The organism is Acidovorax sp. 22279 (assembly GCF_052045435.1).
Lineage (GTDB): Bacteria > Pseudomonadota > Gammaproteobacteria > Burkholderiales > Burkholderiaceae_C > Acidovorax > Acidovorax delafieldii.
Window position 1 is genome coordinate 1 of the sequence record NZ_JBQEOV010000021.1, and the last position, 96,025, is coordinate 96,025.

Here is a 96,025-nt window from a genome sequence, read left to right on the forward strand (position 1 = left end):
GCGCGGCTGGCACCCAGGGCGGCGCCCAGCTTGTCGGCCAGGGGCGTCATGACTTCGTCGAACTTTTCCTTGCTGCCCAGCGCACGACCACCGGAGACGATGATCTTGGCAGCGGTCAGCTCGGGGCGGTCGCTCTTGGCGATTTCGCTGCCCACGAAGCTGCTCTTGCCTGCGTCGGCCGTGGCGGCGGCGGTTTCGACAGCGGCGCTGCCACCCGTGGCGGCTGCGGCGTCAAAGCCGGTGGTGCGCACGGTGATGATCTTGACGGCATCTTGGCTTTGCACGGTGGCAATGGCGTTGCCGGCGTAGATGGGGCGCTCAAACGTATCGGTTGCGATCACCTTGGTGATGTCGCTGATCTGGGCCACGTCCAGCTTGGCCGCCACGCGGGGGGCCACGTTCTTGCCGCTGGCAGTCGCGGGGAACAGGATGTGGCTGTAGTTGGATGCGATGGCGAGGACTTGCGCGGCCACGTTTTCTGCCAGGCCGTGTTCCAGGCCAGGGGCGTCGGCGTGGATGACCTTGGCAACACCGGCTATTTTGGAGGCGGCTTGTGCAGCAGCACCGGCGTTGTGGCCGGCCACCAGCACGTGCACGTCGCCGCCGCAGGCCACAGCGGCCGTCACGGTGTTCAGCGTGGCGCCCTTGATGGACGCGTTGTCGTGTTCAGCAATAACGAGTACCGACATTTAGATCACCTTCGCTTCGTTCTTGAGTTTTTCGACCAGGGCGGCCACGTCGGCCACCTTGATGCCAGCGCCGCGCTTGGCGGGCTCGGTCACCTTGAGGGTCTTCAGGCGCGGAGCCACGTCCACACCGAGGTCTTCGGGCTTGACGGTATCGAGCTGCTTTTTCTTGGCCTTCATGATGTTGGGCAAGGTGACGTAGCGGGGCTCGTTCAGACGCAGGTCGGTGGTGATGACGGCGGGCAGCGTCAGGGCCAGGGTTTCCAGGCCGCCGTCCACTTCGCGGGTCACGCTGACCTTGTCTGCAGCCAGTTCAACCTTGCTGGCGAACGTGGCCTGGGGCAGGTCGGCCAGGGCCGCCAGCATCTGGCCGGTCTGGTTGGCGTCGTCATCGATGGCTTGTTTGCCCAGGATGATGAGCGAGGGTTGCTCTTTGTCCACCAGGGCCTTCAGGAGCTTGGCCACGGCCAGGGGCTGCAGTTCCACGTCGGTCTCGACCAGGATGGCGCGGTCGGCGCCAATCGCCATGGCTGTGCGCAGGGTTTCCTGGCACTGGGCCACGCCGCAGGAGACTGCGATGACTTCGGTCACCAGGCCTTTTTCTTTCAGGCGCACGGCCTCTTCGACGGCGATTTCGTCAAAGGGGTTCATGCTCATCTTCACGTTGGCGATGTCCACACCCGTGTTGTCCGACTTCACGCGGACCTTCACGTTGTAGTCCACCACGCGCTTGACAGGGACCAAGACCTTCATTGCTGCGGCTCCTAGAGAGTTGGTTGAATTGACGTTTACGTAAACTAGAACATTCTATGTCGCACTGCAGCGAAAGCGCTACGGAGCCACCACACAGACTGCACAATCACAAAAAAGAACGATCGTGCTTTTTGTGAATTATAGGCGAGTGAACCAGGCCAGTGTCTAGAGTTTGCTGTCGCCTGCGCTACCGGGCACCCGCCGGGGTATCACCCTGCAACCGGATCAGCCCGCCGAAGCCGGTGCTGGCGCGGGAGCCCCGCCCGGCGACATCGCTGCAGGGACTGCGCCATCGACCTGCACATGCATGACCCGCTGGGGGTAAGGGATTTCGATCTGGTGGGCCCGCAGCGCACTCAGGATGGCCCGGTTGATGTCCGAGCGCAGTCCCAGGAATCCGTTTTCAGGGTCTGCAATCCAGAAGCCCACGGTGAACTCCAGCCCATCGGCCCCGAAGGCCGACAGCGCGGCGCTGGGGGCGGGGTCGCGCAGCACGCGCGGGCTGACCAGGGCGGCATCGGTGAGCAACTGGGCCACCTGGTCCACATCGCTCTCATAGGCCACGCTGACCACGGTGGACATCCACACGCGCGGGTCTGACAGCGACAGGTTTTCCACCCGCTGGGTGATCAAGAGTTCGTTGGGCACGATGGATTCGCGCCCCGAGGGCGAGCGTATGACGGTGTAGCGGGCATTGATTTGCGTGATGCGCCCCTCGAACGTATCGAGCTTGACGTTGTCGCCGATGCGCATGCTGCGCTCGGCCAGGATCACAAAACCGCTCACATAGTTGGCGGCCAGCTTCTGCAGGCCAAAGCCAATGCCCACGCCGACCGCACCGCCCAGCACCGACAGCGCAGTCAGGTCGATGCCCACCGACGACAAGGCCACCAGCAAGCCCACAAACACCAGCAGCGCCCGCACCGCATTGCTCACCGCCTTGCGCAGCGACAGCTCGGCACCCGTGGCCGAGCGCAGCAGCCGCGACTCGATGGCCGCCGAGATCCACAGGGCAATCAGCAGCACTGCCGCTGCGGTGACCGCCCCTTCGATGATGGTGCGCACCGACAGCGTCGCCCCGCCCACTTTCCAGTGGATCTGGTCCAGCTCGTCCAGCACCAGCGGCAGCAGCCCGGTGACCCACAGCACCATGCCCAGCCACGCCATCCAGGAGATGGAGCGCTCGATGGGCCGCACCCAGGCAGCGTCCGGGTAGGCCACCTGCAGAACCTTCACGCCAATGCGAATGACCACCAGCGCCACCAGCACCGGGATCGCAATCTTGAAAGCCGCCAACGCCACCCAATGGTGCAGCAGGGTGCGCGCGATGTAGGCCAGACTCAGCAGCACCAGCGGAAACAGCGCGCCATCCACGATCCGCACACCAAACAGGATGGAGCGCGGGTCGCCCCGGCGCAGGCCGCGCTGCAGCAGCGCCACCAGCCCCCAGGCCAGGCCCACGCAGACTGCCAAAACAGCCAGCTCCACCAGCACCGTGGGGCTGAGAAAGGCCTGCACCCACAGGCCCACGTCGTCGAGCATCGGCTTGTCCATCGTGCGGTGCCTCAACGCTTCCAGGCGGGCTGGCGTTTTTCGGCAAACGCACAGGCGCCCTCCTGGGCGGCCGAGTCCATCATGTTGGTGGCCATGGTCTGGCCTGCCAACTGGTAGGCGGCATCAATGCCCAGCTCGCGCTGCTGGTACACCAGCGCCTTGCCCATGGCCACGGCCACACGGGGCTTTTGCAGGATGGATTGCACCAATTGCTCGACCTCGGCATCCAGCGCATCGGCGGGCACCACCCGGTTCACCAGCCCTTGCGCGAGTGCAGTGGGCGCATCCATGAAGTCGCCGGTGAGCAGCATTTCCATCGCCCGCTTGGCGGGCACATTGCGCACCAGCGGCACGCTCGGCGTTGCGCAGAACAGGCCGTAGTGGATGCCACTGGTGGCAAAACTCGCGCTGTCGGCCGCCACGGCCAGGTCACACTGCGCCACCAGCTGGCAGCCTGCGGCCGTCGCCATGCCCTGAACCCTGGCGATCACGGGTACTGGCAGCTTGTGGATGGTCAGCATCATGCGGCTGCATTGCGCAAACAGCTTTTGGTAGTACGCCAGGTCCGGGTTCGCCGCCATGTCCTTGAGGTTGTGCCCGGCACAGAAGGCCTTGCCTGCTGCGGCCAGCACCACCACGCGCACAGATTCGTCGCGGCCCGCTTCGTCCAGCGCCTGTTGCAGGGCTGTCAGCATTTCAGAGCCCAACGCATTGAAGCGTGCAGGGTCGTTCAAAGTGAGGGTGATCACACCGCGCGTATCACGGGTGATCAGCAGCAGCTCGTCAGAATTTGGAATCGTCATGTTGTTTCTCCTGTGCACAGCAATGCGAGGGGCGTTTGAAACAGGCGCGCATGAGGCCAGTGCCACCGTGGAGCTGGCTCCGCCAGGCCACGGGTGGCGCCCCCCTCAGGGGGGGAGACGCCGCAGGCGGCTCAGGGGGAGTCAAAGATCGGCCAGGACCCGCAAATGCGCCTCCACACTGCGCGCCAGCGGCCCCATCACGTAGCCACCCTCCAGGCACGACACGATGCGGCCCTTGGAGTAGCGCCGGGCCACGTCCTTCACGCGCTGGGTGATCCAGGTGTAGTCCTGCTCGGTCAGACCCAGCTGGCCCATGTCGTCCTCGCGGTGGCCATCAAAACCGGCGCTCACAAAAATCATCTCGGGCTTGAAGGCCTCCAGCCGGGGCATCCACATCATCTCGATGATCTCGCGGATGTCCATGCCGCGTGTGTACGCGGGCACTGGCACGTTGACCATGTTGGGGGCGGGATCGTGGTCGCCGCTGTAGGGGTAGAACGGATGCTGGAAGATGCTGACCATCAGCGCCCGCGGGTCATTGGCCAGGATGTCCTCCGTGCCATTGCCGTGGTGCACGTCAAAGTCCACCACCGCCACGCGCTGCAGGTTGTAGCGCTGCAGCGCATATTTCACCGCCACCGCCACGTTGTTGAAAAAGCAAAAGCCCATCGCTTTGTCGCGGCAGGCATGGTGCCCCGGGGGGCGCACGGAGCAGAAGGCATTTTCGACCTCGCCTGCCATCACCGCGTCGGTGGCGGCCAGCGCAGCACCCGCAGCACGCAGCGACGCCTTCCAGGTGTGGGCGTTGATGGAGGTGTCGGTGTCAATCTGCGCATAGCTGGGGCCGCCGGCCATCAGCTCTTCGTTGAGCCGGTCAGACATCCCGCGCAAGGCGGCGATGTGCATGCGGCCATGGGCCAGTTCGATGTCGGCCAGCGAGGCTTCCGGGGCTTCGTAGCGCTCCAGCGCATCTCCCACGCCAGTGACCAGCAAACGGTCTTCAATCGCATCCAGCCGCTCGGGGCATTCGGGGTGGCCCGGGCCCATCTCGTGCTTCCAACAATCCCGATGGGTGAAATAGCCCGTCTTGCTCACAGTCTTGTCCCCGCGTCTCGCATTTTTTGCCGTTTTTCGGATAACGTCGTGCCATGAATGCACAGCACAAGATCAAATCGCTTCTGGATCAGCTTAACACGGTGATCGTGGGAAAAAAGGCCCAGGTTCAGGACTGCGTGGCCTGCCTGCTGGCGGGGGGGCATCTGCTCATTGAAGACGTGCCGGGTGTGGGCAAGACCACACTGGCGCACGCGTTGTCCCACACCTTTGGGCTGCAGTTTTCGCGCGTCCAGTTCACTGCCGACCTCATGCCCAGCGACCTGACCGGCGTGTCGGTGTACGAACGTGGCAAGGAAGCCTTTGTGTTCCATCCCGGCCCGGTGTTTGCCCAGGTGCTGCTGGCCGACGAAATCAACCGCGCCAGCCCCAAGACGCAAAGCGCCCTGCTGGAAGCCATGGAAGAAAAGCAGGTGTCGGTCGAGGGCGAAACCCGCGCCCTGCCCCACCCCTTCTTCGTGATCGCCACCCAGAACCCACACGACCAGCTGGGCACCTTTGCGCTGCCCGAGTCGCAACTTGACCGCTTCTTGATGCGCATCTCCATCGGCTACCCCGACCGCGCCGCCGAGCGCCTGCTGCTGTCGGGCGCCGACCGGCGCGACATGGTGAGCAGCCTGCTGCCTCTGCTGTCCGCCGACGAACTGGCCGAGCTGCAGCGCCAGGTGCAGGCCGTGCACACCGCAGATCCCCTGCTCAACTACGTGCAGGACCTGATCGCCGCCACCCGCTCGGGGCGCTGGTTCTTGCAGGGCCTGTCGCCCCGCGCGGGCATTGCCATGCTGCGCGCCGCCAAGGCCCAGGCGCTGATCAGCGGGCGCGACTATGTGGCGCCGGACGATGTGCAGGCCGTGCTGCCGCAAACCATTGCCCACCGCCTGGTGCCCGTGGGCGACGCCGGGCGCGGCGCGGTCGAGCAGGTGCGCGCCATGGTCGATGCCGTGCCGCTGCCCTGATCGATGGAATCCGCCGCCCACCCTTCCCTCACGACGACCACGGGCTGGCGCGGCCTGGCCGCGCGGCTCAGCCCCGTGGCGCGCCTTCGCAGGCGCTTCCAGCGCTGGTGGCAGGCACGCCTGCCGCTGTCCGACACGCTGCAGCTCACCCAGCGCAATGTCTACATCCTGCCCACCAGCTCGGGCTGGATGCTGGCGCTCACGCTCGTGGTGCTGCTGGTGGCCTCCATCAACTACCAGCTCAACCTGGGCTACCTGCTGACCTTTTTGCTGGCTGGCAGCGCGGTGGTGGGCATGCACATCTGCCACGCCAACCTGCGCGGGCTGACGCTGCACCTGAAGGCACCCGAGCCACATTTTCTGGGCACCAGCACGGCGTTTGAGATCCAGCTGTCCAGTGGTCGCAAGTCGCCGCGTTATGGCATTGCCCTGGCCGTGCACGGCACCGGCAAGGCCGAACACCACTGGGCCTGGACCGACGTGCCCGCCCAGGGCCAGGCCAGCGTGCAGGTGGCCTTCCAGCCCGGGCGCCGGGGGCTGCACCGCGTGCCCACACTGACGGCCGAAACGCGGTTTCCGCTGGGCACCTTCCGCGTGTGGACCTACTGGCGCCCTGCTGCCGAGGTGCTGGTGTACCCCGCGCCCGAGGTGCCGCCACAACCCCTGCCGCCGGGCGAGCCCCGCGCCGGTGGCACGGGCAATGCGCCGTCGCAGGGCATCGGCGAATTCGACGGCGTGCGGGCCTACCGGCGGGGCGACCCGCTCAAACTGGTGGTCTGGAAGAAAGCGGCGAAGTCGCTGGCCACCGGCACCGATGACCTGGTGAGCCGTGACGCGCAACAGGCCCAGCGGCACGAGCTGTGGCTGGACCTGGCCCACGCCGTCTTGCCCAACCATGAGGCACGCGTGTCGCGCCTGACGGCCTGGGTGCTGCAAGCCGACCGCCTGGGCCTGGACTACGGCCTGCGCCTGCCCGGCACCGAGATCGCGCCCGACACGGGGGCCGCCCACCGCCGCCGCTGCCTGGAGGCGTTGGCCCTGTGTTGACCTGCCACTGCCCATTCCTGCCGAATTTGGCCCCTATCGGCTCCAAGCGCATATTCATATTGCCTGTACGGCTATCAAATAAATAGCAACATGAAATCCATACCCCCCCGTTCCACCGCGCAGCCATGACCCTGCGTCAGACGCTCAACGCACTGCCGCGCGACGCGCGCGACACGCTGTTCCTGCTCGCCGTGATTGCGTGGGTCATCGCCCCGCAGGTCAACGTGTTGCCTGTATGGGCGAGCCTGCTGGCGGCCGGACTGATGCTGTGGCGCGGCTGGCTGGCCTTCAAGGGCCGCCCGCTGCCGACGCGCTGGGTGCTGGCCGTTCCGCTGGTGATCGCGGTGGCGGGCACGCTGTACACCCACCGCACCATCCTGGGCCGCGATGCAGGGGTGACGCTGATCGTGATGCTGCTGGCGCTCAAGATGCTAGAACTGCGCGCGCGACGCGACGCGCTGGTGGTCTTCTTCCTGGGCTTCTTCACGATGCTCAGCAACTTCTTCTTCTCGCAGTCGCTGTTCACGGCCGCTGCCATGCTGGTGGCGCTGCTGGGGCTGCTCACGGCCCTGGTCAACGCCCACATGCCTGTGGGGCGGCCACCGCTTTCGCAGGCACTGCGCACAGCAGGCACCATGGCGCTGTTGGGCGCGCCCATCATGGCGGCGCTGTTCATGCTGTTCCCGCGCATGGCGCCCCTGTGGGGCATGCCCAGCGACACCATGAGCGGGCGCAGCGGCCTGTCGGGTGTGATGAAGGTGGGGAACATTGCCGAGCTGGCGCTGGACGACACGGTGGCCATGCGCGTGCGGTTTGACACCCCTGACGGCGCCGCACCACCGCAGAGCGATCTGTACTTCCGCGGCCCCGTGTTCGGCACCTTCGACGGCGTCGAATGGCACCCGGTGTCGCCCCGCCCCGGCGATTACTCGCAGGCACGCGCCAGTACCGTCGCCAATCTGCGCGTGCAAGGCCAGCCCGTGCGCTACGAAGTGACGCTGGAGCCCCACCAGCGGCCCTGGCTGCTGCTGCTGGACGCTGCGGTGGACAAGCCCGCAGTGGCTGGCATGGAGACCTTCATGACGCAAGACCTGCAGTGGCTGACCACCCGCGCAGTGACCGACGTGGTGCGCTACAAGGCCGAAAGCTACACGCAGTTTGCCCACGGCCCCAGCGCCCCCAACGCCGCCCTGCGCACCTATACCGAGCTGCCCACCGGCTTCAATCCCCGCACGCTGGCGCTGGCCCAGCAACTGCGCAACGACCCACAGCTCAACCCCAACCCCGCGCAAGACAACGCCGAGGCCCTTGTCAATGCCGCCTTGAACCTCCTGCGCACCGGCGGATATGTGTACACGCTGGAGCCCGGCGTGTACGGCCAGCACACGGCCGATGAGTTCTGGTTTGACCGCAAGGAAGGGTTTTGTGAACACATCTCCTCGGCCTTTGTGGTGCTGATGCGTGCGCTCGACATCCCGGCCCGCATCGTTACCGGTTACCAGGGCGGCGACCGCAACCCCGTGGACAAGCTCTGGACCGTGCGCCAGAGCGACGCCCATGCCTGGGCCGAAGTCTGGCTCTCCGGCCGGGGCTGGGTGCGGGTGGACCCCACGGGCGCCGTATCGCCCGGCCGCACCGGGGCCTTTCAGAGGCTGCGCGCGCCTCAAGGGGCGTTTGCCACCGCCATGGGCACGGTCATCAGCCCGGGGCTGGCGCAGAACCTGCGCGCCGTGTGGGAGGCCGTCAACAACAGCTGGAACCAGTGGGTGCTCAACTACACCCAGAGCCGCCAGCTGGACCTGCTCAAGTCCCTGGGCTTTGAGTCGCCCAGCTGGCAGGACCTGACCATGGTGCTGGGCATCCTGATCGTCGTGGCGGCCCTTGGGGGCATGGGCTGGAGCCTGTGGGAGCGCAGCCAGCACGACCCCTGGCTGCGCCTGCTGGCCCGCGCGCGCCAGCGTCTGGCCCGCGCAGGCATGGCATTGCCCGACACCTTGCCGCCCCGGGCCATGGCCGAGCGGGTGCAGGCACAATTCGGCGCACCCGCTGCGGCGGTGGCCGACTGGCTGCTGCGGCTGGAGCGCGTGCGCTACGCCCCCCACCCGGAGGCCGCCCTGGGCGATTTGCGGCGGGAGTTCCGCAGCCTCGCCTGGCCGAAACAGTGAATCACCCCCCTGAGCGGCTGCGCCGCTTCCCCCCAGGGGGACGATGCCCTCGCTGCGGGGCGGCCCTTGCTTGGCATCCCTGGTCTTGGAGCGCGCCGGTATCAGACGCTGCAGGGAGCCACAACATGACGAACCATTGACATGAAGAAGACAGCATCATGGACCACGGCAGCTATATTTTTGATAGCTGCCTGTGCATTACCCGCTAGCGCAAAGCCCGAAAATCAACCCAAACCGGCGGCCCAGAAGGCACATGCCAAAGCCGGCCAGGCCCACCAGGGGCGGGCCAGTGCCAAGGCCCCGGTGCTCTACGCATCGCGCCCTGAGGCCATGGACTTTGCCGACGACCTGGCCACACGGCGGGACTTGGACCGCGAGTGGGTGCGCCAGGCCATCGGGCAGGCGCATTTCTTGTCACAGGTGCCCCGCCTCATGCTGCCGCCCGCCAAGGGCACGGCCAAGAACTGGCGCGTGTACCGAAGCCGCTTCATCGACCCCATCCGCATCCGTGCAGGCGTGCGGTTCTGGCAGGAGAACCAGGCCACGCTGGAGCGTGCCGAGCGCGAGTTTGGCGTGCCTGCCGAGATCATCGTGGGCATCATCGGGGTAGAGACTATCTACGGCCAGCAGATGGGCACCTTCCGTGTGATGGACGCGCTGGCCACGCTGGCGTTCGACTTCCCCACTGCACACCCGCGCGCCAAGGAGCGCACCGACTTCTTCCGCCGCGAGCTGGAGCAGTTCCTGAGCCTCACCAACCGCAGCAACACCGACCCGTTTGAGCCACGCGGCAGCTATGCCGGCGCCATGGGCCTGGGCCAGTTCATGCCATCGAGCTGGGTGCGCTATGCGGTGGACTTTGATGGCGACGGCCGCGTGGACCTGTTCAAGAGCCCGGCCGACGCCATTGGCTCGGTGGCCAACTACTTCCGCGGCCACGGCTGGACGCCCGGCATGCCCACGCACTTTGGGGTGCAGTTCGACCATGCGCGCCTGCAGCTGGACGACCTGCTCGCCCCCGACATCCTGCCCACCTTCAGTGCCACCAGCATGTTGGCCAAGGGCGCTGTGCTGGATGCCCAGGGCGTGCAGCACACGGGCCCGCTGGCGCTGGTGGAACTGCAAAACGGCAACGATGCGCCCAGCTACGTGGCAGGCACCGAAAACTTCTACGCCATCACGCGCTACAACTGGTCAAGCTACTACGCCATGGCCGTCATCGAGCTGGGGCGCGAGGTGGCGGCGGCGCGCTGACCGCTGCCCCACCGCTGCGAGCCACTCGCCGAACGGCGCAACCCGGGGGTTTCTGCGGGCACGGAGCCCCCGCCCAGCACACTTGCGCAAGTCAGTCCACAATGCCCGGCTTTGACCGCTTGCACAGCGGCCCGGCCACGGCGGCGCGCCCTGGCCCTCCCAGAGAATCCACCCAATGCCTGCATCACCTTCTCCAGCACCCGACACGGACGCCATCGTCCGTGTACGCGGCCTGAGCAAAACCTACGCCGGCGGCTTTCAGGCACTCAAGAACATCGACCTGGACATCCGGCGCGGCGAGATCTTTGCCCTGCTGGGGCCCAATGGCGCGGGCAAGACCACGCTGATCAGCGTGATTTGTGGCATGAGCAATGCCACGGCGGGGTCCGTCACGGCCGATGGGCACGACACGGTGCGCGACTACCGCGCAGCACGTGCTGCCATTGGCCTGGTGCCCCAGGAGCTGCACACCGACTCGTTCGAGACGGTGTGGGCCACGGTGAACTTCAGCCGGGGGCTTTTCGGCAAGGCCCCCAACCCCGCGTACATCGAGAAAATCCTCAAGGACCTGTCGCTGTGGGACAAGAAGGACAACAAGATCCTCGCGCTGTCGGGCGGCATGAAACGCCGCGTGCTGATCGCCAAGGCACTGTCGCATGAGCCCAAGATTTTGTTCCTCGACGAACCCAGCGCCGGCGTGGATGTGGAGCTGCGCCACGACATGTGGCGCCTGGTGCGGGAACTGCGTGACGCGGGCACCACCATCATCCTGACCACCCACTACCTGGAAGAAGCCGAGGACATGGCCGACCGCATCGGCGTGATCCGCAAGGGCGAGTTGATCGTGGTGGAAGACAAGGCCGTGCTGATGCGCAAGCTGGGCAAGAAAGCGCTGGCCATCACGCTGCAGCAGCCCATGGCGCAAGTGCCCGCACCGCTCGCCCGCTGGCCTCTGGCCCTGAGCCAGGACGGCACCGTCCTGACGTACACCTTCGACACGCAGCAGGAAGACACCGGCATCGCCGCCCTGCTGCGCGCCCTGACCGAGCACGGCATCGACTTCAAGGACCTGCACTCCAGCGAAAGCTCGCTCGAAGACATCTTCGTCAGCCTGGTGCACCAGGACAAGGTCCCCACCCCTTCGCCCCAGAAAGCGATCCCAGCATGACCGGTGTGAACCTGCATGGCGTGCGCGCCATCTACCGCTTCGAAATGAACCGCGCCTTCCGCACCTGGATGCAAAGCCTCATTGCGCCCGTGCTCACCACCGCGCTGTACTTCATCGTCTTCGGCTCCGCCATTGGCTCGCGCATGGGCGACATCGGCGGGGTGAGCTATGGCGCCTACATCATCCCCGGCCTGCTCATGCTGTCGCTGCTCTCCGAAAGCATCTCCAACTCGGCCTTTGGCATCTACATGCCCAAATGGTCGGGCACCATCTACGAACTGCTGAGCGCGCCGGTCAACTGGGTGGAGGTGCTGCTGGGCTACGTGGGTGCGGCAGCCAGCAAGTCGCTGCTGGTGTCGGTGCTCATCCTGTCCACCGCCCGCGTGTTTGTTCCGTACGAGGTGGCGCACCCCGTGTGGATGGTGGGCTTTTTGGTGCTCACGGCCGTCACGTTCTGCCTGTTCGGCTTCCTCATTGGCCTGTGGGCGGACAGCTTTCAAAAGCTGCAGGTCATCCCGCTGCTGGTGATCACGCCGCTCACCTTTCTGGGTGGGGCGTTTTACAGCATCAGCATGCTGCCACCGTTCTGGCAGACCGTCTCGTTGTTCAACCCGGTGGTCTATCTCATCAGCGGGCTGCGGTGGGCGTTTTATGGCCATGCCGACGTGCACATCGCGGTGAGCACCAGCATGACCTTGGTGTTCATGGCCCTGTGCCTCGCCGTGGTGCGGTGGGTGTTCAAGACGGGCCACCGCATCCGGCGCTGAGCGCGATCACCCCGGCCGCCCCGGCCGCCCGGGGCGGACCCACGCATCAGTAACGCTGCATCTGGCAGCTGTGCGGTTGCTGCGCCTTGGCCGCCGCAATCTGCCGCACCACGCGGAAGCCGTAGCCCGAGCCTTCCACGTCGAACTTCACGCCGGGGGCGCCTTTCTTGTCCATCACGCCCACCGCCAAGGCCTGCTGGAACTGGTGGTCGGCCGCGCGCATGGTGCCGCCCTGGCCGGCCAGTTGCACGTTGGCCGACTCCATCTGGCGCGCAACGGCCACCACATCGGTGCTGCCCGCGCGCTCGATGGACTGGGCGAGGGCCTCCACCATCAGCTGCATGCGCATGTGCACGTAGTCGTCCTGCGGCTTGGGAAAGCGTGTGCGGAAGGATTGGTAGAACGCCTCGCTTTGCGCGCCCGGCACGTTGGGCAGCCAGTCGGCCACGGCCACCACCTTGCCGATGCCTGCGTCGCCAATCGCGGCGGGAGCGCCCAGCGCGTTGCCATAGAAGGTGTAGAAGCTGCCCTCGTAGCCCACATCCCGCGCGGCCTTGACCAGCAGCGTGAGGTCATTGCCCCAGTTGCCGGTGACCACGGCCTGCGCGCCGCTGGTCTTGATCTTGACGGCATAAGGCGCAAAGTCCTTCACGCGGCCGATGGGGTGCAGCTCTTCGCCCACCACCGCCACATCGGGGCGCTGGGCAGCCAGCTGCTTCTTGGCCTCGCGCAGCACGGCCTGGCCAAAGCTGTAGTCCTGGCCGATGAGGTAGACGCTCTTCAAGGCCTTGTCCTCGCGCATCACCTCCATCAGCGCGGCCATGCGCATGTCGGCATGGGCATCAAAACGGAAGTGCCAGAAGCTGCACTTCTCGTTGGTGAGGATGGGGTCCACCGCCGAGTAGTTGAGGAACAGCACGCGCTTGTTCGGCTCGCGCTCGTTGTGCTTGTTGATGGCCTCGATCAGCACGGCGGCCGTGGACGACGAATTGCCCTGCAGGATGACCTGCGCACCATCGTCAATCGCGGCGCGCAGGGCAGACAGGGCTTCTTCGTTCTGGCCCTTGCTGTCGTAGCGCTCCAGCACCAGCGGGCGGGGGCCGCCGCTGCTGGCAGGCAGCTGCACGCCGCCGCGTGCGTTCACGCGCTCCATGGCCCAGTAGATATTGCGGTACACAGCCTCGCCCGTGTTGGCAAAAGGGCCCGACAGGCTTTCGATGAGCGCCAGCTTGACCGGCCTGGCCTGGGCCACGGCTGCCGAGGGCGGGGTCTGCGCTTGCGCGGCAGGCGCCAACGCCACGGCGCCTGCAAGGGCCACTGCGGCTGCCCAAACGGTGTGACGTAATGCCGCAGCGCCTGATTTCAAGCCCACAGATTGCAATTTATTCATGGCATTTTTCCCTTGAAATGCGGCGTGGCCGCACACACCTCTCTGCCATGCGGCGACCACGTCGAGAGCCGCGCAGTGTATAGGAGTTACCCATGATCTTCGCCCCCGTGATCCGCCGCGCAGCTTATGCCCAAGCCCCCCGTTCCGCCGACCTGGCGCTGCAACGTTTTCTGATGGGCGCGCTGGCACAGCCTGCCGCAGCACCCGCTGCGGGCTGCACCGTGACGCAGGACGAAAAGGCCACCACCTTGCAGCTGGACGTACCCGGCCTGGCCCGCGAACAGCTCTCGATCAGCATTGAAGGCCAGGTGGTGCAGGTGCAAAGCGTGGAAGGCGCACCGCGCAAGGTGCAGCGCGCGTGGGAGCTGCCCACCGAGATCGATGCCAGCGCCAGCACCGCCAAGCTGGAAAACGGCGTGCTGACCCTGACGCTGGTCCGCCTGGAGCCCGTGAGCAAGGCCACCACGCTGACCATTCACTGAAGCCAGCCGCTCCCAAGGCGATGGCGCATGACGGCCATCGCTATATTTTCAATAGCAATCAAGGCATGATGCACTAGCGCTTCATGCCTTTTTTGCTTGTTTTTTCTTCCAGGGCACCCGGTCAGACGCCATTCGGCAGCCAGCCCACGGCCTTGCTCACTCGTGCCGTAGCGCATCGATGGGGTCCATGCGTGCCGCGCGCCGCGCCGGGAAGTAGCCAAACACCACACCGATCCCGGCCGAAAACACAAACGACAGCAGGTTCACGCCAGGGTTGAACAGGTAGGGCACCCCCATCAGCCCCGATAGCGCCAGGGACGCGCCCGTGGCCAGCACGATGCCGATGAGCCCACCCAGCGCGGCCAGCACCACGGCCTCGATCAGGAACTGCAGCAACACCTCGCGCTCCAGCGCGCCAATGGCCAGGCGCAGGCCAATCTCGCGCGTGCGCTCGGTCACGCTCACCAGCATGATGTTCATGATGCCGATGCCGCCCACCAGCAGGCTCACGGCTGCCACGGCGCCCAGCAGCGTGGTCAGCACCTTGGTGGTGCCCGAGAGCGTGTCCGCCAGCTGCTTGGTGTCCAGCACGTTGAAGTTGTCTTCGTCTGAATCCGACAGCTTGCGCAGCTCGCGCAGCAGTTGGGTGAGGCTGGCCTTCACCCGCTCGGGGTCGCTGCCATCCTTCATCGACACCAGCAGCGTGTTCACCCGCGTGTTGCCCGTCACGCGGCGCTGCAGCGTGCGCAGCGGCACCAGCACGGTGTCGTCCTGGTCGTTGCCAAACGCGCCCTGCCCTTTGGACGCCAGCACGCCCACCACCTCGCACGAAAACGCCTTCACGCGCAGCTGGCCGCCCACGGCATCGGCGGTGCCAAACAGCTCGCGCCGCACGGTCTCGCCGATCAGGCAGACGGCGGCACCCGCGCGCAATTCGGCGTCGGTAAAGACGCGGCCAGTGCGCACCGTCCAATTGCCGGTCTCCAGCCAGGCGTTGGTGCTGCCGATCACGCTGGTCGTCCAGTTGCGCCCGCCCACCACCGCCGTGGCGGCGGCACGCGCCTCGGGCGCCACGGCCAGGATGCCGCCGATCTGCTGCGCGATCATGTCGGCATCGGTGTCCTTGAAGGCCGGGGCGCCGGTGCCACCGCCGGGCCCCATGCGCTGGCCGGGGCGTACCTGCAGCAGGTTGGTGCCCAGGCCCGAGATCTGGTTCTGAATGGCCAGCGTGGCGCCATTGCCCAGCGTGACCATGGTGATCACCGCGCTCACGCCGATCACGATGCCCAGGATGGTGAGGAAAGAGCGCATGAGATTGCGCCGAATGGAGCGCAGCGCCAGCAGCAGGGTGTTGAGCAACATCAGTGGCCTCCCGCATCCGAACCGGCCACCGCCGGCAGGGCCGATGCCGCATCAGCATCAAGACCCTTGGGGTGTGGGTTGGCCGCATCGCTGTCCACCACGCCATCGACAAACCGCACGATGCGCCGCGCGTACTGCGCCATGTCGGGCTCGTGCGTGACCATCAGCACGGTGATGCCGTGATCGGCGTTCAGGCGCCACAGCAGTTCCATGATCTCGACACTGCGCTGGGTGTCGAGGTTGCCGGTGGGCTCGTCGGCCAGCAGCACATCGGGCTCGGTGACGATGGCGCGCGCAATAGCCACGCGCTGCTGCTGCCCGCCCGACAGCTCGGCGGGCGTGTGGTGTTCCCAACCCTTGAGGCCCACCGCTTCCAGCGCACGCGCGGCCGCCGCATGGCGCGCGGTGGCCGACTCGCCCCGGTACAGCAGAGGCAGCTCCACGTTCTCTTGCGCCGAGGTGCGCGCCAGCAGGTTGAAGCCCTGGAACACAAAGCCAAAGTAGCGCCGCCGCAGCCGTGCCCGCTCGTCGCGCGAGAGCGACTCCACATGCACGCCCTTGAACAGGTATTCGCCCGTGGTGGGCCGGTCCAGGCAGCCCAGCGTGTTCATGGCCGTGGACTTGCCCGAGCCGCTGGGGCCCATGATGGCCACAAAGTCGCCCTGCGCAATGTCCAGGTCCACGCCCTTGAGCGCCTGAAAGGCCAGCGCCCCTTCGCCATAGACCTTGGTCACGCCACGCAGGCGGATGATGGGGGTGTCGCCCGCCACGCTCATGGCTTGGCCCCGGCCGCGCGCTGGTCGGTGATCACGGCCATGCCGGGCGTGAGGCCCTCGCCTGTGACCTCGGTATGGCGGCCATCGCTGATGCCCACCTGCACATCGATGGGCTTGGCGGCACCGTCCTGCAGCACCCACACCTGCCGCGTCTTGCCCGCGCCATCGCCCGCCTCGCCCCCCGCACCCGGCTTGCGTGGGCCCGAGCCAGACCGTGGCATGCGCGGCATGAGCTGCGACATGATGCCGCCACCACTGCCGCTGCCCGACGCGCCGGGCTTGGCGCCATCCGCCCCGGGTTTCGCATCGGCCCCTGCGGCCTGAGCGGGCGTGAAGCGCAGCGCCGTGTTGGGCACCAGCAGCACGTCCTTGCGCTCGGTGGAAGTGATGGTGGCAGCGGCCGTCATGCCGGGGCGCAGGCTCATGTCGCTGTTGTTCACCTCCAGCCAGGTGATGTAGGTGACCACGTTGTCCGTCTTGGTGGAGCCAAACGAGACGCGCGTGACCTGGGCCGGGTAGCGGCGCGAGGGATAGGCACTGACCGTGAAGTTCGCGTCCTGTCCCACCTTGACCGAGCCCACATCGGCTTCGTCCACGCTCACATCCAGCCGCAGCCGCGTGAGGTCTTCGGCCACGGTGAACAGCGTTACGGCCTGCAGCGATGCGGCTACCGCGTTGCCGGGCTCCACCGTGCGGGTCAGCACCACGCCGTCGATGGGCGAGCGGATGGAGGCCTTGGACAGGTTGGTTTCGTCGGTGGACAGCGCGGCGCGTGCGTCTTCCACCGTGGCGCGGGCGCTGGTTTCGTCGGCGCCGGCGCGGTCCAGCGTGGCGCGACCTGCGTCCAGCTCGGAGGCCGAGGGCACCTTGCCGCCGGACAGGCGGGCCACTTCTTCGAGCCGGCCAAAGTTGGCAATGGCCTCCTTGGTGGTGGCTACGGCCTGGGCCAGGCGGGCCTGCGCCGACGCCAGCGAGGCGCGCGAGCGCAGCACCTGCGATTCGAGCTTGGCGGTGTCCAGCTCCACCAGCAGCTGCCCCTTCTTGACCTTGTCGTTCACATCCACCAACACGTTGCGCACAGTGCCCGACAGCTCGCTGCCAATGGTGACCGAGCGCGTGGGCTGCAGCGTGCCGTTGGCCGACACGGTGAGTGTGAGATTGCCCCGGCGCAGCTCTTCGGTGACATAGGTGGGTGCAGTGCTGGCGCTCTGGCGCGATTGCCAGGCGTACAAGCCACCGCCCACCACCACGAGCGCGACCACCCCCAGCCACATGGTAGTGCGCTGCCACCAGCGGCGGGGACGGTCTGCCCCCAGCAAGGCGCTCAGGTCAGAGGGGGCGGCTTTGGCGGTTGCAGAAGAAGCGGAGGTGTCGGTATTTGGCATGGGACGTGAATCAGAAAAATGGGGGCTGGCTGGCGATGGGGTGGGCGTGTGGAAGGGCTTGTCAGCTGTTCATTCGGCTACCGCCCAGCCGCCGCCCAGCGCCTTATAGAGGCGCACATGGTCTGCTGCGACCGCAGCGGTGCTTGTGGCCACGCTCTCTTGCGTGGACAGCAGCGTGCGTTGCGTCTCCAGCACCGCCTGAAAGTCAATCAATCCGCTGCTATAGCGCTGCTGCGCCAGCAGCGCGGCGTTGCGGGCGGCGTCTGCGGCGGCCGTCAGTCGCTCCAGCTTGTCCCGGTCGCCACGCAAGGCCACCAGCGCGTTCTCCACATCCTGCAGGGCCGTGAGCACGGTGGCTTCGTAGGCCACGCGGGCCTGCTCCAGCGCGGCAGACTGCACACGCACCTGTGCGCGGGCGGCTCCACCATCCAGCAGCGGGATGGACACGCTGCCCAGCAAGGCGCTGGTTACCGCACTGCCCGCCGACAGCGCGCCCAGGGTGAGGGCACGCAGGCCCAGCGAGCCACCGAGGGAGAAGCTGGGGTAGCGCGCCGCATCGGCCTGCGACACGCGCGCCAGGGCGGCTGCAATGCGCTGCTCGGCCGCACGCACATCGGGGCGTTGGCGCAGCGTCTCGGCCGGGATTGCCAGCGCCAGTTCTGCGGTGGGCTGCGGCACGGGCGCGCTGGCGGCCAGCGTGGCATCCAGGGCACCTGGCACCTGGCCTGTCAGCACGGCCAGGCTGTAGCGCGACTGCGCCAGGCTGGCTTCCAGGCTGGGAATCTGCGCGGCGGTCTGCTCGGCCGCTGCACGGGCCTGCTCGGTGACGAGCGAGGTGGTGAGCCCGGCCTGCAGGCGCCACTGCGTGATCTGCAAGGTCTCTTGCTGGCTGGCCAGGTTGCTGCGCGCAATGGCCAGGCGCTGCTGCAGCCCGCGCAGCTCGATGTAGTTGACGGCCACCTCGGCGGCCAGCGATACCTGAACGTCAGCCAGGCTGGCCTCTGCCGCGCGGGCGTCAGCCTCGCTGGCGCTCACGCCGCTGCGCAGGCGGCCAAACACATCGGGCTCCCAGCTCGCATCAAAACCGGCCTGGAACGTGTTACCGGTGCTGTTGCTGGCCCGGCTGCGCTGCGCCGAAGCCGATGCACCCACGCTGGGCAGCAGGCCGGCCGATTGCACATCCACCTGCGCACGCGCCTGCTGCAGCGCGGCCTGGGCGGTGCGCACGCTGCTGTTGGCGCGCAAGGCTTGCTCGACCAGCGAGGTAAGCACCGCATCGTCAAACCGCTGCCACCACTGGGCCAGGGATGTAGCCGTAGCCCCTTGCGCTGTGCCGTTGCCCCCCGCAGACCAGGCCGGGGGAACGGCCACTGCGGGCAATGCGCGATCCGTGGGTGCCAGGCTGGCACACCCGGCGGTAGCTAGCACGCACAAAAACAAGGCCGTTTGCCTCCACGGCACAGCACGCAAAGGTTGCGCTGCGCGGGCAGTGGGTGTGCCGGGAGAGGCCAGTGGGAGAAAACGCATGGGCAATGGCTACGCAGGGGAAAACCCCATTGTGAGCAGCGATTGCGCCAACAACGTACCCACTGGGTCAAGCCCGCGTAAAGAATTGATGCAAGGCAAAGCTCACGCCACTGCATGCCGATGCATACGCATGCGTAGAACGGGTGAGCGTGCTTTGCCGCGCAGACGGCCCCACACGCAAGGGGCCGGGGTGCCGCTCAGTGCGCGAGCCGCGACTCGTCCCGCAACAGCACCACCGGCGCCAACGCGCGGGCCCTGTATTCGCTGGGGCTGCACCCCACATGCGAGCGGAACGCGCGGCTGAAATGCGCGCTGTTGCTGAAGCCCCAGGACAACGCAATGTCGGTGACCGAGCGCTGTGCATGCGCCGGGTGGCGCAGGTCGCGCAGGCAGGCCTCCAGGCGGCGGCGCTGGATCATCGCGGCCAGGGTTTCCTCGTCATCAGCCACCGCGTTGTACAGGTGCCGTTTGCTGCAGTTGAGCGCCTGGGCCATGCGGTCGATGGTGAGGTCGGGGTCGCCCAGGTGCCGGTCGATGTATTGGCTGATGCGGTCACGCAGGGCCTCACGCTGCGACAGCAGGCTTTGCTGCCCGTTGCGCTCCAGCAGCGACAGCTGCACCAGGTGCGTGATCACATCGGCCACGCCATCGGCGGCTGCGTCCGACATGGTGGGCAGCTCGGCAAACGCGGCGCGCATGGTGTCCCATGCCAGCCGCGACACGCCGCTGGTGCCCGAGAACCGCTGCACCATCAGATCATCGAGCTTGAGCTTGCGCTCGGGCAGTTGTTCCTTCGGGATCATCAGCACCATCTGGCGCACGGCCTCGGGGTTACTCACGGCATAGGCGCGCGTGGTGTCGTACACGCTCCACTCACCCGGCGACAACCATACCTGGCGACCATTCTGCTCGAAGCACGCGCGCCCTTCGAGCTGGGCCACCACCTTGATGTAGGCCCGGTCGCTGCCCCGAATGAGGCTGGGGGTGCGCACCACGCGGTGGCGGCTCACGTCCAGCTGGCACAGGTTCACATAGCCCGCCTGGCCCGAGGTGATGTGGCCTGCAAAGGCATCGTCACCAAACGCGTCGGACTCCAGCCCGCCAATCAGGCGCCACACCGCATCGCCCCACAGGTGCAGGCGGTCGCGCGCAGGCACGGCGTCGGTGGATACCTCGGTCAGGGGATGGGCCATGGTGTCTCCAGTGCGGGTTGCGCAAGCCTGATGGTTATGCGGCTGAATTATCGGATGCCCCGTTACCCCGTGCCACCGAGGGAAATCCGGGTAAACCCGCTGCCGCCTGCACGCAGAGGCAAGCGTTTTGTGCACGCTGAGCGCAGCGCGCATGAGCGCGTCTGCCTACGATTCCCGGCACGGCGTGCACCACGCAGGCCCCATCCGAGGAGACACACAATGACAGCACACCAACCCTCCAAGCGCCAGTGGATCAAGGGCGCCGCCGCCACGGTCGGCACCCTGGCCGTGGCACCCCAGCTGTGGGCCCAGGGCAACAGCGCGGCATCCGTGCGCATCGGTTATGCCATTGCCCGCACGGGCCCCTGGGCGGCCGGTGCCCAGGTCAGCCAGGAGCCCAACTACCTGCTGTGGGCCGAGCAAGTGAACGCAGCGGGCGGCCTGAGCGTGAAGGGCACCAAGCGCCCCATCGAACTCATAGGCTACGACGACCGCAGCGAGACCGAAACCTGCGTGCGCACCTACGAAAAGCTGATGGGCAGCGACAAGGTGGACCTGATCCTGCCGCCCTGGGGCTCGGGTGCCAACTTCGCCATCGCGCCGCTGGCCAACCGCTTCGGCTACCCGCTGCTGGCACCCACGGCGCTGTCGCGCAAGCTCATCGACATGAACCTGCCCTACTTCTTCTCGCTGCTGCAGCAGCCCGACAAGATGATGGGTGCGCTGGTGGACATGCTGGTGGCCAACAACGTCAAGACCATTGCCATCGTCTACATGGACGACCTGTTTGGCCTGGAGAACTTCGCCGCGCTGAACAACGCGCTCAAGAAGACCAGCATCCAGGTGCTGGAGCGCAAGAGCTACCCGCTGGGCGTGAAGGACCTGGCGCCCGTGCTGCGCGGCATCAAGGACCAGAACCCCGACGCCTTCATCGGCATCACGTACCCGCCCGACACCATCCTGGCCAGCCGCCAGGCGCGCGAGGTGGGGCTGAACCCCAAGTTCTTCTACGCCTCGGTGGGCACGGCCTTCCAGCTCTACAAGAACGTGATGGCCGCCAACACCGAGGGCGTGATTGGCATGGGATCTTGGAGCGTGAAGACAAGCCCCGAGGCCAAGGCGTACTTCGACGCCCACGTGAAGAAGTTCAACAAGGAGCCCGACCGCTGGGCCAGCGGCCATGCCTGGGCAGGCCTACAGATCCTGCAGCAGGCCGTGGAGAAGGCGGGCCTGGACCGCAAGGCCCTGCGCGAGCACATCGCCAAGAACGAGTTCCAGACCATCCTGGGCGGCATCCGCTTCCAGGGCAGCGAGAACGCGTCCATCCCCGGCACCGTGAGCCAGTGGCAGGGCAGCGACTTCGAAGTCGTGTGGCCCAAGGACCGAGCCACCGCGCAGTTAAACACCGCGAAACCAGCCTGGAAATAACAAAGTGTCTCTGACTTCCTGGGCCGAACTGGTCGCCAGTGGCCTCATTACCGGCGGCATCTATGCGCTGGTGGCCATGGGCCTGAACCTGCAATACGGGCTGATGCGCATCATGAACATCTCGCATGGCGAGTTCCTGATGCTGGGCGCCTTCCTCACCTGGTCCGCGCACACCCTGTGGGGCATCTCGCCGCTGCTGCTCATGCCGCTGGCTTTCATCGCGCTGTTTGCGCTGGGCGTGGTGGTGCATGCGCTGTGCTTCAAGCGCCTGGCCGCCCGCGCACCCAATGTGGACGTGTTCGAGGCGCGCAGCCTGATGGTGGGCTTTGGCCTCATGTTCCTGGTGCAGAACACCGCCCTGCTGATCTGGGGCGGTGACCTGCGTGGGTACGAATACCTGGCCGACCCGGTGCAGATTGCGGGCATGCGCTTCACTGAAAACAAGCTGGTGTTGTTTGGCGTGGCACTGGCGCTGTCGGCCGCGCTGATCGCGCTGCTCAAGCTCACGCTGCTGGGCAAGGCCGTGCGGGCACTGATGCAGTCGCCCACGGGAGCGCAGCTGGTGGGCATCAACACGCGGCGCCTGCATCCGATGATGTTTGGCATTGGCCTGGGCCTGTCGGGCGTGGCGGGTGCGCTGCTGTCCATGACGTATGAGATTTCTCCGTCGATGGGTGAGCCCTATACCGTGACGGCGCTGATCGTGATCACGCTGGGCGGCTTTGGCAGCCTGGCGGGCAGTCTGGCCGGCGGCCTGCTGCTGGGCGTGGTCGAGGCGCTGGGCATGCACTTCAGCAGCCCGTCTCTCAAGATGCTGCTGAGCTATGCAGTGTTCATCGGCGTGCTGATCTGGCGCCCCAACGGACTGTTCTCCAAAAAATGACTTCCCTTCATTCCAACAAGCCTTGGCTGGCCTTGGCAGCGGGGGTGGCGGTGGTCGCCACCCTGCCCTGGCTGGTGTCCGAGTTCGCCACCTCGGTGCTGCTCAGCTGCCTGATGTACATCGCGCTGGCCACCAGCTGGTCGCTGTTCTGCGGCGCTACCCGCTACCTGTCGCTGGCCACGTCGGCCTTCTTCGGCATTGGTGCGTACACCAGTGCCACGCTGCTGACCGTACTGCCGTGGCCGCTGGTGATCGTGTCCGGTGCTTTGATTGCCTCCATCGTGGCGGTTGTGATGGGCGCCGCCGTGCTGCACCTGCGCGGCACCTACTTCGCGGTGCTGACCTTCGGCATGACCGAGCTGATCCGCCACGCAGTCACCTTTGTCGAAAAGCAGGTATCGGGCACCGTGGGCCGCGTGCTCACGGTGGTGCCCAGCAACGAAACGGTGTACCTCACCGTGCTGCTGATCGCGGCGGCGGCCATTGCCACCGCCATTGCCATCCAGCGCAGCCGGTTTGGCCTCGCACTGGCAGGCATCGGTGCTGACGAGCAGCGCGCCCAGACGCTGGGCGTGGACACGCGCCTGGCCAAGATTGCGGGCTTTGGCATCACCGCCGCCTTTGCAGGCGCCGTGGGCGCGGCCATGGCCGTTCGCTGGACGTACATCGAGCCCGCTGCGGTGTTCAGTCCCTTCATCGGCTTCCAGACCGTGCTGATCGCACTGATCGGCGGCGCGACCAGCATTGGCGGCCCCATCCTGGCGGCCATCGTGTTCAGCCTGCTGGCCGAAACCCTGCGCCTGCAGCTGCCCTACGGCTACATGATGGTGCTGGGCCTGCTGCTGATTCTGTGCGTGATGTACCTGCCCAATGGCCTGGCCACACTGTGGCAACGGCGAAAGCCTGCTGCGGAGGCGCACCATGGTTGAAGCGCTTTTGACCATTGACAGCGTGACCGTGCGCTTTGGCGGCCTCACCGCCGTAGACGGTGTAAGTGCCACGCTGCACACGGGCGAGCTCATCGGCATCATCGGCCCCAACGGCGCGGGCAAGACCACGTTCTTCAACGCCATCTCGGGCGTGCACCCCCCCACCTCGGGCACGCTGCACAGTGGCGCTGACAACCTCACCGGCAAGGGCCCCCACCACTATGCGGCCCACGGCATCGCGCGCACCTTCCAGACGCCGCGTGTGTTCCCCGACATGACGGTGCGCGACAACGTGCGTTTTGGCATGCAGTTCGCAGGCCGCCACCGCCAGGGGCCTGCGGGTCTGCGCAGCGAGGAGGAAATCCTCGCCATGCTGGGCCTGGCGCACCTGGCCGACCGCCCCGCAGCCGACGTGACGCCGTCGCAGCAGCGCCTGTTGGAGATTGGCATGGCCCTGGGCACACGCCCGCGCCTGCTGCTGCTCGACGAGGTGGCTGCGGGCCTGACAGAGGCCGAGGTGGACGCCATGGCCCAGCGCATCCGCCGCCTGCGCGACGACTGGGGTCTGACGGTGGTGTGGATCGAGCACGCGGTGACCACGCTGCTGAAGTACGTAGAGCGCGTGCTGGTGCTGCACCAGGGCCGCAAGATTGCCGACGGCACGCCCGCCGAGGTGGTGCGCGACCCGCAGGTGATCGAGGCCTATCTGGGTGACGAAATGACAGCCACCAGCGAAGGAGCCACGGCATGAGCGGCGCACACCTCACCGTGCAGAACCTGACCACGGGCTACCACGGCTTTCAGGTGCTGCAGGACCTGACACTGGAAGCCGCGCCCGGCATCACCGTCATCGTCGGCCCCAACGGCGCGGGCAAGACCACGCTGCTCAAGGCGTTGGCGGGCCTGCTGCCGCGCCAAGGCTCGGTGACGCTCGACGGCCAGGCCGTGCCTGCAATGAACGCCACGGCCTGCGTGCAACGCGGCCTGGCGCTGGTCGCCGAAGGTCGCCAGTTGTTCCCGCAGATGACGGTGACCGAGAACCTGGAGCTGGGCGGCTGGCTGGTGCCGTCGCGGGTGCGCGCCGAGCGGTTGCACCAGGCGTTTGAAGACTTTCCCCGCCTCAAGGAACGCGCCACACAGCTCGCCGGCACCATGAGCGGCGGCGAGCAGCAGATGGTCGCCGTGGCCCGCGCCATGATGAGCGGCCCGCGCCTGCTGATGCTGGACGAGCCCTCGCTGGGCCTGGCGCCGCGCATGGTCGATGAGCTGCTCGCCATCGTGCAGCGCATTGCCGCACAGGGCGTCACCGTGCTCATGGTGGAGCAGAACGTGCGCAAGGCACTGCAGATCGCGCAGCGCGGCTATGTGCTGGAGCGAGGACGCATCGTGGCGTCTGGCGCAGCCTCTGAATTGCTGCAGTCCGACGTGGTTCGACAAGCCTACCTGGGCGTGACCTGAATACCTCTTTCCCCCTTTTTTATCTGTTCTTTTTCAGGAGCTTTCAATGACTGCCATTTCCATGCTGATCAACGGCGAGCGCGTGCAAGCCACCGGCGGCGCCACGTTTGAGCGTCGCAACCCGCTGGACGGATCGGTCGCCACCACGGCACCCGCTGCCAGCGTGGCCGACGCCAAGGCCGCTGCCGACGCAGCCGCCAAGGCCTTCCCTGCCTGGTCGGCCCTGGGCCCCAACGCGCGCCGCGCGCTGCTGCTCAAGGCAGCACATGCGCTGGAGGCCCGCACGGCCGACTTTGCGGTGGCCATGGCGGCCGAGACCGGCGCCTCGGGCATGTGGGCGGGCTTTAACGTGCACCTGGCTGCCGGCCTGCTGCAGGAAGCCGCCGCCCTGACCACGCAGATTGCAGGCGAAGTGATTCCGTCCGACGTGCCCGGCAGCCTGGCCATGGGTGTGCGCCAGGCGGCGGGCGTAGTGCTGGGCATTGCACCGTGGAACGCACCCGTCATCCTGGGCGTGCGCGCCATCGCCACCCCGCTGGCCTGCGGCAACACGGTGATCCTGAAGGGGTCGGAGCTGTGCCCCGCCACACACGGCCTCATCATCGAGGCGCTGCAGGAGGCCGGTTTGCCCCCCGGCGTGGTGAACTTTGTGACCAACGCACCCGCCGACGCAGGCGCCGTCGTCGAGGCCATCGTGGCCCACCCGGCAGTGCGCCGCATCAACTTCACCGGCTCCACCAAGGTGGGCCGCATCATTGCGCAGACCTGCGCCAAGTACCTCAAGCCCGTGGTGCTGGAACTGGGCGGCAAGGCCCCCCTGCTGGTGCTGGATGACGCGGACATCGACGCCGCTGTCGCAGGCACCGTGTTCGGCGCATTCGCCAACTCGGGCCAGATCTGCATGTCCACCGAACGCATCATTGTGGACAACGCCGTGGCCGACGCGTTTGTGGCCAAGCTGGGCGAGCGCGCCAAGGCCCTGCCCCTGGGCGACCCACGCAAGGGCCCGGTGGTGCTGGGCTCGGTGGTGGACATGACCACGGTGCAGCGCTGCAACGCCCTCATCGACGACGCACTGGCCAAGGGCGCCAAGCTGGTCTGCGGCGGCAAGAGCGACAGCACGCTGATGCAGGCCACGGTGCTCGACCACGTGACGTCCGCGATGGACATCTACCGAGAAGAATCCTTCGGCCCCGTCAAACCCGTGGTGCGCGTGAATGGTGTCGAGGAAGCCGTTGCCTGCGCCAACGACAACGAGTTCGGCCTGTCATCCGCCGTGTTCAGCCGCGATGTGGCCAAGGCGTGGAATGTGGCCGCACGCATCGAGTCGGGCATCTGCCACGTCAACGGCCCCACGGTGCATGACGAAGGCCAGATGCCTTTTGGCGGCGTGAAAAGTTCGGGCTATGGCCGCTTTGGTGGCATGGCGGGCGTGCGCGAGTTCACCGAGTTGCGCTGGATCACGGTGCAGACGACACCCCGCCACTACCCCTTCTGAAAAAAAAAGATAGCTGCTACCGCTTGCTGGACAGGCGGTAGCGGCCTTTTTTATTCAGATAATCAAACCGTGATCGCATCCAGCGGCCAACGCGGCTTCACGTCAAAGGCGTAGTCGGTGTTGGCGTGCTGCTGCCCTGCCTGCAGCCGCATGGCCGCTGCCATGGCAATCATGGCGCCGTTGTCGGTGCACAGGTGCAACTCAGGGTAGTGCACGCGCACCTTGGCCGCAGCGCAGGCCGCATTGAGTTGCGCACGCAGGTGCCGGTTGGCCCCTACGCCACCGGCGACCACCACACGTTTCAGGCCGGTCTGCTTGAGCGCGGCCAGCGTCTTCTTCACCAGCACTTCGACAATCGCAGCCTCGGTGCTCGCCGCCAGGTCGGCCTTGCGTGCCTCCAGCTCATCGCCCAGCTTCTTGGCCTGCGTGAGCACCGCTGTCTTGAGCCCGGCAAAAGAGAAGTCGAGATTGCCACTGTGCAGCAGCGGGCGTGGCAGCTTGAAGGCTGTGGCATCGCCCTGCTCAGCCAGGCGCGACAGCGCAGGGCCCCCGGGGTAGCCCAGGCCCATGAGTTTGGCGGACTTGTCGAACGCCTCGCCAGCCGCATCGTCAATGGTCTCGCCCAGGATCTCGTAACGGCCCACGCCATCCACCCGCATCAGCTGCGTGTGGCCGCCCGAGACGAGCAGGGCCACAAAAGGGAACTCTGGCGGGTCGGCGCTGAGGAAGGGCGACAGCAGGTGCCCCTCCAGGTGGTGCACGCCCAGCACCGGCTTGTTGAGCGCTGCGCCCAGCGCGCAGGCCACGCCAGCGCCTACCAGCAGCGCACCCGCCAGGCCCGGGCCGCGGGTGTAGGCCACCACGTCCACATCGGCCAGCGACTGGCCAGACTCGGTGATCACCTGCGTGGCCAGCGGCAGCACGCGGCGGATGTGGTCACGGCTGGCCAGTTCGGGGACCACGCCGCCATAGGCCTGGTGCATCTCGATCTGGCTGTGCAGCGCGTGCGACAGCAGCGTAGGCACGGCATTGCCCGTGGAACGGACCAATGCCACGCCCGTCTCGTCGCACGAAGATTCAATACCCAGGATCAGCAAGCTCATGCCCCGAGTGTAAAACCCGGGGCCGATCCGTCCCGGAGGGCTGTTTACCAGCGGTCTGACCGCATGCGCAGTTCCCAGTTGCCGCTGCGCAGCTCGTACACACCCACGGCACCGTAGCGCTGCTCGCCCTTCTCATCCCAGGTCATGGTGCCAATCACCGGGGCATAGCCGTTGATGCTGTGCAGGGCCTTGGTGATTTCCTTGGGGTCGGCGGACTTGGCTTTCTGGATGGCTGCCGAAAGCACATACGTGCTGTCGTAGCTGTAGTGGCCGCCATAGGCAGGAGGCTTCTTGAAGGCGGCGATGTACTTTTCCAGGAAGGGCTTGCCGGTGGTGAACTCCTTGGCTTCCAGCACTGGCGAGGTGGCGTACAGCCCCTGCACGATGCCTGCGCCCTTGGTCATGTCGGTGGTCTTGATGGTGTCGCCACCCAGCAGGCTGACCTTGGTGTGGTCTACCTTCTTGAGCGCTTCGAGCAGCGCCAGGGCCTGGAAGTCGTTGAGGGTAGAGACAATCACCTCCACGTTGGCGGCCTTGAGCTCACCGGCCAGCTCGTCGAAGGCCACGGTCTTGTCGTCGAACGACTTGCGCACCACCACTTCCTTTTTCTCGGCCTTGAGCTGTTCGGCAGCGCCATCGGCGAGGCCCTTGCCGTACGGGGTGCCGTCGTCCAGTGCGGCGTAGCGGTTGGCGCCCAGCTGCGTGGCCGCAAAGGAGCCGATGGCGCGCGCCTGCAAGGTGTCATTGGCCACCATGCGGAACGTGGTGGGGAACCCGAGCTGCGTGAACTTGGGATTGGTGGAGATGGCGATCTGTGGAATGTCTTTGGCAGCGTAGATGGGTGCGGTCTCGATGCTCACGCCCGAGTTGAGGTGGCCCACGACGGCTACCACGCCCGCATCCACCAGCTGCTGGGCGACCGCCTTGCCGGTGGTGGCGTCGGCCTTGTCATCCACGGACACGACCTCCAAGGTCACGCGCTTGCCGTCCACGGTGTAGCCGGACTTGTTGAGTTCCTCCACCGCCAGCTTCACGCCATTGAGCAGATCCTGCCCCAAGGCGCCCAGCGGGCCGCTCAAGGGCTGTGCAACACCAATTTTGATGGTGTCCGGCACCTTGCCGCATCCGGTCAGGAGTGCAGCAGTCGCCACTGCGGTCAAGGCCAGGCTGGCCGAGAAGCGGCGCCGGTTCATGTGCTTGTTCATGCAAAAAACTCCATTTCAGTGTGTCTGTGTGACCAGATGTATATGCGACGCTCCGCTGGGTGAGCTACCGGGTATGCCCTCCCACGGTGTCAGTATTAGCAACTTTCAGGCCCCACAACGGGGGCCAGGGCACCCAGGCGTGGCGGGCCTGGGGCCGGTATGGGCCCTGCGTGAAAGCCCATCGCAACGGCGCTCTGGGGCCGTGCACCACCCCGGCGCACCAATTTGTGGCGTAAAAATTGCTTATGCTTACGGGTATGAATGAGGCTTTGCGCATCGTGGTGGTTGCCCCGGATCTGGCAGTCGCCGACCCTGACGACGAACACGCCATGGAGCAGGCGGAACGGTCGCGGGCGCTGCGCATCGGGCTGCTGGAGAACAACTTCAACCTGGTGGCCACGCTGCCCGCCGACGTGTTTCTGAGCGAGCGCATTGCCCAGCTGCAGCCTGACCTGATCATCGTGGACGCCGAGAGCGAAGCCCGCGACGCGCTGGAGCATGTGGTGATGGCCACACGCGACGAACGCCGCCCCATCGTGATGTTCACCAACGATGAAGACACCTCGCACGTGAAGGACGCGGTGGCGGCCGGTGTGTCTGCCTACATCGTGGCGGGCTTGGCACCGCAGCGCATCCGCCCCATTCTGGACGTGGCCATGGCCCGCTTCCAGCACGAACAGGCCTTGCGCGCCGAGCTGGCCGACGCCAAGACCGAGCTCAAAGACCGCAAGACCATCGACCGCGCCAAGGGCCTGTTGATGCAGCGCCAGGGCCTGACCGAACAGGCCGCCTACGAAAAGCTGCGCAAGACCGCCATGGACAAGGGCCTGAAGCTCGTGGACGTGGCTCAGCGCATGCTGGACGTGATGGATCTGCTGGGGTAAAAACAGAGAACAACCCCCTGAGCGGCTGCGCCGCTTCCCCCTTCTCTCGAATGATTGCGTCATTCGGGAAGGGGGACGATGCCCTCGCTGCGGTGCGGCCCTTGCTTGGCATCCCTCGCCTGGGCCGCGCCCAATTCCAAGGCCCCTCCCAAATGGTGCGCCGCACAAAGGCAGTGCGACCACACTGATCACAACAAGAACACCCCTGCTGCAAGCCCCGCAGGCGTGTAGCGCTTATTGATCAAGCGCTGACAGCTATCTATTCCATAGCAACCAACGCTCCAACATGGCGCAGCGCACGCTGGCACGCGCTTTGCATTGCACAGTGCAAGACCAATGCAGGTCTGACCACTGACAGCACTGACCCAACGGCGGGCCGGTGCTGGCAAGGAGCCCCGGACCCGTTCCAGGCTCCACCCAGGACAAAGGCGTCCCCACCCGCTCCCGGCGTTGCTTTGATGCAGCCAGGCGCGGTGTGAGGACGCCTTTTTTGTTTTTCACGCCACCAGGGATGCCCCATGACCGATCTGTTGAAAACCAGCCTCAACCGCCGCACCGTGCTGCAGGCCGCCACCGTGGGCGCTGTGGGTGTAAGCCCCGCGCTGCGCGCGCTCGTCCACGCAGCGGGCTCCGACGCCCCCGAGAAGAAGGAAGTCAAGATCGGCTTCATCCCGCTGACCGACTGCGCCAGCGTGGTCATGGCTTCGGTGCTGGGCTTCGACAAGAAATACGGCGTGACCATCGTCCCCAACAAGGAAGCCAGCTGGGCCGGCGTGCGCGACAAGCTGGTCAACGGCGAACTGGACTTTGCCCATGTGCTCTACGGCCTGGTCTATGGAGTGCACCTGGGCACCGCCGGTCCCAAGAAGGACATGGCCGTGCTCATGAACCTGAACAACAACGGTCAGGCCATCACCCTCTCCAAGGCCCTGGCCGACAAGGGTGCGGTGGATGGCCCGTCCCTGGCCAAGCTCATGGCCAGCGAGAAGCGTGAATACACATTTGCGGGCACCTTCCCCACAGGCACCCACGCGATGTGGATGCACTACTGGCTGGCAGCGGCGGGCATCAACCCGCTATCGGGTGCCAAGCTCATCACCGTGCCCCCGCCGCAGATGGTGGCCAACATGCGCGTGGGCAACATGGACGGCTTTTGTGTGGGCGAGCCCTGGAACCACCGCGCCATCATGGATGGCATTGGCATCACGGCCAACACCACGCAGGACATCTGGAAGGACCACCCCGAGAAGGTGCTGGGCACCACGGCCGAGTTCGTCAAGAAGTACCCCAACACCACGCGCGCCGTGATGATGGCCGTGCTCGAAGCCAGCCAGTGGATCGACGCCAGCCTGTCCAACAAAATGAAGATGGCCGAGACCGTGGCCGGCAAGGCGTATGTGAACACGGGCGTGGATGCCATCAACCAGCGCATCCTGGGCCGCTACCAGAACGGTCTGGGCAAGACCTGGGACGACCCCAACCACATGAAGTTCTTCAACGACGGCGCGGTGAACTTCCCCTACCTGTCGGACGGCATGTGGTTCCTGACCCAGCACAAGCGCTGGGGCTTGCTGAAGAGCCACCCCGACTACCTGGCCGTGGCCAAGGAGGTCAATCAGGTCGAGCTGTACAAGTCGGTGGCCAGCGCCATGAAGATCAGCGTGCCCAAGGATGTGCTGCGCACCAGCAAGCTCATCGACGGCGTGGTGTGGGACGGCAAGGACCCCGCCAAGTACGCCGACGGCTTCAAGATCAAGGCCTGACGGCAAGCCTGCCCCAGCGCCCGCCCGGCCACCCCGCCAGCCAGCCCTGCACAGGAGAACACCATGGTCAGTGCCGTCTTTCACTCCCCGTTGGATGCAGCCCCCGTGGCCGCACAGAATGCTATGAATACTGTAGCTGCAAGCGCATCATCCACTAGCGCAAGAAGCCAAAAGGCTGCGATATCTGCCCCCAAGGCACCTGCAACGCCCTCTAGCGTGGCCACTGGCCTCGACTGGTCCGCCCTCTCGCGCAGCTTCTGGCTGGCCGTGCTGCCGCCACTGTGTGGCCTGGGCCTGCTCATCGGACTGTGGGCGGTGGTCTCCACCACCACGGGCGGCAGCATCCCCAGCCCCAAGGACACCTGGCTGCAGGCGCTGGAAGTGTTCAGCAACCCCTTCTACCGCAACGGCCCCAACGACCAGGGCGTGGGCTGGAATGTACTGATGAGCCTGCAGCGCGTGGCCATCGGCTTCGGCATGGCGGCGCTGGTGGGCATCCCCGCGGGGTTTGTGATCGGACGCTTCAACTTCCTGTCGCGCATGTTCAATCCGCTCATCAGCCTGCTGCGCCCCGTGTCGCCCCTGGCGTGGCTGCCGATCGGTCTGCTGGTCTTCAAAGGCGCCAACCCGGCGGCCATCTGGACCATCTTCATCTGCTCCATCTGGCCCATGATCATCAACACCGCCGTGGGTGTGCAGCGCGTACCGCAGGACTACATGAACGTGGCCCGCGTGCTCAACCTGAGCGAATGGAAGATCGCCACCAAGATCCTGTTCCCCGCCGTGCTGCCCTACATGCTGACCGGTGTGCGCCTGGCCGTGGGCACCGCGTGGCTGGTGATCGTGGCGGCCGAGATGCTGACCGGCGGCGTGGGCATCGGCTTCTGGGTGTGGGACGAGTGGAACAACCTCAACGTCAAGAACATCATCATCGCGATCTTCGTGATCGGCATCGTCGGGCTGCTGCTGGAGTTTGCACTCATCAAGCTGGCCACCGCATTTACGTTTGAAGAGGTGAAAGCATGAACACGACAGCTCCATCCCCCCACCCTTCCATGAGCACCAAGTTCATCGAGATCCACGGCGTCGAGCAGACCTTCAAGACGGCCAAGGGCCTGTTCCCGGCGCTGCGCGACATTCACCTGACGATTGCCAAGGGCGAGTTCGTTGCGCTCATCGGCCACTCGGGCTGCGGCAAGTCCACACTGCTCAACCTGATTGCCGGCCTGACGACCCCCACCAACGGCGCGCTGCTGTGCGCCAACAAGGAGATCAAGGGACCGGGGCCGGAGCGCGCGGTGGTGTTCCAGAACCACTCGCTGCTGCCCTGGCTCACCTGCTTTGACAACATCTACCTGGCTGTGGAGCGCGTGTTTGGCGCCAAGGAAACCAAGGCCCAGCTCAAGGCCCGCACCGACGCCGCATTGGCGCTGGTGGGCCTGACCCACGCGGGGCAAAAACGTCCGGGCGAAATCTCGGGCGGCATGAAGCAGCGCGTGGGCATCGCCCGGGCCCTGAGCATGGAGCCCCAGGTGCTGCTGATGGACGAGCCCTTCGGCGCGCTCGACGCCCTGACCCGCGCCAAGCTGCAGGACGAGCTGCTGGAGATCGTTGCGCGCACCCAAAGCACCGTGGTGATGGTGACCCACGACGTGGACGAAGCCGTGCTGCTGTCCGACAAGATCGTGATGATGACCAACGGCCCGGCTGCCACGATTGGCGAGGTGCTGACCGTGGACTTGCCCCGCCCCCGCAAGCGCGTGGAGCTGGCCGAGGACCCGCAGTATGTGCACTACCGCAAGGCGGTGATCGACTTTCTGTACACGCGCCAGGGGCACGTCGAAAAAGCCGCTTGAGCGGCCGGTCAGCAGCGCACCCGGCCGCCCAAAACAAAAGGACTCTGACCAGATCGGTCAGAGCCCTTTTTCGCTGTGTCCGCTTGGCAGAGCCGCCGCACGCGCGCAGCTCCAGACCAGCGCACCCGCGCAAGGGCTGCCCCGCCGCTCTGGGTGCGTCCCCCTTCCCGCATGGCGCAGACCTTCGAGAGAAGGGGGAAGGCGCGCAGCGCCTCAGGGGGGTGCTCCTAGTGACTCCCGGTGATGTAGTTCTCCAACTGCTCAATGATGAATTTCTGCTCGGAGATGATGTCCTTGACCAGGTCGCCAATGGAAATCATGCCCACGAGCTTGCCGCCATCCACCACGGGCAAATGGCGCAGGCGGTTATTGCTCATGAGCTGCATGCACTGCTCGCTGGTCTGGTCCGGGCGCACAAACATCACAGCGGTTGTCATCACATCCTTGACCTGGGTGACGGCAGAAGTGCGCCCCATGAGGGCAATTTTGCGGGCGTAGTCCCGCTCGGTGAAGATGCCGACGATAGACGCGCCCTCGGTCACGATGAGCGCGCCAATGCCCTTGTCGGCCATGAGCTGGAGGGCGTCCAGCACGGAGGCAGCAGGGCTGATGGTGTGGACGGTGGCGTCGGGTTTGGACTGAAGAATCTTGGCGACTGCGGTCATGGAAACCTCCCTCGTGAAAACGGAAACAGGCACAGAGAGATTTCAGCCCATAAGCCCCGTGGGCGCAACCCACGCAAGCCCCATGTGCGGCGCTTTTTGAGCATGCTGTTGCGCGGCGAATGCAACGGATGTTTCTGCGCCGTTGCATAGCGCACGCTGCGAAACAAACTGAAAAGAAGCGAAACCGCGGCGAGACGACGCCCCCGGCCTGCCCCGGCACGATGGAGCCCATGTTCAACGCACCGACCACGTTCACCTCTGCGGCATCTGTTGCCTGCCAGCGCCCGGCGGATTCCATGGCAAACCGCCAGGGTTCCGAGGGCAGGCAGACACGGCAGACGGCCCGGGAGATTGTTTCCAATACTGGAACAGTTAGTTCGCGACTCAGTGGTTTTTCTCTGAACAGCACCGGCGTACAGTTCATCCCATCGATGAGCCGAACCCGCAAGGCGACTCACCGAACCCGGTGCGAAGCGAGTCGTTTCTGATCTTCACCCGGTTTTTTGAGACGCTTTTTTAACTTCAAGGATTTCCATCATGAACAACACCGCACGTTTCCTGTCTATAGCCGCTGTTGCTGCTTTCGCTTCTTTCGGTGCCCAAGCCGACGAAGCCGACGCTTCGCAGTTCGCCACCCAATTCGAAACCAGCCGCACCCGCGCCGAAGTGATCGCCGAAGCCGCTACGGCTGTGCAAATGCGCAGCCAAGAGCCCGCAGGCTCCCGCGTGGTGACCTACAAGTCCACGGCTGACCGCGCTGCCGTGCGTGCCGAAGCTGCCGCACAAGCCATGCGCACTGGCCGCGTGGGCCCTGCTGAAGGCGGTTGATTCAATTTTTTGAATCCACAGCTTCACCCACCGCGTATTCCAGACACCTCGTCCCCATTTTTCGAATTTCACAGGAGTTTCATCATGAACAAGACTGCCCGTTTCCTCTCTATCGCCGCTGTCGCCGCTTTCGCTTCTTTTGGTGCCCAGGCTGACGAAGCCGATGCTTCGCAGTTCGCCACCAAGTTTGAAACCAACCGCACCCGCGCTGAAGTGCAAGCCGAAGCCGCTACCGTGGCTCAAACACGCAGCATTGAACCCGCTGGTTCGCGTGTGGTGACCTACAAGTCCACCGCTGACCGTGCTTCTGTGCGTGCCCAGGCTGCTGAAGCTGTGCGCACTGGCCAGATCTCTTCCGGCGAAATCGGCTCCCTGTAATTGGACCGGCCTGCACTTCGGTGCATATGAAAGATTGCAAATGCCAAAAGGCCGAGGCCCCAACAGGGGCCTCGGCCTTTTTCATGGCGCTTCGCGACACGGAGAGGTTCGAAGCCTGCCATCGACAGCTCAAAGGCTGCCAATGGCGTCCACCCCGATTTACTTGCCAGCGCGCGCCTGGGCCACGGCCCCTTGCACTTCCTTCCACAAGCCCTCGCCCACGTTGGCGGCAATGCTGGCGTTCACGGCGCTGAGCTTTTCGCGCATGCGGTTGGCTTCGGCGGCGGGCAGTTCGTTGACCTGCATGCCCTTGCCCTTGAGGTCGGCCAGCGCCTTGTCGGCCTCGGCACGCGTGTCCTGGCGCTCGAAGTCGCGGCTCTTCTTGGCGGCGTCGAGCAGCACCTTCTGCTCGGCCTTCGACAGGCCATCCCAGTACTTCTTGCTGACCAGCACGATCCAGGGGCTGTAGACGTGGTTGGTCACCGTGAGGTACTTCTGCACCTCATAGAACTTGCTCGACAGGATGGTGTTGTAGGGGTTCTCCTGGCCGTCCACCGTCTTGGTTTCCAGCGCGGTAAAGAGTTCGGAGAACGGCAGCGGCACAGCGTTGGCACCCAGGGTCTTGAAGCTGTCGAGGAACACGTTGTTCTGCATCACGCGCAGCTTGATGCCGTCCATGTCTTCGAGCTTGTTGACCGGGCGCTTGCTGTTGGTGAGGTTGCGGAAACCGTTCTCCCAGTACACCAGGCCCACCAGGCCCTTTTCCTGCAGCTTGTCCATCACCTTCTGGCCCACGGGGCCATCGAGCACCACGTCGGCTTCCTTGGCGTTGTTGAACAGGAACGGCGTGTCCCAGATCGCCATTTCCTTGGTAATGCCCACCAGGGTCGCGGTGGAGCCCACCATCATCTCCTGCGCGCCGCCGATCAGGGCCTGCTGCATCTGCACGTCAGAGCCCAGCGCAGCAGCACCTATGGCGCGAATCTTCATCTTGCCGCCCGAGGCCTTTTCCACTTCCTGGGCAAACAGTTTGGTGGCCCGGCCCTGGTTGGAGTCCTCGTTGAGGCCGTAGCCAAAACGGATGATGCGCGGCTTGAAGTCTTGGGCTGCGGCCTGGAACGAGCAGGTGATGGCAGCGACCGACAGGGCGGCCAGCAGGGTGCGACGGAAAGTTTTCATGGTTGTCTCCATTGGCAAGAAAAACGGGGAAGAGGAGCAGGCAAACGGCTAGCGCAGCCAGACGACGGGCGCAGTCACGATCTGCGGGAAGACCACCAGCAGCGCCAGAATCAGCACATAGGTGATGAGAAAAGGATTCACGCCCTTGATGACGCTGTGCATCGAGATGCGCCCCACACCTGCCACCACGTTGAGCACCGTGCCCACGGGCGGCGTGATGAGGCCAATGGCGCCGTTGAGCACGAACATCAGGCCGAAATACACCGGGTCGATCCCCGCCTTGACGGCGATGGGCAGCATCACAGGCGCGAAGATCAGGATGGTGGGCGTGAGGTCCAGCGCCGTGCCGATGAGCACCAGCACGATCATCATCACGGCCATCAACAGGCGCGGTTTCTCCACCAGCGGGCCCAGCCAGCTGGTCAGCACGTTGGGCAAGTCGGCCAGCGTGATCATGTAGCTGGCCACCTGGGCACCAGCACACAGGAACATCACGATGGAGGTCGTCTTGGCCGCCCGCACCAGCACGCCGTAGATGTCGGCCAGCTTCATCTCGCGGTGGATGAACAAGGCCACCACCAGGGCATAGAACGCAGCCACCACGGCGGCCTCGGTGGGCGTGAACACGCCGGTCTTCATACCGCCGATGATGATGAGCGGCATCAGCATGGCCCAGAAGGCGCGCACGGTGGCGCGCAGGCGGTCCTTGACGGGCAAGGGCTCGCCCTGGGGCAGGTCCATGCCGCGCAACACCCAGCGCCAGGCAAAGATGAGACCCACGCCCATCATCAGCCCCGGCACGATGCCCGACACGAAAAGCGCCGAGATCGAGGTATTGGTCGTCACACCGTAGATCACAAAGGGCATGGACGGCGGAATGATGGGCGCGATGATGCCGCCCGAGGCAATCAGCCCGGCGGATGTGTTCATGGGGTAGCCCTGCTGGCGCATCATGGGCAGCAGGATGGTGGCCAGCGCGGCGGTGTCGGCCAGGGCCGAGCCGCTCATGCTCGCCATCAGCACCGCAGCGCCAATGGCCACATAGCCCAGCCCACCCCGGATGTGCCCCACCCAGGCCTGCGCCATGTCGATGATGCGGCGGCTGATGCCGCCGGAGTTCATCAACTCACCCGCCAGGATGAAGAAGGGCACGGCCAGGAGCGGAAAGCTGTCCACCCCGGCCACCAGGTTCTGTGCGAGCAACTGCGCATCCCAGAAGTCGAGCACCCAGGCCATGCCTGCGCCCGTGAGCACCAGGGCCAAGCCCATGTTCATGCCCGTGCCCATCAGCACCAGCATGCCCAGCGAAAAAACAAGAAAAGCCTGCGCTTCGGGTCCCATGGTCACTCCACCTCAGCGCCATGACCGAGGTCCAGCGGCTTGCGTTGAATCAATTCGATGGTTGCCATCACACCAATGGCCACCGCGCACAAAAAGGCCGGCAACGGCAGCAGCGCCGCCGGGTAGGCCATGACGACCGAGCGGCTGCCCATGCCCACCACCACCTGCTGCCAGGCCCCCCAGGCCAGCATCGCGCTGGCGGTGATCACCAGCAGCCGGATCACGGCCGTCAGCAGGCCAAAGGCCACCGGGCGCTTGGCCAGCAGGCCTGCCAGGCTGGTGAAGGCCATGTGTTCGCCTGCCGGATACGCCGCTGCGGCACCGATGAACACCATCCAGACGAACAACAGGCGCGACAGTTCTTCACTGGCTGCCACGCCGCTGCCAAAGCCGTAACGCAGCACCACGTTGATGAACACGGCCACGGCCATCACACCCAGGCAGCTGGCCATGAGCACCTGGGAGATCCGAGCAAAGCGGCTCTGTGGCACGCCATGTTGTGCAGGGGAACTCATGCGGTCTCCTTCGTTGCCAGCCAGGCCGAGGCCTGTTGTTGCAGCGTGGGCAGGTCCAGCAATGCATCCAGGCGCAGCACGCCCGTTTCGCCCACGGGGGATTCCAGCGTGGCGAACTGGCTGTCCACCAAGGCACTGGAGAAAAAATGGGTGCCCGCTCGGGCAGCCACCCGCTGGCCGGCGTTGGCGCGGTCGATCTCCAGAAAGACAAAACGCAGGCCGGGGCAAGCATTGCGCAAGCGGTCCCGGTAGGCCCTCTTGAGCGCAGAGCAGGTTAGCACCACCCCGCGCGGCTGGTCCTGCAGCAGCTGTCCCAACGTGGCCAGCCAGCCTTCACGGTCCGTATCGGTCAATGCAATGCCCTGGCGCATCTTTTCGCGGCTCGCAGGACTGTGGTGATCGTCCCCTTCGATCAGGGGCAGGCCCTCGGCCTGTGCCAGGGCAGAACCCAGGCTCGACTTGCCGCAGCCCGCCACGCCCATGACGACCACAAAAGCGGGTGACGCTTGAAAACTCATATTGGTAGCGCTATCCAAACAATCCATAAAAAATGCACCCGGTCTGGATGCCGCACAAACTTTGGCAAGCTGAGCAACTTGATTCAAAATGGCTGGCGTTGCCTTGTCCAAGAGTTTGGACAGCGCTATCCTAACCAGATCGATCCCCAGCCCCACGAGGGTTAACCCTTGAACAAACCCGAGACAAAACCCGACGCCAGACGCCGTTCCAGCGGCCGCATCACGCTGAGCGACGTGGCCAAGGCCGCTGAGGTCAGCCCCATCACTGCCTCCCGCGCCCTGCGGGGAGAACGCGGCGTGGCGCAAGAACTGGTGCAGCGCGTGAAGGCCGCCGCAGAGCGACTGGGCTATGTGCCCGACCCTGCCGCCCGGGCACTCGCGTCACAGCGCAGCGTGCAGGTGCCGGTGCTGGTGCCGCTGCTGTCCAACGCGCTGTTTGTGGACGTGCTGGAGGCCGTGCACCGCACGCTGTTCCCGCAGGGCTACCAGGCGCTGATCGGCGTCACGCACTACGACCCGCAAGAGGAGGAGCAGCTGCTGCGCACCTACCTCGCGCACCGTCCGGCCGGGCTGCTGGTTACCGGCTTTGACCGCACCGAGGCCGCGCGCCACCTGATTGCCGCCAGCGGCGTGCCCTGCGTGCACCTGATGGAGATGACCTCGGCCCCCGGCGTGTTCTGCGTGGGGTTTTCGCAGCAGGATGCAGGCCACAGCATGACGGACCACCTGCTGGCGCGGGGCTACCGAAAGATCGCTTTTGTGGCCGCCCAGCTGGACCCCCGCACCATGCAGCGCGCAGAGGGCTACCGCCGCTGTCTGCGCGAAGCGGGCTTGTACGACCCCAAGCTGGAGCTGCTGAGCCCGCAGCCCTCATCGATGCGGCTGGGTGGGGAACTGCTGGAAGAGCTGCTGCGCACCCGCCCCGGTGTGGATGCCGTGTTCTTCTGCAATGACGACTTGGCCCAGGGAGGCCTGCTGGCCGCGCAGCGCCTGGGTCTGTCGGTGCCCGGCCAAGTGGCCATTGCGGGCTTTAACGACCTGGCAGGCAGCGACCAGATGCTGCCGCCGCTGACCACGGTACACACGCCACGCTCTGCCGTGGGCGAGGCTAGCGCACGCATGCTGCTGGCGCTGATGCGCGGCGAGGTGCCAGAGCACAACTCGGTGAACCTGGGGTTTGAGCTGACGGTGCGCGAGAGCACCTGACCCTTCTCTCCGCGGCGCCCACCGGACGCCACAGCGCCGCCCAGACCTACGCCAAGACCCGGCGGCAACGCGGTCGCTCGTCTCTCGCAGACAACCCACTCCCTCACTGTCACTCAGGCCAGGGTGAGCGCCGTCGCACGCCACAACCGTCGCGTGCGCACACCCCACTTTGCCCACCTTTGAGCTCACGCCTCCCACCGGCTCTGCAGACGGGACGAGACCCTGACAGTCACGCAGCGCACGCCGTCGCGGCGGTACCTCTTACCCAGCATGCGACTCGGAGTCAGCGCACAGAGCTCCCACCTCAATTTAAGACAATATATTTTCACAAAGGCAACAAAAAGTTTTTATCAAAGGTGCTCTTATCTACCGATAAATCTATCGATTTCTGGCAAAAATTCGGGTTAACACTTACCTCAGCACAAACGACAACTGTTTGACACATTCAATTTGCATCACTACGATAAGCAAATATGTTGTCTTAATTGCCTTCTGCTGTTGTAGCAGGGGGTGTGCCCCGAACTACTCAGGAGAGAACCATGCGCAATCTGAATGGAAAGACCGTGATCGTGACCGGCGGCGGCGGCGGCATTGGTGGGGCCACCAGCCGCCGCTTTGCCGAAGAAGGCGCCAAGGTGGCTGTGTTCGACATGAACCTGGAGGCTGCGCAGAAAGTGGCCGAAGGCATCCAGGCTGCAGGAGGCGTGGCCCAGGCCTTTCAGTGCGATATCACCCAGCGCCCCCAGGTGGACGCCGCCGTGGCAGCCGCCGAAGCTGCTCTGGGACCCATCGACGTGCTGGTCAACAACGCCGGCTGGGATGTGTTCAAGCCTTTCACCAAGACCGTGCCTGCCGAGTGGGACAAGCTCATTGCCATCAACCTGACGGGTGCATTGCACATGCTGCACGCCGTGCTGCCCGGCATGGCAGAGCGCAAGACCGGCCGCATCGTCAACATCGCGTCCGATGCGGCGCGCGGTGGTTCGTCCGGCGAGGCGGTGTACTCCGCGTGCAAGGGAGGGCTGGTGGCCTTGTCCAAGACGCTGGCCCGGGAGCACGCCCGCCAGAACATCACCGTCAACGTGGTCTGCCCCGGCCCCACCGACACCGCACTGCTGGCCGGTGTGGCTGAAGGCGCCCGCGACCCCGCCAAGCTGCTGGAAGCGTTTCGCAGCGCTATCCCCCTGGGCCGCCTGGGCCAGCCCGATGACCTGGCCAGCGCCATTGCCTTCTTTGGCAGCGATGACGCGGGCTTCATCACCGGCCAGGTCATCAGCGTGTCGGGCGGCCTGACCATGCACGGTTGATCCCCGGATACCTCCTTACCTTTACCGAGAGAACACCATGAATTTCGAAGACATCCTGTACGAAGTGCGTAACGGCGTGGCTTGGATCACCATCAACCGGCCCGACAAGATGAACGCCTTTCGCGGTCAGACCTGCGACGAAATCATCAAGGCGCTGAACAAGGCCGGCTATGACCGTGATGTGGGTGCCATCGTGCTGGCCGGCGCTGGCGATCGCGCTTTCTGCACTGGCGGCGACCAATCGGCCCACAGCGGTAACTACGACGGTCGCGGCACCATTGGGCTGCCCATGGAAGAGCTGCACACCGCCATCCGCGACGTGCCCAAGCCCGTGATCGCCCGCGTGCAAGGTTTTGCGATCGGCGGCGGCAACGTGCTGGCCACCATCTGTGACCTGACCATCTGCTCCGACAAGGCGCAGTTCGGTCAAGTCGGTCCCAAGATGGGCTCAGTGGACCCCGGCTACGGCACGGCTTTCCTGGCCCGGGTCGTCGGAGAAAAGAAAGCGCGCGAGATCTGGTACCTCAACCGCCGCTACAGCGGCGCCGAGGCCGTGGCCATGGGCCTTGCCAACTTCTGCTTCCCGCACGACGAGCTGGATGCAGAAGTGCAAAAAATTGGTGAAGAGCTGTGCGAGCGCAGCCCCACCGCGCTGGCCATTGCCAAGCGCAGCTTCAACGCAGACACCGCCCACCAGGCTGGCATTGCGGGCCTGGGCATGTATGCGCTCAAGCTGTATTACGACACCGAAGAGTCGCGAGAAGGCGTGAACGCTTTGAAAGAGAAGCGCAAGCCCGAATTCCGCAAGTACGTGAAGTAAGCAACCGCCGGAGAAGAACGATGAACCCAAACCCGTACATCAACGAAGACCTGCAGGCACTGGCTGAAACGGTGCGCCGCTTTGCCCAGGAGAAGGTCGCGCCTGGCTTTTTGGAGCGCGACAAGACCCGGGTGCTGGACCGCGCCCTGCTGCGTGAAATGGGCACGCTCGGGTTCATCGTGCCGGAGTTGCCCGAGCAGTTCGGCGGACTGGGCATGGGGTGTCTGGCTGCGGGTGTGATCCACGAAGAGATTGCCCGCGCCGACCTGAGCTTCTCGTACCTGAATCTGCTGGCATCGCTCAACGCGCAGATCCTGTCCAAGTATGGCAACCCTGACGTGGTCGGCCCCTGGCTGCAGAAGCTCATTCAAGGCGAAGCGATCTGCGCCATCGCCCTGACCGAGCCGCGCGGCGGCTCCGACGCCGCCAACCTGCGCCTGAAGATCGACCGCGATGGCGACCATTACGTCATCAACGGCGAAAAGACCTCCATCTCGGCCGCCGACCAGGCCGACATCACCGTGGTGTTTGGTCGCACCGGCACGCCCGAGCAGGCCGCGCATGGGGTGACTGCCGTGCTGGTGCCCATGGATACAACTGGCATCACCACCAACCGCTTTGACTGCCATGGCCAACGCGCCATTGGCCGCGGCTCGATCTTTTTCGAGAACGTGCGCGTGCCCATCAGCCACCGCCTGGGCGACGAGAACAAGGGCTTCGTGCAGGTAATGCACGGCTTTGACTTCTCGCGCTCGCTCATCGGTCTGCAATGCCTGGCCGTGGCGCGCGTGGCGCTGGAGGAAACCTGGGAATACATCACCCAGCGCCAGGCCTTCGGCCAGCCGCTGTCGGCGTTCCAGGGCGTGACGCATCCTCTGGCGCAGTACGACACCGAGGTCGAAGGCGCTCGCCTGCTGTGCCTGCAGGGCCTGTGGCTCAAGGACAAGGGCCTGCCGCACACCGCAGAAGCCGGCATGGCCAAGTGGTGGGGCCCCAAGCTGGCCTACGACGTGATCCACCAATGCCTGCTGTGCTTTGGCCACGGCGGCTACGACCGCGGACTGATGGAGCAGCGCCTGCGCGACGTGCTGGGCTTCCAGATCGGCGACGGCACGGCGCAGATCATGAAAACCATCATCGCCCGCGCCCGAGCCGGCCGCAAGTTTGTGCCTGCCTGAGCGCCCCCCCAAGTCACCACAGCTCACCGCAGGCCACGGATCACCCACAACAACACCAGGAGACAAGACCATGGAATTTGACGCTGTACTGCTCCCCCCGCGCCGCACCCAGCGGGTGGCCGAAGGCCACTGGCGTGACCGCACCATCAACGATGCGCTGGACGCCTGCGTGGCCACCTGCCCCGACAAGCTGGCGCTGACCGCGCTGCAAGTGGAAACGGGAGCCACCACCCGCTTTACCTACCGCGAGTTGGCACGTATGGCTGATCGCATTGCCGTGGGCCTATCGCGCCTGGGCGTGGGCCGGGGCGACATCGTGGCGTGCCAGTTGCCCAATTGGTGGCAGTTCACACTGACCTACCTGGCCTGCTCGCGCATCGGTGCCGTAATGAACCCGCTGATGCACATCTTTCGCGAGCGCGAACTCTCGTTCATGCTGCAACATGGCGAGGCCAAGGTGGTGATTGCGCCCCAAACCTTTCGGGGGTTTGATTTTGAGCAAATGATCACCGCCCTCCAGCCCACCCTACCGCACCTCAAGCATGTGGTGGTGGTCGGTGGCAGTGGTGCCAACAGCTTTGGCGCCCTGCTCAGCGGTCCCGAATGGGAACAGCAGCCCGATGCGCAAGCCATCCTGACCGCCCACCGCCCCGGCCCCGACGAAGTCACCCAGCTCATCTACACGTCGGGCACCACGGGCGAGCCCAAGGGCGTTATGCACTCGGCCAACACCGTGATGGCCAACATCATCCCGTACGCCGAGCGCTTGCACCTGGGTGCCGACGACGTGGTGTTGATGGCCTCGCCCATGGCACACCAGACGGGCTTCATGTACGGCCTGATCATGCCCATCCTCCTACAGGCCAGTGCCGTGCTACAGGACGTGTGGGAGCCCACCAAGGCCATTGCACTGATCAATGCAGAGAAGGCCAGCTTCACCATGGCCTCCACGCCGTTCCTCACCGATCTGGCGCGTGCGGTGGCCGACAGCGGCGTAGCCGTACCCAGCCTGCGCACCTTTTTGTGCGCTGGCGCACCCATCCCTGGTCCGCTGGTGGAACAGGCGCGCAAGGCGCTGGGCGCCAAGATCGTCTCGGCCTGGGGCATGACCGAGAACGGCGCTGTCACGCTCACCCGTCTGGAGGACGACGATGAACGCTCTTTCAACACCGATGGCTGCCCACTGCCTGGCGTGGAGATCAAGGTGGTGGATGTGGACGGCAACGCCTTGCCGCCAGGCGAGCCCGGCAAGCTGCTGCTGCGCTCATGCTCCAACTTTGGCGGCTACCTGCACCGTGCGCATCTAAACGCCACCGACGCCGACGACTGGTTCGACACCGGCGACCTGGCCCGCATCGACGAGCGCGGCTACCTGCGCATCACCGGCCGCAGCAAGGACGTGATCATCCGCGGCGGCGAGAACATTCCGGTGGTCGAAGTCGAGTCGCTGCTCTACCGCCACCCCGCCATCGCCATGGCGGCCATCGTGGCCTACCCTGACGAGCGCCTGGGCGAGCGGGCCTGCGCCGTTGTGGTGCCCAAGCCCGGGCAGACCATCGACCTGCCAGGCCTGGTGCAGTTCCTCAAGGACCAGAAGATTGCCGTGCAGTACATCCCCGAGCGCCTGATCGTGCGAGACGTGATGCCAGCCACACCGTCCGGAAAGATCCAGAAGTTCAAGCTGCGCGAAATGCTGCGCGAACAGGTTGCCTGAAGGTTGCCACCGTTTTCCCGTCGATCACTACTACACAACAAACCAGCAGGAGACAACGACATGCTTACACACCAACCTTCCCCCATCCGCAGACGCCTCATCCAGTCTGCCGCCCTGGCACTCTGTGTCCTGGGCGCCATCGGCACGGCGCATGCGCAGGCCTGGCCCACCAAGCCGGTCAAGATCGTGGTCGGCTTTGCCCCAGGCGGCACCACCGATGTGATGGCACGCGTCATGGCCCAGTCGCTCACCGAAGCGCTGGGCCAGCCCGTTGTGGTGGACAACAAACCTGGCGCCAGCGGCAACGTGGCAGCGGCCGAAGTGATTCGCGCACCTGCAGACGGCCACACCTTCCTGATTGCGCCTACTTCGTTCGAAACGGCCAACCCTTTCCTCTTCAAGCAGAGCATTGCCCCGGCCAAGGACCTCACGCCCATCGCGGGCGTGGGCCGCAGCCAGATGTACCTGGTGGTCAAGCCCCAGTCCACCTTCAAGGACGCCAGGGAGTTTGTGGCCTATGCCCGCGCCAACCCGGGCAAACTGTCGTACTCCTCCGCAGGCCCCGGCACGCCACCGCACCTGGCGGGCGAGTTGTTCAAGAAGGTCACCGGCGTGTTTGCAACGCACATCCCTTACCGGGGCGCAGCCCCCGCATTGCAGGATGTGATGGCCAACCAGGCGGACTATGTCTTTGACCCAGGCATTGCCTTCCCGCACGTGCGCGCAGGCAAGGTACGCATGCTGGCCGTGGCGGGGGCCAAGCGGTCGTCGTTCTTCCCGGATGTACCCACGCTGGCAGAGCTGGGCTTCAAGGGTGCGGAGCTGGACATCTGGTTTGGCATGTGGGCCCCCAATGGCACACCTGCAGACGTCACGGCCCGCATGGCCCGGGAGATCGCCAAGGTGCTGGCCCTGCCCAGCACCAAGAACCGATATGAATCGCTGGGCGCCGAGCCCGTGGGCCTGGACAACGCCGAGTTCCGCACCCTTCTGACCGAAGAGACCAAGCTGCTGTCTGGCCTGATCCAGGAAGCCAAGATCAACATCGACTGACCCGGCCACCCGCCACACCCTCCATGAATGATGCTTTGGTACTGACGGAAACCCGGGGTCGGGTGGGCGTGATCACGCTCCACAGGCCCCAGCAGCTCAACGCACTCAACGACGCCCTGATGGACCAGCTGGGCGCCGCCCTGCTGGCCTTCGATGCGGAAGACGATATCGGCGCCATCGTCCTCACCGGCAGCACCAAGGCATTTGCGGCCGGTGCCGACATTGCGGCCATGGCCGACTGGTCGTTCATGGATGTGTACCGGGGCGCCTTCATCACCCGCAACTGGGAGACCATTCGCCAAGTACGCAAACCGGTGCTGGCGGCCGTGGCAGGCTTTGCCATGGGCGGCGGCTGTGAGCTGGCCCTGGCCTGCGACATCATCGTTGCCGCTGAATCAGCCCGGTTCGCGCTGCCTGAAATCAAGCTCGCCATGCTGCCGGGCGCGGGGGGCACGCAGCGCCTGCCGCGCGCCATCGGCAAGGCCAAAGCGATGGACATGTGTCTGTCGGGCCGCATGCTCGATGCGCAAGAGGCCGACCGCTATGGTCTGGTCTCGCGCGTCGTACCCGACGCCGAGTTACTAGACCGCACGCTCACCCTCGCGGCACAGATTGCCGGCTTCTCGCTGCCCGCACTCATGGCCATCAAGGCATCGGTCAACCGCGCCTGGGAAAGCCCGCTGACCGAAGGCATTCTGTTTGAGCGCCATGCGCTGTACGAGCGCTTTGCCAGTGCCGACGCCCACGAAGGCATGCACGCGTTCCTCGACAAACGCGCCCCCGCATTCGAACATCGCTGAGCTGAAGGCCTCGGTTGCCCCCAACCGGCAGCGGGAAGTCCTTGGCAGGCTCAGCCCTCGGACTCCGCGCCAGTATCCAGCCGCTGCATGTTGTCCAGCAGCTTGAGCAGGTAGTGCAGCGTGTGGGTGATGTCTCCCACCGAGAATTCGTCCAGCGCCTGCTCGTAATATGCATCGATCTTGGGCCGGGCCTTGACCAGCCACGTCATGCGTCCGGACTCGGTCATCTTGATCAGGCGGGAGCGGCGGTCCTTCTCATCGGTTTCCATACAGATGTGGCCATCGCGCTCCAGGCGTCCAATCACCCCCGCGAGGTTCTGGCGGCTGACCAACAGGTAGCGCGCCAGCTCGTTCACCCCCATACCCTGCTGCGCTTCTTCGCGCGAAAGGGCACCCAGCACCGCCCATTGCTGCGTGGTCAGCCCCTCGCTCTCCACCGCTCGCGAACCGGTTTTATGCAACAAGTTCGCACATTGATACAGCCGAAAAAACAGCCGGTTAGCCAGCTCCATACGGGCAATCTGTGCTTTGGAATCAGGGTGGTGCATGCGTGAGTTCTTAGTGGGTTGTGCAGACTGCAACCGCGCGGCAATCAAGTCAACATATTGTCTCACTTCACCATCCACCCCGCACCACACCATCACGATCAACCCAACCACCGGCTTTGTCTCTTGCCCTTCGGACTGCATGAATTCAAGCACCCGGTGCGCAACACAATCATTGGCGATCTGCTGCTGATCGAAATCCACAACCCACCGAGCGCGGTCGCGCAACGGGCCAACGCCCTCGGCACTGCGAGCGGGCGGACCATAGGGGAGACAACACCGTCATCGCGCGCTGTAGCGCGTGCGGCTGTGTGGGCTCAGGCCGCCGCCAGCGCCCGGCTGCTGGATGAGGCCTTCATCTCCTTGCGCAGCGCCACCGCATCGCGCGACTGAGTGGGTGCCGACGCGTCGATGCGGAACACCTGCACAGTCTCGGTCATGGTCTGCGCCTGGCCGTTGAGCTGCATGGCCGAGGCGGCGTTCTCTTCCACCAGCGCGGCGTTCTGCTGCGTGATGGTGTCCAGCTGTGCCACAGCAGAGTTGACCTGCGAGATGCCGCTGAGCTGCTCGTTGGAAGCACTGTGGATCTCGCCAATCAGTGTGTTGACCCGGCGCACCAGCTCCAGCGACTCGGTCATGGTTTTCTGCGCAGCGTCGGTTTTTTCATGGCCCTCGGTCACCTTGGTGGCCGAGTCGTCGATGAGCTGGCGGATCTCCTTGGCGGCCGAGAGCGTGCGGTGCGACAGGCTGCGCACCTCGGAGGCCACCACCGCAAAGCCCCGCCCCTGGTCCCCGGCGCGCGCAGCCTCCACTGCGGCGTTGAGGGCAAGGATGTTGGTCTGGAAGGCAATGGAGTCGATCAGCTGGGTGATCTCGCTGATGCGGCCGGATGCCGCCTGGATCTGCTTCATGGTGCTGGCCACACCGTCCACAGCGGCACTGCTGCGCTCGGTGACCTGGGTGGCCTGGGTCGCCAGCACCGTGGCCTGGCGCGCGGATTCGGCGGTTTGCTTGACGGTGCCGGTGATTTCCTCCATCGACGCGGCTGTCTGCTGCAGGTTGCTGGCCTGCGCCTCGGTGCGCGACGACAGGTCCTGGTTGCCCTGGGCAATCTCCCGGGTGGAGACCTGCATGTGCTCGCTCTCCTGCCGGGCGTCCCGCACGATGGACAGCAGGTTCACGTTGAGCTGCGCCAGCGCCTTTTGCAGCTGGCCCACCGTGTCGCTGCGCGACGCCGATATCTTCTGGGTAAGGTCGCCCGCGGCCATGCGGTTGGCCCACAGCAGCATCTGCGACAACGGCGCCACCGTGACCTGGTGCAGGTAGACCGCCATGCCCAGCGCCAGCACCACCACCCCCAGCCACGCGGCCCCTGATGCCAACGACAGCTTGTGCCCGCCCAGCAAGGCGGCGCACCACGAGGCCACCACCAGAAGCAAGGTACACACCATCATCTTGCCCATGGGCCCCAGCGCCAAAGCCCGGGCCACACGGCCCCACAGGGTGTCTTTGACCAGTTGCCCGGCCGACAGCCGGTGCACCAGCGTGCCCGCCTGCTTTTCGGCCTGCATCTGCTTGTACAGCGACTCGGCCGCCTGGATCTGTTCGCGCGTGGCTTCGGTGCGCACCGACATGTAACCCGTGGGCTGGTCGCCCTGCATGAGCGGAGTGACGTTGGCCATCACCCAGTAAAACGTACCGTCCTTGCGCCGGTTCTTGACCGGGGCCGACCAGGGGATGCCTTTGGCGATGGTCTCCCACATGTCGCGGTAGGCCTCCTCGGGCATGTCGGGGTGTCGCACGATGTTGTGGGGCTGGCCCAGAAGCTCTTCCTTTTCGTAGCCGCTGACCTCGATGAACATCGGGTTGCAGTACAGGATGCGGCCCTTGAGGTCCGTGGTGGACACCAGAGTCTGGCCCTTGGGAAACGCATATTCGTGCTGGCTGACCGGCAGATTGACGCGCATGGGAACCCCATTTCGTAGACGCCTTGTCGCTCCCTGACCGGGCAACACGGCAGTGGAAAAGCCGAACACATCCTATGACGAAGGCAATGGATTTGAAACAGATAAATAGCGCCTCTATCGCCAACTCACCAACTCAGTGCGCAACACCAACACTGTGCGTCGCACTCCGCTGCAATGCACCAAAGTGAGCATCCGGCAGAAAATACGCTTCATTTTTGATAGCTGGCAGTGCTTAACTCACAAGCGCTTTCTGGCATTTTCCTCACAATCCCTCCCCCATATCGGCACTGGCATAGCCATTGCTTGCCATAAGGCGCGGCCAACGCTGGCCGCGTGTCAGCCCGGTGCAATGGCGGATTGGGCGAACAGGACGTTGGCGTCTTCATGGAGTGCGTTGGGGCTTGTCAGCCCGCGCGGTCCGTGTGGACGCCTTTTTGTTTTCTGGCCGGGCGAAGGGGTCACCCCCTCAGCCCTTTGCACTCACACCCATGCATTACTTCAGAGAGTTCCTCAAATCCGGCCACGCACCCACGCTGTGGGCGTCGTTTCTGTACTTCGGCTTTTCGTGCGCGGTGTGGGTCATCAACGGTGCGATGGCGCCGTTCATCCGCGAGAGTTTCCAGCTCTCCCCCACCCAGATGGGCATGATGCTGTCCATCCCCATTTTTGCGGGAGCGCTGATGCGGTTTCCGCTCGGCATCCTGGCGCAGTACATCGGCCGCAAGCGCGCCACCCTGGTCGAGATGGCCGGCATCTTTTTGGCCATGGGCTATGGCTACCTGTTCGTGCACACCTTCAACGACCTGCTGGCGCTGGGCATCCTGCTGGGCGTGGCGGGGGCGAGCTTCGGCGTGGCGCTGTCGCTGGGCTCGGGCTCGTTTCCACCGCGTTACAAGGGCCTGGCCATGGGCATCGTGGGCGCAGGCAATGTGGGCACTGCCGTGGCAGCGCTGCTGGCGCCTGCCCTGGCGCAGAAGTTTGGCTGGCAGGCAGTGTATGGCTTTGCCGCCGTGAGCGTGGCCGTGCCCGCCGTGGTGATGGCGGTGTATGCGAAGGAACCGCCAGACCTCGCGCCCCACGCCACGTTTCGCGAACACATTGCCTGTCTCTTTGAAAAAGATGGCTGGGCGTTCAGCCTGATCTACGCCGTGACCTTTGGCGGCTTCATCGGTCTGACGGCCTTCCTGCCCAGCTACTTCTACGACCAGTTTGGCGTGAGCAAGGTGCAGGCAGGGCAACTGACCATGCTGGCCGCCTTTCTGGGTGCGGCACTGCGGGTGATGGGCGGCTGGCTGTCCGACCATTGGGGCGGCGTCAACACGCTCACGGGTGTGCTGGCCATCACCGCCGTGAGCATGGTGCTTTGCGGCTTGGCCGAGAACTCCTTGCCGGTGACGATGCTGCTGTTCCTGGTGTGTTTTGCGGCACTGGGCGCGGGCAACGGCGCGCTGTTCCAGCTGGTGCCGCTGCGCTGGCCGCTGTCCACGGCCGTCGCCGGCTCGATGATTGGCGAGATCGGCGCGCTGGGTGGCGGCCTCATCCCCAACGGCATGGGCTTTTCGCGCCAGTACACCGGCACCTACCTGTGGGGCTTTGTGGGCATTGCGGTGTGCGCCGCTGCCATGCTGGTGCTGTTGCGGGTCATGCAGATCCGCTGGACCCGCACGTGGGCAGAAAAGGGCGGTCGGGCACGCAGTGCCTGAGCCGGCGTAGCCAGCCAATGCGCAGCATTGCCCGCGTTTTCGCCAGAAGGGGGGCCGTGCGCGCAGCGCATGACCGGCGCTGAGCAAGTAAGCGCGACAGCGACAGCGCTTGCCACACTTTCGCCAGAAGGGTGGCCGCGCCCGGGGCGCGTGAACGTCCGTAGTCAGTCAACGCGCCGCCCCCCCACATTTCAAGCCCAATCGCCACCAAGCGCATTTCTCATATGCATCGATAGCTATATTTTCAATAGCAGAACCATCGATCTCATCGCGGCAGAAACAGCAGCCAATACACCAGCAACAGGTTCACCAGCACACTCACCGCCAGCGCGATCTTCCACAGCGCCGTGGCATCGCGCTGCATCAGCGGCTGCGGGCCAGGGGCGGACAAGGGGCGCGAAGCCCCCCGCTCCAGGGCCAGCAGCAGTTCCTCGGCGGTTTCAAAGCGTTGTGTGCGCTGGCGGGCCACGGCCTTCAAGGCGATCTGGTCGAGCCAGATGGGCACGCTGGGGTTGTGGCGGCTGGGGGCCAGCGGGTCGCGGTGGTAGCGACCCAGCTGGTACTGCACCACCTCGCCATAGGGCAGGCGCCCATGGCTCAGCAGCTGGTACAGCGTGACGCCCAGGGCGAACAGGTCGCTGCCCGCATCGGGCAACTGGCCGGCCGGGTCTCCGTTCTTTTCATAGCCCGGCCACTGCTCGGGGTTCATGTAGCTGGGGGTGCCTGCGTGCAGGCGGCGCGTGGCCTCGGGCTCGCGGCCCGACAGGGCCACGCCCAGGTCCAGCACCCGCAGCACACCGTCATCGCCCAGGTGCAGGTTGTCGGGCTTGATGTCGCGGTGGACCACCCCTTGCCGATGCAGCCAGCCCAGCACCTGCGCCGCCTGCATCACCACCGACACGGCCTGCGGCACGCCCAGGTGCTGGCGGCCGCGCAGGCGCTGGCCCAGGGTCTGGCCCGCATGCCAGTCATAGAGCAGATAAAACGCACTGGCGCCAGGGCTTGCACCGCCCTGCTCTGGCGGCCAGGTGTTCAGGCGCGCAAGGTGCACCGCCGCATGGCCGGACTGCATGCGCCGGGCCACCCAGGCCTCATGCGCCAAAGTGGCGCGCTCCTGCGCATCGTGCGCGCGGGCGGGCACCAGCGTCTTGAGCGCGTACAGCCGCTGTGTGGCCGGGTCGCGCACCTGGTAGATGCGGTGCACGCCGCTGTCGGCCACCAGCGCGGTCACCACCAGGCCATCCACCGGCTCGCCCACCTTGAGCAGCGGCAAAACTGGCAAGTGCTGCGCCCGGCGGGACTCATCCTGCAAGGTGGCTTCCAGCGCCCCCTGCACCCGCACCACCAGCGCGGTCACGTTGTCGGTGCTGCCCCGGCGCAGGGCTGCGCGCGTGATCTCCTCGCTCAGCGCCTGGGCGCTGGCGGCACTGGCGGTGTTGGCATCCTGCGGCTGCAGCAGCAACTGGCGCAGTTCACGCTCGGGCAGGCTGCCGTGCACGCCATCGGACAGCAGCACCAGCAGGTCGCCGCTGTGCAGTTCGCCCTGGCTGTAATCCACCACCACATGGTCGTCCAGCCCCATGGCGCGGGTGAGCTGGTGCGCCAGGTCACGCTGCGCCATCACATGGTCGGTCGTCAGCAGTTGCAGCCGGCCGCCCCGCAGCAGATAGGCGCGCGTATCGCCCACATGGGCCAACGTGTACGACTGGCCACGCAGCACCACGGCGGTGAGCGTGGTCAGGCCCACGGCGGGCTGGCGGCGCCGGTTCATCGACGCCAGCCAGCCGTTGTGCGCGCTCAGGATGCGGTCCAGCGCCACGGTGGTGTCCCAGGTGTCGGGCGTGGCGAAGTAGTCGTTCACCAGGGTGTTCACCGTGGTCTGTGCGGCTTCGCGGCCCTTGCCTCCGGTGCTTACACCGTCGGCAATGGCAGCGATGGCGCCGCGTTCGCGGTCGCGCCCCTGCCCCTGCAACAGGGCGGCAAAGTCTTCATTGACTTCGTTGCGCCCGGCCTGCGAGGTGTGGCCGATGTCCAGTTCAAAACTCATGCACCACCTCCATGCAGGTTCCATGCCCAAGGTGGTGCATGCACGCACCGCGCCGCGCAGCCGAGCCACCCGTCAACACCCAAAACTCCGCCCTCTGCAGGGCGGACAACACCGGATCACCCCACATCAGTGCACAAACTCTGGCACGGGCATTGCTTACCCGAAGCAACGGCCCAGCTGGGCCACGCAATTCAGCGGTGCAACGGCGCACCAAGGGGTTGTATGGACGAAGGCGTCCCCACATGCGGTTTCGATGGAATGTCGGAGCTGCATCGTGTGGACGCCTTTTTTGTTTTTTGCATCGCCCAGGCGATGGAACCGACGGAGTCACGATGAAAAAGCTCAAACTGGTGATGGTGGGGAACGGCATGGCCGGTGTGCGCACGCTGGAAGAGCTGCTCAAGATTGCCCCCGATCTGTATGACATCACGGTCTTCGGGGCCGAGCCGCACCCCAACTACAACCGCATTCTGCTGTCGCCGGTGCTGGCTGGCGAGCAGACCATCGACGAGATCATCCTCAACGACTGGCAGTGGTACGCCGACAACCACATCACGCTGCACACCGGCTTCACCGTGACCGATGTGGACCGCGTGCGCCGTGTGGTGAGCGCAAGCAGCAAGGACGGCGATGTGATCACCGCCGAGTACGACCGCCTCATCATGGCCACGGGCTCCAACCCCTTCATCCTGCCCGTGCCCGGCAAGGACCTGAAAGGCGTGCTGGCCTACCGCGACATCGCCGACACACAGGCCATGATCGACGCAGCCGCCACGTACAAGCACGCGGTGGTCATCGGCGGCGGCCTGCTGGGCCTGGAAGCCGCCAATGGCCTCATGAAGCGCGGCATGACCGTGAGCGTGGTGCACGTGATGCCCTCGCTGATGGAGCGCCAGCTCGATGACGTGGCGGGCAAGATGCTGCAGAAGTCGCTGGAAGACCGTGGCATGCGCTTTTTGATGGGTGCGCAGACCCAGGAGCTGGTGGGCAATGCCGAAGGCCGGGTGGCCAGCGTCAAGTTCAAGGACGGCACCGAAGTGCCCGCCGACCTGGTGGTGATGGCCGTGGGCATCCGCCCCAACACCGCGCTGGCTGAAAAGATGCGCCTGCACGTCAACCGCGGCATTGTGGTGAGCGACACGCTGCAAACCACCACCGACGCTCGCATCTACGCCGTGGGCGAATGCGCGGCACACCGGGGCATTGCCTATGGCCTGGTGGCCCCGCTGTTCGAGCAGGGCAAAGTGCTGGCCAACCACCTGGCCGAGTTCGGCATCGGCCGCTACCAGGGCTCGCTCACCTCCACCAAGCTCAAGGTCACGGGCATCGACCTGTTCAGCGCGGGCGACTTCCAGGGTGGCGACAACACCGAAGAGATCGTGATGAGCGACCCCTTTGGCGGCGTGTACAAAAAGCTGGTCATCAAGGACGACAAGCTGGTGGGCGCCTGCCTCTATGGCGATACGGTGGACGGCAGCTGGTACTTCAAGCTGCTGCGCGATGGCCGCAGCGTGACCGACATTCGCGACAAGCTGATGTTTGGCGAATCGCACCTGGGCGACACCGGCCACCAGGGCCAGAGCAAGGCCGCCGCAATGCAGGACAGCGACGAGGTCTGCGGCTGCAACGGCGTGACCAAGGGCGCCATCTGCAAGGCCATCAAGGACAAGGGCCTGTTCACGCTGGATGAAGTGCGCAAGCACACCAAGGCCAGCGCATCGTGCGGATCGTGCACGGGCCTGGTCGAGCAGATCATCATGTTCACTGCCGGTGGCGACTACAGCGCCACGCCCAAGACCAAGGCCATGTGCGGCTGCACCGACCACGGCCACCAGGCGGTGCGCGACGCGATTCGCGCCAACAAGCTGCTGAGCATTGGCGATGTGTTCAAGTTCATGGAGTGGAAGACGCCCAACGGCTGCGCATCCTGCCGCCCCGCCGTCAACTACTACCTCATCAGCACCTGGCCCAAGGACGCGAAGGACGACCCGCAAAGCCGCGCCATCAACGAGCGCAGCCACGCCAACATCCAGAAAGACGGCACCTACAGCGTCATCCCCCGCATGTGGGGCGGCGAAACCACAGCCGACGAGCTGCGCCGCATCGCCGATGCGGCCGACAAGTACAACATCCCCACCATCAAGGTCACGGGGGGCCAGCGCATCGATTTGCTGGGCGTGAAGAAAGAAGACCTGGTCAACGTCTGGAAGGACATCGGCATGCCCAGCGGCCATGCCTATGCCAAGGCACTGCGCACCGTGAAGACCTGCGTGGGCAGCGAGTGGTGCCGCATGGGCACCCAGGACAGCACGCAGATGGGCAAGGACCTGGAGCGCGCCATGTGGCGCATGTACGCCCCGCACAAGGTCAAGTTTGCGGTGAGTGGCTGCCCGCGCAACTGCGCAGAAGCCGGCATCAAGGACGTGGGCATCATCGGCGTGGACAGCGGCTGGGAGATGTACGTGGCCGGCAACGGCGGCATCAAGACCGAGGTGGCGCACTTCTTCACCAAGCTGAAAACCGCCGAGGAAGTGCTGGAGTACACCGGCGCGTTCTGCGAGCTGTACCGCCAGGAAGGCTGGTACCTGGAGCGCACCGTGCACTACGTGAGCCGCGTGGGCCTGGACTATGTGAAAAAGCGCATTCTGGAAGACCACGAAGGCCGCAAGGCGCTGTGGGAGCAGCTGCAGTTCGCGCTGGACGGCGAGCCCGACCCCTGGTTCGAGTTTGACAAGGCAGCCGTGGACACGCGCCAGTTTGCCCCGCTGACCGCCGCCTGAAGCGCCCGGAGCCCCACACCATGCAACGCCGCACCTTGCTGACCGCCGCCGGCTACACCACGGCCTGGAGCACCCTGGGCATCATGTCGCTGGGCACCGCCCAGGCCCAGGTCACTGACCTGAACGACGCCATCAACAAGGCAGGTCGCCAGCGCATGCTGAGCCAGCGCATGGGCAAGGCCTGGCTGGCGTTGGCGCACAAATCCGACACGCCTGCTGCACGCGCCGTGCTGGACCAGTCGCTGGCGCTGTTCGAGCGCCAGCTGGGCGAACTCAAGGCCTACGCGCCCTCTCCCACCATCCGTGACACCTACACCAAGCTGGAATCTGCCTGGACCGACCACAAGGCCACGCTGCTGGGCACCAGCCCGTCGCGCGACGGCGCTGCCGCCTTGCTGCAGGCCGACGCCAAGGTGCTGGCCCTGGCCCACCAGGGCACCGTGCAGTACGAAGCCGCCTCGGGCAAGCCCGTGGGCAAGCTGGTCAACGTGGCAGGCCGCCAGCGCATGCTGAGCCAGCGCATGGCCAAGTTCTGCCTGTCGGCCATGCTGGGGGTGGACACCTCCACCGCCACCACCGAGATCGCCAAGGCGCGCGACGAGTTCATCAGCGCCACCGAGCTGCTGCGCAATGCACCGCAAGCCACCGCACGCATCCGGCAAGAGCTTTTGCTGGCCGACGGCCAGTGGGTCTTTTTTGACGCAGCGTTGCAGCGCCTGGGCACCAGCAACAACACCTTCCGCCAGGTGTCGGAAGTGTTTGTGAGCAGCGAGAACCTGCTCGCCAGCATGGACCGCGTGACCGGCCTGTATGCCGCACTGGGCAACAGCTGAAGGCCTGCCCTGGAACGGCCCCCTGCGCGCCCCCGACATCCCACCGAACAACACCAAGGACGATTCCCATGACCACCAACAACCCAACCCCTGAATGGAAGCTGATCTGCCGGGTGGACGACATCCCCGTGCTGGGCTCACGCCGCGTGGCGCGCCCCCAGGGCCTGGACGTGGCCATCTTCCGCAACGACGCCGGTGGCGTGTTCGCGCTGCTGGACCGCTGCCCGCACAAGGGCGGCCCGCTGAGCCAGGGCATCGTGTTTGGCACCCATGTGGCGTGTCCCCTGCACAACTGGACCATTGGCCTGTGCGACGGCCAGGCCTCGGCGCCCGATGAGGGCTGCACGCCGAAGTTTGCCGTGAAGGTGGAAGACGGCGCGGTGTACCTGGACGCGAGCGAGCTGGCGACGGTGGCCACGGATTTGACGCGCCCCATCGCAGGGCCTGCGCGCAGGGCGGTGGGCGTGTGAGCCGGGCAGGGTGTTGCGCCCCAGGCGCCGCATGCGTACCCGGCGAGGACACGACAACACTATCAAAACAATAGCTGACAGCGCAACATGCACTAGCGCCTGAGGCCAAAACAACCCCAACCACGCCATGCAAGAAACCAAATCCACCTGCCCCTACTGCGGCGTAGGCTGCGGCGTGATCATCGAAAGCACAGGCACCCAGATCACCGGCGTGCGCGGCGACCCCACCCACCCCGCCAACTTTGGCCGCCTGTGCACCAAGGGCTCGACCCTGCACCTCACAGCCACCAGCCCGGTCACCCTGCAAACCCGCCTGCTGCACCCCCTGCAACGCGCACAGCGCAACGAAGCCGCCCTGCCCGTGACCTGGGATGCCGCACTGACGCTGGCGGCCGACCGGTTCGCCCACACCATCGCCCAGCACGGCCCTGATGCCGTGGGCTTCTACGTCAGCGGCCAGTTGCTCACCGAGGACTACTACGTCTTCAACAAGCTCGCCAAGGGCCTGATCGGCACCAACAACATCGACACCAACTCGCGCCTGTGCATGAGCAGCGCTGTGGCCGGCTACAAGCAAACGCTGGGTGCCGACGCGCCGCCCGCCTGCTACGACGACGTGAACCACGCGCAGTGCCTGTTCATCGTGGGCAGCAATGCGGCCTGGGCCCACCCCATCCTGTTCCGCCGCATCGAAGACGCACGCGCCGCCAACCCGGGCATGAAGGTCATCGTGGCCGACCCGCGCCGCACCGACACGGCGGGCATGGCCGACCTGTTCCTGCCCATCCAGCCCGGCAGCGACGTGATGCTGTTCAACGGCATGCTGCACATCATGCTGTGGGAGGGCTGGGTCGACACCGCCTACATCGCCGCCCACACAACGGGCTTTGACGAACTCAAGGCCCTGGTGCGCGACGCCACGCCCGAGCGTGTGGCGCAGACCTGCGGCATCAGCGTGGCCGACCTGACCACCGCCGCCAAATGGTTCGCCACCTCCAAAGCGACCCTGAGCCTCTACTGCCAGGGCCTGAACCAAAGCAGCAGCGGCACGGCCAAGAACGCCACACTCATCAACCTGCACCTGGCCACCGCGCAGATCGGCAAACCCGGCGCGGGCCCCTTCAGCCTGACCGGCCAGCCCAACGCCATGGGCGGGCGCGAAGTGGGTGGGCTGGCCAATTTGCTCAGCGCCCACCGCGACCTGGCCAACCCGCAGCACCGCGCCGAAGTCGCCGCGCTGTGGGGCGTGGCCGATGTGCCATCCAAGCCCGGCAAGACGGCGGTGGAGATGTTCCAGGCCGCTGCCGACGGCGAGATCAAGGCCCTGTGGATTGCTTGCACCAACCCCGCGCAAAGCATGCCCGACCAGGCCACCGTGCGCCGCGCCCTGCAGCGCGCCGAGTTTGTGGTGGTGCAAGAGGCCTTTGCCACTGCCGCCACCTGCGCCTTTGCCGACCTGCTTCTGCCCGCCACCACCTGGGGTGAAAAGACCGGCACGGTGACCAACAGCGAGCGCCGCATCTCGCGCGTGCGCACGGCCGTGCCCGCACCCGGCCTGGCACGCCACGACTGGGCCATTGCGGTGCAGTTTGCGCACCAGCTGGAGGCACGCCTGCGGCCTGGTGCACCCACGCTGTTCCCCTACGCCACAGACGCGGCCGATATGGGCGCAGAAGCCGTGTGGAAGGAGCACCGCGAAAGCACACGCGGGCGTGACCTGGACATCACGGGGCTGTCCTGGGAGATGCTCGAAGCCCAAGGCCCGCAGCAGTGGCCACTGGAGGATGGCACCACCACCGGTAAGGCCCGCCTGTACGAAGATGGCGTGTTCCCCACCGCCGACGGCCGCGCGCGTTTTGCTGCGCATGCATGGCAACCCACCGCCGAGCCCCGCGAATCGCGCTACCCCTTCAGCCTGACCACGGGCCGGCTGCGCGACCAGTGGCACGGCATGACCCGCACCGGCACGCTGGGCCGCCTGTTTGGCCATGTGGCCGAACCCAGCCTGCAGATGCACCCGCAGGACATGGAGCGGCGCAAGCTGGCCAGCGGCGACCTGGTACATGTGACCAGCAAGCGCGGCTCCATCGTGGTGCCCGTGCAGGCCGACGCCACGCTGGGCCTGTCGCAGGTGTTCATGGCGATGCACTGGGGCAGCGAATTTTTGAGCGGCGTGTCCTCCACCGGCGAGCGGCTGGCGGGCGTGAATGCGCTCACCACCTCGGCGTTCTGCCCCACCTCCAAACAGCCCGAGCTGAAACACGCGGCCGTCAAGGTGCTCAAGGCCGAACTGCCGTGGACGCTGCTGGCCATGGCCTGGCTGCCTGCCGAAGGTGCACTGGCAGCGCGCGAAACCTTGTCCGCACTGATGGCGCAGTTTGCGTTCGCCAGTTGCGTGCCCTTCAGCAACAACACCCCGCTGGATGAGCCCGGCCGCGAGCGCACTGGCGTGCTGCTGCGCGCCGCCGCCCACGAGGCACCGCCCGATGCGTTGATCGCACAGATCGAAGCCCTGCTGGGCATGGCAGGCGCCGACACGCTGCGCTATGCCGACAAAAAACGCGGCCAGCGCCGCGCCGCACGGCTGACGCGCCAAGGCGACAACACCACGCTCGAAGGCATCGTGCTCGCTGGCGACACCAGCGCCGAAGGCTGGCTCAAGACCCTGCTGCAGGAAGAGCTTCCTGCACAGACCTACGGCCGCCTGCTGCTGGTGCCCGGCGCCAAGGCGCCCGTGGCCGTGCAGTCGCGCGGCAAACCGGTGTGCACCTGCTTCAACGTGACAGACGCCGCCATCACCGCCCAACTGGCGCACTGCCATGGCACCGACGACGACCGCCTGGCGCAACTGCAAGGCCAACTGCGCTGCGGCACCAACTGCGGCTCGTGCGTGCCCGAACTCAAGCGCATGGTGCGCAATACGGGGCCACTGGCGTCCAAACCGCTCGCGCAGGCCGTCATATAACCAAAAGTTCTCTTGCTTGCAGGAAAATAGCCCTCGAACCAACAAACCCCACCAGGACTTGTGCAGCAGGGCTCCAACTAGGCGCTTTCGGCGCAGACAGTACGCCTGTACGGCAAGCCGAAACAACGACGCTGGCGCCCTGTTTCACAAGTCCCGCCAACAAAAGCCATGGGCATTAGCCAGTACATCAAGGAAATCGGCCGCGGCGCGCGCGGCGCCAAGCCGCTGACGCGCGAGCAGGCCACGGACCTGTTCGGCCAGGTGCTGGACGGTGCCGTGACCGATCTGGAGATTGGCGCCTTCTGCCTGGCCATGCGCATCAAGGGCGAGACGTCCGAGGAGATGTGCGGCTTTCTGGATGCCACGCACAGCCGCCTGGCGTTGCTGCCCGCCACCGACCGCCCGCTGATCGTGCTGCCCAGCTACAACGGCGCACGCAAGCTGCCGGTGCTGACGCCGCTGCTGGCGCTGCTGCTGGCCCGTGAAGGGTTGCCCGTGCTGCTGCACGGCATGCGCACCGAGGCGCGGCGCGTTTTGGCATCGGATGTGCTCAATGCGCTAGAAGTACCTGCCCTGACAGCTCCTGAAAAGATAGCAAACGGCACGGTGCGCCACATGCACACCCAGCACCTGCACGCAGGGCTGGCACGCCTGCTGGCCGTGCGCGAGGTGGTGGGCCTGCGCAACCCGGGGCACAGCGTGGTCAAGCTGATGAGCCCGTGCGCAGGGCCGTCGGTGGTGGTCACGGCGTACACCCACCCCGAATATTTCGAGATGCTGCAGAGCACCTTCCGCCCCCTGGGGATAAACGCCTTGCTCTCGCGCGGGCTGGAGGGCGAGGTCGCCACGGACCCACGCCGCACCCCCCGCTACGACGGCTTTGTGCACGGCGTGCATACGGTGCTGGAGGCACAACAACCGGGCACGGCCAGCGAGGTGCCCGGCCTGCCCGCCGAGATCGATGTGGCCACCACAGCCACCTACACGCGCCAGGTGCTGGCGGGCGATTTGCCCATTCCACACGCCATTGAACGGCAGGTGGAACATATCTTGCGACTGGTCGATCAAACCGTTTCGGAGACATCCCCATGAGCCGCCCCACGCCGTCCATCACATCGCCCACAGCCCCACCCCACCTGGGCACCGGCGGCAGCTGCACGTTGGTGGGCGCAGGCCCGGGCGACCCGGAGTTGCTCACCCTCAAGGCGCTCAAGGCCATCCAGGCGGCGACCGTGCTGCTCGTGGATGACCTGGTGAGCGATGCCATCGTGGAGCACGCATCGCCCACAGCGCGCATCGTCTACGTGGGCAAGCGCGGCGGCTGCAAAAGCACACCACAGGCCTTCATCGAAAAGCTGATGCTGATGGCCGTGAACGAAGGCGAGAACGTGGTGCGCCTCAAGGGCGGCGACCCCTTCATCTTCGGCCGGGGTGGCGAAGAGGTGGAGCACCTGCGTGCCGCCGGTGTGCAGGTCACCGTCATCAACGGCATCACCGCAGGCCTGGCGGGCCTGACCTCGCTGGGCGCACCGCTCACGCACCGTGAGCATGCCCACGGCGTGGTGTTTGTCACCGGCCACGCCAAGCCCGGTGACGCGGGCACCGACTGGCGCCAACTGGCCGCCACGGCGCGCGACGCCAAGCTCACGCTGGTCATCTACATGGGTGTAAGCGGCGCCGCTACCATCGAGCAAGAACTGCTCACCGGCCTGCCTGCAGACACACCGGTCGCCGTCATCCAGCACGCCAGCCTGCCCCACCAGCGGCATGCCATCACCACCCTGGGCGCGCTGCACGCCACCATCACCCGCGAAGGGCTGGCCAGCCCCTCGGTGATTGTGGTGGGCGATGTGGTGCGCGGAGTCGCACTGGCCGTGCAGGACGCTGGCGCCGTGCCGTTGCAGGCCCGGCGCGCGGGCTGAGCACACACAACGACCCCCACAATTCCACAGTCCCGATTGCGCGCTGCGCAGGTCGGGGATGCACCGTGCGCGAGCGCAAACCAATGTGCTTCAGGGCACGCCCACGCGTTGCGCAGCCGCGTTTTTCATCAAGCCTGCCCCCCGCTCCACAGCACCGCATTGGGTCACGCGGCTGTACACACATTGGCCCGGGTATTGCTTGAAGACATGCATCTGAATGCAACACGCACAAGGAACATCATGGCAGCCTTCCCCCTCCCCGCACGCACTTCCAGCATGCCCACGCTGTCGTCCCCTGCACAGGCTCCATCGCGCGATGGGGGCATGTCGCTCGTCAATCTTGCAGCGCGCCAGCGCATGCTGTCGCAGCGCATGGTGCTGCAAACCGTGCTGGCCGCGCGCGGCAGCGACCTGCACCTGAAGGCCGCGCGCAGCTCGCTCGCGCTGTTCACCGACAGCCAGGCCCGGCTGGTCGACACGCCCCGCCACCTCGATGCCGCCAGCGGCGAAATCATCCGCAAGGCCTACCACGGCCCCCAGGGCGTGGGCGCCACCATCGACGCGTTTGCCCAGCAGGTGGGCACGGCGCTGGACCTGGCCGAGCGCCAGAGCCCGCGCGTGGAAGACGCCCTGGCTAGGCTGGTCGAAACCACCGACGGTGTGCTCGACGCCCTCAACACGGCCACCACCGCGTTCGACCAGGTAAGCAAGGCGCAGTCCGAAACCCTGATGAAAGAGCTGGCCGGCATCGTGGCCTCGATCCAGACCGTGGCCCGCGAGGCCAAGGTGGTCAGCTTCAACGCCCAGGTGATGGCAGCGCGTGCCGGGCAGCACGGGCGCGAGTTTGCGGTGGTGGCCAATGTGCTGTCAGGCATCACCAACGAAATTGACGGCCTGTCCCTGCAGGCGGTGTCATTGGCCGGACGCAGCCGCAACGCGGCCTGAGCAGCACAGCGTGAGGGACAGAGAAAAGGCCCGGGGCGATGCGCCCAGGGCCTTGGAAGGCGCCCACTCAACGGATTACTGCCCGGCGGTTTCTCGCACTTGCTGAAACCGCTGTGCCAGTTCCTTGCGCAGCGTCTTGCGGATCACCGCAGCGTCCCAGCGGCGGCGCTCGTCGGGGGTGGAAGGCGACAGTGGCGGCACCTGCACGGGCTTGCGCGCCTCATCCACCGCCACCATGGTGAAAAAGCAGCTGTTCACATGCCGCACCACCTGCGAACGGATCTCTTCGGCCACCACCTTGATACCGACTTCCATCGACGAGCTGCCCGTGTAGTTCACGCTGGCCAGAAACGTCACCAGCTCGCCCACATGGATGGGCTGCAAAAACATCACCTGGTCCACGCTCAGCGTCACGGTGTAGCAGCCCGAATAGCGGCTGGCGCACGAGTACGCCACCTGGTCCAGCAGCTTGAGGATGGCGCCGCCGTGCACGTTGCCCGAAAAGTTGGCCATGTCGGGCGACATGAGCACGGTCATGCTGAGTTGGTGTGAAGGGATGTTCATGCAGCGATTTTAGAAAGCTGCGTGTGCTGCGTCGCGTGCAAGTTGAGCCCGGCGCACTGCGGGTGGCGGCTTCGCTACACTCGCGCAGCACCTGCTGACCGGGTGCGAGGAGGAACCGATGATCGAACTAGAAAAACTCAACGAATTCACCGAAAGCCACGGCGCATTGCGCACCGGCAAGGGGCTGGTGTCGGGCGTGATTGCGCTCACGCTGGCCATCCTGTGCCTTCTGGGCGTGTTGGCCTTTCACTTCCCCGAGTACCTCACCACGCCGCAGCTGCGCAAGAGCTACGACGTGGCGGTGATACGCAACATCATGCTGGTGGCCATGGCAATTGCGGGCGGCATCTCGTTGGTCAACATCCTGTTCAACCGCGCCCGCTGGCTGGCCACCTTTGCGTTTGCCATCGTGGCGATTGCCGCGCTGCTGGGCGGCCACAAGGTGGAGGTGGACCCGAACTTCCCCGACAACACACCCTACATCGGCCTCGACTGGTTCATCCTGGACCTGCTGGGCAGCTCGCTGATCTTCATCTTCATCGAGAAGCTGTTTGCGCTGCGCAAGGACCAGCCCATCTTCCGCGCCGAGTGGCAGACGGACTTTCACCACTTCATCGTCAACCACATGGTGGTGGGTTTTGTGCTGCTGGCCACCAACCTCATCGTGCACAAGTTCTTTGGCTGGGCGGCGAGCGACGGCATTCGCGGCTGGGTGCAGGGGCTGAACTTCTGGGTGGCACTGTTCCTCATCATCCTGGTGGCCGACCTGGTGCAGTACTGGACGCACCGCGCCTACCACGAGGTGCCCCTGCTGTGGCGCCTGCACGCCGTGCACCACAGCGTCAAAAGCATGGACTGGATGGCGGGCTCGCGCCAGCACATCCTGGAGCTGCTGATCACCCGCACGCTGGTGCTGGCCCCCATCTATGTGCTGGGCTTCAGCAAGGAAGTGATCGACGCATACATCGTGGTGGTGGGCTTCCAGGCCGTGTTCAACCACGCCAATGTGAGCGTGCGACTTGGGCCGCTGCGCTACGTGCTGGTCACGCCCAACTTCCACCACTGGCACCACAGCCAGGACCAGGAGGCGCTGGACAAGAACTACGCCGCGCACTTCGCGTTTCTGGACTACCTGTTTGGCACCGCCGTCAAAAGCACCAAGCTCTGGCCCGAGCACTATGGCGTGCTGGGCGACTACGTGCCCAACGGCTTTGTGAAGCAGTTCAAGTTTCCGTTCACCTGGAAGGGGTGAAGAGTTCTCTTTGACAGGGCCGCTGTCTCAGGGCATCGCCGCCAGCTCTCGCTCCAGCACCCGCAGTTGCTCGCGCAGGGCCTCGGTCCGTTCTTCACACGCGGCTTTGGCATCGGCGGCCTTTTCCGCACCCTCCTGCACAAACTGGTTGCCCGACGGCAGGTTGCCGCGCCGCAGCGGCCCTGCCGTGGCCACGGCATTGGGCTGGGCCGTGCATTCACGCTGGTTGCGCTCGATAGCGGCGCGCGCCTGGGGGATGCCCTGGGTCTGCAGGTAATTCTTGCGCTGCCAGGTGGGGCCAAATGCGCCCTCGGCCGAAGGCGCTGCGGGCGGCTGCACCGGGGTGGCGCCACGGGTGGTGGGGCGCACGTCGATCTTCTCGCCCTCGCCCGCACAAGGCGCGTCCTGGAACGACACCTTGCCATTGGCGTCCGTGCACTTGTTGATGGCCCAGGCGGGGGCCAGGCAGCCCAGCGCCAGGGCACAGATGGAGTAGCGGATCAGAGTCATGGTGTCTTCCTTGGCAGGTCCATGCCACATGCTACCGCGCCGCATGGGGCGGGACGAATCGCACCGTTTTGCGCGGGTGCCGACAGAGCCATGGGTGGATAGACACATGTCCCTAAGATGACGCGCCCCCGGTAGAAACCCGGTGCGTGCCGGGCACAGCGCCCTCCTACCATCGCCGCTCTTCGGGGCCTCGCAGCCCTTTGAATCGGTTTTTTGCTGGAGATGCTGTGTGATGAAGACCCCGAATGCAAATGCGTGGCCCGCCGACCAGGGGCTGCCCCTGGCGCGCCGCCGCAGCCTGGTCCTTGCGCTGGCCGGTAGCGCAGCCCTGGCTGGCCTGCCCGCCCGCGCACAGCCCGCCGGCGGCGGCAAGGGAGACATCCTCATCGGCCGCTCAACCGCACTGTCAGGCGGCATGGCGCCGTTTTTGTCGCCCATCCACGAGGGGCAGGAAGCCGCCGTGGAAGACGCCAACGCCAAGGGCGGCATCGGTGGCCGCAAGATCCGGCTGGTGTCGCTGGACGATGGTTTTGACGCCCGCCGTGCGCTGGACAACGCCAAGCAACTGAGCGAAAAAGACGGCGTGCTGGCACTGTTTGGCGTGGCCGGTACCTCGCAGGTCATGACGCTGCTGCCCTACCTGGCGCAGGCCAAGCTGCCGCTGATCTCCGTGTACACCGGCAGCCCCGCCGTCCGCGCGCAGCAGCACCCCTACCTTCTCACCACCCGCGCCAGCTATGCCGACGAACTGGTGAAGATCGTGCGCAACCTGGTGGCCGTGCAGACCTCGCGCATTGCGGTGGCCTACGAAAACAATGACTTCGGCAAACTGCTGCTGCCCCTGGTCGAAAAGACGGTTGCCGCTGAAGGCGCGACGCTGGCGGGGTCGCATGCGCTGGCCTCGTCGGGTGAAGACGCGAACGAAGCCGCCAAGGCCCTGGCCAGCCAAAAGCCGCAGGCCGTGCTGCTGGTGGCGGCAGGCCCGTCGGTAGTGGCCTATGTGCGGGCCAACCGCGCTCACCTGGGCGTGCCCATCTACACCCTGTCGCTGAGTGCAGGCACCGCTGTGCTCAAGGCGCTGGGCGACGATGCGCGTGGCCTGGCGGTGGCGCGTACGGGCCCCTCGCCCACCAAGCCCACCATTGCGCTCACGCGCGACTTTCAGGCCTCCATGAAGCGCTACGACAAGCCCGTGGACTACGACCGCTACACCGGCTACATGGACGCGCGCGTACTCATTGAAGGCCTGCGCGCTGCGGGGCCTGGCGTCACACGCACCAGCCTGGTCACTGCCATGGAGGGCCTGGGCAATCTGGACCTGGGCGGCTTCGGCTACCAGTTCAGCGCACAGAACCACCATGGGTCCAACTATGTGGACATTGCGGTGGTGGGCACTGGCGGGGTGTACAGGCAGTAAGCGCCGCATCAGCAGTCGCTGGCGGCTTCGGCGCCAGCGGGCCTGCAGGGGGCATGGCACACCGCGTGGGCGTGCCGCAGTGCCCACCACAGCGCCACGCAAAGGCATCACCCTGGCTACCAGGTGCAGCGGACTGCGTCCCACCCGGTGAGTTGTGCCACCAGAACAACAAAAACCCGCACCTTGGGGCAATATCTGCCAAGTTTTTGAGAATAGTTCGCATTTGTATTTAAAATTTTACAAATCCCAGCCAGCCGTGCATCCCGTCGGAGGAGCGTTGCCAGCCAGCCTGCCAACGCATTTCCCCCAGGAGCCCTTTCATGCACGCACCCCGCAGACACCTTGTCTGTGCCCTCCACCCTCTGGCGGTGGCCGCCTTCCTCGCAGCCAACATGATGGGCACCGCCAGTGCCCAGACCACCGCCGGGTCACCAGCGCCCGCAGCCGAACCCTCCCTCTCGGGCACAGCCAACACCGACCAGGTCGTGGAGCCCAAGGCGCTGGACAGCGTCACCGTGTCGGGTGCGCGCGAGAGCGCATCCACCCGCCTCCAGCTCACGCCGCGTGAAACGCCGCAGTCCGTCAGCACGGTGACGCGCGCGCAGATCGAGCGCCAGTCGCTCACCAGCATTGACAGCGTGCTGCGCAACGTGAACGGCATTGCCGTGAGCTTCTACGACACACAGCGCCCGCTGTACTACGCGCGCGGCTTCCAGATCACCGACTTCCAGACCGACGGCCTGCCCAGCTACAGCAGCAGCACCAACCAGGAGTTCGACACCGCGCTGTACGAGCGCATCGACATCGTGCGCGGCGCCAACGGCATTCAGACCGGTGTGGGCGTGCCCTCGGCCACCATCAACATGATCCGCAAGCGCCCGCAGCGTGAGTTTGCAGCGTCTGTAGCGCTCACCGCCGGGTCGTGGAATCTGTACCGGGGCGAGCTGGACATCAACGCACTGCTCAACAGCGACGGCAGTGTGCGCAGCCGCCTGGTCGTGGCTCCGCAGAAAAAAGAGAGCTTCCGCGACCGCTACTCCGAGGACAAGACCGCCCTGCTGGCTGCGGTGGAGGCCGACATCGGCACCGCCACCGTGGTGTCGTTGGGCTACCAGCGCCAGTCCAACGACCCCAAGGCGCCGATCTGGGGCACCATCCCGCGTTTTGCCACCACGGGCGCGCCCATCGACCTGCCGATCTCCACCAGCTTCTCGCCGCCCTGGACGCGCTGGGAGCGCACCTCCGGCACGCTCTACGCCACGCTGGACCACCAGCTCAATGACGACTGGAGCCTGAAGGCCGCGCTGAACCACACCGAGGGCGACACCTTCCGCCTGAGCACCTACGGCTATGGCGCCACCACCAGCCAGGCCCCATTCATCAACCCGGTCACCGGCGCGGGCACCACGCTGTATGCCGCCGTGAGTGGCAGCAGCGAAACGCAGGACACGGTGGACGCCTACCTGTCGGGCAAGTTCGAGCTGGGTGGCCGCAAGCACGACCTGGTGGTGGGCATGAGCTCCACCCGCACCGCCACGCGCACCGATGGCTACACGTCCGTGGCGGGGTGGAGCTACGTGATCCCCAACATCTACACCTGGGACGGCAACGCACCTGCGCCCACGTATTCCAAGACTGGCGCATGGCGCACGCAGATCACGCAGCAGACGGGCTTGTTCGCCTCGGCACGCTGGCGCGTGGCCGACCCGCTGTCGGTGCTCACCGGCCTGCGCCTGACCGACTGGCACCGCCACTCCGACACCTATGGCACCACCGGCAGCTATGCAGGCCGCTCGGCCATCCAGGACGAGAACCGCAAGGTCACGCCCTTCATCGGCGCGGTGTACGACATCACGCCCACCCTGTCGGCCTACGCCAGCTACGCGCGCATCTTCAACCCGCAGAACTACAAGGACCGCAACAACAATCCGCTGTCGCCCGTCATCGGCAGCAATGCCGAGGCTGGCCTCAAGGCCGAGCTGTTCGAGCGCCGCATCCAGGCGCACTTTGCGGTGTTCCAGACCAAGCAAGACAACTTCGGCGTGCGCGACAGCGCCATCACCACACCGCTGCCCGACGGCAGCCTGCCCTACGTGGCCGTGAACGGCACGAAGTCCACCGGCTTCGAGCTGGAGTTCTCAGGCATGGCCACCCGGCAGTGGCGTGTGAGCGCGGGCCTGACCCGCGCCAAGGTCACGCGTGCCCCGACCGACCTGATCTACGCCAACATGCCCGACTACCTGCTGCAACTGGGCACGGACTACCAGCTGTCGGGCGCGCTGGCGCCGCTGTCGGTGGGCGGCAACCTGACCTGGCAAAGCGCCATCGAGGGCTTCAACATCCCGCACCCCAGCGGCACGGTGACGGTGAAGCAGTCGCCCAAGGCCATCCTCAACCTGCGTGCATCCTGGCAGTTCAACCCCAAGGTGAGCGCGACGCTGGCGGTGAACAACGTGACCAACCAGAAGTACTGGGCCAACCTGGACTACGGCAACTATGCGGACCCGCGCAACCTGAGCGTGACGCTGCGCGCAGCGTTCTGACCGGCCGACTAGCAACACAAGAGGGAGAGAGGGGGCGACCGGGGCTTGCGCCGCAGCGGCATCGCGCCGTGCGGAGCAGGCCCCGGGGCAGCCGGGGGACAATCACGCCTTTGTCCCTTTTGATGCCTTCCCGTGTCCCTCCCATTTTTTGACGCCATCATCATCGGCGCCGGCGCTGCCGGCCTGTTCTGCGCGGGCCAGGCGGGCCAGCGGGGCCTGAAGGTCTTGCTCATCGACCATGCCGACAAGGTGGCCGAAAAGATCCGCATCTCGGGCGGCGGGCGCTGCAACTTCACCAACCGCGACCTGGACCCGGCCGCGCCGCACAAACACTTTGTGGGGCAGAACCCGCAGTTCTGCCGCTCGGCGCTGTCGCGCTACACGCCCGCCGACTTCATTGCGCTGGTGCAAAAGCACGACATCCCGTTTCACGAAAAGCACAAGGGCCAGCTGTTTGCCGACCGCTCGGCCGAGGACATCATTGCCATGCTGCTGGCCGAGTGTGAGGCGGGTGGCGTGACCCGCTGGCAGCCCTGTAGCGTCAAAAAAATAGACTTTTTGGCATCAAGCGCTAGTGAATCATGCCGGGGCAGCTATCAAATTGATACTGATCGTGGGCCGGTGTCGGCGGGTGCGCTGGTCATTGCCACCGGCGGCTTGTCCATCCCCAAGATCGGCGCCACCGACTTTGGCTACCGGCTCGCGCAGCAGTTCAGCATCCCGCTCATCGAGCGCAAGCCGGGCCTGGTGCCGCTGACCTTTGACGGCGCGGGCTGGGCGCCGTATGCGCAGCTGGCGGGGCTGGCGCTGCCGGTGCAGATCAGCACAGGTGCCAAGAAAACTCGCATGGCGTTTGACGAAGACCTGCTGTTCACCCACCGGGGCCTGTCGGGCCCGGCGGTGCTGCAGATCTCCAGCTACTGGCAGGAGGGCACGCCCCTGGCCATCAACCTGGCGCCCACGGTGGACCTGCCCGCTGCGCTGGCGCAGGGCAAGGCCCGCTCGCGCAAGCTGGTTGCCAACGAGCTGGCCACCCTGGTCCCAAGCCGGCTGGCCGACGCCTGGGCCAGCCGCGAGGCGGACTGGCAGCGGCCCATCAACGAGGCCAGCGACAAGGCCCTGGCGCGCCTGGCGGAGCAGCTGGCGCGCTGGGAGCTGACGCCCACGGGCACCGAGGGCTACAAGAAAGCCGAAGTAACGCTGGGCGGCGTGGACACGCGCGCGCTGTCGCAGCAGACCATGGAGTGCAAGACGCAGCCCGGCCTGTACTTCATTGGCGAGGTGGTGGACGTGGCAGGCTGGCTGGGCGGCTACAACTTTCAGTGGGCCTGGGCCAGCGCATATGCCTGCGCGCAGGCGCTGCCACTGCCGCAGGCAGAGCCTGCTGGCGCTGCGCACTGACGGACCCGTAAAAGTCCATCAGGCCAGCACAGCGGCCTCCCGCACCGGCGCGCCCGAGGGCTGGTGCTGGCACGCCCAGACCTCCAGCTCCGGCACCGGCAGCGGCCGGCTGAAGTGGTAGCCCTGCAGCTCCTCGCAATCCAGCGCACTCAGCACCTGGGCCGTGGCCAGGTCTTCCACGCCCTCGGCCACGATGCGCAGGCCCAGCGTGTGGCCCAGCGCGATGATGGCGCGGGTGATGGCCATGTCGGCTGGGTTGGCCAGCATGTCGCGCACAAAGGACTTGTCCACCTTGAGGCGGTCGATGTCAAAGCGCTTCAGATAGGCCAGGCTGGAATACCCGGTGCCGAAATCGTCGATGGACAGCTGCACGCCAAGCGCCTTGAGCGCCGCCAGTTGCTGCTCGGCCGCATGGGCGTTGTCCATGAGCTGGGACTCGGTGATCTCCAGCTCCAGCCGGTGCGCGGGCATGCCAGTGCGCAGCAGCAGCGCCTCGATGTCGGCGACCAGCGCGGGGTCTGACATCTGCGCGGCCGACAGGTTGACCGAGATCGACACCCGGGCCAGCGGGTGTGGCATCAAGGCATCGCCCGGGCCCGCCTCCAGCGCCAGCTGCTGCCAGCGCACCCACTGCTCGCAGGCTTGCTGCAACACCCAGCTGCCAATGGCGCGGATCATGCCGGTCTCTTCGGCGATGGGGATGAACTCGCTGGGAGGGATGGAGCCCAGCACCGGGCTGGTCCAGCGCAGCAGCGCCTCCACGCCCAGCAGCTGGGTGCCCTGGGCGCTCAGGCGGGGCTGGTAGTGCAGGCTCAGCTCGTGGCGCTCCAGCGCGCGGCGCAGTTGCTGCTCCATGGTCTGACGGGCCACCGCACGCTGGTCGGTCTCCATGGAATAAAACAGCGCCATGTCGCGGCCGGTGGTTTTGGCCTCGTACATGGCGGCGTCGGCGCGGCGCATGAGTTCGTCAATGTCGCTGCCATCCTCGGGGTACACGGCGATGCCCACGCTGCAGGACACATTGAGTTCATGCCCCTCCACCGGGTGGCTCTGGCGGATGAGCGGGATCAGCCGCCGCTCCACCAGCTGCTGCACATCCTCGCGCCCGGCCACGTCGCGCATCACCACCACAAACTCGTCGCCGCCCAGGCGGCTCACGGTGTCGCGGCTGCGCACGGCCTGCGTGAGGCGCGCGGCCACCGAGCGCAGCAGGCCATCGCCAATGTGGTGGCCCAGCGTGTCGTTGATGGCCTTGAAGCGGTCCAGGTCGATGAACAGCACCGCGACCTTTTCACCCGTGATGGGCGCCTGCGCCAGCGCCATCTGCAGGCGCTGCACGCACAGTGATCGGTTGGGCAGCTCGGTGAGCACATCGTGGTGCGCCAGGAACTGGATGCGCTCCTCGTTGAGCTTGCGGTCGGTGATGTCGATGGCAATGCCGATGTGGTTGGCCACCGCACCGCCCTTGCCCTCGCGCACGGCCGACACCATGAGCCAGGCCGGGTAGGTCTCGCCCGAGCGGCGGCGAAACCGCACCTCGCCCTGCCACGACTCCTTGTCGAGCATGGTGCGCTGGATCTGCACCGACAGCGGCTCGGCGCCCGCCTCTTCCAGCAGAAAGCCCAGGTCTTCGCCAATGACCTCGTAGAAGTCGTAGTGCGTGCTGCGGCAGAACGCCTTGTTCACGCTGATGATCTGCTGCTCGGCGTTCATGATGATGATGCCCTCGGACGAGGCCTCGAACACCTTGGCCCAGAGCTCCAGGCGCTGCTCCATCACCTTGAGCACGTTGATGGGCGTGAAGGCCGTGAGCACCGAGTCGCGCCCCTGGAACTGCAGGCGCCGCGCCGACAGCACGGCCCACGAAGGCTCGGGGCTGCCCTTCCAGCGCACCTCGAACTCATCAACAGAGCCCTGGTCCGCCAGGCGCTGGAAGAAGCGCGCGCGCACGCCGGGCTCCAGCCCCACGGCCCAGGGGTCGGTCTTGCGGCCCCCCAGCCAGTGGGCCGCAGGTGCGTTGGAGTGCAGCACCTCGTGCTCGGGAATCGACGTGACCACCATGGGGATGGGGAAGGCCTCCACCAGCTCGCGCTGGGCCTCGGCCGCACGGGCGCTGGCGGCCAGCTCTTGCTGCAGCACGCGGTCGCGGTCGAGCTGGGACAGCATCTCGTTGAACGCGGTAACCAGGCGGCCGATCTCGTCGCGGCTGGCCCAGTGCGCGCGCAGCGTGTGGTCGCCGCTCTTGCGCACCTCGTCGGCCACGCGGGCCAGTTGCTGCAGCGGTTTGGCGATCTGGCGCGCGACCAGGGTGACGAGCGAAAGGATGCAGCCCAGCAGCACCAGCGCCGTGCCCAAGTGCAACCACATGCGGGCAAACAGGCTGTCGGCGCGCTGGTTCAGCAAACGCTCCAGGTCCACAATGCCCACCGACCAGGCATCGCGCAGCGCGCCCAGCACCTGTGCCTCCTGCACACCCACTTGCGCCACCGTCAGGCGCGACTCGCCCGACGCAATGCCCTGCAGCAAGGCCTGAAAGCCCTCCTGCGCCGCCTTGAGCGCCTCGCGCTGGCGCACGAGCGCGGCCCGCATCTCGGGCGAGCCTGCAATGAAGGCCTGGTTGTAGTCCGACTCGATACCCAGCATCACCGCATCCAGCCGCCCCACCAGCGTCAGCAGCTCGGACGACCACTGCGGCCCGCGCCTTGATGGCGCTGCGTTCAAAAAGCTGACGGTGTCATGCACCGCCTGCAGCAACTCGGGAAACCGCAGCACCACCAGCGACATCACGTAGTAGCTGTCCAGGTCCGGGTCCAGGATCAGGTTGGACTGGTTGCCCACCGTGGTGAGCAACTCACGCCCCTCGCGCAGCAGCTGGCTGCGCAGCCGGGTGAGCGTCTGCGGATCAGCAGCTGGAGCGCCCCCTTGGGGCTGGCCCGTCAGCTGCTGCAGCGCCACGCCAAACCGCTGCCCCACCTCGGCCGTGTGCAGTTGTTCGTCGTGGGCTGCCCGTACGGCGTCCAGGCGGGTCAGCACATCGGCCACCAGCGGAGGCTGCTGCGAAGCATCCAGGAACTGCCCCATCAGCCCATCGCGCACCACGGCCGCATAGGTCGTGCCCACCACTTCCTTGCGCGTGAAATCAATCGCCAGGTATTTTTCGTGGATCAGGATGCTGGAGACGTAGATCACCGCCGTCAGGTCCAGCAGATAGATGAGCATGAGCTTGCGGCCCACACTGAGCCGGCCCAGCCAACCCGATACGCGGTGCATGAATGCCATGGTGTCTGCGGCGGGGCCGCCCGGGCGGATGGCCAGGGCTCTCCACCGGTGAATAGGAGTGTTACAACGTGAAGCAACTTCCGCGCCATTGCGGTGCGGCCCGGCTGTGAGAAGCCCACCGGACGCCCTGTTCGGGGACAGACCGGCAATCCTTGCGCTCTGGGCGTGGATAAAGGCTATAATCTCCGGCTTTGCTGGCAATGCCCCGTCGGCCAAATACTAGTTACAGACGGGGAAACCGCTTTGTACGGACTTGAGGCCCGATCTCCCCAAGCCCCTCTGCAGGCACCATTTGGAAAACATTAGCTAATGACTACGATCCGCGTAAAAGAAAACGAACCCTTTGACGTTGCACTGCGCCGCTTCAAGCGCACCATTGAAAAGCTCGGCCTGCTGACCGACCTGCGCGCCCGTGAGTTCTACGAAAAGCCCACCGCCGAGCGCAAGCGCAAGAAGGCTGCTGCCGTGAAGCGTCACTACAAGCGCGTTCGCAGCATGCAACTGCCCAAGAAGCTGTACTAAGTACCGCTTTGGCCCCGTCCTGATACGGAGTGCCGACAAACCCGCGCTAGGGACGCCAAGCGCGGGTTTTTGTTTTTGGGGTTTGCCAAAAGGCTTTCTGGCGTCGTTGCAACGCCTTGCCGTAGCAACACTACTGTCTGCGGCGTTGACGCCTAGCCAGAAAGCCTTTTGGCAAACCCCTGTTCTTGTCTAAAACCAACCAAGGAAGCCGCCATGAGCCTCAAGGACCAGATCACCGAAGACATGAAAACCGCCATGCGCGCCAAGGACAGCGAGCGCCTGGGCACCATCCGCCTGCTGCAGGCCGCGATGAAGCAAAAGGAAGTGGACGAGCGCATCGTGCTGGACGACGCGGCCGTGGTTGCCATCGTGGACAAGCTCATCAAGCAGCGCAAGGACTCGATCACCGCCTTTGAAGGCGCAGGCCGCCAGGACCTGGCCGACAAGGAAAAGGCCGAGATGGCTGTGCTGCAGGCCTACCTGCCCGAACGCATGTCGGCCGAAGAAACGCTGGCTGCCGTGAAGGCCATCGTGGCTGAGGTGGGCGCATCGGGCCCTGGCGATATGGGCAAGGTCATGGGCGTGGTCAAGACCCGCCTGGCGGGCAAGGCCGATATGGGCCAGGTGTCGGCCGCCGTGAAAGCGGCACTGGCGGGCTGATCGCCCCTGCGGTCGTGCCCACGGTACGACCGGCATCTTTTTGATAGCTGCTAGCGCTTGTAAGACGGGCGCTAGCAGCTATTTTTGCTTCAAACCGAGGCGTTTGCGCCCACACCGGTCTTTGCGCTGCCCGACGCCCACCCGTCGCGAAAGTGCGCCTGCAAAAACTCCACGCACACCCGCACCTTGGCCGAGCGCTCCAGCCGCGTGGGGTAGACGGCCCACACATTGGCCTCCTGCTGCCACTGCGGCAGCACCTGCACCAGGCGCCCGGTCTGCAGGTGCGCGCCCACATCCCACAACGAGCGCAGCACCACGCCACGTCCGTCCACCGCCCACTGCACGGCCATCTCGCCGTTGTTGGCCGACAGCGGGCCGCGCACCTTCACCGACTCTTCCTGCGCACCGCTGCGCAGGCGCCACACGCCAAATGGATGGTCACGCTCCTTGATCACCAGGCAGTCGTGCGCGGCCAGGTCGGCCACCGTGCGCGGCGAGCCCTTGCTCTGCAGGTAGGCAGGCGCCGCACACAACACGCGGTGGTTGTCGGCCAGGCGGCGGGCGATCAGGTGCGGCGCAATTTCGTCGCCCACGCGCACGTCCAGGTCAAACCCTTCGCCCGCCACATCCACCAGCCGATCGAACACTTCCAGACGCACCTGCAGCCCCGGGTGCTGCTCCACCAACCGCGACAGCGCAGGCGCCACGATCTGGCGGCCAAAACCAAAGCTGCTGCTCACCCGCAGCAGGCCGCGTGGCTCGCTGCGCGTCACCGCTACCTCCTGCATCAGCTGCTCCATGTCGTCCAGAATGCGCTGCGCCCAGTGGAAGACGCGCTCGCCCTCCTCCGTCACCGCCACGCGGCGGGTGGTGCGGTGCAGCAGCTTGACCTGCAGGTCCTGCTCCAGCAGGCGGATGCGTTTGCTGACGTAGGCGGGCGAAGTGCCCAGCTCGGTGGCGGCGCCGCCAAAGCTGGCCTTGCGCACCACGGCCGTGAACACGCGCAGGTCTTCGGCTGCAGGATTTTTATGCACGATGTGTGAAGGATAAGGCCACAGTTGGCGGATTGTAGTTATCGGAAGCGCTGGGAACAATGCAGACCATGCCGCTGGCTGCGCCCTGCAGCCGCACCCTCGAAGCCATTGCAAGGACCGCTTGATGACCTTCTCCACTGCCCCCAAAACCTACCGCATCGCCCTCATCGCCGGAGACGGCATTGGCAAGGAAGTGCTGCCAGAAGGCCTGCGCGTGGTGCAAGCCGCCGCAGCGCGTTTTGGCATTGCGCTCGAAACCACTGCCATCGACTGGGCCAGCTGCGACTACTACGCCGCCCACGGAAAAATGATGCCCGACGACTGGAAGGCGCAGCTGGCGGGCATGGACGCGATCTTCTTCGGTGCCGTGGGCTGGCCCGCCACCGTGCCGGACCATGTGTCGCTATGGGGTTCGCTGCTCAAGTTTCGCCGCGAGTTCGACCAGTACATCAACCTGCGCCCCGTGCGCCTGTTCGAAGGCGTACCCTGCCCCCTGGCGGGCCGCCAACCCGGTGACATCGACTACTGCGTGGTGCGCGAGAACACCGAGGGGGAGTACACGTCACTGGGCGGCATCATGTACCAGGGCACCGACCGCGAGATCGTGATCCAGGAATCCGTCTACTCCCGCCACGGCGCCCACCGCCTGCTGAAGTTCGCGTTCGACCTGGCGCAAAGCCGCCCCAAGAAGCATGTCACCCTGGCCACCAAAAGCAACGGCATCGCCATCAGCATGCCCTGGTGGGACCAGCGTGCCGACGACGTGGCCCAGGCCTACCCCGAGGTCACGCTGGATAAGCAGCACATCGACATCCTCACCGCCCGCTTTGTGCTGCAGCCTGGGCGCTTTGACGTGGTGGCTGCCACCAACCTGTTTGGCGACATCTTGAGCGACCTGGGCCCGGCCACCACCGGCACCATTGGCCTGGCGCCCTCGGCCAACCTGAACCCCGAGCGCACGTTCCCCAGCCTGTTCGAGCCCGTGCACGGCTCCGCGCCCGACATCTACGGCCAAAACATCGCCAACCCGATTGCCATGATCTGGTCGGGGGCGCTGATGCTGGACTTCCTCACCCACGGCCAGGGCGCGGGCAGGTTGGCACACGATGCCATCGTGGCGGCCATCGAAGAGGTGATCAAGAGCGGGCCGCGCACGCCGGACCTGGGAGGAAGCGCCAGCACAACGCAAGTGGGACAAGCCATCGCGGAGCACGTTGCTGCCGCCTGATCGGTGCACGGCGCCACGAACGCATCACTGTTTGCAACGAGCGCCCGTCACCAGCCTTGAACTGCCCCAGCACGGCTGCAGCACCGGTACTGCCGAATCGATAGCTGCCCCACTCCACCCTCTGAGCAAGGCCCTATATGAAGCCCGTCACCACCATCTTCTGCACCGCCGCCATGGCCTGGCTGGCCAGCAATACCTATGCATGCAGCTGCAAGCTCGCCTCGGCGGAAGCAAATGCTCCACAGGCCACTGTCGTGTTCAAAGGCGTTGTGACAGAAGAGATCGTCGACCCTGCGAACAAAAACGAGTACCGAGCCCTTTTCAGGCCCACGACCATCTACAAAGGCGATCAGGCCACGGCCATCACGGTGCACACTCGGGGCGACCAGGGAAGTTGCGGCGTGCGGTTCGCCAAGGGGTCCGAGCACATGGTGTTCGCCTTCCAATCAGGCCAACGGCTGCGCACCAGCCTGTGCAGCACCTGGCCCATCTCCAAGAGCTATGCCGGCCATACCGCCGAAGTCGAGAGCCATTTCAACCAGCGCAAGTAAGCGCCCTCAGGCCGCACACACATCGGATGCCCCGTTTTGCCCATGACACTGCGGGGGCGGACTGAGGCGAAGGCGACTGCCGGCTGACCAGCAACGCGCCTTCACTCCTGAAATGATAGCTACCAGCGCGTGAATTACCTGCGCTACACGCCAATTTCACTCAAATATGGCTCTCACCCACCACCTGGGGGCACCCTGAACTGCTCGGTGACGCGCCGCTCGGCGCGCGCCGCAGCAGCAGCCCACCGATCCGTGGCGCTGCGCGCGCCCGCCACGGCCCAACCCAGCGCACGCAGAAACACGACTATGGCAACGGTTCGCACCGGTCGCTGGCGGCCCACAAGGTTTGAAGCAGAGACGGCTCTGGGGGCAGTGGTGTGGGGATGCGGGTGTTTCATGGCCCCGCAATGCTCTCGCCGGGCTTACCATCTGTAAAGTTGAATTCAATGACGATTCACTTCATAAAAGCTGATGCGTAACCTCAATCTCGACCAGTTGCAAACCCTGATCGCCATCGCCGACCTGGGCACCTTTGCGGCTGCCGCGCAGGCGTTGCACCTCGCGCCGCCCACGGTGAGCATGCACATCAAGGAACTGGAATCGCGCCTGGGCGCCGAGCTGGTGGTGCGCGGATGGCGGCAGGCCGACCTCACCCCCGCTGGCGAGGTGCTGGTGCGCGAAGGCCGCCAGCTGTTGCTGGCCAGCGATGACCTGGTGGAACGCGTGCGGCGCCACGCATCGGGCCGCGAAGGCATGGTGCGGGTGGGCGTGTCGGCGGGTGTCAGCACCCGGCTGCTGCCACGCATGCTGGAGGCACTGGCGGCACGCAGCCCCGGGGTTGAAATCCGCCTGGAGGCTGTGGGCTCGGCCGAGTCGATGCAACGGCTCAAGGCCGGTACGCTGGACATTGCCATCGTCGCCAGCCCCCAGCCGCCGCTGGCAGAGGTGCGCCAGACCCCCTGGCGCAACGACCCCATGGTGGCCCTGCTGCCCGCCGCGTGGGATGCACCAGACCGCGTCGGCCCCGACTGGCTGGCCAGCCGGCGCTGGGCATCGTTTGCGCCCGCCACGCAGATGCACGGGTTGATTGCCAACTGGTTTGGTCAGGCAGGCCATCACCCACGCCCCTTTCTGGCCCTGAGCTACCCTGGCGCCCTCAAAAGCCTGGCCGTGGCCAGCCAATGCGCCGCACTGCTACCGATGGAGGAGGTGGAGGACCTGCAGGGCACGCCCGGCGTGCAGATCCGCCCCCTGCAGCCGCCGCTGATGCGCCCCATGGCCGTGGCGCACCGCCACCAGCCACCGCCCTCGTCCGCCGTGGAGGGCGTGCTGGAGTTGCTGGCGGACTTTGCAGATTTCGCAGAGTGATGGCGGGACACACCGCGCGCCGTCACGCGGGCGGCAAGCCCTGGGCGCCCGGGGCAGGCCGAACAGAAGACCGGACAGCAAGCCGCTGCAGGTAGGGTTGCACGAACAGGTACAACCCCGTCAACAGCAGCAGTGCCAGCGGCGGCAGGGGCGCGTACGTGACCCAGTCCCGCGGGTTGCCTGCACCCAGGGCGCGAGCCACAAAATTGGCGATGACGGCCAACGTGAACGCCATCGACACCCAGCGATGGAACCGCCGAATTCCCGCACCGGCGCTCATTGCACACCTCCAGCGGCTAGCTGGATCATCTTCCAGCCGTTGCCCGCCGGGTCCCGAAAGCCCGCGTCCACGTTGCCGTACCGGTCCACGGGCTCCTGTGTGAACTCCACACCCAGGTCGCGCAGCCGGGCATAGTCGGCGCGGCAGTTCGCCACATGGAGCACCAGCGCAGGCATGGCTCCTTTGGCCACCATCGCGCGCAAAGTTTGCGCTGTGGCTTCATCATGGATCGGTGGGCCGGGCCTGAACAGGCCGAGCTGGAAGCCCGGCTGGTCGGGGTGCTGCACCGTCAGCCAGCGGTACGGCCCGTTGCGCACATCCGTGTGCACACGAAACCCGAGCTTGCCCACGTAAAACGTTAGGGCCTCGTCCTGGTCGTCCACATACACGCCCACCACACCAATGCCTTGGTTCGTCGTCATCAGATCTCCTGGTTTGTTGCTGATGTCGGCTTTGTACCTGCAGCCTGGCGACGGCGCTTCTCCGAAACTGCGGTGGTGAGGTCAGGGCGTTGTGCGGCTTTCAATACACAGGCCGGCACCTTGTCGAGTGGCTCCAAGCGGGCCTGGGCCTGAAGGCGCACCGCACTGGGGCTCTGCCCCTTGATGTCGCGAAAGGTGCGGCCGAAGGTGCCCAGGCTCTCCCAGCCGGTGGCAAACGCAATCTCGGTGATGGGCAAGTCCGTGTCGCGCAGCAGCGTGGTGGCCTGTTCGATGCGGCGGGTCAGCAGGTAGCGGTGGGGCGGGATGCCAAACGCCTGCCGGAAGGATCGTGCGAAATGCGCGTCGGAGACGCCGCTGACCTCGGCCAGCCGCTGCACCGGCCAGGCTTCGTGCGACGCAGCGTCCATGTGGTCCTTGGCGCGCAGCAGACGGCGCAACAGGGCCGGGTCTTGCGGCGCAATGGGGTCAGCGGTATGGCCGTTGGCTGGGGGCTTCGGGGAGACGACAGGCATGATGGGCACAGCATATCGCCTGTCCGTCGGCATTCCTGCACCACCTGTACGGCGGCAGGCAAGACCCGCGAGAACCCGCAGGCAAAGACAAGCACTGTGAACAAAGTCACCGTCTTCGCGATGGACCTCACCCGCCATTAGTGCTGCTGAGACGATGGCATGGAATCATCGCGGCATCGCCCGTCGATGACTACCCGGCCATCGGCAGACCTTTCCTCAATCCTCTCGCGAATCATCATGAAGCGTCTTCTCATCCTGGGAGCCACGGGCTCCCTCGGCCGCCACGTACTGCAGCAAGCTGTTGCGGCAGGCCACCAGGTGTCAGTGCTAGTGCGCAACCCTGCCCGGTTGCCCCAGGACCTGCGATCACGCATCACGGTGCACCAGGTGGACCTGGGGTCCGTGGCAATCAGCGCCTTGGCAGACATCATCCGGGGCCACGAGGCGTTGATCAACTGTGCGGGACTCGTCACCGAAGGTCGCGCGTTTGTCGACCTCGTGGACCGCATGGTTTCCAGCGTGGAATCCCTGGCCCCCGCAGAGCGGCCAACCTGCTGGTTTCTAGGGGGCGCTGCGGTGCTCGACATCGGCCAGACAGGCCGCCGGGGTGTTGAACTGCCCAAGGTGCGCGACACCTATTGGCCGCACAAGAAGAACTTTGAGCGCCTGAACACCTCGCCCCTCGATTGGCGCCTGCTGTGCCCGGGACCGATGGTCGACCAACCCGCGCTGGGGATCGCCCGGCTGCGCATCGCCGCGGACCAGCTGCCGGTCTCCGTGCCAGCCTTTGCGGGCAGGCTACCCAGCCCATTGATGCTGCTGCTGTTCGCGTCGAAGGTGCCGCAGATGATCGTTCCGTATGCCGACGCAGCCTCTCTGATGCTGACTCATCTTGAGCCCCGGGATGCGATGTCCCGGCACCGCGTCGGGCTCGCGCTGCCCGTGGGCATGCGCGGGAAGAAAGACACCTGGGCGGCCAAGCCCCGCAGTGCCACCTGACGAAATCCTCCATGAAAAAAGGCCCTCGCAGTCACGAGGGCCTGGGGCGGGAGCGTTGCAGAAAACCCGCATCACAACAGCCACTGGCGGTATCCGCCCGCTGCGGGGACGAAGATCAGCTGCCCGCCACCTTCATGCGGTTGACCAGAATGGAACCCACCGTCTTGGCGCCATAGTTGTAGGCATCCGCGCCCACGGCCTCGATGCCCTTGAGCATGTCCTTGAGGTTGCCTGCAATGGTGATCTCGTGCACGGGGTAGGCGATCTGGCCGTTCTCGACCCAGAAGCCGCTCGCGCCGCGCGAATAGTCGCCTGTGACGTAATTCACGCCCTGGCCCATCAGCTCCACCACAAACAGGCCCGTGCCCAGCTTTTGCAGCATGGCGTCCAGGTTGTCGCTGGCTTGCGTGAGGCGCGATGTCATCACCAGGTTGTGCGAGCCTCCGGCGTTGCCCGTGGTCTTCATGCCCAGCTTGCGGGCCGAGTAGCTCGACAGGAAGTAGCCCTGCACGCGACCACCCTGCACCACCTTGCGCGGCGCCACGCGCACGCCTTCTTCGTCAAACGGCGAGCTGCCCTTGCCACCCAGGATGAAGGGGTCTTCCAGGATGTCGATGTGCTTGGGAAAGACCATCTTGCCCAGCGAGTCGAGCAAGAAGCTGCTCTTGCGGTACAGCGAGCCGCCACTGATGGCCTGCACAAAACCGCCCAGCAGGCCAGCGGCCAGGGTCGACTCAAACAGCACGGGGCATTGCGTGGTGGGGATCTTGCGGCTGCCCAGGCGGCTCAGCGCACGCTGCGCGGCGTAGCGGCCCACAGCCTCGGGCGAGGCCAGGTCGGCTGCGTTGCGCATCGAGCTGTACCAGGCGTCGCGCTGCATTTCGGCGTTCTTGCCGGGCAACGAGGCGATGGGGGCCACCGAGAAACTGTGGCGCGAGCTGGCATAGCCACCGCGAAAGCCGCGTGTGTGAGCGCTGAAGAAATGGCTTTGCTGGGCCGACACTCCAGCACCTTCGCTGTTGGTGATGCGGCGATGCGTCTTGAAAGCCGCGGCCTCGCAGGCCTTGGCCATCTCTGCGGCTTCTTCGCTGGTGATGGCCCAGGGGTGGAAGAGTTGCAGGTCGCGGTGCGTCTCCTGGGGCGCGATATCGTCGGCGTCGGGCAGGCCAGCCACGGGGTCTTCGGCCGTGAAACGGGCGATGTCATAGGCCGCTTGCACGGTCTGCTCGATGGCCTTGGTAGAAAAGTCCGACGTGCTGGCGTTGCCTCGGCGGTGGCCGATGTAGACCGTCACGCCCAGCGACTTGTCACGGTTACGCTCCACGTTCTCCAGCTCACCCTTGCGCACGCTGACCGACAGGCCACAGCCCTCGGACGCCTCGGCGCCCGCGTCGGTCGCACCGAGCTTTTTGGCATGGGCCAGGGCGCGGTCCACCAGGTCTGCAAAAAACGGGCGGCTGTAGCTGAAGCCGCTGTCAGGGGTGCGGGAGGTGGCAGCTGCGGGCACAGCAGCCAGCGCGCCGGGGGTGCGCGGGGCGCGGTTGGAGGGTTTGTTCATAGCGGCAGCTATGATACTTGCCACTGCGGCGCACCCTGCGCCCGCCTCTCTTTGCCCCCACCCCATGTCACGCAAACCCAAAAAAGGCTACTTTGTGCGAGGCCAGTTTGTTGCCGAAGGCAGCGAACTGGACATTCAGCTCAAGGCCGAACTCAAAGGCACGCCCGATGCCAGCCGCACCGATCTCAAGCGCGAGAGCGACGAACTGCAGGACCTGGGCAAGGAGCTTTTGAACCTGCGCGCCGACCTGTTCGACGCCGTGGGCCTGCCCGACAAACTGGTGGAGGCGCTGGCCGAGGCCAAGCGCATCACCAACTTTGAAGGCAAGCGCCGCCAGATGCAGTATGTGGGCAAGCTCATGCGCAAGCTCGAACCAGAGCTGGTACAGGCCGCCCGCCAGGCGCTGGAAGAACAGCACAAAGGCTCTGCCACCGAAAAGCTGCAACTGCATCTGGCCGAGCAATGGCGCGACCGCCTGATTGCCGACGACGACACGCTGGCCGCGTGGATGGCCGAGCACCCCGACACCGACACCCAGCAGCTGCGCGCGCTGATCCGCCAGGCCCGCAAAGATGCGCAGCCTGCGGGCAAGGAGGCCAACGTCCAAGTCTCGCAAGGCCTGGCGCCCCGCAAGGGCCGTGCATACCGCGAGCTGTTCCAACTGGTGCGCGAGCACCTGGGAGGCACCGGCACGGCAGATGCCAGCGACACCGACGAGGACAACGACGATGAGTGAAGCCGTCCACGACGCCGTCAAGATCGGCATCGTATCGATCAGCGACCGCGCCAGCAGCGGCGTCTATGAAGACAAGGGCCTGCCTGCCTTGCAGGACTGGCTGACGCGCGCGCTGTACAACCCCATCACCTTCGAGTCGCGCCTGATCCCCGACGAGCAGGCCGGCATCAGTGCCACGCTGATCGAACTGGTCAACGCAGGCTGCAGACTGGTGTTGACGACTGGCGGCACCGGCCCTGCGCTGCGCGACGTAACGCCCGAGGCCACGCTGGCCGTGGCGCACAAGGAGATGCCGGGCTTTGGCGAGCAGATGCGCCAGATCAGCCTGAAGTTTGTGCCTACCGCCATCCTCTCGCGCCAGGTCGCTGTGATCCGAGACCAGAGCCTGATCATTAATCTGCCTGGTCAGCCGAAGGCGATTGCCGAGACGCTGGAGGGGCTGAAGGACGCCAACGGCCAGCAGATCGTGCCGGGCATCTTTGCCGCCGTGCCTTACTGTGTGGACCTGATCGGCGGGCCGTATCTGGAAACGCGGGATGAGGTCTGCAAGGCGTTCCGGCCCAAGAACGCTGTCCGGCCCAAGACCGCCTGAACCGCCTGCGGGCCAACGCTGGCCCACGGGCGAAAGCTCCCCCCATCGCCCATCACACAGACGATGAAGTACCTTGCCTTCGCCCTCACCCATCTGCTGATAGTCGCCCTGGCCTTGTGGATGTATGTGCGCATACGCGCCATGAAACAGCGCCAAGATGCTTTGGTGAAGGACCTCAAGGGCCGGCACTACTGGCGCATCAATCTGGCCCGTCCCGCATTTTTTGGACGCAGGATGCGGCTTATGGCTTTCGAAGCCAAAGGCGTGCTGATCGACGATGGAGAAGCATTCCGCGTCCGGGGGCATTGGGCCAAGACGGGCAAGGCTTTCGAGTCGTTGGTGCCCAAATCGGGGCTGAAGGTCGAGTGGTTGGGCAACCAATCCATCAAGACGGGCAACATCCACTGGGCTCGGCTGGACACCCCCAAGGGCCAGGTGCTGTTCACCGCCGATACCGGCTGGAGCGCCGGGCCGTCGCGCGAGGCCTTGTGCGACATCTTCCGCTCGGCGTTTCCCGACTATCCGCTGGACGAAGAGAACACACACGATTTCGCACTGGAGAAGAACCCTCGCAGCCTGGGCGCGACGGTGCTGTTCCTGGGCCTGATGCTGTTTGCGCTGCTCGACAGCTTTGTGTTCTCCGGCTACGAGCTAACGGATGCGCAGCTCTTCAGCATCCTGCGCTCGCCCCTGACCTGGCTGTTGGCGTCGGTGGGCATCGCAGCGTTGGTGGCACTGTGCTACCGGTTCTTCGCCGCAGGGCGCATCCCCTCGCGCGAATCGATGGCGCTGGCCCTGATGCTGGGCGCCGTATCGGCCGGGGCTGCCCTGCCCGTGCTCAAGCGGGTAGACCAAATGCTGGCAGGCTCGGTGTCAGAAGACCACGCATACCGCCTGTCGGGCACCTATCGGCTGGAGCCCATCGACACCGCGCAGGGCCTGCCGCCACTGAAGTTTCCGCGCATGCGGGACTATTGGGAGCAATGGCCCGATGGCAGCGAACACCGCATTCCGCTGATGCACGGACCGTTGGGGCTGTGGCAACTGGACCACGCAAAGTTTGATCCGCCCATCGTGGCTTTCTACGAAAAGAAGAACAGCAAGCCTGGCAAGCACTGAGCCCGCAGTGCCCCCACGCAACGGCAGGAAGCCTACTTGCCCACCAGCTCGTTGAGCTTGCCCGCCTCGAACTGCTCCTTGATCGCCGCGTCACAGGGCACGCAGTCCTTGGCCTGCAGGTTGGCGGCCGAGAGCTTTTCGATCGCCTGCCACAAGAGCGCGATCTGGTGCTCTTGCGACGAGGCGTTGTCGATCAACCCACGCATGGCCTGCGACAGCGGATCGTCCTCCTGCGTGATGCCGTAGGCGGTGAATTTGCGCGATGGCTGGGGCTCGGTCACGTCGGCGCTCTGGCCTTCCTTGGACGGGATGATGCGTGCCGGGATGCCCACGGCCGTGGCGCCAGCGGGCACGGGTTTGATGACCACGGCATTGGAGCCGATCTTGGCGCCGTCGCCCACTTCAAAGCCGCCCAGCACCTTGGCGCCTGCACTCACCACCACATCTTTGCCCAGCGTGGGGTGGCGCTTGGTGCCCTTGTAGAGCGAGGTACCGCCCAGGGTCACGCCCTGGTAGATGGTGCAGCCATCGCCGATCTCGGCGGTTTCGCCCACCACCACGCCCATGGCGTGGTCGAAGAACACACGCTCCCCGATCTTGGCGCCGGGATGGATCTCGATGCCGGTGAACCAGCGCGCAAAGTGCGAGATGAAGCGCCCCAGCCACTTCAGGCCGTGGTGCCAGCACCAGTGCGCGGGGCGGTGCAGCCAGATCGCGTGCAGGCCCGGATAACAGGTGATCACCTCCCACGTGCTGCGCGCGGCAGGATCGCGGTCGAGGATGCACTGGATATCGGAGCGCAAGCGGGCGAGCATTGGTTGTTATGGTTATTTGTAAATGGGCTGCACAGTCTATCGTTTCGCCTGCGCCGTCTCGATCATGGCTTTGGCGACACCTCTCAAGATGTGGATTTCCTCGGGGCTGAGCTGCGCGCGGTTGAAAAGCTGGTTAAGGCGGGGCATGAGCTTCTTGGGCGCGGCCGGGTCCAGGAAACCGATGGATGTGAGCGCCTGCTCCCAGTGGCCCAGCATGCCCGCCACCTGGGCAGCGTCGGCCAGCGCACGCGGTGGGGTGGCGTCCTGCACCGCAAAGCCGCCCAACGCCTGGCGCCATTCGTAGGCGATCACCTGGATGGCCGCCCCCAGGTTGAGCGAGCCGAAGCCGGGGTTGGTGGGAATCGACAGCGCCACGTGGCAGCGGTACACATCCTCGTTGGTCATGCCAAACCGCTCCGAGCCAAAGAGAAAGGCCACACCGGCCTGCGGGGCCGCACTCGGGTCTGCAGCGGTGTCGTCGCCTGCGTTTTGAGGGTTTTTGGCCTCTAGCGCCAGTACTTCATGCCTGAGTAGCTCACTTTTTAATAGCGCTTCAAAGTGCGCACGCGGCGCTGCTGTGGGGGGGCCAAAATCGCGTGGCGTCATGGCCGTGGCGCACAGGTGGCTGATACCGTCGAGCGCCTCGTCCAGCGTGGCGACGATGCGTGCGTTGTTCAGCACATCGAGGGCGCCGCTGGCGCGCTGGATGGTTTCCTCGCGCCTGAGCACGTTAGCCCAGCGGGGAGCGACCAGCACCAGGTCGTCAAATCCCATGGTTTTCATGGCACGGGCGGCGGCGCCCACATTGCCGGCGTGGCTGGTGTTGATCAGGACAAAACGGGTCTTCATGGACAGGCGGAGCGAGAGGGGGAAAGCGGCCGGTTAGGCAAAAAAGGGCACTGCGGGTAAAATCCCGCCCTCTATTGTCGCCGCCCGCATCGCCGGGACGGGTCGGACCTCCCCGCTCATCCTGTACGCAGACGCCCGCGCCATCTTGGCCGCGCGCTGCCAACCACCACAATTTATGTCGTCCAATCTGCACCCCATGCTCAACGTGGCCATCAAGGCCGCACGCGCCGCCGGCGCCATCATCAACCGCGCGGCCCTGGACGTGGAATCGGTGCGGATCTCGCAAAAGCAGATCAACGACTTTGTGACTGAGGTGGATCACGCCTCCGAAAAGATCATCATCGAGACGCTGCTGACGGCCTACCCCGGCCACGGCATCCTGGCTGAAGAGTCGGGCAAGGAATACGGCGCCAAGGATTCGGAATTTGTCTGGATCATCGACCCGCTGGACGGCACCACCAACTTCATCCACGGCTTTCCCGTGTACTGCGTGAGCATCGCGCTGGCCGTCAAGGGCAAGGTCGAGCAGGCCGTCGTGTACGACCCCACCCGCAACGACCTGTTCACCGCCACCAAGGGCCGCGGCGCCTACCTGAACGAGCGCCGCATCCGCGTCTCCAAGCGCACCCAGCTCAAGGACTGCCTGATCTCCACCGGCTTCCCCTTCCGCCCGGGCGACAACTTCAAGAGCTACCTGAACATGATGGCCGACGTGATGCAGCGCACCGCCGGCCTGCGCCGCCCCGGCGCCGCTGCGTTGGACCTGGCCTACGTGGCTGCGGGCTTCACCGACGGCTTCTTTGAAACGGGTCTGTCGATCTGGGACGTGGCAGCGGGCTCGCTGCTGGTGACCGAGGCCGGCGGCCTGGTGGGCAACTTCACGGGCGAGGCTGAATTTCTGGAGCAGCGGGAATGCCTGGCAGGCAACCCCCGCATCTACGGCCAGCTGGTGCCCATCCTGGGCAAGTACAGCAAGTTTGCGAGTGCTGGCGACAAGGCTGCTGTGCGCCAGGCGGCGACTCCCGACACGCCCGAAGCCAACAACATTCCAGAGACAGAAGGCGCTGCGGACGCAGCCGAATCGGCGGCGCCCCAGGCCGACTCAGCCAAGGGTGAAGACGCGCCGTTCTGAACATCTCAACTACCGCGCCTCACCGTCAAGCCAGCACACGATGACCGCTGAAAATATCTGGTAGCAGGACCGCGCAGTAGGCGCGCTCGTTACCAGCGCAGCCGTGCAAGGGCCGCCCCGCCGCACTGGCTGCGTCCCCCTTCCCGAATTGCGCAGCAATTCGAGAGAAGGGGGAAGGCGCGAAGCGACTCAGGGGGATGCCTCCCTACACCGGGTCGGGATACTTCTGCGCGATGCTGCGGAAGTCTTCTGCAATGTCCACAAACGCGTCCACCATGTCGGGGTCAAAGTGTGTGCCCTTGCCCCGCACGATGGTGTTACAGGCCTGGTCGTGCGAAAACGCAGGCTTGTACACGCGCTTGCTGATGAGCGCGTCGTACACATCGGCCACCGCCATCAGGCGCGCCGACACCGGGATGGCGTCGCCCGCCAGGCCCTGCGGGTAGCCAGATCCGTCCCACTTTTCCTGGTGGCTGTAGGCGATCTCCTTGGACACGCTCAAAAAGGCCACGCGCATGCCCAGGCGCCGCTCGGCCTCGTCAATGGCATTGCGGCCCAGCGTGGTGTGGGTCTTCATCACCTCGAACTCCTCCACCGTGAGCTTGCCGGGCTTGAGCAGAATGCTGTCGGGGATGCCGATCTTGCCGATGTCGTGCAACGGGGCCGACTTGTACAGCAGCTCGATCATGCGGTCGTTCAGCACATGCTCAAAACGCGGGTGGTGGCGCAGGCGTTCGGCCAGGGTCTTCACATACAACTGGGTGCGGCGGATGTGGTTGCCCGTCTCGTTGTCGCGCGTTTCGGCCAGGGAGGTCATGGCCATGATGGTCACGTCCTGGATGGCCTGCACCTCCAGCGTGCGCATGGCGACCTCCCGTTCCAGGTAGGCGCTTTTGTCGCGCAGAAAATCGGCCGTGGCCTTGAGCGCCAGGTGCGTGTTGACGCGCGCGAGCAGGATCGGCGGACTGATGGGTTTGGTGATGTAGTCCACAGCACCAAGGGCCAGCCCCATGCGCTCGTCGTCGGTGTCGGAACGCGCCGTCAGGAAGATCACCGGGATGTCGCGGGTGGCAGGCGCCTCCTTGAGGCGACGACAGACCTCATAGCCATCCACCTCGGGCATCATGATGTCCAGCAGGATCAGATCGGGCGGCGTGGCCGACTGGGCAATCTTGAGGGCCTTCTCCCCATGGTTGGCCACCTTCACCACATAGTGCTCGCGCAGCAGGCTGCCCATGAGCGTGAGGTTCTCGGGCGTGTCGTCCACCACGAGCACGGTGGCAATCGGCTTGTCAACCAAGGTCGCCGGGCTGGAGGCAAAAGGCGCGTTGTCCATGCAAATGTCCTGCGTGAATGCCGTTCAGGGGGTTTCGAGGGCCGGGGATTCGGAGCCTGGCACCGCAGCCAGGGCTTCCAGCGCCTGCTCGAAATCGAAATTCAGGGTGTGCTTTTCAACGACCTGGAAGGCGCTGCCCAGCGCCGCCTTGAGCACCACACCATTGTGTTGGAAAAATTCAGTGGCTGCAGGATCGTCCTGCTCCAGCAGGTGGCGCAAGTGCTGCCCTGCCTCGGCGGGCGTCATGCCGGCCCCCGGCGCCCTCGCAGTGGGCGCCAAACCTGATTCAGGTGTCGTTCCCGCTTGCACGGCCTGCAGCACCCAGTCCTGCAGCCCGTGCAGCAAGGGCTGCAGCGCAGCCCGCAGCTCAGCCAGCAGCGGCACGATGGCCTCGTTGCCATGGCGAAAGCGCAGCGCGTGCTCCAGCGCCTGTGCGCGGTCCGACACGGCCTGTGCGCCAATGTTGGCTGCCACCGACCGCAGCGTGTGGGCCAGGCGCTCGGCCAGTGCGACATCGTGCACCGCCAGCGCACGCTGCAGCTCCGGCAACACCGGAGCCTGCCCTTGCACAAAGCGGCGCAGCATCTCGGCGTACAACCCTGTCTTGCCCAGCGCACGCTGCAGGCCCAGTTGGGTGTCCAGCCCCGGCAGATCAGGGACATCCACCGGCAGCCACCCTACGGCCGCAGCACTGGTGGCCGCTACCGGCGCGGCCACTGGAGCCGCACTGCTGCGAGCGGGCACAACCGCCGCACCGAGACCCTGGCGGGGGCGGATCCAGCGCGCCAGCGCGGCCCACAGGGCTGCAGGTTCGATGGGTTTGGCAACATGGTCGTTCATGCCCGCCGCAAAGCAGCGCTGGCGGTCCGCCTCCATGGCGTTGGCCGTCATGGCGATGATGGGCAACTGCGCGTAGCGCGGGTTGCCGCGCAGCAGTCGTGTGGCCGTCTCGCCATCCATGATGGGCATCTGCATGTCCATCAGCACGGCGTCGTAATGCTTGCGCTCGATATGGTCGATGGCGATCTGCCCGTTCTCGGCCACGTCGACGGCAAAGCCCGCGTCCAGCAGCAGCTCCATGGCCACCATCTGGTTGAGTTCGTTGTCCTCGACCAGCAGCACGCTGGCGCCCCGGATGTCCAGCGGCAGCTCGTCGGCAGCGGGGGCGGGAGTGGCCGCACGGCGCCCCTCCGTGCCCGATGCCTCCAGCGGCTGCATCAGGGTGTCGAACAGCAGCGAGGCATTCACGGGCTTGATGAGCACGGTTTCGATGCCCTGCGCACGCGCGGCCCGCATCACGTCTTCGCGCCCGTAGGCCGTGACCATCAGCATCTGCGGCACCTTGGGCATGCCCAGGCTGCGAATGTGGCCCGCCAGCTCCACGCCGTCCATGCCTGGCATGTGCCAGTCCAGCAGCAACAGGCCAAACGGCTGGTGCTGTGCCATGGACTCGCGCAGCCGGTCCAGCGCCTCCAGGCCCGAATGCGCCTGCTCCACCACAAAGCCCATCGCCTGCAGCATGTCGGACAGCACCGTGGCAGCGGTATGGTTGTCGTCCACCACCAGCACCCGGGTGCCCCGCAGGTCGGGCGGAGGTAGCAGCACACGCGCCGCCGTACCACGCTCCAGCGGCACCGACACCCAGAAGGTGGAGCCCTTGCCGAAACGGCTCTCCACGCCCACCTCTCCGCCCATCAGCTCTGCCAGGCTCTTGCAGATCGCCAGCCCCAGGCCCGTGCCACCATAACGGCGCGTGGTCGAGGTGTCGGCTTGCTGGAAGCTCTGGAAGAGGCGCCCCATCTGCTCGTCCGTGAGCCCGATGCCGGTGTCGCGCACCTCGAAACGCAGCCGGACCTGGTTGCCCATCTCCTCCAGCAAGCGCACGGCAATGCTGATCTCTCCGGATTCGGTGAACTTGATGGCGTTGTTGGCGTAATTAATGAGGATCTGGCCCAGACGCAGCGCATCGCCCACGAGGTTAGGGGGCACATCGCTGGCCACGTCGCAGACCAGCTCCAGCCCCTTGGCACCGGCCTTGTAGCCCACCACATCGGACACGCTCTCCAGCATGCGGTCGAGCAGAAACGGCTGACGCTCCACCACCAGCTTGCCCGCCTCGATCTTGGAGAAGTCCAGGATGTCATTGATGACCCCCAGCAGGTGCTGGCCTGCCTGCTGGATCTTGCTAACGTAATCGTGCTGGCGTGGACTCAGGCCCGACTTGAGTGCCAGGTGCGACATGCCGATGATCGCGTTCATGGGTGTGCGGATCTCGTGGCTCATGTTGGCCAGAAAGTTGGACTTGAGCGCGGTGGACTCCTCGGCCAACTCCTTGGCACGGCGCAGCTCCTGTTCAGCACGCTGGCGGTCGGTGATGTCCACGAACGTACCAATGGTGCCGCCGGGTGTGCCATCGGGGCGCGCAAAGCCATGCAGCCAGAACAGCGTATGGTGTAGCTCGCCGTCGGCATAAGGCAAATCGACCTCGCGGTGCACCTTGCGCTCGCCCTCCATGGCCTGTATCGCGTCCTGCTCGAAGCGCGTGCGGGTCTCCTGCGGCAGATAGTCCAGATCCATCACCGTCTTGCCGATGAGCGCCTCGCGCGAAACGCCAAACGCGTGCTCATAAGCGCGGTTCACGCCGATGTAGCGCCCGTCCGCGCCCTTGTAGAAAAGGGGCACCGGGATGGCGTCGATCAACGCCTGCTGGAAATCGAGCTGCCCGGCCACCTGCTCCTCCAGGAGCTTCTGGTCGTGGATGTCCACATTGACGCCCACCACCCGCACCGGCTGGCCCTGGGCGTTGCGGAAGATGCGCGCGGCCTCCAGAAACCAGCGCACCTCGCCATCGGGGCGCACGATGCGCCAGGAGTCGCGCAGGTAGTCCTCAGTGCCTGCAAGGCAGCTGTCGAAATAAGCGCTTGCCTGGTCGCGGTCTTCCGGGTGCAGGCAGTTGAGCCAGAAGTCGCGCCCATCAGGCTGGGTTCCAGGGGGCAGGCCCATCATCTGGGCCAGCTTGTCCGACCAGAGGATCTCGCCGGTGACCAGGTTCAGGTCGAACACCCCGATCTTGCCCGCTTCCTGCGCCAGCTCCAGTCGTTCCTGGGCCTGCTGGATCACGCGCTCGGCACGCCGCTGCTCGCTGACATCTTCAATGACCCAGATCGAGGCGGTGCCAAAGTCGTCCATCTTGACGCTGCGGCCCGCCAGGCGTGCCTCGAACTGGCTGCCATCCAGCCTGCACAGGGTAGCGGTCTCGCGCAAGGCCTGGCCCGAGGCCAGTGCCGGCGTGACGCGGGCAGTGAACAGGTCGGCATGGCCCGTCCCACCAAACAGCACCGACACCCCCAGACCCAGCAGCTGTGATGCGGTGCCACCCATGAGATCCACAAACGCCGGGTTGAACTGGCGGAACCGTCCGTCGCACACCATCACGATGGGCGGTGCGTTGTCGAAGATGGCGGTTTGCTGCTCCAGCAGCTCGTTGAGCAGGCGTTCTCGACGCTCCAGCTCCTTTTGCGCCTGGATGCGTTCGGACACGTCCTCGTGAAGGCCCACGATGCCGATGCGCTTGCCCCGCCCATCAAACACGGGCGATAGCGTGGCCTCGTCGTGGTAGATGCTCCCGTCCTTGCGCCGGTTGACGAACTGGCCCTGCCAGGACTTGCCCGACAGCAGCGCGGACCACATCAGCTGGTAGGTCTGTGCGGGCGTTTGTCCGCTGGCCACCAGCGATGGCTTTTTGCCGCGCACCTCGTCCAGCGAATAGCCCGTGTTGCGCTCGTACTGGGGGTTGACCCAGTCGATACGGCCGTCGCCATCGGTGATGACCACGGACACCGGGCTGCTCTCCAGCGCCGTACCCAGCACCCTGAATCGCTCCAGTGCACTGGCCACCCGGGCACGACTGCGCAGCAAGTCCAGCAGCAGCAGGCCCAGCAGGCACAGCAGCACAAAGGCCACCGCCCCAATGCGCGCGCGCTGCGTCGACGACATCAAGGCGCTGATATCGTCCAGCGCCACCAGCTGCCACTCGCCCCCTGGGTCGTGCCAGTCAATGGCCCGGCGTTCGACAGCGTAGGTCACGCCGTTGATCTGGACATCTCCGGTATCGGCCGCAAAGGGCAACGCCGAAGCCACGCCATTGTCGAAATGCCGGCCGAACTGGCGTGTGGCGCGGATGGCATCGATACGCGCCTGCGTGAGCGGCGGCGCTACCGCGAACTGCCATTCGGGGCGCGTGGCGGCAAACGCCACGCCCTGCGGCGACAGCAGCACCATGGGCAAGCCCGCGCGCTTGAGCAGCAGGTCCACCGGCTCAAAACCCACCTTGAACATCACCACGCCGATGATGCTGCTCGATGGCGTGTCGCTTTCATAGAGTGGCGCTGCGTAGTACAGCCCACGCTCCTGGGTATTGCTGCCAATGGCGGCATACACACTGTTGGCGCCCTGGATGGCCTGCTGGAAGTACGGGCGGAATGCAAGGTTCAGGCCCGTGGATCGTTCGCCAGGGGTCTCGTGCGCTACCACGGTGCCATCGGCAGACATTACGTACACGCCTTGCACCAGAAAGCGCCCGCGCGCCACGGCCAGGCGGGACAGTGCCTCGGGGTGGTCAGGGGGCAAACGGCCCAGCGCCATATCCTTGAGCAAAGGCTCGCTCAGGCCCATCAGCGATACCGCACCGAGCATGGAGCCGCCAGTGGTCTGGGCTTGCAGGGCATCTGCCGTCTGGTGCAACACGCGTGAACGCTCGGTCGCCCGCTCGCCCGCTCGCCAGTGCTGTGCACCCTGCACCACCAGCACTGCGCCGATCAATGCCAGGGCCACCACCACCAGCAGGCCACGGACGCCGGGGGCGTTACGGTCCACAAGCTTGTCAAACCACATGCCTACGCCCTTGCCACGCAGGCCAGCCACACCGCAGACGTACCGTCAACCAGCGGGATACAGCAATGCATCGATAGCCTCCGCCGGCCCCGGCCTTCCAAACAGATACCCCTGGAACCCCTCGCACCCATGCAGCCTCAGGAACGACAGCTGCCCCGTCGTCTCCACCCCCTCCGCCACCACCTCCAGGTCCAGGCTCTTGGCCAGCGCCAGGATGGTCCGCACGATCGCCGCGTCGTTCGGGTCCGTCAGCACGTCCCGCACGAAGCTCTGGTCGATCTTCACCTGGTCCAGTGGCAGGCGCTTGAGGTAGGACAGGGACGAGTAGCCGGTGCCAAAGTCATCGAGCGCAAACCCCACGCCTTCGCTTTTGAGCTGCACCATGCGCGCGATGGTGTCTTCGATGTCTCCCAGCAGCAGGCTTTCGGTGAGTTCGAGCTTGAGTTGCCGGGGGTCTGCGTTGTGGTTCTTCAAGGTTTGCAGCACTTCGGCCACGAAGCCGGGTTGGCGGAACTGGCGGGCGCTGACGTTGACGGAGATGGACAGGTGAGCGGTGTCTGGGTGCTGGCTCCAGCGCTGCAGTTGTTCGCAGGCGGTCTGGAGCACGTATTGGCCCAGCGGGAGGATGAGGCCGGTCTGTTCTGCCAGGGGGATGAAGTCGCCGGGGCTGATCATGCCGCGCTGGGGGTGGCGCCAGCGCACGAGGGCTTCTGCGCCCAGCAGGCGGGCGTGGTGGTCCACGACGGGCTGGTAGTGCACGAGCAATTCGCCCCGGGCCAGGCCCTGGCGCAGGTCGGCTTCGAGGTTGGAGCGGGCGTTGACGGCCGCCTGCATGTCGGGGTCGAAGAAGCGCTGGGTGTTGCGTCCTGCGGCTTTGGCCTGGTACATGGCCAGGTCGGCGCGCTTGAGGAGTTCGTCCACGGTGAGGCGTTCGTCGCCAAAGAGGGTGATGCCGATGCTGGGGGTGCTGTAGTGCTGGGCGCCGTCCAGGTCAAAGGGCTGGTTCAGGCTGGCCAGGAGTTTTTCGGCGACGGTTTCTGCCTGGGTGGCGGCGTTTTGCAGGTCAGGGGCCAGGGCTTCGAGCATGACGACGAATTCGTCGCCGCCGAAGCGGGCCACGGTGTCGGCTTCGCGCACGCTGCCCACCAGGCGGGCGGCGACCTGGGCCAGGAGCTGGTCGCCCATGTCGTGGCCCAGGGTGTCGTTGAGGTCTTTGAAGTTATCGAGGTCGATGAACAGCAGGGCCCCGAGGTTCCTGGTGCGCTGGCAGGCGGCGATGGAGCGTTGCAGGCGGTCCAGCAGCAGGCGGCGGTTGGGCAGGCCCGTGAGCGCGTCGTAGAACGCCAGGCGTTCGATCTCCTGTTC

Annotated in this window: 82 protein-coding genes; 48 read left to right on the forward strand and 34 right to left on the reverse strand. The window is 65.6% G+C overall.

What is annotated here, in order from left to right; translation table 11 throughout:
* The 5 genes from ACTJKQ_RS21940 to ACTJKQ_RS21960 all read right to left on the reverse strand — a co-directional run.
* A partial coding sequence (locus ACTJKQ_RS21940; protein ID WP_440595634.1) for an electron transfer flavoprotein subunit alpha/FixB family protein occupies nt 1-689 on the reverse strand: 689 nt, incomplete at its 3' end.
* Nucleotides 690-1,439: an electron transfer flavoprotein subunit beta/FixA family protein gene (locus tag ACTJKQ_RS21945; RefSeq protein ID WP_015015119.1), complete on the reverse strand. Its 750-nt coding sequence runs from the start codon at nt 1,437-1,439 to the stop codon at nt 690-692.
* A 225-nt stretch (nt 1,440-1,664) separates the two neighbouring features.
* On the reverse strand, nt 1,665-2,993 hold the full coding sequence (locus ACTJKQ_RS21950) for a mechanosensitive ion channel family protein (protein ID WP_440598054.1): 1,329 nt from the start codon (nt 2,991-2,993) through the stop codon (nt 1,665-1,667).
* A gap of 11 nt (nt 2,994-3,004) precedes the next feature.
* Nucleotides 3,005-3,796: an enoyl-CoA hydratase gene (locus ACTJKQ_RS21955; RefSeq protein WP_056058387.1), complete on the reverse strand. Its 792-nt coding sequence runs from the start codon at nt 3,794-3,796 to the stop codon at nt 3,005-3,007.
* A 141-nt stretch (nt 3,797-3,937) separates the two neighbouring features.
* Nucleotides 3,938-4,843: a histone deacetylase family protein gene (locus ACTJKQ_RS21960; RefSeq protein WP_056058384.1), complete on the reverse strand. Its 906-nt coding sequence runs from the start codon at nt 4,841-4,843 to the stop codon at nt 3,938-3,940.
* Nucleotides 4,844-4,944: 101 nt separating this feature from the next.
* Between ACTJKQ_RS21960 and ACTJKQ_RS21965 the strand changes: the two genes are divergently transcribed.
* The 6 genes from ACTJKQ_RS21965 to ACTJKQ_RS21990 all read left to right on the forward strand — a co-directional run bounded on the left by ACTJKQ_RS21965 (nt 4,945) and on the right by ACTJKQ_RS21990 (nt 12,266).
* Nucleotides 4,945-5,865, forward strand: a complete 921-nt coding sequence (locus tag ACTJKQ_RS21965; protein WP_056058381.1) for an AAA family ATPase — start codon at nt 4,945-4,947, stop codon at nt 5,863-5,865.
* Nucleotides 5,866-5,868: 3 nt separating this feature from the next.
* On the forward strand, nt 5,869-6,912 hold the full coding sequence (locus ACTJKQ_RS21970; protein WP_440598055.1) for a DUF58 domain-containing protein: 1,044 nt from the start codon (nt 5,869-5,871) through the stop codon (nt 6,910-6,912).
* Between the two features lie 125 nt (nt 6,913-7,037).
* Nucleotides 7,038-9,077, forward strand: a complete 2,040-nt coding sequence (locus tag ACTJKQ_RS21975) for a transglutaminase family protein (RefSeq protein WP_440598056.1) — start codon at nt 7,038-7,040, stop codon at nt 9,075-9,077.
* Nucleotides 9,078-9,218: 141 nt separating this feature from the next.
* Entirely contained in the window at nt 9,219-10,331 is a 1,113-nt protein-coding gene (gene mltB / locus ACTJKQ_RS21980; protein WP_440598057.1) for a lytic murein transglycosylase B, read from the forward strand.
* A 175-nt stretch (nt 10,332-10,506) separates the two neighbouring features.
* Nucleotides 10,507-11,499 carry an ABC transporter ATP-binding protein gene (locus tag ACTJKQ_RS21985; RefSeq protein WP_260668084.1) on the forward strand — a complete coding sequence of 331 codons (993 nt, stop codon included), beginning with the start codon at nt 10,507-10,509 and terminating at the stop codon, nt 11,497-11,499.
* Nucleotides 11,500-11,504: 5 nt separating this feature from the next.
* The gene (locus ACTJKQ_RS21990; protein ID WP_056744038.1) at nt 11,505-12,266 is read left to right on the forward strand and encodes an ABC transporter permease; all 762 of its coding nucleotides are present in this window, start codon (nt 11,505-11,507) and stop codon (nt 12,264-12,266) included.
* Nucleotides 12,267-12,312: 46 nt separating this feature from the next.
* On the opposite strand, the gene ACTJKQ_RS21995 is transcribed toward ACTJKQ_RS21990, so the two are convergent.
* Nucleotides 12,313-13,656 (reverse strand): branched-chain amino acid ABC transporter substrate-binding protein, encoded by a 1,344-nt coding sequence (locus tag ACTJKQ_RS21995; RefSeq protein WP_099730806.1) that lies wholly within the window; start codon nt 13,654-13,656, stop codon nt 12,313-12,315.
* A 92-nt stretch (nt 13,657-13,748) separates the two neighbouring features.
* On the opposite strand from ACTJKQ_RS21995, the gene ACTJKQ_RS22000 reads away from it, so the two are divergent.
* A complete protein-coding gene (locus tag ACTJKQ_RS22000) occupies nt 13,749-14,138 on the forward strand; it encodes an Hsp20/alpha crystallin family protein (protein ID WP_099730807.1) in 390 nt (129 codons plus the stop codon).
* 156 nt (nt 14,139-14,294) lie between these two features.
* Here the strand turns inward: ACTJKQ_RS22000 and ACTJKQ_RS22005 are convergent, their stop codons facing one another.
* From ACTJKQ_RS22005 to ACTJKQ_RS22025, 5 genes are all read right to left on the reverse strand, one after another.
* The gene (locus ACTJKQ_RS22005; RefSeq protein ID WP_116747602.1) at nt 14,295-15,500 is read right to left on the reverse strand and encodes an ABC transporter permease; all 1,206 of its coding nucleotides are present in this window, start codon (nt 15,498-15,500) and stop codon (nt 14,295-14,297) included.
* Nucleotides 15,500-16,276 carry an ABC transporter ATP-binding protein gene (locus ACTJKQ_RS22010; protein ID WP_440598058.1) on the reverse strand — a complete coding sequence of 259 codons (777 nt, stop codon included), beginning with the start codon at nt 16,274-16,276 and terminating at the stop codon, nt 15,500-15,502. The genes ACTJKQ_RS22005 and ACTJKQ_RS22010 overlap by 1 nt, the downstream gene beginning before the upstream one ends.
* Complete coding sequence (locus ACTJKQ_RS22015) at nt 16,273-17,661, reverse strand: efflux RND transporter periplasmic adaptor subunit (protein WP_440598059.1); 1,389 nt, start codon at nt 17,659-17,661, stop codon at nt 16,273-16,275. Before ACTJKQ_RS22015 ends, ACTJKQ_RS22010 begins: the two co-directional genes overlap by 4 nt.
* A gap of 69 nt (nt 17,662-17,730) precedes the next feature.
* A complete protein-coding gene (locus ACTJKQ_RS22020; RefSeq protein WP_440598097.1) occupies nt 17,731-19,089 on the reverse strand; it encodes an efflux transporter outer membrane subunit in 1,359 nt (452 codons plus the stop codon).
* A 296-nt stretch (nt 19,090-19,385) separates the two neighbouring features.
* Nucleotides 19,386-20,381: a helix-turn-helix domain-containing protein gene (locus tag ACTJKQ_RS22025; RefSeq protein ID WP_431152357.1), complete on the reverse strand. Its 996-nt coding sequence runs from the start codon at nt 20,379-20,381 to the stop codon at nt 19,386-19,388.
* A 219-nt stretch (nt 20,382-20,600) separates the two neighbouring features.
* On the opposite strand from ACTJKQ_RS22025, the gene ACTJKQ_RS22030 reads away from it, so the two are divergent.
* Genes ACTJKQ_RS22030 through ACTJKQ_RS22055 form a run of 6 tightly spaced genes read left to right on the forward strand, consistent with a single transcriptional unit; the run spans nt 20,601 to nt 26,577 of the window.
* Nucleotides 20,601-21,809: an amino acid ABC transporter substrate-binding protein gene (locus tag ACTJKQ_RS22030; RefSeq protein WP_440598060.1), complete on the forward strand. Its 1,209-nt coding sequence runs from the start codon at nt 20,601-20,603 to the stop codon at nt 21,807-21,809.
* A 4-nt stretch (nt 21,810-21,813) separates the two neighbouring features.
* On the forward strand, nt 21,814-22,692 hold the full coding sequence (locus ACTJKQ_RS22035) for a branched-chain amino acid ABC transporter permease (protein WP_108498983.1): 879 nt from the start codon (nt 21,814-21,816) through the stop codon (nt 22,690-22,692).
* Nucleotides 22,689-23,621, forward strand: a complete 933-nt coding sequence (locus ACTJKQ_RS22040) for a branched-chain amino acid ABC transporter permease (RefSeq protein WP_440598061.1) — start codon at nt 22,689-22,691, stop codon at nt 23,619-23,621. The genes ACTJKQ_RS22035 and ACTJKQ_RS22040 overlap by 4 nt, the downstream gene beginning before the upstream one ends.
* Nucleotides 23,614-24,372 (forward strand): ABC transporter ATP-binding protein, encoded by a 759-nt coding sequence (locus ACTJKQ_RS22045; RefSeq protein WP_440598062.1) that lies wholly within the window; start codon nt 23,614-23,616, stop codon nt 24,370-24,372. The genes ACTJKQ_RS22040 and ACTJKQ_RS22045 overlap by 8 nt, the downstream gene beginning before the upstream one ends.
* Nucleotides 24,369-25,079: an ABC transporter ATP-binding protein gene (locus tag ACTJKQ_RS22050; protein ID WP_440598063.1), complete on the forward strand. Its 711-nt coding sequence runs from the start codon at nt 24,369-24,371 to the stop codon at nt 25,077-25,079. Before ACTJKQ_RS22045 ends, ACTJKQ_RS22050 begins: the two co-directional genes overlap by 4 nt.
* Nucleotides 25,080-25,125: 46 nt before the next feature.
* Entirely contained in the window at nt 25,126-26,577 is a 1,452-nt protein-coding gene (locus ACTJKQ_RS22055) for an aldehyde dehydrogenase (RefSeq protein ID WP_440598064.1), read from the forward strand.
* 62 nt (nt 26,578-26,639) lie between these two features.
* On the opposite strand, the gene tsaD is transcribed toward ACTJKQ_RS22055, so the two are convergent.
* The gene (tsaD, locus tag ACTJKQ_RS22060) at nt 26,640-27,680 is read right to left on the reverse strand and encodes a tRNA (adenosine(37)-N6)-threonylcarbamoyltransferase complex transferase subunit TsaD (RefSeq protein ID WP_440598065.1); all 1,041 of its coding nucleotides are present in this window, start codon (nt 27,678-27,680) and stop codon (nt 26,640-26,642) included.
* A 44-nt stretch (nt 27,681-27,724) separates the two neighbouring features.
* A complete protein-coding gene (locus ACTJKQ_RS22065; protein WP_056743995.1) occupies nt 27,725-28,885 on the reverse strand; it encodes a branched-chain amino acid ABC transporter substrate-binding protein in 1,161 nt (386 codons plus the stop codon).
* A 257-nt stretch (nt 28,886-29,142) separates the two neighbouring features.
* Here ACTJKQ_RS22065 and ACTJKQ_RS22070 point away from each other — a divergent pair, with 257 nt between their 5' ends.
* The 4 genes from ACTJKQ_RS22070 to ACTJKQ_RS22085 all read left to right on the forward strand — a co-directional run bounded on the left by ACTJKQ_RS22070 (nt 29,143) and on the right by ACTJKQ_RS22085 (nt 33,388).
* Nucleotides 29,143-29,769: an ANTAR domain-containing response regulator gene (locus ACTJKQ_RS22070; protein WP_099730820.1), complete on the forward strand. Its 627-nt coding sequence runs from the start codon at nt 29,143-29,145 to the stop codon at nt 29,767-29,769.
* Nucleotides 29,770-30,287: 518 nt separating this feature from the next.
* Complete coding sequence (locus ACTJKQ_RS22075) at nt 30,288-31,532, forward strand: CmpA/NrtA family ABC transporter substrate-binding protein (RefSeq protein WP_015015145.1); 1,245 nt, start codon at nt 30,288-30,290, stop codon at nt 31,530-31,532.
* A gap of 63 nt (nt 31,533-31,595) precedes the next feature.
* Nucleotides 31,596-32,558, forward strand: a complete 963-nt coding sequence (gene ntrB / locus ACTJKQ_RS22080; RefSeq protein WP_440598066.1) for a nitrate ABC transporter permease — start codon at nt 31,596-31,598, stop codon at nt 32,556-32,558.
* A complete protein-coding gene (locus ACTJKQ_RS22085; protein WP_056058319.1) occupies nt 32,555-33,388 on the forward strand; it encodes an ABC transporter ATP-binding protein in 834 nt (277 codons plus the stop codon). Before ntrB ends, ACTJKQ_RS22085 begins: the two co-directional genes overlap by 4 nt.
* A gap of 227 nt (nt 33,389-33,615) precedes the next feature.
* On the opposite strand, the gene ACTJKQ_RS22090 is transcribed toward ACTJKQ_RS22085, so the two are convergent.
* On the reverse strand, nt 33,616-34,053 hold the full coding sequence (locus ACTJKQ_RS22090) for a CBS domain-containing protein (RefSeq protein ID WP_291446731.1): 438 nt from the start codon (nt 34,051-34,053) through the stop codon (nt 33,616-33,618).
* Between the two features lie 537 nt (nt 34,054-34,590).
* Between ACTJKQ_RS22090 and ACTJKQ_RS22095 the strand changes: the two genes are divergently transcribed.
* Both ACTJKQ_RS22095 and ACTJKQ_RS22100 read left to right on the forward strand, forming a co-directional pair.
* Entirely contained in the window at nt 34,591-34,881 is a 291-nt protein-coding gene (locus tag ACTJKQ_RS22095) for a DUF4148 domain-containing protein (RefSeq protein WP_056058312.1), read from the forward strand.
* Nucleotides 34,882-34,965: 84 nt separating this feature from the next.
* Nucleotides 34,966-35,259: a DUF4148 domain-containing protein gene (locus tag ACTJKQ_RS22100; RefSeq protein WP_440598067.1), complete on the forward strand. Its 294-nt coding sequence runs from the start codon at nt 34,966-34,968 to the stop codon at nt 35,257-35,259.
* 159 nt (nt 35,260-35,418) lie between these two features.
* Here the strand turns inward: ACTJKQ_RS22100 and ACTJKQ_RS22105 are convergent, their stop codons facing one another.
* The 4 genes from ACTJKQ_RS22105 to ACTJKQ_RS22120 are packed head-to-tail and all read right to left on the reverse strand — an operon-like array spanning nt 35,419 to nt 38,812.
* Nucleotides 35,419-36,438 (reverse strand): TRAP transporter substrate-binding protein, encoded by a 1,020-nt coding sequence (locus ACTJKQ_RS22105; protein WP_015015151.1) that lies wholly within the window; start codon nt 36,436-36,438, stop codon nt 35,419-35,421.
* 48 nt (nt 36,439-36,486) lie between these two features.
* Complete coding sequence (locus tag ACTJKQ_RS22110) at nt 36,487-37,779, reverse strand: TRAP transporter large permease (protein WP_440598068.1); 1,293 nt, start codon at nt 37,777-37,779, stop codon at nt 36,487-36,489.
* 2 nt (nt 37,780-37,781) lie between these two features.
* Nucleotides 37,782-38,294: a TRAP transporter small permease gene (locus tag ACTJKQ_RS22115; RefSeq protein WP_440598069.1), complete on the reverse strand. Its 513-nt coding sequence runs from the start codon at nt 38,292-38,294 to the stop codon at nt 37,782-37,784.
* Nucleotides 38,291-38,812 carry a gluconokinase gene (locus ACTJKQ_RS22120; protein ID WP_235509312.1) on the reverse strand — a complete coding sequence of 174 codons (522 nt, stop codon included), beginning with the start codon at nt 38,810-38,812 and terminating at the stop codon, nt 38,291-38,293. The genes ACTJKQ_RS22115 and ACTJKQ_RS22120 overlap by 4 nt, the downstream gene beginning before the upstream one ends.
* A 168-nt stretch (nt 38,813-38,980) precedes the next feature.
* Here ACTJKQ_RS22120 and ACTJKQ_RS22125 point away from each other — a divergent pair, with 168 nt between their 5' ends.
* The 7 genes from ACTJKQ_RS22125 to ACTJKQ_RS22155 all read left to right on the forward strand — a co-directional run bounded on the left by ACTJKQ_RS22125 (nt 38,981) and on the right by ACTJKQ_RS22155 (nt 46,890).
* Entirely contained in the window at nt 38,981-40,018 is a 1,038-nt protein-coding gene (locus ACTJKQ_RS22125) for a LacI family DNA-binding transcriptional regulator (RefSeq protein ID WP_440598070.1), read from the forward strand.
* Between the two features lie 539 nt (nt 40,019-40,557).
* Nucleotides 40,558-41,325 carry a 2-hydroxycyclohexanecarboxyl-CoA dehydrogenase gene (badH, locus tag ACTJKQ_RS22130; protein WP_395453481.1) on the forward strand — a complete coding sequence of 256 codons (768 nt, stop codon included), beginning with the start codon at nt 40,558-40,560 and terminating at the stop codon, nt 41,323-41,325.
* A 37-nt stretch (nt 41,326-41,362) separates the two neighbouring features.
* On the forward strand, nt 41,363-42,145 hold the full coding sequence (gene badI / locus ACTJKQ_RS22135; RefSeq protein WP_099730828.1) for a 2-ketocyclohexanecarboxyl-CoA hydrolase: 783 nt from the start codon (nt 41,363-41,365) through the stop codon (nt 42,143-42,145).
* A gap of 20 nt (nt 42,146-42,165) precedes the next feature.
* Entirely contained in the window at nt 42,166-43,323 is a 1,158-nt protein-coding gene (gene aliB / locus ACTJKQ_RS22140) for a cyclohexanecarboxyl-CoA dehydrogenase (protein WP_440598071.1), read from the forward strand.
* A 70-nt stretch (nt 43,324-43,393) separates the two neighbouring features.
* Complete coding sequence (aliA, locus tag ACTJKQ_RS22145) at nt 43,394-45,037, forward strand: cyclohexanecarboxylate-CoA ligase (RefSeq protein ID WP_436074760.1); 1,644 nt, start codon at nt 43,394-43,396, stop codon at nt 45,035-45,037.
* Nucleotides 45,038-45,097: 60 nt separating this feature from the next.
* Nucleotides 45,098-46,090 carry a Bug family tripartite tricarboxylate transporter substrate binding protein gene (locus ACTJKQ_RS22150; protein WP_395453475.1) on the forward strand — a complete coding sequence of 331 codons (993 nt, stop codon included), beginning with the start codon at nt 45,098-45,100 and terminating at the stop codon, nt 46,088-46,090.
* Nucleotides 46,091-46,113: 23 nt separating this feature from the next.
* Nucleotides 46,114-46,890 carry an enoyl-CoA hydratase-related protein gene (locus tag ACTJKQ_RS22155; RefSeq protein ID WP_440598072.1) on the forward strand — a complete coding sequence of 259 codons (777 nt, stop codon included), beginning with the start codon at nt 46,114-46,116 and terminating at the stop codon, nt 46,888-46,890.
* 50 nt (nt 46,891-46,940) lie between these two features.
* Here ACTJKQ_RS22155 and ACTJKQ_RS22160 read toward each other — a convergent pair whose 3' ends face one another.
* Both ACTJKQ_RS22160 and ACTJKQ_RS22165 read right to left on the reverse strand, forming a co-directional pair.
* Nucleotides 46,941-47,438: a MarR family winged helix-turn-helix transcriptional regulator gene (locus ACTJKQ_RS22160; RefSeq protein WP_056743974.1), complete on the reverse strand. Its 498-nt coding sequence runs from the start codon at nt 47,436-47,438 to the stop codon at nt 46,941-46,943.
* Nucleotides 47,439-47,752: 314 nt separating this feature from the next.
* On the reverse strand, nt 47,753-49,402 hold the full coding sequence (locus ACTJKQ_RS22165) for a methyl-accepting chemotaxis protein (RefSeq protein ID WP_440598073.1): 1,650 nt from the start codon (nt 49,400-49,402) through the stop codon (nt 47,753-47,755).
* A 488-nt stretch (nt 49,403-49,890) separates the two neighbouring features.
* Between ACTJKQ_RS22165 and ACTJKQ_RS22170 the strand changes: the two genes are divergently transcribed.
* The gene (locus ACTJKQ_RS22170; RefSeq protein ID WP_056058267.1) at nt 49,891-51,105 is read left to right on the forward strand and encodes an MFS transporter; all 1,215 of its coding nucleotides are present in this window, start codon (nt 49,891-49,893) and stop codon (nt 51,103-51,105) included.
* Nucleotides 51,106-51,370: 265 nt separating this feature from the next.
* Here the strand turns inward: ACTJKQ_RS22170 and ACTJKQ_RS22175 are convergent, their stop codons facing one another.
* Nucleotides 51,371-53,152, reverse strand: coding sequence for a protein kinase domain-containing protein (locus ACTJKQ_RS22175; RefSeq protein WP_440598074.1), 1,782 nt, complete (start codon nt 53,150-53,152; stop codon nt 51,371-51,373).
* 332 nt (nt 53,153-53,484) lie between these two features.
* On the opposite strand from ACTJKQ_RS22175, the gene nirB reads away from it, so the two are divergent.
* From nirB to ACTJKQ_RS22210, 7 genes are all read left to right on the forward strand, one after another.
* Nucleotides 53,485-55,932: a nitrite reductase large subunit NirB gene (gene nirB / locus ACTJKQ_RS22180; RefSeq protein ID WP_440598075.1), complete on the forward strand. Its 2,448-nt coding sequence runs from the start codon at nt 53,485-53,487 to the stop codon at nt 55,930-55,932.
* Nucleotides 55,933-55,952: 20 nt separating this feature from the next.
* A complete protein-coding gene (locus tag ACTJKQ_RS22185; protein ID WP_440598076.1) occupies nt 55,953-56,765 on the forward strand; it encodes a type IV pili methyl-accepting chemotaxis transducer N-terminal domain-containing protein in 813 nt (270 codons plus the stop codon).
* Nucleotides 56,766-56,833: 68 nt separating this feature from the next.
* Nucleotides 56,834-57,235, forward strand: coding sequence for a nitrite reductase small subunit NirD (nirD, locus tag ACTJKQ_RS22190; protein ID WP_260668109.1), 402 nt, complete (start codon nt 56,834-56,836; stop codon nt 57,233-57,235).
* A gap of 127 nt (nt 57,236-57,362) precedes the next feature.
* The gene (locus tag ACTJKQ_RS22195; RefSeq protein WP_440598077.1) at nt 57,363-60,200 is read left to right on the forward strand and encodes a nitrate reductase; all 2,838 of its coding nucleotides are present in this window, start codon (nt 57,363-57,365) and stop codon (nt 60,198-60,200) included.
* A 168-nt stretch (nt 60,201-60,368) separates the two neighbouring features.
* Nucleotides 60,369-61,292: a DNA-binding protein YbiB gene (ybiB, locus tag ACTJKQ_RS22200; RefSeq protein WP_440598078.1), complete on the forward strand. Its 924-nt coding sequence runs from the start codon at nt 60,369-60,371 to the stop codon at nt 61,290-61,292.
* Nucleotides 61,289-62,122, forward strand: a complete 834-nt coding sequence (cobA, locus tag ACTJKQ_RS22205; protein ID WP_440598079.1) for a uroporphyrinogen-III C-methyltransferase — start codon at nt 61,289-61,291, stop codon at nt 62,120-62,122. The genes ybiB and cobA overlap by 4 nt, the downstream gene beginning before the upstream one ends.
* Nucleotides 62,123-62,362: 240 nt before the next feature.
* The gene (locus ACTJKQ_RS22210; protein WP_440598080.1) at nt 62,363-63,067 is read left to right on the forward strand and encodes a methyl-accepting chemotaxis protein; all 705 of its coding nucleotides are present in this window, start codon (nt 62,363-62,365) and stop codon (nt 63,065-63,067) included.
* Nucleotides 63,068-63,142: 75 nt separating this feature from the next.
* On the opposite strand, the gene ACTJKQ_RS22215 is transcribed toward ACTJKQ_RS22210, so the two are convergent.
* Nucleotides 63,143-63,631 (reverse strand): acyl-CoA thioesterase, encoded by a 489-nt coding sequence (locus tag ACTJKQ_RS22215; RefSeq protein WP_056058237.1) that lies wholly within the window; start codon nt 63,629-63,631, stop codon nt 63,143-63,145.
* 118 nt (nt 63,632-63,749) lie between these two features.
* On the opposite strand from ACTJKQ_RS22215, the gene ACTJKQ_RS22220 reads away from it, so the two are divergent.
* A complete protein-coding gene (locus ACTJKQ_RS22220; RefSeq protein WP_056743951.1) occupies nt 63,750-64,883 on the forward strand; it encodes a sterol desaturase family protein in 1,134 nt (377 codons plus the stop codon).
* 27 nt (nt 64,884-64,910) lie between these two features.
* Here ACTJKQ_RS22220 and ACTJKQ_RS22225 read toward each other — a convergent pair whose 3' ends face one another.
* Nucleotides 64,911-65,393 (reverse strand): DUF4124 domain-containing protein, encoded by a 483-nt coding sequence (locus tag ACTJKQ_RS22225; RefSeq protein WP_440598081.1) that lies wholly within the window; start codon nt 65,391-65,393, stop codon nt 64,911-64,913.
* 232 nt (nt 65,394-65,625) lie between these two features.
* Between ACTJKQ_RS22225 and ACTJKQ_RS22230 the strand changes: the two genes are divergently transcribed.
* The 3 genes from ACTJKQ_RS22230 (at nt 65,626) to ACTJKQ_RS22240 (ending at nt 70,754) form a co-directional block, all read left to right on the forward strand.
* Nucleotides 65,626-66,810, forward strand: a complete 1,185-nt coding sequence (locus tag ACTJKQ_RS22230) for an ABC transporter substrate-binding protein (RefSeq protein ID WP_440598082.1) — start codon at nt 65,626-65,628, stop codon at nt 66,808-66,810.
* Nucleotides 66,811-67,130: 320 nt separating this feature from the next.
* A complete protein-coding gene (locus ACTJKQ_RS22235) occupies nt 67,131-69,353 on the forward strand; it encodes a TonB-dependent siderophore receptor (RefSeq protein WP_440598083.1) in 2,223 nt (740 codons plus the stop codon).
* Nucleotides 69,354-69,485: 132 nt separating this feature from the next.
* Nucleotides 69,486-70,754 carry an NAD(P)/FAD-dependent oxidoreductase gene (locus ACTJKQ_RS22240; protein ID WP_440598084.1) on the forward strand — a complete coding sequence of 423 codons (1,269 nt, stop codon included), beginning with the start codon at nt 69,486-69,488 and terminating at the stop codon, nt 70,752-70,754.
* 18 nt (nt 70,755-70,772) lie between these two features.
* Here ACTJKQ_RS22240 and ACTJKQ_RS22245 read toward each other — a convergent pair whose 3' ends face one another.
* The gene (locus ACTJKQ_RS22245) at nt 70,773-74,033 is read right to left on the reverse strand and encodes an EAL domain-containing protein (protein WP_440598085.1); all 3,261 of its coding nucleotides are present in this window, start codon (nt 74,031-74,033) and stop codon (nt 70,773-70,775) included.
* Between the two features lie 309 nt (nt 74,034-74,342).
* On the opposite strand from ACTJKQ_RS22245, the gene rpsU reads away from it, so the two are divergent.
* Complete coding sequence (gene rpsU / locus ACTJKQ_RS22250) at nt 74,343-74,555, forward strand: 30S ribosomal protein S21 (RefSeq protein WP_007833691.1); 213 nt, start codon at nt 74,343-74,345, stop codon at nt 74,553-74,555.
* 213 nt (nt 74,556-74,768) lie between these two features.
* Nucleotides 74,769-75,215 carry a GatB/YqeY domain-containing protein gene (locus ACTJKQ_RS22255; protein ID WP_121942334.1) on the forward strand — a complete coding sequence of 149 codons (447 nt, stop codon included), beginning with the start codon at nt 74,769-74,771 and terminating at the stop codon, nt 75,213-75,215.
* An 89-nt stretch (nt 75,216-75,304) separates the two neighbouring features.
* Here ACTJKQ_RS22255 and ACTJKQ_RS22260 read toward each other — a convergent pair whose 3' ends face one another.
* Nucleotides 75,305-76,249 carry a LysR substrate-binding domain-containing protein gene (locus ACTJKQ_RS22260; protein WP_056058218.1) on the reverse strand — a complete coding sequence of 315 codons (945 nt, stop codon included), beginning with the start codon at nt 76,247-76,249 and terminating at the stop codon, nt 75,305-75,307.
* A 124-nt stretch (nt 76,250-76,373) separates the two neighbouring features.
* Between ACTJKQ_RS22260 and ACTJKQ_RS22265 the strand changes: the two genes are divergently transcribed.
* From ACTJKQ_RS22265 to ACTJKQ_RS22275, 3 genes are all read left to right on the forward strand, one after another.
* On the forward strand, nt 76,374-77,477 hold the full coding sequence (locus ACTJKQ_RS22265; protein WP_440598086.1) for a tartrate dehydrogenase: 1,104 nt from the start codon (nt 76,374-76,376) through the stop codon (nt 77,475-77,477).
* A 137-nt stretch (nt 77,478-77,614) separates the two neighbouring features.
* Nucleotides 77,615-78,028: a hypothetical protein gene (locus ACTJKQ_RS22270; protein WP_260668135.1), complete on the forward strand. Its 414-nt coding sequence runs from the start codon at nt 77,615-77,617 to the stop codon at nt 78,026-78,028.
* Nucleotides 78,029-78,499: 471 nt separating this feature from the next.
* On the forward strand, nt 78,500-79,396 hold the full coding sequence (locus tag ACTJKQ_RS22275) for a LysR family transcriptional regulator (RefSeq protein ID WP_440598087.1): 897 nt from the start codon (nt 78,500-78,502) through the stop codon (nt 79,394-79,396).
* A 22-nt stretch (nt 79,397-79,418) separates the two neighbouring features.
* Here ACTJKQ_RS22275 and ACTJKQ_RS22280 read toward each other — a convergent pair whose 3' ends face one another.
* From ACTJKQ_RS22280 to ACTJKQ_RS22290, 3 genes are read right to left on the reverse strand one after another with little or no spacing between them, the layout of a single operon-like run.
* Complete coding sequence (locus tag ACTJKQ_RS22280) at nt 79,419-79,676, reverse strand: hypothetical protein (RefSeq protein WP_440598088.1); 258 nt, start codon at nt 79,674-79,676, stop codon at nt 79,419-79,421.
* Nucleotides 79,673-80,098 carry a VOC family protein gene (locus tag ACTJKQ_RS22285; RefSeq protein WP_440598089.1) on the reverse strand — a complete coding sequence of 142 codons (426 nt, stop codon included), beginning with the start codon at nt 80,096-80,098 and terminating at the stop codon, nt 79,673-79,675. Before ACTJKQ_RS22285 ends, ACTJKQ_RS22280 begins: the two co-directional genes overlap by 4 nt.
* Entirely contained in the window at nt 80,098-80,631 is a 534-nt protein-coding gene (locus tag ACTJKQ_RS22290; protein ID WP_440598090.1) for a helix-turn-helix domain-containing protein, read from the reverse strand. Before ACTJKQ_RS22290 ends, ACTJKQ_RS22285 begins: the two co-directional genes overlap by 1 nt.
* A 237-nt stretch (nt 80,632-80,868) precedes the next feature.
* On the opposite strand from ACTJKQ_RS22290, the gene ACTJKQ_RS22295 reads away from it, so the two are divergent.
* Nucleotides 80,869-81,630: an NAD(P)-dependent oxidoreductase gene (locus ACTJKQ_RS22295; protein WP_440598091.1), complete on the forward strand. Its 762-nt coding sequence runs from the start codon at nt 80,869-80,871 to the stop codon at nt 81,628-81,630.
* 115 nt (nt 81,631-81,745) lie between these two features.
* Here ACTJKQ_RS22295 and pmbA read toward each other — a convergent pair whose 3' ends face one another.
* Nucleotides 81,746-83,188, reverse strand: coding sequence for a metalloprotease PmbA (pmbA, locus tag ACTJKQ_RS22300; RefSeq protein ID WP_440598092.1), 1,443 nt, complete (start codon nt 83,186-83,188; stop codon nt 81,746-81,748).
* Nucleotides 83,189-83,252: 64 nt separating this feature from the next.
* Here pmbA and yjgA point away from each other — a divergent pair, with 64 nt between their 5' ends.
* The 3 genes from yjgA (at nt 83,253) to ACTJKQ_RS22315 (ending at nt 85,635) form a co-directional block, all read left to right on the forward strand.
* The gene (yjgA, locus tag ACTJKQ_RS22305) at nt 83,253-83,924 is read left to right on the forward strand and encodes a ribosome biogenesis factor YjgA (protein ID WP_056058197.1); all 672 of its coding nucleotides are present in this window, start codon (nt 83,253-83,255) and stop codon (nt 83,922-83,924) included.
* Nucleotides 83,917-84,516 (forward strand): molybdopterin adenylyltransferase, encoded by a 600-nt coding sequence (mog, locus tag ACTJKQ_RS22310; RefSeq protein WP_440598093.1) that lies wholly within the window; start codon nt 83,917-83,919, stop codon nt 84,514-84,516. The genes yjgA and mog overlap by 8 nt, the downstream gene beginning before the upstream one ends.
* Nucleotides 84,517-84,579: 63 nt before the next feature.
* Entirely contained in the window at nt 84,580-85,635 is a 1,056-nt protein-coding gene (locus ACTJKQ_RS22315) for a hypothetical protein (RefSeq protein ID WP_440598094.1), read from the forward strand.
* Nucleotides 85,636-85,667: 32 nt separating this feature from the next.
* On the opposite strand, the gene cysE is transcribed toward ACTJKQ_RS22315, so the two are convergent.
* A complete protein-coding gene (gene cysE / locus ACTJKQ_RS22320; protein ID WP_056058188.1) occupies nt 85,668-86,450 on the reverse strand; it encodes a serine O-acetyltransferase in 783 nt (260 codons plus the stop codon).
* 36 nt (nt 86,451-86,486) lie between these two features.
* Entirely contained in the window at nt 86,487-87,299 is an 813-nt protein-coding gene (locus ACTJKQ_RS22325) for an RNA methyltransferase (protein WP_108499436.1), read from the reverse strand.
* Between the two features lie 175 nt (nt 87,300-87,474).
* Here ACTJKQ_RS22325 and ACTJKQ_RS22330 point away from each other — a divergent pair, with 175 nt between their 5' ends.
* On the forward strand, nt 87,475-88,431 hold the full coding sequence (locus tag ACTJKQ_RS22330) for an inositol monophosphatase family protein (RefSeq protein ID WP_056058182.1): 957 nt from the start codon (nt 87,475-87,477) through the stop codon (nt 88,429-88,431).
* Between the two features lie 205 nt (nt 88,432-88,636).
* On the opposite strand, the gene ACTJKQ_RS22335 is transcribed toward ACTJKQ_RS22330, so the two are convergent.
* The 3 genes from ACTJKQ_RS22335 to ACTJKQ_RS22345 form a co-directional block, all read right to left on the reverse strand.
* Nucleotides 88,637-89,767 carry a response regulator gene (locus ACTJKQ_RS22335; RefSeq protein WP_056743920.1) on the reverse strand — a complete coding sequence of 377 codons (1,131 nt, stop codon included), beginning with the start codon at nt 89,765-89,767 and terminating at the stop codon, nt 88,637-88,639.
* A gap of 24 nt (nt 89,768-89,791) precedes the next feature.
* On the reverse strand, nt 89,792-94,660 hold the full coding sequence (locus ACTJKQ_RS22340) for a PAS domain S-box protein (protein WP_440598095.1): 4,869 nt from the start codon (nt 94,658-94,660) through the stop codon (nt 89,792-89,794).
* Nucleotides 94,661-94,705: 45 nt separating this feature from the next.
* On the reverse strand, nt 94,706-96,025 hold a 1,320-nt coding region (locus ACTJKQ_RS22345), incomplete at its 5' end, for a putative bifunctional diguanylate cyclase/phosphodiesterase (protein WP_440598096.1).

Coding starts and splice junctions, on each gene's coding strand:
- ACTJKQ_RS21945 (WP_015015119.1), bottom strand. CDS start 1,439: ATGAAGGTCTTGGTCCCTGTCAAGCGCGTGGTGGACTACAACGTGAAG.
- ACTJKQ_RS21950 (WP_440598054.1), bottom strand. CDS start 2,993: ATGGACAAGCCGATGCTCGACGACGTGGGCCTGTGGGTGCAGGCCTTT.
- ACTJKQ_RS21955 (WP_056058387.1), bottom strand. CDS start 3,796: ATGACGATTCCAAATTCTGACGAGCTGCTGCTGATCACCCGTGATACG.
- ACTJKQ_RS21960 (WP_056058384.1), bottom strand. CDS start 4,843: ATGGGCCCGGGCCACCCCGAATGCCCCGAGCGGCTGGATGCGATTGAA.
- ACTJKQ_RS21965 (WP_056058381.1), top strand. CDS start 4,945: ATGAATGCACAGCACAAGATCAAATCGCTTCTGGATCAGCTTAACACG.
- ACTJKQ_RS21970 (WP_440598055.1), top strand. CDS start 5,869: ATGGAATCCGCCGCCCACCCTTCCCTCACGACGACCACGGGCTGGCGC.
- ACTJKQ_RS21975 (WP_440598056.1), top strand. CDS start 7,038: ATGACCCTGCGTCAGACGCTCAACGCACTGCCGCGCGACGCGCGCGAC.
- mltB (WP_440598057.1), top strand. CDS start 9,219: ATGAAGAAGACAGCATCATGGACCACGGCAGCTATATTTTTGATAGCT.
- ACTJKQ_RS21985 (WP_260668084.1), top strand. CDS start 10,507: ATGCCTGCATCACCTTCTCCAGCACCCGACACGGACGCCATCGTCCGT.
- ACTJKQ_RS21995 (WP_099730806.1), bottom strand. CDS start 13,656: ATGAATAAATTGCAATCTGTGGGCTTGAAATCAGGCGCTGCGGCATTA.
- ACTJKQ_RS22000 (WP_099730807.1), top strand. CDS start 13,749: ATGATCTTCGCCCCCGTGATCCGCCGCGCAGCTTATGCCCAAGCCCCC.
- ACTJKQ_RS22005 (WP_116747602.1), bottom strand. CDS start 15,500: ATGTTGCTCAACACCCTGCTGCTGGCGCTGCGCTCCATTCGGCGCAAT.
- ACTJKQ_RS22010 (WP_440598058.1), bottom strand. CDS start 16,276: ATGAGCGTGGCGGGCGACACCCCCATCATCCGCCTGCGTGGCGTGACC.
- ACTJKQ_RS22015 (WP_440598059.1), bottom strand. CDS start 17,661: ATGCCAAATACCGACACCTCCGCTTCTTCTGCAACCGCCAAAGCCGCC.
- ACTJKQ_RS22025 (WP_431152357.1), bottom strand. CDS start 20,381: ATGGCCCATCCCCTGACCGAGGTATCCACCGACGCCGTGCCTGCGCGC.
- ACTJKQ_RS22030 (WP_440598060.1), top strand. CDS start 20,601: ATGACAGCACACCAACCCTCCAAGCGCCAGTGGATCAAGGGCGCCGCC.
- ACTJKQ_RS22040 (WP_440598061.1), top strand. CDS start 22,689: ATGACTTCCCTTCATTCCAACAAGCCTTGGCTGGCCTTGGCAGCGGGG.
- ACTJKQ_RS22045 (WP_440598062.1), top strand. CDS start 23,614: ATGGTTGAAGCGCTTTTGACCATTGACAGCGTGACCGTGCGCTTTGGC.
- ACTJKQ_RS22050 (WP_440598063.1), top strand. CDS start 24,369: ATGAGCGGCGCACACCTCACCGTGCAGAACCTGACCACGGGCTACCAC.
- ACTJKQ_RS22055 (WP_440598064.1), top strand. CDS start 25,126: ATGACTGCCATTTCCATGCTGATCAACGGCGAGCGCGTGCAAGCCACC.
- tsaD (WP_440598065.1), bottom strand. CDS start 27,680: ATGAGCTTGCTGATCCTGGGTATTGAATCTTCGTGCGACGAGACGGGC.
- ACTJKQ_RS22065 (WP_056743995.1), bottom strand. CDS start 28,885: ATGAACAAGCACATGAACCGGCGCCGCTTCTCGGCCAGCCTGGCCTTG.
- ACTJKQ_RS22070 (WP_099730820.1), top strand. CDS start 29,143: ATGAATGAGGCTTTGCGCATCGTGGTGGTTGCCCCGGATCTGGCAGTC.
- ACTJKQ_RS22075 (WP_015015145.1), top strand. CDS start 30,288: ATGACCGATCTGTTGAAAACCAGCCTCAACCGCCGCACCGTGCTGCAG.
- ntrB (WP_440598066.1), top strand. CDS start 31,596: ATGGTCAGTGCCGTCTTTCACTCCCCGTTGGATGCAGCCCCCGTGGCC.
- ACTJKQ_RS22085 (WP_056058319.1), top strand. CDS start 32,555: ATGAACACGACAGCTCCATCCCCCCACCCTTCCATGAGCACCAAGTTC.
- ACTJKQ_RS22090 (WP_291446731.1), bottom strand. CDS start 34,053: ATGACCGCAGTCGCCAAGATTCTTCAGTCCAAACCCGACGCCACCGTC.
- ACTJKQ_RS22095 (WP_056058312.1), top strand. CDS start 34,591: ATGAACAACACCGCACGTTTCCTGTCTATAGCCGCTGTTGCTGCTTTC.
- ACTJKQ_RS22100 (WP_440598067.1), top strand. CDS start 34,966: ATGAACAAGACTGCCCGTTTCCTCTCTATCGCCGCTGTCGCCGCTTTC.
- ACTJKQ_RS22105 (WP_015015151.1), bottom strand. CDS start 36,438: ATGAAAACTTTCCGTCGCACCCTGCTGGCCGCCCTGTCGGTCGCTGCC.
- ACTJKQ_RS22110 (WP_440598068.1), bottom strand. CDS start 37,779: ATGGGACCCGAAGCGCAGGCTTTTCTTGTTTTTTCGCTGGGCATGCTG.
- ACTJKQ_RS22115 (WP_440598069.1), bottom strand. CDS start 38,294: ATGAGTTCCCCTGCACAACATGGCGTGCCACAGAGCCGCTTTGCTCGG.
- ACTJKQ_RS22120 (WP_235509312.1), bottom strand. CDS start 38,812: ATGAGTTTTCAAGCGTCACCCGCTTTTGTGGTCGTCATGGGCGTGGCG.
- badH (WP_395453481.1), top strand. CDS start 40,558: ATGCGCAATCTGAATGGAAAGACCGTGATCGTGACCGGCGGCGGCGGC.
- badI (WP_099730828.1), top strand. CDS start 41,363: ATGAATTTCGAAGACATCCTGTACGAAGTGCGTAACGGCGTGGCTTGG.
- aliB (WP_440598071.1), top strand. CDS start 42,166: ATGAACCCAAACCCGTACATCAACGAAGACCTGCAGGCACTGGCTGAA.
- aliA (WP_436074760.1), top strand. CDS start 43,394: ATGGAATTTGACGCTGTACTGCTCCCCCCGCGCCGCACCCAGCGGGTG.
- ACTJKQ_RS22150 (WP_395453475.1), top strand. CDS start 45,098: ATGCTTACACACCAACCTTCCCCCATCCGCAGACGCCTCATCCAGTCT.
- ACTJKQ_RS22155 (WP_440598072.1), top strand. CDS start 46,114: ATGAATGATGCTTTGGTACTGACGGAAACCCGGGGTCGGGTGGGCGTG.
- ACTJKQ_RS22160 (WP_056743974.1), bottom strand. CDS start 47,438: ATGCACCACCCTGATTCCAAAGCACAGATTGCCCGTATGGAGCTGGCT.
- ACTJKQ_RS22165 (WP_440598073.1), bottom strand. CDS start 49,402: ATGCGCGTCAATCTGCCGGTCAGCCAGCACGAATATGCGTTTCCCAAG.
- ACTJKQ_RS22170 (WP_056058267.1), top strand. CDS start 49,891: ATGCATTACTTCAGAGAGTTCCTCAAATCCGGCCACGCACCCACGCTG.
- ACTJKQ_RS22175 (WP_440598074.1), bottom strand. CDS start 53,152: ATGAGTTTTGAACTGGACATCGGCCACACCTCGCAGGCCGGGCGCAAC.
- nirB (WP_440598075.1), top strand. CDS start 53,485: ATGAAAAAGCTCAAACTGGTGATGGTGGGGAACGGCATGGCCGGTGTG.
- ACTJKQ_RS22185 (WP_440598076.1), top strand. CDS start 55,953: ATGCAACGCCGCACCTTGCTGACCGCCGCCGGCTACACCACGGCCTGG.
- nirD (WP_260668109.1), top strand. CDS start 56,834: ATGACCACCAACAACCCAACCCCTGAATGGAAGCTGATCTGCCGGGTG.
- ACTJKQ_RS22195 (WP_440598077.1), top strand. CDS start 57,363: ATGCAAGAAACCAAATCCACCTGCCCCTACTGCGGCGTAGGCTGCGGC.
- ybiB (WP_440598078.1), top strand. CDS start 60,369: ATGGGCATTAGCCAGTACATCAAGGAAATCGGCCGCGGCGCGCGCGGC.
- cobA (WP_440598079.1), top strand. CDS start 61,289: ATGAGCCGCCCCACGCCGTCCATCACATCGCCCACAGCCCCACCCCAC.
- ACTJKQ_RS22210 (WP_440598080.1), top strand. CDS start 62,363: ATGGCAGCCTTCCCCCTCCCCGCACGCACTTCCAGCATGCCCACGCTG.
- ACTJKQ_RS22215 (WP_056058237.1), bottom strand. CDS start 63,631: ATGAACATCCCTTCACACCAACTCAGCATGACCGTGCTCATGTCGCCC.
- ACTJKQ_RS22220 (WP_056743951.1), top strand. CDS start 63,750: ATGATCGAACTAGAAAAACTCAACGAATTCACCGAAAGCCACGGCGCA.
- ACTJKQ_RS22225 (WP_440598081.1), bottom strand. CDS start 65,393: ATGACTCTGATCCGCTACTCCATCTGTGCCCTGGCGCTGGGCTGCCTG.
- ACTJKQ_RS22230 (WP_440598082.1), top strand. CDS start 65,626: ATGAAGACCCCGAATGCAAATGCGTGGCCCGCCGACCAGGGGCTGCCC.
- ACTJKQ_RS22235 (WP_440598083.1), top strand. CDS start 67,131: ATGCACGCACCCCGCAGACACCTTGTCTGTGCCCTCCACCCTCTGGCG.
- ACTJKQ_RS22245 (WP_440598085.1), bottom strand. CDS start 74,033: ATGGCATTCATGCACCGCGTATCGGGTTGGCTGGGCCGGCTCAGTGTG.
- rpsU (WP_007833691.1), top strand. CDS start 74,343: ATGACTACGATCCGCGTAAAAGAAAACGAACCCTTTGACGTTGCACTG.
- ACTJKQ_RS22255 (WP_121942334.1), top strand. CDS start 74,769: ATGAGCCTCAAGGACCAGATCACCGAAGACATGAAAACCGCCATGCGC.
- ACTJKQ_RS22265 (WP_440598086.1), top strand. CDS start 76,374: ATGACCTTCTCCACTGCCCCCAAAACCTACCGCATCGCCCTCATCGCC.
- ACTJKQ_RS22270 (WP_260668135.1), top strand. CDS start 77,615: ATGAAGCCCGTCACCACCATCTTCTGCACCGCCGCCATGGCCTGGCTG.
- ACTJKQ_RS22275 (WP_440598087.1), top strand. CDS start 78,500: ATGCGTAACCTCAATCTCGACCAGTTGCAAACCCTGATCGCCATCGCC.
- ACTJKQ_RS22280 (WP_440598088.1), bottom strand. CDS start 79,676: ATGAGCGCCGGTGCGGGAATTCGGCGGTTCCATCGCTGGGTGTCGATG.
- ACTJKQ_RS22285 (WP_440598089.1), bottom strand. CDS start 80,098: ATGACGACGAACCAAGGCATTGGTGTGGTGGGCGTGTATGTGGACGAC.
- ACTJKQ_RS22290 (WP_440598090.1), bottom strand. CDS start 80,631: ATGCCTGTCGTCTCCCCGAAGCCCCCAGCCAACGGCCATACCGCTGAC.
- ACTJKQ_RS22295 (WP_440598091.1), top strand. CDS start 80,869: ATGAAGCGTCTTCTCATCCTGGGAGCCACGGGCTCCCTCGGCCGCCAC.
- pmbA (WP_440598092.1), bottom strand. CDS start 83,188: ATGAACAAACCCTCCAACCGCGCCCCGCGCACCCCCGGCGCGCTGGCT.
- yjgA (WP_056058197.1), top strand. CDS start 83,253: ATGTCACGCAAACCCAAAAAAGGCTACTTTGTGCGAGGCCAGTTTGTT.
- mog (WP_440598093.1), top strand. CDS start 83,917: ATGAGTGAAGCCGTCCACGACGCCGTCAAGATCGGCATCGTATCGATC.
- ACTJKQ_RS22315 (WP_440598094.1), top strand. CDS start 84,580: ATGAAGTACCTTGCCTTCGCCCTCACCCATCTGCTGATAGTCGCCCTG.
- cysE (WP_056058188.1), bottom strand. CDS start 86,450: ATGCTCGCCCGCTTGCGCTCCGATATCCAGTGCATCCTCGACCGCGAT.
- ACTJKQ_RS22325 (WP_108499436.1), bottom strand. CDS start 87,299: ATGAAGACCCGTTTTGTCCTGATCAACACCAGCCACGCCGGCAATGTG.
- ACTJKQ_RS22330 (WP_056058182.1), top strand. CDS start 87,475: ATGTCGTCCAATCTGCACCCCATGCTCAACGTGGCCATCAAGGCCGCA.
- ACTJKQ_RS22335 (WP_056743920.1), bottom strand. CDS start 89,767: ATGGACAACGCGCCTTTTGCCTCCAGCCCGGCGACCTTGGTTGACAAG.
- ACTJKQ_RS22340 (WP_440598095.1), bottom strand. CDS start 94,660: ATGTGGTTTGACAAGCTTGTGGACCGTAACGCCCCCGGCGTCCGTGGC.